General features: G+C 51.5%; 102 protein-coding genes, 2 pseudogenes and 1 other annotated feature (2 of these 105 running past the window's edge). Of the genes and pseudogenes, 62 read left to right on the top strand and 42 right to left on the bottom strand.

From position 1 onward, the window contains the following. From EO763_RS13110 to EO763_RS13095, 4 genes are all read left to right on the top strand, one after another. A protein-coding gene (locus EO763_RS13110) for a MetQ/NlpA family ABC transporter substrate-binding protein (RefSeq protein WP_039489936.1) crosses the window boundary here: on the top strand, nucleotides 1-304 show its final stretch. The gene continues 542 nt to the left of window position 1, outside the view; only the last 304 of its 846 coding nucleotides appear in the window; the start codon falls outside the window, past its left edge; it ends in the stop codon at nucleotides 302-304. Nucleotides 305-385: 81 nt separating this feature from the next. Further along, a complete protein-coding gene (locus EO763_RS13105; protein ID WP_161529203.1) occupies nucleotides 386-1,402 on the top strand; it encodes a methionine ABC transporter ATP-binding protein in 1,017 nt (338 codons plus the stop codon). Next, nucleotides 1,395-2,054: a methionine ABC transporter permease gene (locus EO763_RS13100; RefSeq protein ID WP_010307323.1), complete on the top strand. Its 660-nt coding sequence runs from the start codon at nucleotides 1,395-1,397 to the stop codon at nucleotides 2,052-2,054. Before EO763_RS13105 ends, EO763_RS13100 begins: the two co-directional genes overlap by 8 nt. A 291-nt stretch (nucleotides 2,055-2,345) precedes the next feature. Beyond that, a complete protein-coding gene (locus tag EO763_RS13095) occupies nucleotides 2,346-3,551 on the top strand; it encodes a serine hydrolase (RefSeq protein WP_161529202.1) in 1,206 nt (401 codons plus the stop codon). On the opposite strand, the gene deoR is transcribed toward EO763_RS13095, so the two are convergent. The 3 genes from deoR to EO763_RS13080 all read right to left on the bottom strand — a co-directional run bounded on the left by deoR (nucleotide 3,548) and on the right by EO763_RS13080 (nucleotide 7,378). Continuing rightward, a complete protein-coding gene (gene deoR, locus EO763_RS13090; protein WP_161529201.1) occupies nucleotides 3,548-4,321 on the bottom strand; it encodes a DNA-binding transcriptional repressor DeoR in 774 nt (257 codons plus the stop codon). The genes EO763_RS13095 and deoR overlap by 4 nt on opposite strands. A gap of 32 nt (nucleotides 4,322-4,353) precedes the next feature. After that, entirely contained in the window at nucleotides 4,354-5,022 is a 669-nt protein-coding gene (gene deoC, locus EO763_RS13085; RefSeq protein ID WP_161529200.1) for a deoxyribose-phosphate aldolase, read from the bottom strand. 667 nt (nucleotides 5,023-5,689) lie between these two features. Then, nucleotides 5,690-7,378, bottom strand: coding sequence for an aspartate:alanine antiporter (locus EO763_RS13080; protein WP_161529199.1), 1,689 nt, complete (start codon nucleotides 7,376-7,378; stop codon nucleotides 5,690-5,692). 374 nt (nucleotides 7,379-7,752) lie between these two features. Between EO763_RS13080 and EO763_RS13075 the strand changes: the two genes are divergently transcribed. After that, nucleotides 7,753-8,124, top strand: a complete 372-nt coding sequence (locus tag EO763_RS13075; protein WP_010306649.1) for an inner membrane protein YbjM — start codon at nucleotides 7,753-7,755, stop codon at nucleotides 8,122-8,124. Nucleotides 8,125-8,215: 91 nt separating this feature from the next. Here the strand turns inward: EO763_RS13075 and EO763_RS13070 are convergent, their stop codons facing one another. Continuing rightward, nucleotides 8,216-8,482 (bottom strand): GrxA family glutaredoxin, encoded by a 267-nt coding sequence (locus EO763_RS13070; RefSeq protein WP_010277298.1) that lies wholly within the window; start codon nucleotides 8,480-8,482, stop codon nucleotides 8,216-8,218. 590 nt (nucleotides 8,483-9,072) lie between these two features. Here EO763_RS13070 and nfsA point away from each other — a divergent pair. The 9 genes from nfsA (at nucleotide 9,073) to rlmC (ending at nucleotide 18,038) form a co-directional block, all read left to right on the top strand. Further along, nucleotides 9,073-9,792, top strand: a complete 720-nt coding sequence (nfsA, locus tag EO763_RS13065) for an oxygen-insensitive NADPH nitroreductase (protein WP_161529198.1) — start codon at nucleotides 9,073-9,075, stop codon at nucleotides 9,790-9,792. A gap of 16 nt (nucleotides 9,793-9,808) precedes the next feature. Further along, nucleotides 9,809-10,720, top strand: coding sequence for a 30S ribosomal protein S6--L-glutamate ligase (rimK, locus tag EO763_RS13060; RefSeq protein ID WP_161529197.1), 912 nt, complete (start codon nucleotides 9,809-9,811; stop codon nucleotides 10,718-10,720). A 281-nt stretch (nucleotides 10,721-11,001) separates the two neighbouring features. Further along, nucleotides 11,002-11,481, top strand: coding sequence for a type III secretion system chaperone family protein (locus EO763_RS13055; protein ID WP_010306638.1), 480 nt, complete (start codon nucleotides 11,002-11,004; stop codon nucleotides 11,479-11,481). Nucleotides 11,482-11,853: 372 nt separating this feature from the next. Beyond that, entirely contained in the window at nucleotides 11,854-12,963 is a 1,110-nt protein-coding gene (gene potF / locus EO763_RS13050) for a spermidine/putrescine ABC transporter substrate-binding protein PotF (RefSeq protein ID WP_161529196.1), read from the top strand. Between the two features lie 202 nt (nucleotides 12,964-13,165). Next, a complete protein-coding gene (gene potG / locus EO763_RS13045; protein WP_039489921.1) occupies nucleotides 13,166-14,299 on the top strand; it encodes a putrescine ABC transporter ATP-binding subunit PotG in 1,134 nt (377 codons plus the stop codon). A gap of 13 nt (nucleotides 14,300-14,312) precedes the next feature. Further along, entirely contained in the window at nucleotides 14,313-15,278 is a 966-nt protein-coding gene (gene potH / locus EO763_RS13040; protein WP_161529195.1) for a putrescine ABC transporter permease PotH, read from the top strand. Then, a complete protein-coding gene (potI, locus tag EO763_RS13035; protein ID WP_039357800.1) occupies nucleotides 15,275-16,120 on the top strand; it encodes a putrescine ABC transporter permease PotI in 846 nt (281 codons plus the stop codon). The genes potH and potI overlap by 4 nt, the downstream gene beginning before the upstream one ends. A gap of 207 nt (nucleotides 16,121-16,327) precedes the next feature. Continuing rightward, complete coding sequence (locus tag EO763_RS13030) at nucleotides 16,328-16,780, top strand: YbjO family protein (RefSeq protein ID WP_161530390.1); 453 nt, start codon at nucleotides 16,328-16,330, stop codon at nucleotides 16,778-16,780. A gap of 124 nt (nucleotides 16,781-16,904) precedes the next feature. After that, entirely contained in the window at nucleotides 16,905-18,038 is a 1,134-nt protein-coding gene (rlmC, locus tag EO763_RS13025; protein ID WP_161529194.1) for a 23S rRNA (uracil(747)-C(5))-methyltransferase RlmC, read from the top strand. A 367-nt stretch (nucleotides 18,039-18,405) separates the two neighbouring features. On the opposite strand, the gene artJ (EO763_RS13020) is transcribed toward rlmC, so the two are convergent. The 5 genes from artJ (EO763_RS13020) to artP all read right to left on the bottom strand — a co-directional run bounded on the left by artJ (EO763_RS13020) (nucleotide 18,406) and on the right by artP (nucleotide 22,505). Further along, entirely contained in the window at nucleotides 18,406-19,137 is a 732-nt protein-coding gene (artJ, locus tag EO763_RS13020) for an arginine ABC transporter substrate-binding protein (RefSeq protein WP_010306608.1), read from the bottom strand. A 491-nt stretch (nucleotides 19,138-19,628) separates the two neighbouring features. Next, complete coding sequence (gene artM / locus EO763_RS13015) at nucleotides 19,629-20,297, bottom strand: arginine ABC transporter permease ArtM (protein WP_161529193.1); 669 nt, start codon at nucleotides 20,295-20,297, stop codon at nucleotides 19,629-19,631. Further along, nucleotides 20,297-21,013, bottom strand: a complete 717-nt coding sequence (gene artQ, locus EO763_RS13010; RefSeq protein ID WP_015839956.1) for an arginine ABC transporter permease ArtQ — start codon at nucleotides 21,011-21,013, stop codon at nucleotides 20,297-20,299. The genes artM and artQ overlap by 1 nt, the downstream gene beginning before the upstream one ends. Before the next feature lie 11 nt (nucleotides 21,014-21,024). Next, the gene (gene artJ / locus EO763_RS13005; protein WP_039513914.1) at nucleotides 21,025-21,756 is read right to left on the bottom strand and encodes an arginine ABC transporter substrate-binding protein; all 732 of its coding nucleotides are present in this window, start codon (nucleotides 21,754-21,756) and stop codon (nucleotides 21,025-21,027) included. 20 nt (nucleotides 21,757-21,776) lie between these two features. After that, on the bottom strand, nucleotides 21,777-22,505 hold the full coding sequence (artP, locus tag EO763_RS13000; protein ID WP_279629364.1) for an arginine ABC transporter ATP-binding protein ArtP: 729 nt from the start codon (nucleotides 22,503-22,505) through the stop codon (nucleotides 21,777-21,779). A gap of 229 nt (nucleotides 22,506-22,734) precedes the next feature. Here artP and EO763_RS12995 point away from each other — a divergent pair, with 229 nt between their 5' ends. Then, nucleotides 22,735-23,058, top strand: coding sequence for a heavy metal-binding domain-containing protein (locus tag EO763_RS12995; protein WP_010306414.1), 324 nt, complete (start codon nucleotides 22,735-22,737; stop codon nucleotides 23,056-23,058). Between the two features lie 377 nt (nucleotides 23,059-23,435). Here EO763_RS12995 and EO763_RS12990 read toward each other — a convergent pair whose 3' ends face one another. The 3 genes from EO763_RS12990 to EO763_RS12980 are packed head-to-tail and all read right to left on the bottom strand — an operon-like array spanning nucleotide 23,436 to nucleotide 24,777. Further along, the gene (locus EO763_RS12990; RefSeq protein ID WP_161529192.1) at nucleotides 23,436-23,792 is read right to left on the bottom strand and encodes a hypothetical protein; all 357 of its coding nucleotides are present in this window, start codon (nucleotides 23,790-23,792) and stop codon (nucleotides 23,436-23,438) included. Next, nucleotides 23,789-24,220 carry a hypothetical protein gene (locus EO763_RS12985; RefSeq protein WP_161529191.1) on the bottom strand — a complete coding sequence of 144 codons (432 nt, stop codon included), beginning with the start codon at nucleotides 24,218-24,220 and terminating at the stop codon, nucleotides 23,789-23,791. The genes EO763_RS12990 and EO763_RS12985 overlap by 4 nt, the downstream gene beginning before the upstream one ends. After that, complete coding sequence (locus tag EO763_RS12980; RefSeq protein WP_161529190.1) at nucleotides 24,190-24,777, bottom strand: hypothetical protein; 588 nt, start codon at nucleotides 24,775-24,777, stop codon at nucleotides 24,190-24,192. The genes EO763_RS12985 and EO763_RS12980 overlap by 31 nt, the downstream gene beginning before the upstream one ends. 440 nt (nucleotides 24,778-25,217) lie before the next feature. Between EO763_RS12980 and EO763_RS12975 the strand changes: the two genes are divergently transcribed. Continuing rightward, on the top strand, nucleotides 25,218-26,045 hold the full coding sequence (locus EO763_RS12975) for an N-acetylmuramoyl-L-alanine amidase (RefSeq protein WP_161529189.1): 828 nt from the start codon (nucleotides 25,218-25,220) through the stop codon (nucleotides 26,043-26,045). On the opposite strand, the gene EO763_RS12970 is transcribed toward EO763_RS12975, so the two are convergent. The 4 genes from EO763_RS12970 to EO763_RS12955 form a co-directional block, all read right to left on the bottom strand. Then, on the bottom strand, nucleotides 26,042-27,478 hold the full coding sequence (locus EO763_RS12970; RefSeq protein WP_161529188.1) for a DUF2867 domain-containing protein: 1,437 nt from the start codon (nucleotides 27,476-27,478) through the stop codon (nucleotides 26,042-26,044). The genes EO763_RS12975 and EO763_RS12970 overlap by 4 nt on opposite strands. Before the next feature lie 171 nt (nucleotides 27,479-27,649). Beyond that, nucleotides 27,650-28,675 carry an NADH oxidoreductase gene (gene hcr, locus EO763_RS12965; RefSeq protein WP_161529187.1) on the bottom strand — a complete coding sequence of 342 codons (1,026 nt, stop codon included), beginning with the start codon at nucleotides 28,673-28,675 and terminating at the stop codon, nucleotides 27,650-27,652. A gap of 139 nt (nucleotides 28,676-28,814) precedes the next feature. Continuing rightward, entirely contained in the window at nucleotides 28,815-30,467 is a 1,653-nt protein-coding gene (hcp, locus tag EO763_RS12960) for a hydroxylamine reductase (RefSeq protein ID WP_039489898.1), read from the bottom strand. 188 nt (nucleotides 30,468-30,655) lie between these two features. Further along, on the bottom strand, nucleotides 30,656-31,555 hold the full coding sequence (locus EO763_RS12955; RefSeq protein WP_103860913.1) for a LysO family transporter: 900 nt from the start codon (nucleotides 31,553-31,555) through the stop codon (nucleotides 30,656-30,658). 341 nt (nucleotides 31,556-31,896) lie between these two features. Here EO763_RS12955 and EO763_RS12950 point away from each other — a divergent pair, with 341 nt between their 5' ends. Beyond that, nucleotides 31,897-33,561: an ATP-dependent endonuclease gene (locus EO763_RS12950; RefSeq protein WP_161529186.1), complete on the top strand. Its 1,665-nt coding sequence runs from the start codon at nucleotides 31,897-31,899 to the stop codon at nucleotides 33,559-33,561. A 115-nt stretch (nucleotides 33,562-33,676) separates the two neighbouring features. Here EO763_RS12950 and cspD read toward each other — a convergent pair whose 3' ends face one another. Then, a complete protein-coding gene (gene cspD / locus EO763_RS12945) occupies nucleotides 33,677-33,898 on the bottom strand; it encodes a cold shock-like protein CspD (protein WP_161529185.1) in 222 nt (73 codons plus the stop codon). A gap of 422 nt (nucleotides 33,899-34,320) precedes the next feature. Here cspD and clpS point away from each other — a divergent pair, with 422 nt between their 5' ends. The 3 genes from clpS (at nucleotide 34,321) to EO763_RS12930 (ending at nucleotide 37,658) form a co-directional block, all read left to right on the top strand. After that, nucleotides 34,321-34,641: an ATP-dependent Clp protease adapter ClpS gene (gene clpS, locus EO763_RS12940; protein WP_103164432.1), complete on the top strand. Its 321-nt coding sequence runs from the start codon at nucleotides 34,321-34,323 to the stop codon at nucleotides 34,639-34,641. Nucleotides 34,642-34,670: 29 nt separating this feature from the next. Next, on the top strand, nucleotides 34,671-36,944 hold the full coding sequence (clpA, locus tag EO763_RS12935; protein WP_103160376.1) for an ATP-dependent Clp protease ATP-binding subunit ClpA: 2,274 nt from the start codon (nucleotides 34,671-34,673) through the stop codon (nucleotides 36,942-36,944). Nucleotides 36,945-37,178: 234 nt separating this feature from the next. After that, nucleotides 37,179-37,658: a carboxymuconolactone decarboxylase family protein gene (locus EO763_RS12930; protein WP_039532875.1), complete on the top strand. Its 480-nt coding sequence runs from the start codon at nucleotides 37,179-37,181 to the stop codon at nucleotides 37,656-37,658. Here the strand turns inward: EO763_RS12930 and pdxR are convergent, their stop codons facing one another. From pdxR to trxB, 6 genes are all read right to left on the bottom strand, one after another. After that, nucleotides 37,659-39,104, bottom strand: coding sequence for a MocR-like pyridoxine biosynthesis transcription factor PdxR (gene pdxR, locus EO763_RS12925; RefSeq protein ID WP_161529184.1), 1,446 nt, complete (start codon nucleotides 39,102-39,104; stop codon nucleotides 37,659-37,661). A 138-nt stretch (nucleotides 39,105-39,242) separates the two neighbouring features. Continuing rightward, nucleotides 39,243-39,461 (bottom strand): translation initiation factor IF-1, encoded by a 219-nt coding sequence (infA, locus tag EO763_RS12920; RefSeq protein WP_002211347.1) that lies wholly within the window; start codon nucleotides 39,459-39,461, stop codon nucleotides 39,243-39,245. 113 nt (nucleotides 39,462-39,574) lie between these two features. Beyond that, on the bottom strand, nucleotides 39,575-40,279 hold the full coding sequence (aat, locus tag EO763_RS12915) for a leucyl/phenylalanyl-tRNA--protein transferase (protein WP_111778507.1): 705 nt from the start codon (nucleotides 40,277-40,279) through the stop codon (nucleotides 39,575-39,577). Nucleotides 40,280-40,312: 33 nt separating this feature from the next. Further along, nucleotides 40,313-42,052 (bottom strand): heme ABC transporter ATP-binding protein/permease CydC, encoded by a 1,740-nt coding sequence (gene cydC, locus EO763_RS12910; RefSeq protein ID WP_161529183.1) that lies wholly within the window; start codon nucleotides 42,050-42,052, stop codon nucleotides 40,313-40,315. Next, on the bottom strand, nucleotides 42,052-43,818 hold the full coding sequence (cydD, locus tag EO763_RS12905) for a heme ABC transporter permease/ATP-binding protein CydD (RefSeq protein WP_161529182.1): 1,767 nt from the start codon (nucleotides 43,816-43,818) through the stop codon (nucleotides 42,052-42,054). Before cydD ends, cydC begins: the two co-directional genes overlap by 1 nt. Before the next feature lie 237 nt (nucleotides 43,819-44,055). Next, complete coding sequence (gene trxB / locus EO763_RS12900; RefSeq protein ID WP_039276288.1) at nucleotides 44,056-45,018, bottom strand: thioredoxin-disulfide reductase; 963 nt, start codon at nucleotides 45,016-45,018, stop codon at nucleotides 44,056-44,058. A 632-nt stretch (nucleotides 45,019-45,650) separates the two neighbouring features. Between trxB and lrp the strand changes: the two genes are divergently transcribed. The 6 genes from lrp (at nucleotide 45,651) to EO763_RS12870 (ending at nucleotide 54,862) form a co-directional block, all read left to right on the top strand. Continuing rightward, nucleotides 45,651-46,145: a leucine-responsive transcriptional regulator Lrp gene (gene lrp, locus EO763_RS12895; protein ID WP_005967536.1), complete on the top strand. Its 495-nt coding sequence runs from the start codon at nucleotides 45,651-45,653 to the stop codon at nucleotides 46,143-46,145. A 114-nt stretch (nucleotides 46,146-46,259) separates the two neighbouring features. After that, the gene (locus tag EO763_RS12890; RefSeq protein ID WP_161529181.1) at nucleotides 46,260-49,781 is read left to right on the top strand and encodes a DNA translocase FtsK 4TM domain-containing protein; all 3,522 of its coding nucleotides are present in this window, start codon (nucleotides 46,260-46,262) and stop codon (nucleotides 49,779-49,781) included. 249 nt (nucleotides 49,782-50,030) lie between these two features. After that, complete coding sequence (gene lolA / locus EO763_RS12885; RefSeq protein WP_010301097.1) at nucleotides 50,031-50,642, top strand: outer membrane lipoprotein periplasmic chaperone LolA; 612 nt, start codon at nucleotides 50,031-50,033, stop codon at nucleotides 50,640-50,642. 7 nt (nucleotides 50,643-50,649) lie between these two features. Then, nucleotides 50,650-51,993, top strand: a complete 1,344-nt coding sequence (locus EO763_RS12880) for a replication-associated recombination protein A (protein WP_161529180.1) — start codon at nucleotides 50,650-50,652, stop codon at nucleotides 51,991-51,993. A 103-nt stretch (nucleotides 51,994-52,096) separates the two neighbouring features. Beyond that, nucleotides 52,097-53,392 carry a serine--tRNA ligase gene (serS, locus tag EO763_RS12875; RefSeq protein ID WP_161529179.1) on the top strand — a complete coding sequence of 432 codons (1,296 nt, stop codon included), beginning with the start codon at nucleotides 52,097-52,099 and terminating at the stop codon, nucleotides 53,390-53,392. Nucleotides 53,393-53,707: 315 nt separating this feature from the next. Beyond that, the gene (locus EO763_RS12870) at nucleotides 53,708-54,862 is read left to right on the top strand and encodes an MFS transporter (RefSeq protein ID WP_161530389.1); all 1,155 of its coding nucleotides are present in this window, start codon (nucleotides 53,708-53,710) and stop codon (nucleotides 54,860-54,862) included. On the opposite strand, the gene EO763_RS12865 is transcribed toward EO763_RS12870, so the two are convergent. Next, nucleotides 54,848-55,789, bottom strand: coding sequence for a LysR family transcriptional regulator (locus EO763_RS12865; RefSeq protein ID WP_039489868.1), 942 nt, complete (start codon nucleotides 55,787-55,789; stop codon nucleotides 54,848-54,850). The two genes, EO763_RS12870 and EO763_RS12865, sit on opposite strands and share 15 nt — an antisense overlap. Nucleotides 55,790-56,062: 273 nt before the next feature. On the opposite strand from EO763_RS12865, the gene EO763_RS12860 reads away from it, so the two are divergent. The 3 genes from EO763_RS12860 to EO763_RS12850 are packed head-to-tail and all read left to right on the top strand — an operon-like array spanning nucleotide 56,063 to nucleotide 60,109. Beyond that, entirely contained in the window at nucleotides 56,063-57,394 is a 1,332-nt protein-coding gene (locus tag EO763_RS12860; RefSeq protein WP_161529178.1) for a cytosine permease, read from the top strand. Nucleotides 57,395-57,420: 26 nt separating this feature from the next. Continuing rightward, on the top strand, nucleotides 57,421-58,530 hold the full coding sequence (locus EO763_RS12855; RefSeq protein WP_161529177.1) for a DUF917 domain-containing protein: 1,110 nt from the start codon (nucleotides 57,421-57,423) through the stop codon (nucleotides 58,528-58,530). A gap of 10 nt (nucleotides 58,531-58,540) precedes the next feature. Next, the gene (locus tag EO763_RS12850; protein WP_161529176.1) at nucleotides 58,541-60,109 is read left to right on the top strand and encodes a hydantoinase/oxoprolinase N-terminal domain-containing protein; all 1,569 of its coding nucleotides are present in this window, start codon (nucleotides 58,541-58,543) and stop codon (nucleotides 60,107-60,109) included. A 91-nt stretch (nucleotides 60,110-60,200) separates the two neighbouring features. On the opposite strand, the gene pflA is transcribed toward EO763_RS12850, so the two are convergent. The 4 genes from pflA to ycaO all read right to left on the bottom strand — a co-directional run bounded on the left by pflA (nucleotide 60,201) and on the right by ycaO (nucleotide 66,614). Beyond that, nucleotides 60,201-60,941 (bottom strand): pyruvate formate lyase 1-activating protein, encoded by a 741-nt coding sequence (gene pflA / locus EO763_RS12845; protein WP_010277183.1) that lies wholly within the window; start codon nucleotides 60,939-60,941, stop codon nucleotides 60,201-60,203. A 269-nt stretch (nucleotides 60,942-61,210) separates the two neighbouring features. Then, nucleotides 61,211-63,493 carry a formate C-acetyltransferase gene (gene pflB / locus EO763_RS12840; protein ID WP_039489860.1) on the bottom strand — a complete coding sequence of 761 codons (2,283 nt, stop codon included), beginning with the start codon at nucleotides 63,491-63,493 and terminating at the stop codon, nucleotides 61,211-61,213. 57 nt (nucleotides 63,494-63,550) lie between these two features. After that, nucleotides 63,551-64,411, bottom strand: a complete 861-nt coding sequence (focA, locus tag EO763_RS12835) for a formate transporter FocA (RefSeq protein ID WP_161529175.1) — start codon at nucleotides 64,409-64,411, stop codon at nucleotides 63,551-63,553. Between the two features lie 439 nt (nucleotides 64,412-64,850). After that, nucleotides 64,851-66,614: a 30S ribosomal protein S12 methylthiotransferase accessory factor YcaO gene (ycaO, locus tag EO763_RS12830; protein WP_103940575.1), complete on the bottom strand. Its 1,764-nt coding sequence runs from the start codon at nucleotides 66,612-66,614 to the stop codon at nucleotides 64,851-64,853. Between the two features lie 329 nt (nucleotides 66,615-66,943). On the opposite strand from ycaO, the gene serC reads away from it, so the two are divergent. From serC to ihfB, 5 genes are all read left to right on the top strand, one after another. Then, complete coding sequence (serC, locus tag EO763_RS12825) at nucleotides 66,944-68,029, top strand: 3-phosphoserine/phosphohydroxythreonine transaminase (protein WP_161529174.1); 1,086 nt, start codon at nucleotides 66,944-66,946, stop codon at nucleotides 68,027-68,029. 81 nt (nucleotides 68,030-68,110) lie between these two features. Further along, entirely contained in the window at nucleotides 68,111-69,400 is a 1,290-nt protein-coding gene (aroA, locus tag EO763_RS12820; RefSeq protein ID WP_161529173.1) for a 3-phosphoshikimate 1-carboxyvinyltransferase, read from the top strand. 235 nt (nucleotides 69,401-69,635) lie between these two features. After that, entirely contained in the window at nucleotides 69,636-70,313 is a 678-nt protein-coding gene (cmk, locus tag EO763_RS12815) for a (d)CMP kinase (protein ID WP_010277170.1), read from the top strand. A gap of 116 nt (nucleotides 70,314-70,429) precedes the next feature. After that, nucleotides 70,430-72,103 (top strand): 30S ribosomal protein S1, encoded by a 1,674-nt coding sequence (gene rpsA / locus EO763_RS12810; RefSeq protein WP_167521841.1) that lies wholly within the window; start codon nucleotides 70,430-70,432, stop codon nucleotides 72,101-72,103. A gap of 89 nt (nucleotides 72,104-72,192) precedes the next feature. Then, the gene (ihfB, locus tag EO763_RS12805) at nucleotides 72,193-72,477 is read left to right on the top strand and encodes an integration host factor subunit beta (RefSeq protein ID WP_005967571.1); all 285 of its coding nucleotides are present in this window, start codon (nucleotides 72,193-72,195) and stop codon (nucleotides 72,475-72,477) included. A gap of 159 nt (nucleotides 72,478-72,636) precedes the next feature. Here ihfB and hisIE read toward each other — a convergent pair whose 3' ends face one another. From hisIE to hisL, 9 genes are all read right to left on the bottom strand, one after another. Further along, on the bottom strand, nucleotides 72,637-73,200 hold the full coding sequence (gene hisIE / locus EO763_RS12800) for a bifunctional phosphoribosyl-AMP cyclohydrolase/phosphoribosyl-ATP diphosphatase HisIE (RefSeq protein ID WP_043901981.1): 564 nt from the start codon (nucleotides 73,198-73,200) through the stop codon (nucleotides 72,637-72,639). A 62-nt stretch (nucleotides 73,201-73,262) separates the two neighbouring features. Beyond that, entirely contained in the window at nucleotides 73,263-74,039 is a 777-nt protein-coding gene (hisF, locus tag EO763_RS12795; protein WP_010277156.1) for an imidazole glycerol phosphate synthase subunit HisF, read from the bottom strand. After that, nucleotides 74,021-74,758: a 1-(5-phosphoribosyl)-5-[(5-phosphoribosylamino)methylideneamino]imidazole-4-carboxamide isomerase gene (hisA, locus tag EO763_RS12790; RefSeq protein WP_010301046.1), complete on the bottom strand. Its 738-nt coding sequence runs from the start codon at nucleotides 74,756-74,758 to the stop codon at nucleotides 74,021-74,023. Before hisA ends, hisF begins: the two co-directional genes overlap by 19 nt. A 6-nt stretch (nucleotides 74,759-74,764) precedes the next feature. Beyond that, a complete protein-coding gene (gene hisH, locus EO763_RS12785; RefSeq protein ID WP_010301044.1) occupies nucleotides 74,765-75,355 on the bottom strand; it encodes an imidazole glycerol phosphate synthase subunit HisH in 591 nt (196 codons plus the stop codon). Continuing rightward, nucleotides 75,355-76,422, bottom strand: a complete 1,068-nt coding sequence (hisB, locus tag EO763_RS12780; RefSeq protein ID WP_161529171.1) for a bifunctional histidinol-phosphatase/imidazoleglycerol-phosphate dehydratase HisB — start codon at nucleotides 76,420-76,422, stop codon at nucleotides 75,355-75,357. Before hisB ends, hisH begins: the two co-directional genes overlap by 1 nt. A 15-nt stretch (nucleotides 76,423-76,437) precedes the next feature. Beyond that, nucleotides 76,438-77,511, bottom strand: coding sequence for a histidinol-phosphate transaminase (gene hisC / locus EO763_RS12775; RefSeq protein ID WP_161529170.1), 1,074 nt, complete (start codon nucleotides 77,509-77,511; stop codon nucleotides 76,438-76,440). After that, complete coding sequence (gene hisD, locus EO763_RS12770; protein WP_161529169.1) at nucleotides 77,508-78,836, bottom strand: histidinol dehydrogenase; 1,329 nt, start codon at nucleotides 78,834-78,836, stop codon at nucleotides 77,508-77,510. The genes hisC and hisD overlap by 4 nt, the downstream gene beginning before the upstream one ends. A gap of 5 nt (nucleotides 78,837-78,841) precedes the next feature. Beyond that, entirely contained in the window at nucleotides 78,842-79,741 is a 900-nt protein-coding gene (gene hisG / locus EO763_RS12765; RefSeq protein ID WP_039489847.1) for an ATP phosphoribosyltransferase, read from the bottom strand. A 49-nt stretch (nucleotides 79,742-79,790) separates the two neighbouring features. Further along, nucleotides 79,791-79,912 (bottom strand) — a sequence feature (His leader region). Continuing rightward, nucleotides 79,888-79,935: a his operon leader peptide gene (gene hisL / locus EO763_RS12760; protein WP_106389040.1), complete on the bottom strand. Its 48-nt coding sequence runs from the start codon at nucleotides 79,933-79,935 to the stop codon at nucleotides 79,888-79,890. It overlaps the preceding feature by 25 nt. 281 nt (nucleotides 79,936-80,216) lie before the next feature. Between hisL and EO763_RS12755 the strand changes: the two genes are divergently transcribed. After that, nucleotides 80,217-81,053 (top strand): SDR family oxidoreductase, encoded by an 837-nt coding sequence (locus EO763_RS12755; protein ID WP_161529168.1) that lies wholly within the window; start codon nucleotides 80,217-80,219, stop codon nucleotides 81,051-81,053. 107 nt (nucleotides 81,054-81,160) lie between these two features. On the opposite strand, the gene EO763_RS12750 is transcribed toward EO763_RS12755, so the two are convergent. Then, nucleotides 81,161-83,113, bottom strand: a complete 1,953-nt coding sequence (locus EO763_RS12750) for a methyl-accepting chemotaxis protein (RefSeq protein WP_161529167.1) — start codon at nucleotides 83,111-83,113, stop codon at nucleotides 81,161-81,163. A 286-nt stretch (nucleotides 83,114-83,399) separates the two neighbouring features. Here EO763_RS12750 and EO763_RS12745 point away from each other — a divergent pair. Both EO763_RS12745 and EO763_RS23940 read left to right on the top strand, forming a co-directional pair. Further along, nucleotides 83,400-83,696 (top strand): annotated as a pseudogene (locus EO763_RS12745) (IS1-like element transposase); the annotation flags it as partial. Continuing rightward, the gene (locus EO763_RS23940) at nucleotides 83,666-83,755 is read left to right on the top strand and encodes an IS1 family transposase (protein ID WP_425281345.1); all 90 of its coding nucleotides are present in this window, start codon (nucleotides 83,666-83,668) and stop codon (nucleotides 83,753-83,755) included. The pseudogene EO763_RS12745 and the gene EO763_RS23940, both read left to right, overlap by 31 nt. 128 nt (nucleotides 83,756-83,883) lie before the next feature. Here EO763_RS23940 and EO763_RS12740 read toward each other — a convergent pair whose 3' ends face one another. Next, entirely contained in the window at nucleotides 83,884-84,585 is a 702-nt protein-coding gene (locus EO763_RS12740; RefSeq protein WP_161529166.1) for a response regulator, read from the bottom strand. 96 nt (nucleotides 84,586-84,681) lie between these two features. Next, complete coding sequence (locus EO763_RS12735; RefSeq protein ID WP_161529165.1) at nucleotides 84,682-86,277, bottom strand: ATP-binding protein; 1,596 nt, start codon at nucleotides 86,275-86,277, stop codon at nucleotides 84,682-84,684. A gap of 419 nt (nucleotides 86,278-86,696) precedes the next feature. Here EO763_RS12735 and EO763_RS12730 point away from each other — a divergent pair, with 419 nt between their 5' ends. The 11 genes from EO763_RS12730 to EO763_RS12685 all read left to right on the top strand — a co-directional run bounded on the left by EO763_RS12730 (nucleotide 86,697) and on the right by EO763_RS12685 (nucleotide 97,724). Then, nucleotides 86,697-88,067, top strand: a complete 1,371-nt coding sequence (locus EO763_RS12730) for a 2-hydroxycarboxylate transporter family protein (protein ID WP_103940554.1) — start codon at nucleotides 86,697-86,699, stop codon at nucleotides 88,065-88,067. Between the two features lie 238 nt (nucleotides 88,068-88,305). After that, nucleotides 88,306-89,190, top strand: a complete 885-nt coding sequence (locus EO763_RS12725) for a fumarylacetoacetate hydrolase family protein (protein ID WP_103940552.1) — start codon at nucleotides 88,306-88,308, stop codon at nucleotides 89,188-89,190. 87 nt (nucleotides 89,191-89,277) lie between these two features. Beyond that, on the top strand, nucleotides 89,278-90,342 hold the full coding sequence (gene citC, locus EO763_RS12720) for a [citrate (pro-3S)-lyase] ligase (RefSeq protein WP_161530388.1): 1,065 nt from the start codon (nucleotides 89,278-89,280) through the stop codon (nucleotides 90,340-90,342). Nucleotides 90,343-90,365: 23 nt separating this feature from the next. Beyond that, nucleotides 90,366-90,656, top strand: coding sequence for a citrate lyase acyl carrier protein (citD, locus tag EO763_RS12715; RefSeq protein ID WP_039532928.1), 291 nt, complete (start codon nucleotides 90,366-90,368; stop codon nucleotides 90,654-90,656). Next, on the top strand, nucleotides 90,656-91,531 hold the full coding sequence (gene citE / locus EO763_RS12710) for a citrate (pro-3S)-lyase subunit beta (RefSeq protein ID WP_010305292.1): 876 nt from the start codon (nucleotides 90,656-90,658) through the stop codon (nucleotides 91,529-91,531). Before citD ends, citE begins: the two co-directional genes overlap by 1 nt. Before the next feature lie 53 nt (nucleotides 91,532-91,584). Continuing rightward, nucleotides 91,585-93,114, top strand: coding sequence for a citrate lyase subunit alpha (gene citF, locus EO763_RS12705; RefSeq protein WP_161529164.1), 1,530 nt, complete (start codon nucleotides 91,585-91,587; stop codon nucleotides 93,112-93,114). A 25-nt stretch (nucleotides 93,115-93,139) separates the two neighbouring features. Then, nucleotides 93,140-93,667 (top strand): citrate lyase holo-[acyl-carrier protein] synthase, encoded by a 528-nt coding sequence (gene citX / locus EO763_RS12700; RefSeq protein WP_039489831.1) that lies wholly within the window; start codon nucleotides 93,140-93,142, stop codon nucleotides 93,665-93,667. Then, nucleotides 93,645-94,550: a triphosphoribosyl-dephospho-CoA synthase CitG gene (gene citG, locus EO763_RS12695; RefSeq protein WP_161529163.1), complete on the top strand. Its 906-nt coding sequence runs from the start codon at nucleotides 93,645-93,647 to the stop codon at nucleotides 94,548-94,550. The genes citX and citG overlap by 23 nt, the downstream gene beginning before the upstream one ends. 440 nt (nucleotides 94,551-94,990) lie before the next feature. Next, nucleotides 94,991-95,746, top strand: coding sequence for a flagellar brake protein (locus EO763_RS12690; RefSeq protein ID WP_161529162.1), 756 nt, complete (start codon nucleotides 94,991-94,993; stop codon nucleotides 95,744-95,746). 411 nt (nucleotides 95,747-96,157) lie between these two features. Next, nucleotides 96,158-96,364 (top strand): hypothetical protein, encoded by a 207-nt coding sequence (locus EO763_RS23825; RefSeq protein WP_341874899.1) that lies wholly within the window; start codon nucleotides 96,158-96,160, stop codon nucleotides 96,362-96,364. Then, the gene (locus EO763_RS12685) at nucleotides 96,354-97,724 is read left to right on the top strand and encodes an APC family permease (RefSeq protein ID WP_161529161.1); all 1,371 of its coding nucleotides are present in this window, start codon (nucleotides 96,354-96,356) and stop codon (nucleotides 97,722-97,724) included. Before EO763_RS23825 ends, EO763_RS12685 begins: the two co-directional genes overlap by 11 nt. A 61-nt stretch (nucleotides 97,725-97,785) precedes the next feature. Here EO763_RS12685 and sbcB read toward each other — a convergent pair whose 3' ends face one another. Beyond that, nucleotides 97,786-99,213, bottom strand: a complete 1,428-nt coding sequence (gene sbcB, locus EO763_RS12680; protein ID WP_161529160.1) for an exodeoxyribonuclease I — start codon at nucleotides 99,211-99,213, stop codon at nucleotides 97,786-97,788. 301 nt (nucleotides 99,214-99,514) lie between these two features. Between sbcB and EO763_RS12675 the strand changes: the two genes are divergently transcribed. From EO763_RS12675 to EO763_RS12620, 12 genes are all read left to right on the top strand, one after another. Continuing rightward, nucleotides 99,515-100,459, top strand: coding sequence for a siderophore ABC transporter substrate-binding protein (locus EO763_RS12675; RefSeq protein ID WP_425281365.1), 945 nt, complete (start codon nucleotides 99,515-99,517; stop codon nucleotides 100,457-100,459). A 22-nt stretch (nucleotides 100,460-100,481) separates the two neighbouring features. Continuing rightward, nucleotides 100,482-101,444 carry an ABC transporter permease gene (locus EO763_RS12670; RefSeq protein ID WP_161529158.1) on the top strand — a complete coding sequence of 321 codons (963 nt, stop codon included), beginning with the start codon at nucleotides 100,482-100,484 and terminating at the stop codon, nucleotides 101,442-101,444. Next, nucleotides 101,431-102,438 (top strand): iron chelate uptake ABC transporter family permease subunit, encoded by a 1,008-nt coding sequence (locus EO763_RS12665; RefSeq protein ID WP_103157229.1) that lies wholly within the window; start codon nucleotides 101,431-101,433, stop codon nucleotides 102,436-102,438. Before EO763_RS12670 ends, EO763_RS12665 begins: the two co-directional genes overlap by 14 nt. Next, nucleotides 102,435-103,193 (top strand): iron ABC transporter ATP-binding protein, encoded by a 759-nt coding sequence (locus EO763_RS12660; RefSeq protein WP_161529157.1) that lies wholly within the window; start codon nucleotides 102,435-102,437, stop codon nucleotides 103,191-103,193. Before EO763_RS12665 ends, EO763_RS12660 begins: the two co-directional genes overlap by 4 nt. Before the next feature lie 184 nt (nucleotides 103,194-103,377). Then, nucleotides 103,378-103,695, top strand: a complete 318-nt coding sequence (gene tmaR / locus EO763_RS12655) for a PTS system regulator TmaR (RefSeq protein WP_005967626.1) — start codon at nucleotides 103,378-103,380, stop codon at nucleotides 103,693-103,695. A gap of 322 nt (nucleotides 103,696-104,017) precedes the next feature. After that, nucleotides 104,018-106,291 carry a ComEC family protein gene (locus tag EO763_RS12650; protein ID WP_161529156.1) on the top strand — a complete coding sequence of 758 codons (2,274 nt, stop codon included), beginning with the start codon at nucleotides 104,018-104,020 and terminating at the stop codon, nucleotides 106,289-106,291. Nucleotides 106,292-106,328: 37 nt separating this feature from the next. Then, nucleotides 106,329-108,077, top strand: a complete 1,749-nt coding sequence (msbA, locus tag EO763_RS12645; RefSeq protein ID WP_161530387.1) for a lipid A ABC transporter ATP-binding protein/permease MsbA — start codon at nucleotides 106,329-106,331, stop codon at nucleotides 108,075-108,077. After that, nucleotides 108,074-109,075 (top strand): tetraacyldisaccharide 4'-kinase, encoded by a 1,002-nt coding sequence (gene lpxK, locus EO763_RS12640; protein WP_161529155.1) that lies wholly within the window; start codon nucleotides 108,074-108,076, stop codon nucleotides 109,073-109,075. The genes msbA and lpxK overlap by 4 nt, the downstream gene beginning before the upstream one ends. 111 nt (nucleotides 109,076-109,186) lie before the next feature. After that, complete coding sequence (locus tag EO763_RS12635) at nucleotides 109,187-109,369, top strand: Trm112 family protein (protein WP_005967647.1); 183 nt, start codon at nucleotides 109,187-109,189, stop codon at nucleotides 109,367-109,369. Then, the gene (gene kdsB / locus EO763_RS12630) at nucleotides 109,366-110,118 is read left to right on the top strand and encodes a 3-deoxy-manno-octulosonate cytidylyltransferase (RefSeq protein WP_161529154.1); all 753 of its coding nucleotides are present in this window, start codon (nucleotides 109,366-109,368) and stop codon (nucleotides 110,116-110,118) included. The genes EO763_RS12635 and kdsB overlap by 4 nt, the downstream gene beginning before the upstream one ends. Nucleotides 110,119-110,421: 303 nt before the next feature. Continuing rightward, complete coding sequence (gene pelN / locus EO763_RS12625; RefSeq protein ID WP_039286892.1) at nucleotides 110,422-111,735, top strand: pectate lyase PelN; 1,314 nt, start codon at nucleotides 110,422-110,424, stop codon at nucleotides 111,733-111,735. 199 nt (nucleotides 111,736-111,934) lie between these two features. Then, nucleotides 111,935-112,828, top strand: a complete 894-nt coding sequence (locus EO763_RS12620; protein WP_161529153.1) for a YcbJ family phosphotransferase — start codon at nucleotides 111,935-111,937, stop codon at nucleotides 112,826-112,828. On the opposite strand, the pseudogene elyC reads toward EO763_RS12620, so the two are convergent. After that, nucleotides 112,780-113,627, bottom strand: a pseudogene (gene elyC / locus EO763_RS12615) (envelope biogenesis factor ElyC). The gene EO763_RS12620 and the pseudogene elyC sit on opposite strands and share 49 nt — an antisense overlap. A 165-nt stretch (nucleotides 113,628-113,792) precedes the next feature. Between elyC and cmoM the strand changes: the two are divergent. Together cmoM and mukF are read left to right on the top strand one after the other, a co-directional pair. Beyond that, the gene (cmoM, locus tag EO763_RS12610) at nucleotides 113,793-114,578 is read left to right on the top strand and encodes a tRNA uridine 5-oxyacetic acid(34) methyltransferase CmoM (RefSeq protein ID WP_161529152.1); all 786 of its coding nucleotides are present in this window, start codon (nucleotides 113,793-113,795) and stop codon (nucleotides 114,576-114,578) included. Continuing rightward, nucleotides 114,575-115,343 carry the 5' portion of a chromosome partition protein MukF gene (gene mukF, locus EO763_RS12605; RefSeq protein ID WP_010309619.1) on the top strand. Its footprint extends 557 nt past the window's final position, so only the first 769 of its 1,326 coding nucleotides appear in the window; it begins with the start codon at nucleotides 114,575-114,577; its stop codon lies beyond the right edge, outside the window. Before cmoM ends, mukF begins: the two co-directional genes overlap by 4 nt.

Genomic DNA, 115,343 nt, shown 5'->3' with positions numbered 1-115,343 from the left:
GATGGAAGCGGCGCAGTTACCCCGTACGCTGGATAGCGTGACGGCATCGCTGGTGAACGGTAATTTTGCGCTGGCGTCCGGTATGAAACTGTCATCGGCCATCAAGCTGGAAACGCTGGATGAGAACCTGAAAAATGTTATTGCCGTGCGTACCGACGATCTCGATAAGCCCTTTGTTAAAGAGACAAAAGCGATTGTGGAATCACCTGCGTATGCCGCGGTGATCAACGATCCTGCGTTGATGTATAGCCAATTCCAGAAACCGGAGTGGATGCAGGCGAAAACGCCAGCGCCCGCACAGTAACTTTCAGGCTATACAGAATATCTTTTGGCCGGTCTATGACCGGCTTTCTTCTTTTCCGCTCAGGCCAGGAGTTTGCGGATAATGATTCAGTTAGAAGGGGTAAGCGTTGACTTCTCGCAAGAGAAGCAACCAGAAAACCGCGCGGTAGACAACGTGTCGTTGCACATTCAACGTGGCGAGGTTTACGGGATTGTCGGCACCAGCGGCGCAGGGAAAAGCACACTGCTGCGGACCATCAATCTCTTGCAGCGACCGACTGCCGGCCGCGTGCTCGTCAATGGCGTGCTCATCAGCGAATTAGCTGGGCAACCGCTGCGAGAACAGCGGCAAAAAATTGGCATGATATTTCAGCATTTCAACCTGATGCAGACGCGTACCGTGGCGGAAAACGTGGCGTTCAGCCTGAAAGCTGCGGGGAAATCCAGCGCGGTAATTGCTGCCCGGGTGCCAGAAATTCTGACTCTGGTGGGACTGACGGATAAAGCGTCGTCTTATCCGGCGCAGCTCAGCGGCGGTCAGAAACAGCGCGTGGGCATCGCCAGAGCCATTGCCAACGATCCCGAAGTATTGCTGTGCGATGAGCCAACCTCGGCACTCGATCTGGAAACCTCTGCCGCTATTCTGGCGTTGCTGAAAGAGATTAACGAGAAACTGGGCATTACCATCGTGCTGATTTCTCATGAAATGAGCGTGATTAAGGCGGTCTGCGATCGGGTGGCGGTGATGACGGGAGGTCGGGTTGTGGAAGAGGGCGATGTTTTCGATATTTTTGCGACGCCGCAGCACGCATTTACGCGTCAACTGGTATCCCACACGCTCGATCTTGCATTGCCGCCTCGCTTGCTGGTGGATTTACAGGGCACACTACTGAAGATTCTGTTTGTCGGCGAATCGGCGGAGCAGCCCGTGCTGTCGGACGTTGCGACGCGTTTTGGCGTGTCCGTCAATATCCTGCATGGCAAGATCGAATACATCGGCAATCGTGCGCTAGGCATACTCGTCGCACTACTGACTCATCCTTCCGATCCCGGAAAAGTGACCGAAGCAGTGGAGCATATTCAGGTCAGAACGGCGAACGTGGAGGTGCTGCATGGCTGATTTATGGATCGATCTGGTCGCAGCGTTCGGCGAGACATTCCAAATGGTGGGGATTTCCACGCTATTTGCCGTGATTGGCGGTTTACCGCTGGGGCTGCTGATTTACGTCACCGACAGGAACCTGTTCTGGCAAAACCGCGCCGTCTATCTGTTTGGCACGGTGCTGGTGAATATTATCCGTTCTATTCCTTTTGTGATTCTGTTGGTCCTGCTGTTACCGCTGACGCAGATCCTGTTGGGGAATACGATTGGGCCTGTAGCGGCGGCGGTGCCAATGTCGGTCGCCGCGATCGCGTTTTATGCGCGTCTGGTGGATAGCGCGCTGCGTGAAATCGATCCCGGTATCGTGGAAGCGGCCGAAGCATTTGGAGCCAGCCCGATGCGTATTATCGGCACGGTGCTGCTGCCAGAGGCGAAAGCGGGACTATTGCGTGGCCTGACGATTACCCTGGTGAGCCTCATCGGTTATTCGGCGATGGCGGGCATTGTCGGCGGCGGCGGGGTGGGTGATTTGGCGATCCGCTTCGGTTATTACCGCTATGAAACCGAGGTGATGGTGATTACCGTTATTGCGCTGGTTATTCTGGTGCAGGTGGTACAGACGCTGGGTGACTGGCTGTCAAAACGTGCCGATAAGCGCGAACGCCGCTAAGGGTATTTCCAACTACAGTGCACGAGGGAGGGGAGGCTGCGCTGCCATGTCCCTCGTGCTATCCGCTATTTTCTGGTAGTCCTGCCGTCTGCATTTTCAGACATTCCTTACTTTTTCCTAAGTCCTTTTTTTATCTACCTTTTTTTAGAAATTTTCATTTCTTTGACTATCTTTACAGAATGAACGGTTTTCATCCCACAGATGACGCGTTACCTTTGTATGTTACTAAAGTTTTCAAAACATATTGAAAATTAAGAATTTTTAACGACTGATGGATATCTCGGCGAACTCATGAAAACAACTCCTTTCCTGACCAGACTCACGTCTTTCTCTGTAGGTACGGTATTGCTTGTTGGTTTAGTGCCATTTACCTATGCGGAACAGTTGCCAGCGGTGCCGCAGATTGATGCCAAAGCCTATATCCTGATCGATCACCACAGCGGTAAAGTGCTGGCGGAAAGCAATGCCGATGAGCGCCTTGACCCTGCCAGCCTGACAAAAATTATGGCGAGTTATGTGATTGGGCAGGCGATCAAATCCGGTAAAATTCGCCCGACGGATGAAGTGACCGTCGGAAAAGATGCCTGGGCAACCGGTAATCCGGCGCTGCGCGGTTCGTCGCTGATGTTCCTTAAGCCGGGTGACCGCATCCCTGTTTCTGAATTAAATAAAGGCATTGTCATTCAGTCAGGCAATGATGCCAGCATCGCGCTGGCGGATTACGTCGCGGGTAGTCAGGATGCGTTCGTTAGCCTGATGAACAATTATGCGAAAGCACTTAACCTGACGAATACGCATTTTCTGACCGTGCACGGTCTCGATGCGCCGGGGCAGTACAGCACCGCGCGTGACATGGCGCTATTAGGGCAGGCGCTAATTCGCGATGTGCCGGAAGAATACGCGTTGCACAAGGAAAAAGAGTTCACCTTCAATAACATTCGCCAGCCTAACCGCAACCGTCTGCTGTGGAGCACTAACCTGAATGTGGATGGCGTGAAAACCGGTCATACCAGCGGGGCGGGCCATAATCTGGTGGCCTCGGCTACCGAAGGCAATATGCGACTGATTTCCGTGGTATTGGGGGCGCAAACGGATGCCATTCGCTTTCGCGAAAGTGAAAAACTGCTCACCTGGGGCTTCCGCTTTTTCGAAACGGTAACGCCTATCAAGACGGATGCGCCTTTTACCACGCGGCGGGTCTGGTTTGGTACCGAGAAAGAGGCACGGCTCGGCGTCGCACAGGATGCTGCGCTGACCATCCCGAAAGGACAAATGAAGAACCTGAAAGCCAGCTTTACGCTCAATCAGCCGCAGCTTTCCGCACCGTTAACCAAGAATCAGGTTGTCGGCACGATCGACTTCCAACTGGACGGCAAGAGCATCGGAAAGCGCGAACTGGTCGCGATGGATGATATTCCAGAGGCCGGTTTCTTTAGCCGCCTCTGGGATACGGTGATGATGAAGGTGCAGCAGTGGTTCGGCGGGGTATTCGGTTAATTCTCTGGGTGGATAAACTGAATGTCGTTGTTAGAAAAATAGCGTAAGTAGGATTCGCTCGGGGCGCTGTCGGAAATGACCGTATCAAACAGCGTCATCGGGCCGATACAGGCGCGTTTTATCTGGCCGAATTTGCTGCTATCCGCCACCATAATAATTCGCTGCGCGGTCGCCATCGCGCGTTGCTTCATGCCCAGTTCGGCAAAGTTAAAGCAGGTGGCACCCGCAGTCAGTTCGATACCTGCCGCAGAGATAAAGGCTTTATTCGGGCAGATGTTGTCCAGCTCGCTTCGCTGGTTGAGTGGGGTAAAAATCGCGTTATCTGGATGGTATTCCCCGCCGCAAAAAATCACTCTGCACGCCTTTTTTTCCTGTAGCGCTAAAAACGTGTTCAGGGAATAACAAATCGCGGTAAAGGGCAACTCGTCAGGAATGGCATCAATGATGAAGGGAATCGTGGTGCCACAGTCGAAAAAGACGGTATCGTTTGCTTCCACCAGATAGGCCGCAGCGGTACCGATAGCCTGCTTTTCTCTTACGTGCTTGCTCTGCTGGTCGGAGACAAAATAATTCGTGACACCGTTATTCTTCAGATCACTAACCACGTAGCCGCCGAGCAACATGACGCTGGTGGAATCTGCATTCAGATCGCGGCGCACGGTCATCTCGGACACGCCGAGTAGCTGTGCGGCGTCTTTAAGATGGAGCTTATCGGTTTTCTTTAATGCCTGAGCCAGTCTGCCGATTCGTTCGTCGCGCCGCGTTTCCATAAAATTCCCTGCTAGTAAGCTATTTTCTGTTGTTAGTAGTTTCCTGCTGCGGCCGTTTCACCTGAAACGATAGCGACGCCAGAGCTAGTGCCGATACGCGTGGCGCCTGCTTCAATCATACGCTGTGCCGTTTCGCGATCGCGAACCGCGCCGGATGCTTTGACACCCATCTCGTTGCCGACGGTGCTACGCATCAGTCGAACGTGTTCTTCACGTGCGCCACCCGTACTGAAACCAGTAGACGTTTTGACGAACGCGACATCCAACTGACGACACATCTCACATACCAGGATAATCTGTTCGTCATCAAGCAGACAGGTTTCCAATATTACCTTCAACGGTATAGCGGCGCAAACCTCGCGCACGGCCTGAATATCTGCTTTGACGGCGGCAATATTCCCGCTTTTCAGCCAGCCAACGTTAATCACCATATCGATTTCCTGAGCACCGGCATCAATCGCTGCTTTCGCTTCAAAAACCTTGCTGGATGTCAGGCCTGCACCAAGAGGGAAACCGATAACCGAGCACACCTGCACTTCAGTACCTTTCAGCTTTTCGGCTACTAAAGGAACGTAACCTGAGTTAACACAGACGGCATAAAAACGGTGAGCGATCGCTTCATCGCACAGGGTGGCAATTTGCTGTTCGGTGGCATTGGCCGCCAACAGGGTGTGGTCGATATAGCGTGCGTAGTCAGTCATGGTAAATCCTCGATGATATCGATTAGAAATCAGATAGCGTGATTATGACACTCAATGATTTCTATGTCACAAAAATAACAATAAAATCAAATCTTGTTATTTTAATAACAAAAAATGAAGTGAATGTGATACCAGATGTGTGGATATCGGGAAATAGGGAAGAGGTATACTCTAAATAATTCAAATTTCAGGACAAAACGTTAACGTTTTGAACAGCGCTTGCGCTGACCCCGAAGGGGTGAGGCCACAAGGCCGAATAACGCGGCAAGCGAAGGACAAATTTGTCGGGAACGAATTTGACCAGCCAACGGCTGGCCTCTGGTGAGAGACAGGATGTCTCTCATTTCATCCCGATGAGCTTACACAGGTAAGTGATTCGGGTGACTGACAAATCTGCCAAAGTCAGATTTGAACGCTGCTTGCAGCGGCCCCAACGGGGCGAGGTACACGCAAGTGTGCCGAGTAGCGTAGCCAACGCACATGCAATTTGAAGTATGACGAGTATAAGCAGAAAAGAAAACGCCCATCGTTCTTGAACCTGAAAGGCGGGAACGATGGGCTCCTCAATAAGGGGAATCAAAGAAAAGCAGTGGCACTTATTCAGACTTTAGGGCAAAGAAAAAGTTCTGGCTTTTAAAAAATAATATTGACGATTTTTTACATTTTTTCAGCTGGGCAACTCAGGCCAGATAACCACGATAAGTGAACCCGCTAAGGTGAGTAGCACGTTAGCGATGGCATAGGTCCCCGCATAGCCGAGTGCAGGGATGTTACTGCGCGCCGTATCGCTGATAATTTCCATCGCGGGGGCGCAGGTTCGTGCCCCCATCATGGCGCCAAACAGCAGCGCACGGTTCATTTTCAGCACATACGCACCAAACAGAAAACAAATCACCACTGGCAGCAGACTAACAATCAGCCCTGAAGCCAGCATCTGGATACCGACTTCTCCCAGACTGCTGTTGATGGTGCTACCTGCACTCAGACCAACGCCCGCCATAAAAACCATCAGGCCGAATTCTTTGACCATGTTAAGTGCGCCTTGCGGAATATAGCCGAAGGTCGGGTGGTTGGCGCGCAGGAACCCCAGCATGATACCAGCGAACAGTAATCCAGCCGCGTTGCCGATGCCAAAGGTGAAGTTGCTGAATTGGATGGTGATCAGCCCGACCATCACGCCGATGACGAAAAAGGCGCAGAAGGCAAGCAGATCGGTGACCTGACTATGAATAGAAATAAACCCGATCCTATCCGCAATGCTTTTTACCCGTCTGGCATCACCGCTGACCTGCAAGACATCGCCTTTATTCAGGACGACGTTATCGTCAATCGGCATTTCAATCTGGCTGCGGACAATGCGGTTAAGAAAACAGCCGTGATCGGTCAGCTTCAATTGGCTCAGGCGTTTGCCGACGGCATTGTGGTTCTTGACGACGATCTCTTCCGTCACGATGCGCATGTCCAGCAAATCGCGGTCGAAAACTTCTTTGCCATCGCGGAAATTGGAATTCAGGCGGGAATGGGCATCGGGATAGCCGACCAGCGCGATCTCATCGCCGATTTGTAAGACGGCGTCACCATCAGGGCTGGCTAGAATTCCGTTGCGTCGGATGCGTTCGATGTAGCAGCCAGTTTGTCGATAGATCCCCAGCTCGCGCAAATTCTTGCCGTCCGCCCAATCAACCAGTTCCGGCCCGACGCGATAGGCGCGAATCACCGGCAAATAGACTTTTCTCTGGCTGTCTGGGTCTAATCCGCGCTCGCGTGCAATCTGCTGAGCACTGGTGGGTAAATCCTGATGCTGGAGTTTAGGCAGGTAGCGTGCGCCAAAAATGAGGCTGACCAGACCAACCAGATACGTTAGCGCATAGCCCAGACTCAGGTGGTCTTGTTCAATACCGAGCTGGTTACCCAAGCTGGCGGTATTGCGCAGCGTGTCGCCCGCCCCGACCAGCACCGGCGTTGAGGTCATGGAGCCGGCCAGCATCCCCGCCGTCAGGCCAATTCCCCAACCAAAGAATTTGCCTAAGCCTAACGCCAGTAACATGGCGCTGCCGACCATCACCAGCGCCAGCATGAAATAATTCTTTCCGTCGCGGAAGAAAATAGAAAAGAAATTCGGCCCGGCTTCCACGCCCACGCAAAAAATAAATAACATAAAACCGAGGCTCAGCGCTTCGGTATTAATCGAAAAATGCTGTTGGCCGAGTAATAAAGAAACAACTAAAACTCCAATAGAATTACCGAGTTGTACTGGCCCGAGGCGCAACTTTCCCAGACAGAGTCCTAATGAAAGAACCACGAATAAAAGTAGAATGTAATTCCCATTTAACAAATCAGCGACGTTTATGTTCATGGAATGTAACTTGTTGTTTACCAGTAAGTTCTTGATGTTATTGATTATAGCGGCTAGATTTAGCCATGAAATGCATGAATTCCCGTGACGGTATCAACATGCGTCAGCTGAAAGGAATCAGCCTCGTTCAGTATAATTTATCCGATGAAAATTGTTCAGTGTAATTATTGTTTAATTTAATGATTGTGGTGTCGCTGTTGAAGAAATACGCTGGGTTATCGTCTTTTCCTGCGGACAACCGTATGTCGAATAAATCGTAGCGAAGCCTCATGTTTTTCGTATCGGGGAATAGATACACCAATCATTTTACCATGCCGCATATTTTCGGTCTCTGGTTGATGCAGGTTGGGAGGCATATTGAGTGGGGGCGATTTATGGCAAGAAATAAAGGCTGGGTCGGTGCGACCTGCTGTTTTTTATTGTTCACCGTCGTGTTTCTGAGTCAAAAGATTGAGGTGTCAGAGGTTGCGGTGAGTGATGGGCTACGCGGTAGTCCAGGAATGTTGCTTTTTCTGCTGCCTGGCATGGTGGCCTGTTTTCTTTCTGCGCGCGGTCGCCTGCTTTACCCGCTGTTTGGCGCGCTGGCAGCAATGCCCGTATGCTTGTTGGTGCTCCACTTGTGGAATACGCCGATGCGTTCTTTCTGGCAAGAGTTGGCCTACGTAATGAGCGCGGTCTTTTGGTGCGTGCTGGGTGCAATGGGCGTGCTGTGTTTACGGAGTCTGTATCGACGCTATCTTCGTTGAGAGGGTTCTATTCTGAATCTATAAAAAAGCGCGGACGGTCGCCGCGCTTGTTTTGTCAGTTTGATGATCTACTGTTTTGTCAGCTTGATGATTATGACTGGAATAGGGCCAGGTGCTCTTTGGCATAGGCTTCAAAATCAGTGCAGCCGCCGATGTGTTTTTCATCCAGGAAAATCTGCGGTACGGTTTCAACCGGCTTTCCAACCGTCTTGGACAAATCTTCTTTCGAAATGCCTTCTGCGTGGATGTCTACATAGCGAAAGCTGAAGTCATCACGTTGCTCGGCTAGTTTCTCTGCCAGTTCTTTCGCACGTACACAATAAGGGCAAGCTGGGCGCCCGAAAATTACAGCGAACATGTAAACTCCTTTGTAAAATTAGAAAAATGTTCTCATTCTTGAAACGGATAGCGTGACGCCTATTACAGACAAGGTCACGGCTAAAAGTGTTACGGTCAATGAGGTTACTGCGAATCGCGCTACTATACCGAAATTTATCAATACTATGCCCGCATTCATTGATGAAAAAAAGTAGTCATTGCCTGTTACAACGATTTGCTGAAGCTATTATACCCGTCATACTTCAAGCTGCATGTGCGTTGGCTGCGCTACTCGCTCCACTTGCGTGGACCTCGCCCCGTTGGGGCCGCTGCAAGCAGCGTTCAAATCTGCCTCTGGCAGATTTGTCAGTCACCCGAATCACTTACCTGAGTAAGCTCATCGGGATGAAATGAGAGACATCCTGTCTCTCACCAGAGGCCAGCCGTTGGCTGGTCAAATTCGTTCCCGACAAATTTGTCCTTCGCTTGCCGCGTTACGAGGCCCATAGATGAGCCTCGCCCTAAAGGGTCAACGCTTTGCGTTGTTCAAAACGTTAACGTTTTGTCCTGCAACTTGAATTATTTAGGGTATAGATGATGCAATAACTTTACCGACTGAAGGATGCCAGTGTGACACCAACGATTGATTTGCTACAGCGCCACCGTTCTATTCGCGCGTTTACGTCTCAGGCCATAACGGATGAGCAACGCCACGCCATCATTACCTCTGCACAAAGTGCGTCCAGCTCCAGCTTTTTACAATGCAGCTCAATTATCCGTATTACCGATCCTGCCGTGCGGGAAACGCTCGTTCATTATACCGGTGAGCAAGGCTATGTGGCGCAGGCGGCGGAGTTTTGGGTCTTTTGTGCCGATTTCCACCGGCATGTGGCGATCTTCCCACAGGCAGAAACCGGGCTGGCGGAGCAATTGCTGATTGGCTGCGTTGATACCGCTATCATGGCGCAGAATGCACTGGTTGCTGCCGAGTCATTGGGATTGGGCGGGGTATTTATCGGCGGGATCCGCAATCGAATCGCTGACGTGACGCGGTTGTTGCAGCTGCCAACGTTAGTTCTGCCGTTGTTTGGCCTGTGTCTGGGGCATCCGGACGCGGAACCGATGCTGAAACCGCGCATGCCAACCGCTATGCTGCTGCATGAAAATGTCTATCAGCCGCTCGACCACGATGTGCTGGCGCAATACGACCAGCAAATGGTGGAATATTATCTGCAACGTACTGGTAGCCGTCGTGAAAGCTGGAGTGAGCACGTGGAACGGACGCTGAAAAAAGAGTTACGTCCCTTTATGCTGGACTACTTACATCAACAAGAATGGGCGATACGCTAGTATCCGTAGGATATTTATGAAGATAGCCATTCTGTCTCGTGACGGGGCGTTATATTCCTGCAAACGTCTGCGTGAAGCGGCTGAGGCGCGCCAGCACAGCATTGAGATTATTGACCCACTTTCCTGCTACATGAATATCAATTCGGCAGCGCCATCGGTGCATTACCGTGGGCGTCGGCTGGATAAATTTGATGCGGTTATTCCGCGTATTGGTTCACAGATCACGTTTTATGGTACGGCGGTATTGCGCCAGTTTGAAATGCTGGGCAGCTACCCGTTGAATAATTCCGTCGCTATCATTCGCGCCCGCGACAAACTGCATTCGCTGCAACTGCTTGCCCGCGAAGGAATTGACTTGCCGATCACCGGATTTGCTCACTCGCCGGATGATACCGGCGATTTGATTGCGATGGTGGGTGGTGCGCCGCTGGTCGTAAAACTGGTGGAAGGCACACAGGGAATCGGAGTGGTATTGGCCGAGACGCGACAGGCGGCGGAAAGCGTGATTGATGCTTTTCGCGGGCTGAATGCGCACATTCTGGTGCAGGAATACGTGCATGAAGCGCAGGGTAAAGATATCCGCTGTTTTGTGATCGGCAACCGAGTTGTTGCGGCGATTGAGCGGCAGGCAAAAACAGGGGAATTTCGTTCAAATCTGCATCGCGGCGGGTCAGCGAATAAAGTGAAAATTACGGCGAAGGAGCGAGCGATCGCCATCAAGGCGACAAAAACGCTGGGGCTGAATATTGCAGGCGTCGATATTTTGCGTGCCGATAGAGGGCCGCTGGTGATGGAAGTCAACGCCTCGCCGGGGCTGGAAGGGATTGAAACGACGACCGGGCTCGATATTGCCGACATGATGATTGAGTTTATTGAGCAAAATACCCAGAGGCGCTTCGCAATATCGACAACAATAAGCAAAAGTTAGCTTTCTGAAACAGAGACCGCGCCGTAAAATACGATGTTGCTTATTGGCGTGTAGGCACCGGACAGCGGCGCTCTCCGGCGTGTCACCGTGAAGCGAAACGAGGAAAGCGGGTGGCGGGGCGCTTTTATCATGGCATCGTCGCGCAATATTCCGTAAGCTATGTGCCGTTTTTAGCCGCGTTTCTGTTTTAGGGCGGTTTCTGTTTTAACATCGCTCCTGAGTGAGCGGTGCTCTTTTTTCAACAACGCTGTCTTTACGGCGACAGGTATGAGGCAACTATGATGGATTCACTCATCGTCCCGGATTTGGCTATGCTACGGCGGTGGCTGGATCAACTGAATATTCTGTATTTCGAATGTGATTCCTGTCAGGCGCTCCATCTTCCTCATATGCAAAATTTTGATGGCGTGTTCGATGCGAAAGTTGATCTGGTAGATAACGTAATCCTGTTTTCCGCACTTGCCGAAGTGAAGCCCAGCGCGTTGATTCCTCTGGTCGGCGACCTGAGCCAAATCAATGCTAGTTCGTTGACCGTCAAGGCGTTTATCGACGTTCAGGACGATAATCTGCCGAAGCTGATCGTCTGCCAATCATTCAGTGTGGCTGCTGGCATGACGCTGGAACAATTCAGACATTTCATGCAGCAGTCCGAAGAGCAGATCTCAATGGTGATTCTTGAGGCCAGTGCTAATAATCTGCTGTTTATCGGCGAAGAAGAAGAGGGCTCTGCTGCCAGAGTCACCACCTCACATCTGCATTGATACGGTTGCTGCCAGCGGCAGCAATTGGTTTTACTTATTTTCCTTTCACCGCCATTTATTCTGGTTATTTCGCATTATTGCCAGATATTTCTCTTTGTTTACCGCTAAACGCCTTCATCACATCGATAAAATGTGAATAAATAATCGTTAAAACCCATTTTTTACGTTCAAGTATGGTGCGCACGATGTTGTGGGGTTATGCTTTATTCCTGTAAGACACAGACAGCGAAATCAGGGCTATGTCTGTGTCTGAGCGAATAAAAATCGGTGCATACTCATTCACCGGTTGGATAGCGTGGCAGGATATATTTTGTATCGGAACGATACAGATTAACTCCCATGAATTACCCCCTTGTATGGAGGAAGGAACGGATGTTCACCCAACGTAAAAAATGGCTATCGGGTGTTGTTACCGGCTTGCTGATGGCCGCGTCCGTCACCGCATCTGCGGAAGAGAAAACGCTGCATGTTTATAACTGGTCCGACTATATCGCACCGAACACGTTAGCCAATTTCCAGAAAGAAACCGGTATTAAGGTCGTCTATGACGTGTTTGACTCCAACGAAGTGTTGGAAGGCAAGCTCATGGCGGGCAGCACGGGTTTTGATCTGGTCGTGCCTTCTGCTAGCTTCCTGGAGCGCCAGCTCTCTGCGGGAGTGTTTCAGCCATTAGACAAGAGCAAACTGCCGAATTACAAAAATCTGGATCCTGAGCTGATGAAGTTGATCGCACAGCACGATCCAGACAATAAATATGCCCTGCCTTACCTGTGGGCGACCACGGGCATTGGCTATAACGTTGAGAAAGTCAAAGCCGCGCTGGGTGCTGATGCACCGGTTAACAGCTGGGATTTGGTGCTGAAGCCAGAAAATTTGGAAAAGCTGAAAAGTTGTGGCGTCTCCTTTCTGGATGCACCGGAAGAGATTTTTGCAACCGTGCTGAACTATCAGGGTAAAGATCCGAACAGCACCAAGCCGAGTGATTACACCACCTCTGCCACCGATCTGCTGCTGAAACTGCGTCCGAACATTCGCTACTTCCATTCGTCGCAATACATTAACGATCTGGCAAATGGCGATATCTGCGTCGCGGTAGGCTGGGCGGGTGACATTTTGCAGGCAGGGAACCGTGCGAAAGAAGCGAAGAACGGCGTGAATATCCAGTACAGCATTCCAAAAGAAGGCGCGCTGGCATTCTTTGACGTTCTCGCCATTCCGAAAGATGCTAAAAATCTGGATGAAACCTATGCGTTTCTGGATTACCTGATGAAGCCAGAAGTGATGGCTGAAATCAGTAACCACGTGTATTACGCGAGCGGTAATCTGGCTTCCTTACCGTTGGTGAACGAAGAAATTCGTAATAACCCAGGCGTTTATCCGCCAGCGGATGTGCGCGCCAAACTGTTTACGCTTAAAGTGCAATCTCCTCAGATTGACCGTACGCGTACTCGTGCATGGACTAAGGTTAAAAGCGGCAAATAGCCTCTTGGATCTGAATCGTTACCCACGCGCTTGACGGTTGCTGGTTTCAGCAACCAGAGAATGGATGGGTATAAAATGTGGCGAACAGGCGGATAATCCGCCTGTTCGCGCTCTATATTGTGTCACACTGCTGAATGCAAAAGCCCTGAATGGCGGTATCCACGGTGTGACTTGTTCTGCTTTTGCCGGAGAGCAATGCGAAGTGAATGACGCGATCCCCCGCCCTCAATCAAAACCTCAAAAAGCGGCCACGCCGCTGCTGGAAGTGCGCAACCTGACGAAGTCGTTCGATGGTCAGGCCGCCGTCGATGATGTCAGCCTGACGATTTATAAAGGTGAAATTTTTGCTCTGCTGGGTGCCTCTGGCTGTGGAAAATCCACGCTGCTGCGCATGCTGGCAGGTTTTGAGCTTCCCACACAGGGGCAGATTGTTCTGGATGGTCAGGATTTGTCATTGGTGCCGCCTTACCAGCGTCCTATCAATATGATGTTCCAGTCTTATGCGCTGTTCCCACACATGACGGTGGAAAAGAATATCGCGTTTGGTCTGAAGCAGGACAAGCTACCGCGCGCAGAAATTAAAGATCGTGTGGAAGAGATGCTGTCGCTGGTGCACATGCAGGAGTTTGCCAATCGTAAACCGCATCAACTTTCCGGCGGCCAGCGTCAGCGTGTTGCGTTGGCTCGTAGTCTGGCGAAGCGTCCCAAACTGCTATTGCTGGACGAACCAATGGGGGCGCTGGACAAAAAATTACGTGACCGTATGCAGCTTGAAGTTGTCGATATTCTGGAACGCGTGGGCGTGACCTGCGTGATGGTGACGCACGATCAGGAAGAAGCGATGACCATGGCGGGTCGTATTGCTATTATGAATCGCGGTAAATTCGTACAGATTGGCGAGCCGGAAGAGATTTATGAGCACCCGAACACGCGTTTCAGCGCGGAGTTCATCGGCTCAGTCAATATGTTTGAAGGGATCTTGCAGGAACGTCAGGACGATGCGCTGATCATTAAAAGCCCCGGACTGGTGCATCCGCTGAAGGTGGATTCGGATGTCTCGGTGGTCGATGGCGTTCCGGTCTACATCGCGTTGCGCCCTGAGAAAATCATGCTGTGCGAAGAGGTTCCGGCCGATGGTTGTAACTTCGCGGTAGGGGAAGTGGTGCATATCGCCTATCTGGGCGACTTGTCGATTTACCACGTCAGGCTCAACAGCGGGCAAACTATCAGCGCGCAGTTACAAAATGCCTACCGCTATCGCAAAGGCATGCCGACCTGGGGAGATGAGGTTCGGCTGTGTTGGGATGCGGATAGCTGTGTGGTTCTGACGGTGTAGCGAGGAAAATACCATGACTTCATTTCCCGAACATAACACGGCGGAACCACCGGGCAAGGCCAGACTCTGGCTCCGCGTACTCATAGCGCGCTGGCGTCAAAAACACGGGCGCAAGCTAGTCATCGCGCTGCCGTATCTGTGGCTGCTGCTGCTGTTCATGCTGCCGTTCCTGATCGTGTTCAAAATCAGTCTTGCAGAGATGGCGCGGGCGATCCCGCCTTATACCGATCTGGTTTCGTGGATGGACGACAAACTGGATATTTCCCTGAACCTTGGGAACTACCTGCATTTGTTGGACGATCCGCTGTATTTCGATGCTTATATGCAATCGCTTCAGGTTGCTGCTGTGTCGACGCTGTGCTGTCTGCTCATCGGCTACCCGCTGGCCTGGGCGGTGGCACACAGTAGGCCGTCAACGCGTAATATCTTGTTGTTGCTGGTGATTCTTCCATCGTGGACATCATTCCTGATTCGCGTCTACGCCTGGATGGGGATTCTGAAAAATAACGGAATCCTGAATAACTTCCTGCTGTGGCTAGGTGTGATTGATGAACCGCTGGTCATTTTGCACACCAATTTGGCGGTTTATATCGGCGTCGTGTATTCCTATCTGCCGTTTATGGTGTTGCCGATCTATACCGCGTTGATGCGGCTGGACTATTCGTTAGTGGAAGCGTCGTTGGATCTGGGCGCGCGACCGCTGAGAACCTTCTTCAGCGTGATCGTCCCCTTAACGAAAGGCGGAATTATTGCGGGTTCAATGCTGGTCTTCATCCCTGCGGTAGGGGAGTACGTGATTCCAGAACTGCTCGGCGGGCCGGATAGCATCATGATTGGCCGTATTCTGTGGCAGGAGTTCTTCAATAACCGCGATTGGCCGGTAGCGTCTGCCGTTGCCGTCGTCATGCTGCTGCTGTTGATTATGCCGATTATCTGGTTCCACAAACATCAGAGCAAAAGCGCGGAGGGTGAAGCGTGAATAATTTACCTGTTGTTCGCTCACCGTGGCGTATTGTGATTTTGGTACTGTGCTTTACGTTCCTCTATGCGCCGATGCTGATGCTGGTGATCTACTCGTTCAACAGCTCCAAGCTGGTGACCGTATGGGCTGGCTGGTCGGCACGTTGGTACGTCGAGTTGTTCCACAATACGGCGATGATCAGCGCCGTGCTCTTGAGCCTGACCATTGCCGCCGCCTCGGCCACGATGGCGGTGATTCTTGGAACGATCGCCGCCGTGGTCATGGTGCGTTTTGGCCGCTTCCGTGGCTCCAATGGCTTTGCCTTTATGCTGACGGCACCGCTGGTTATGCCTGATGTGATCACCGGTCTGTCGCTGCTGTTGCTCTTTGTGGCATTAGGGCATGCTATTGGGTGGCCAGCAGAACGAGGAATGTTCACCATCTGGCTGGCGCACGTCACGTTCTGTACCGCGTATGTCACCGTGGTGATCAGTGCTCGCCTGCGTGAACTTGATCGTTCGATTGAAGAAGCCGCGATGGATCTGGGTGCGAATCCGCTCAAGGTGTTCTTCATTATCACGGTGCCGATGATTGCTCCCGCGCTGCTTTCCGGCTGGCTGCTAGCGTTTACGCTGTCGCTGGACGATCTGGTCATCGCCAGCTTCGTAGCAGGGCCCGGCTCGACAACGTTGCCAATGCTAGTGTTCTCCAGCGTCAGAATGGGCGTTAATCCACAAATTAACGCCTTGGCTTCCCTGATATTGTTAGTCGTTGGTATTATTGGGTTTATCGCTTGGTGGTTTATGGCGAGAGCAGAGAAGCAGCGCTATCGCGATATGCAAAAAGCGAGACGCGGCTGATTCGATTTCTCATCGTAATTTGTTAGCCTAGCGAAGATTTCCAGCAACGCCGCCAGAGTATGGGGGCGTTGCTGTTTTGTATGGCAATCAAATTTTGTATGACTAGCAAGTTTTATATTGGCATCAGACTTTATATTGATGCTGTATTTTTGGCGGGTAAATACCGCATGAAGGGAGAGCGTTGAAATTCTGTATATGAAAAAGGAAATAACACAACGCAAAGTTTATGCCCCGGTGCCCGTGATGGTGGCGGGGATTGCGATTATTGCTACTCGTGTTTTGGGGATTCTGCTGCTTGTCTGGGAGCTAGGGTTCAGCGATTTGAGCGGCTGGATTGGCAGCAACGCAGAGGCTTGGGATTCGACGCTGGTGTTACTGCTATCGCTGGTTATCGTCGGCGTTGAAATTCGCTGTGGCTTTGCTGTTTTGGCGGGGGCGAACTGGGGACGGTGGGGCTATGTGGCCTGCCAGGCTGTCGTCGTGTGTTACCTGCTGCTGGCGTCGCTCAGTGAACTTATGCCGGCGATATTTCATATCTCAGGAGAGAACAATGCTGCCGTGCTGCATCAACTTCTGTTGCAAAAGATCCCGGATCTTCTGGTGATTGTTTTATTGTTTTTGCCACGACGCAGTAAGCGTTTTTTTACGCGGCAGAAATAGATATGTCTCTCTTATGAGCTAATCTGGCTGCTGGCGTCACCATGAATCAGTAAAAGGTCGCAGGGTGACGCCGCCAGAGTGATATAATCCTCGCATTCCGTATTATTTTAATAGTTAGATTTTTATGCATTGTGCCCGCTACAGCACGGGAACCTGTCGTTCCTGCCAATGGTTGGAAAAAGCCTACCCGCAGCAATTGTCTGATAAGCAACAGCATCTTGAAGATTTGCTGCAACCGCACGCCGTGCAGCGCTGGTTGCCCGTGCAACCCTCTGCGCAGTCTGCATTTCGTAATAAAGCCAAAATGGTGGTAAGCGGCAGCGTGGAACGCCCGCTGCTGGGGATGCTGCATCGTGATGGAACGGCGGTGGATCTCTGCGATTGTCCGCTTTATCCGTCCAGCTTCGTGCCGGTTTTCGATGTGCTGAAAGTCTTCATTGCTCGGGCAGGGCTGACGCCTTATAACGTGGCTCGACGTCGCGGGGAACTGAAATACCTGCTGCTGACGGAAAGTACGCAGCACGGTACGTTCATGCTGCGTTTTGTCTTGCGCTCAGACACCAAGCTGGCGCAGTTGCGTGCCGCATTGCCGTGGCTACAGCAGCAATTACCTCAGCTTGAGGTGATATCTGCCAATATCCAGCCTGTACATCAGGCGATTATGGAAGGGAAAACGGAGATTATCCTGAGTGACGCAGCTGCGCTGGCTGAACAATTCAATCAAGTGCCGCTGTATATCCGCCCGCAAAGCTTTTTCCAGACGAACCCGCAAGTGGCAGCCGCGCTCTATGCGACGGCACGCGATTGGGTTGCAGAGTTGAACATTACTAGTATGTGGGATCTGTTTTGCGGGGTAGGGGGTTTTGGCCTGCACTGTGCGTCACCTGAGATGCGTCTGACGGGCATTGAAATCAGCGCTGAGGCGATAGCCTGTGCGCGTCGCTCTGCGGAACAGTTAGGATTGAAGCAGGTGGAGTTTCAGGCGCTGGATTCAACGCAGTTCGCGACGGCTAAAGCGGAAATCCCCGATCTGGTGTTGGTCAATCCGCCGCGCCGCGGTATCGGCAGCGAACTGTGTGCCTACCTGAGCCGCATGGCACCGGGCTATATTCTCTACTCCAGCTGTAACGCTGAAAGCATGGCGAAAGACATGACGGAACTAGCGAATTACCGTGCGCTGCGCGTACAGCTGTTCGACATGTTCCCGCATACGGCGCACTACGAAGTACTGACGTTACTGAAGCGCATTGATGACTAGGGCAAAGTCAGGACATCTGAATGCTTTGTGGGATTTGCTATAAAAGGCGTAAAAAATTATGCATCGGTGGGCTTGACCGCCGAGTGAGCGGCATGGATGCCGCGAAAGTCAGTGCCGCGTCGGGAACGCGTCACTGGCGGCTCGATTAGCGGTCATGAACGCCGATGGGACCGCGCAGCGGCATAATTCACGCCTTCAAAGCCAGAGGTCAAGGAGCTGCGGCGGTTGAGCGCTCCTTGTCGGGCGTGTGATGAAATGACAAAAGAATACTGTAATTAACACGCACGAAACCTTTAGACTATCTGACATGGAATAGTGGAAACGTTCAATAACGCGGTGTATCACACCGCGTTAAGCTAAGTGGATCTTATTGTGGGAACCACTTGTCGTTAATGGTTTTGTAAGTGCCGTCAGCTTTGATGGCATCCAGCGCTTTGTTTAACTTCTCCAGCAGTGCTTTGTCATCGGGGCGAACGGCGATGCCCAGTCCGGTGCCGAAGTATTCTGCGTCAGTCACATGTTCGCCAACCGTTGCCAGTTCAGGATTCGTCTTGATCCACTCGTTGACGACAGCGGTATCACCGAATACGCCATCAATACGGCCATTTTTCAGATCCAGCACCGCATTCTGATAGCTGTCATAAGAAACGGTTTGCACTTCCGGGTGCTTATCGTGCATGTATTTCTGGTGCGTGGTGCCGTTTTCCATACCAATGCGTTTGCCCTTCATCGCGGCAAAGTCGCTGAATTTCCCTTTCTGCGCGATAACCACGGCGGAGTTGGCATAGTAAGGCTGCGTGAACGCGACTTGCTTGCTACGCTCTGGCGTGATGTCCATACCGGAAATCACTGCGTCATAGCGACGGAATTTCAGCGCAGGGATCAGGCTGTCAAACGCCTGATTGGTGAACGTACAAGTAGCCTGCATTTGCTTACACAGCGCTTTCGCCAGATCCATATCGAAACCGACGATTTCGTTACTGGCATCCAGTGACTCAAATGGCGGGTAGGTGGCTGATGACGCAAAACGGATGGTGTCTGCGGCGGTGGCGCTGAAGGCGATTCCTGCCAGTAACGTGGCGAGCACTAATTTTTTCATTACCTACTCCTGTCTGTTTTTCTTATAGTTCATACCCGTCATACTTCAAGTTGCATGTGCGTTGGCTGCATTACTCGGTACACTTACGTGTACCTCACCCCGTTGGGGCCGCTGCAAGCAGCGTTCAAATCCACCTCTGGCAGATTTGTCGCTCACCCGAATCACTTACTTATGTAAGCTCATCGGGATGCCTTCTCTTGTCGCCTTCCTGAAACTCGAATTATTTAGGGTATGAATATATGTGCGGAAGGGTTCCGACGTCATGGCGATTACCATGCCATTTATTGAATTTATATGCAATTAAAATGATTAACAAGTCGATTTGTTGCATGTTTTTACATCAGCACGCCATAAAAAATTTTCGGGAGAAATTTTTAACGTTGCGTCAGCAACGGCCCGTAAGGGGGCGGCCAGGGATGGCACGCCATAAAAAAGCAGGCTATCAAAGCCTGCTTTATAATCGGATAATGCGCGGATAAGGGCGATAAGGATTAATTACGGCGCTCGAATGCCAGTGAGCGACGCTCAACCCAGCGCATTAGCAACGTCAGTAGCCCATTGACGCACAGGTAGATAATCCCAGCGGCACCAAACACCATCACATCATACGTCCGGCCGTACATCAACTGGCTGTAGCCCATGACTTCCATCAGCGTGATAGTGTAAGCCAGTGACGTACTCTTAAACACCAGCACCACTTCATTTGAATAAGAAGACAGAGCACGTTTAAACGCAAACGGCAGCAAAATACGTAATGTTTGCTTCTGATCCATGCCCAACGCGGCACAGGATTGCCACTGTCCAGCGGGAATCGCTTTTACTGCACCATAGAACAGCTGCGTAGTATACGCTGCACTATTGAGCGCCAGCGCCACCATCGCACACAGCCACGGCTGCGAAAGCAGGTGCCACAGCCAGGGGATTTGCTGGATAGAAGTAAACTGTCCGGGCCCATAGTAAATCAGGAAGATTTGCACCAGCAGCGGCGTACCGGTAAACAGCGTAATGTAGCCTTTCGCCAACAGCGATATGACAGGCGTTTTGAGCGTCAGTACGACAGTCAGCAGCAGTGATAACACCAGCGCTACGACGATGGAAACGGCAGTTAAGGTCAGGCTGGTATGCAGGCCTTTTACTAGCTCAGGTAAATAAGCGAGCATCAGGAAGGCCTCCGCTCAAAACGCGTGGTGCGCAGTTCAATGCGTTTCAGCACATACTGACTTAACAGCGTAATAATCAAATAGATCGCCGCCGCGACAACGTACCAAGTGAAGGGCTCTTGCGTCCGTGTCGCAATACTTTTGGTTTGCAGCATCAAATCGTTCACGCTGATCAGCGATACCAGCGCGGTATCTTTCAGCAATACCAGCCACTGATTGCCTAATCCCGGCAGGGCGTGACGCCACATCTGCGGCATGATCAGACGGAAAAAGATCGCGGATTTACTGAGCCCCAGCGCCTGACCCGATTCCCATTGCCCTTGCGGGACGGCTTTCAGTGCGCCGCGCAGCGTTTGGGAAGCGTAGGCCGCATACAGCAGCGCCAGCGCAATCACGCCGCACAGGAATGGGCTGATTTCAAACATGCCGATATCCAGTTTTACCGGAATCTGCACGATGAAGAGATTCAGAGTAAAGCCGTCTGCCAGCATCATCAGCAGTTGAGAAGAGCCGAAATAGATGAACAGCACGACCAGAATTTCTGGCAGGCCGCGCAACAGCGTCACGACGGCGGTTCCCGTCCAGCTAACAGCTTTCCAGCGGACAGTTTCCCAAACGGCAAACAGCATCGCCAGCACGAGGCCGAGCACCAGTGCACAAACGGCAAGGCCGACGGTCATCCCGGCGGCGCTTGCAAGAGGTTGAAATTCAATCATTGAGCGTCAGATTACTGCTGGAACCATTTTTTGTAGATGGTCTCGTAAGTGCCATCCTGCTTGATTTTGTTGAGCGCATCGTCGAATTTTTTCAGCAACTCATCGTTGTTCTGGCGCACGGCGATGCCCAAACCGATACCGAAGTAACCTTTATCCGTCACGTTCTGACCAACGGTTGCCAGCGCATCGTTCTGTTTCAGCCATTCGTTCACCACGGCGGTATCACCGAACACGGCATCCAGACGACCATTTTTCAGATCCAGCACGGCATTCTGGTAGCTGTCGTATGGCACGGTTTTGATATCGCTATGTTTTTCCATCAGGTATTTCTGGTGGGTGGTACCATTCTGTACCCCAACGCGTTTGCCGGTCAGCGCGGCGATATCGGCAACTTTCCCTTTCTGGGCAATAAACTGAGCGGAGTTGTCATAGTAAGGCTGGGTGAATGACACCTGCTGCTGACGTTCAGGCGTAATATCCATTCCCGCGATGACCGCTTCAAAACGACGGAATTTCAGACCAGGGATCAGGCTGTCGAAAGCCTGATTGCTGAATGTGCAGGTCGCCTGCATTTCTTTGCACAGCGCATTGGCCAGATCGATATCAAAACCTTGGATCTGGTTATTGGCATCGACAAATTCGAACGGAGGGTAGGACGCTTCAGTCGCGAAACGGATGGTGTCCGCAGCATTAGCAGAGGCGGCACCAACGGCGAATAAGGCTGCAACAATCAATTTTTTCATTATCATTTTCCTGATAGTAATCAATGTGACAAATAACCCGCGAATTCAGGCGTCTGCGGCTGGGTAAAGTGCGTCGCATCCCCTTGTTCAACGATACGGCCGTTTTCCATGTAAACCACACGGCTGGCCGTTTTACGGGCAAATTCAACTTCGTGGGTCACAATCACCTGCGTAATCCCGGTTTCTGCCAATTCACGGATGATGTTGACGACCTGAGCGGTAATTTCTGGATCCAGCGCGGCAGTCGGTTCATCAAATAGCAGAACCTGAGGTTCCATCATCAACGCACGGGCAATCGCGACACGCTGTTGCTGTCCGCCAGAAAGATGGAGAGGGAAGCGATCGGCAAAGTCATTGAGGCGCAGGCGCGTGAGCAGCTTGTCCGCCCGCGCTTTCGCTTCTTCTTTACTCAGCCCCAGCACGCGGCAGGGCGCTTCGATAAGATTCTGCACCACGGTCAAATGTGGCCACAAATTATATTGTTGGAACACCATTCCGACGTTCTGACGCAATTCACGGATCGCGCCGTCGGATGGCGTGCGCTGAAAATCAAACTGATTACCGGCGATGGAAAGCTTGCCAGAACGCGGCATTTCCAACAGATTAAGAACGCGTATCAGCGAGCTCTTTCCCGCACCGCTGGGACCAAGGAGCACGAGTGTTTCGCCCGCAGGACAATCGAGGGTGATATCAAATAGCGCCTGGTATGTGCCGTAGAAACAGTTAATGCCGTTTAGTTGAATACTCATGCGTAAGAATTGAATAGACATTGATGCGGCGAATGTTAACGTCGGCAGAATAGTTATGCAATCACCGTGGGTTAAAATTTGCCAATAAGCGATTTGTTGATTAAATAATAGCACAAAATAGCGGCTTACAATCTGGGCGCTCGCTTTCTCATCGCGGGTGCTAACAGTACCGCCGACTTATATTTACGTGTACTTAACATCCATTAGAAAAGCAGTGAAGGGAGACAACATGCAATTATCCACCACACCAAGTCTGGAAGGTTTCACCATCACTGAATATTGTGGTGTCGTGACCGGCGAAGCCATTCTGGGCGCAAACATCTTCCGGGACTTTTTTGCCAGTATCCGTGATGTCGTCGGCGGCCGTTCTGGTGCCTATGAGAAAGAGCTGCGTAAGGCGAGGCAGATTGCGTTCAAAGAGTTACAGGAGCAAGCCGAAGATTTAGGGGCAAACGCGATTGTGGGCATTGATCTTGACTATGAAACCGTTGGGAAGGACGGCAGCATGCTGATGGTGACCGTGAGCGGTACTGCGGTAAAAGTTCGCCGCTAGTGACGAGAATCGCTTGGATAACATGGTGAGTTGGCAAAGAGGCGGTGTGGAAAAGAGACATAATAGTGGAATAACAATGTTGAAATGGATGGTCTGCATAGCGCTGGGGCTGTTGGCGGGTCGCCAATCGGCTCTTTCGCTGCCATTTTCTATTGATGTACGCTAAAACGCGATGAACCTCAATAGATGAAGGTGAAAAGGGGTCGTTCTGTCGCGAAGTGGCATGCTTCTGAAAGATCAAGCACAGGAAGCGGATGATGGCATGTGAGTTCATTGAACACTCTCCCTTTCGGGAGAGTGTGATACGGTGAACATGAATGCTATGTTCGTAGATTGAAACCGCTATCGTGAGAAATCAAAAATGTAGCGAGTCTGTTTTAGGCTTCTACAAATGTGCAAACATAGATGTATTGACCGTCTGCCCCCTTGTTTAAATCGCCAGGTATTTTTTTATACCCGTAGGGTGCATTAATGTCGGCATTATTTCCGCCTATGACGGTGATTTTTTTGATTGCTGTATCAAGGTGATAATCCTCTTTTTTATAGCAAAGGTAAATATAAGCGCCATCTGCGCCTTTATTAAGATCTTGCGGTAACTTTATATAACCTGTGGGTGTTTTTTCATCATTGTAAATAATCTGAATGTTCGTGATGGCTTGTTTAGGGTTATCAGAAATCCATTCTTGTTCATGATAGCAAAGATAAATAAAATATCCGTCAGAGCCTTTGTTCAAATCATAGGGGATTTTAGTATAGCCAGGCGGGGGGTGATCGTTGAACTGCCACCAGTAATGACTATCAGCTCATTAATATAGTTTGGGTTTATTTTATATTTAGCGGATTGTTCTGGTGCCCAAACATTATTGTAGTGTGATGCCATTGCATTGGCTTGCTGCTCGTTCTCACACAGCCGCCAAATTTCTTCCATGGGCATTGTAGGGACGAAATCCACAAAATCTGGTGACGAACCAACACTGTCCACCCATTTCTGATAGCCTTCCTTGCCAGTGAAAACCCCGCTTGCTAAACCACCATTACCGCCAAGTACCTCCTGATGCGATGTTGAATACTGCGAAAAACTGGAGATGGATTCACCGTATTTTGTGCGATTTTCTGCACTTAATTGGCCGGTTAACCCTTCGTAGCTGGCTTGGGCGACCATGGAAATAGAGGGTTATTGGTATCCAGCTCATCTAACTGTTCTCTTATCTCTGCTTTCATAAGGCTCCGCAAGGATTTAATAACGTACAATCGAAGAGACCAAAGGTTGATCGTTTGCTGAATACGGGTGAATTCATTTTCGGCATTACGCAATGAATTTTCTTCATAATCGATTGACAATGATCCGCTAAAGAAATGGTAGTTCCCTTTCATGGCAACGTTTGTTGCCAGTTTACTTTGGTACTCTGTAATCGTTTTACCTGTGATATTTCTATAGCTTGAGCGATCCTCCTGTTGCACATCTACAACGTCTGGCACCTCAAATTCTGGCATGAAGGAAACTTTCTTCATGTTTGCATAAGCCCAATCAAACAGTTGGACAGTCCCACTGCTTACGGTTGCATACCCAGCATTCGGGATAAATGGATTATATCCCAGGCCAATCGCTTCGACACCGAGAAGAATATTTTCACCTAATGATGATTGTAGTCGCAGAAGTTTTAGGCTGTGGTCGTTTGTGTACTTCAGATTTCCTTTAGGAAAGGCAATGTTATCCATATCAATCTCCTGATTTAAAAATAATAATGTTCGCCAATACGGTAGCTTGGTGTTTATTTATATTAGTTTGTTTTTAAAAATGTGTTTTTTGTTTTGTATGTGTTTAATGTTTGTGTTTCATAATTCACCACCAAATAAATAGCGCGAACAATATTATTGTTCTAAATGTTTTAACTGTAAACGAGTGTTTTTATTTCATTTTTTGTTCGGTGAAATGATAAATTTTCGTGTTTTACGAGGGGCGAAAGAAATCTATTTCAATCCTATAGCCGGTAACGCTGAGGACTGCATAAACAGCAAGTATCAAAAGAGTTGCTTGGTAGAGCGTAAATTAAATTGTGTCATTGCCTGTTTTTGATATGTTCACTCCAGCAATGGGGACAGATACATGAATGATATAAACAAACGGTGGAGTGACAAAGGCCTGTGGAGGAATAACAATGTTGAAATGGATGGTCTGCATAGCGCTGGGGCTGTTGGCGGGTTGCCAGTCGGGTTCCTCGTTGAAAGAACAGAATAATTATGTGCTGGAGACCGCAGTGCAGTCGCGGGCGCAGGAATCGCGTATCCGCTTTCTGGTGATTCACTATACGGCGGAAGACTTTGCCACCTCGCTGAATATTCTGACGGATGAGCATGTCAGCGCCCATTACCTGATTCCAGCACATCCACCTTTGCAGCGCGGCAAGCCGCTTGCCTGGCAACTGGTGCCTGAATCTCAGGTTGCCTGGCATGCGGGAGCCAGTAGCTGGCGCGGATTTAGTCGACTGAATAATTCTTCGATTGGTATTGAGATTGAAAACGCCGGCTATCAGCGCACGTTAACAGGCTATACGTGGGAGCCGTTTACCGCCCCGCAGATTCAGCTCGTGACTGCGATCGCCCGCGATATTGTCGATCGTTACCAGATTGCCCCGCAGAACGTGGTGGCGCATAGCGATATTGCTCCACAGCGCAAACAAGACCCCGGGCCGCTGTTCCCCTGGCAGGCGTTAGCGCAAGCGGGCATTGGTGCCTGGCCGGATGCGCAGCGGGTCGCGTTCTATTTGAACGGACGACTGCCGATGCAGCCGGTGGATGAAGCGGTTCTGCTGGAGAAACTGGGGCGCTATGGTTACTCCGTGCAAGACTTGATGACCGCGCGTGAGAAGCGGCAGGTGATTGCCGCTTTCCAGATGCATTTCCGCCCTGAGAACTATCAAGGACAGCCCGATGCGCAGAGTGAAGCGATTGTCGACGCGCTGCTGGAGAAATACGGCAGCCGCTAAATAGCTTCCTTCTCTGCCAGTTTCGCAATACGTGCCGCCATGCCACGGAAGATAAACAGGTGAGCGGGCATCATCAGAAACCAGTAGACCAGCCCGTTGAACCCGGAAGGGTGCCAGCGGGCGCGGACATCCACGGTTCGGTGAGTGCCTTTGTCCGTGATGGTAAAGTTGAGTTTACCCAGCCCCGGCGCTTTCATGCCGAAGAGCAGCACCAACTGACGCTGTGGCTTGATCGAGATAACCTTCCAGCCGTCAATCTTGTCGCCCACTTCCAGCGTCGGACGCTCAGGGCGTCCGTAAGTCACGCCGTTGCCGCAGAGATCGTCCAGCCGGGCTCGGATATTCCACAGCGTATTCGCGTAAAAATAGCCTTCTTTCCCGCCGACCTGCTGGATGACCTGCCAGAGCGCCTGACTGGAAGCGGTTGTCTCCATCGTATGGCCCGCCTGTTTAGGGTAAAAGCCGTAATTGGGCTTCCAGCGTGCGCGGACCTCGGTATCATCACCCCAGTCGGCCTGCTGCATGCTCTCCATTTCGCTTTGCAGCGTGAAGCGCACGGCGTCATCAAAGCTAATCAGCGTTTGTGGGATCAATGCCTGGAGTTCGCGGCCATCGGCCTGTAAATCGTGTTTTAATCCCTGAATCAGCGCGCGGGCGATAGACGGGGGAACCGATGTCACCAAATGCAAGAACCAGACGGACACCAGATGCGTTGGCATGGGAACGGGAATCAGCAACCGGCGTTTGCCACTGATCTGAATGAAACGCTCGAACATGGTCTGGTAGCTGATGTATTCGGGGCCTGCGGCATCCATGATGCGGTTTTCTGTTGCGGGGTGCTGCGCGATACCGATCAGATACACCAGCAGGTTTTCCAGCGCAATGGGGGACGATTTAGATCGCACCCAGCGCGGCGGCGTCAGTATCGGCAGGTTATAGACCATATCGCGCATGATCTCGAACGCCGCCGAACCGGTACCGATAATAATACCCGCACGCAGCTCTGTGACGGGAATACCGCTGCTGCGTAAAACATCTCCCGTGATCTGGCGTGCCTGCATATGTGGTGAGGTATCGTCTTTCGCCTGAAGAGACCCCAGATAAATAATCTGTTTTACCTTGCTGGAGGTCAGTGCCAGCAGCAGGTTCATGGCGGTCATTCGTTCTCTTGCGACGAAGTCCGCACCGTCGCCCATGCTGTGCACCAGATAATAGATCGTCTCCGCGCCCCACAGACCATCAGGCAGGCTTTCTGGCTTAGCGAGATCAACCTGTTGGCAGTCGACGCCCGGCCAATTCCGTGACGCGAGGGATTCGGTATTCCGACCGGCAGCGATGACTCGGTTGCCTTGTTTGCTCAATCGCTCGGTTAAATGGCGGCCAATGTAGCCAGTTGCGCCCAGAATCAGGATCGGGGCTGAGGGGGATGTCATGTGCCAGCGGCTCCACAGCAAAATATAACCATGGCTTACTATAATCGGGAAAAGGCAAAAAGCGATGAAAAGTATGAGGTTAATGCTCGCCTGAAACCAAGCGTAATTTAGCATGACCTACCTGCCCGATAGCAGAGGCTACCGGACAGAAGGGGGTAAAACGCGGGCGTATCAGGCCAGAACGGTGTCACCTTGCAACTGGCAACTACAGGCCAAAACATAGCCCTGTTCGATCTCAGTTGGTGTTAGCGTCATGGTACTGCTGGTGGTGTAATTACCGGATAGCACACGGGTTTTACAGCTTCCGCAAACACCAGCGCGGCAGGCGGCGATAACCTGTACCTTATTGGCTTCCAGTGCGGCCAACAGGCTGATACCCACTGGCACGCGCAGATTTTTCAGCGGACGGCTGATGGTCAGCGTGAGCTGATCGGCGTCTTCATCCAGCACGTCATCTGCCGAGCGGAACTGTTCTTTGAAGATGCGGTTTGAGGCAACGCCAAGCTGCTGACTCAGAGTTTCAATCTGATTCATGTACGGCGCTGGGCCGCAGGTCATCACGGTGCGACTGGCGATATCCGGCACGTGTTCGACCAGCAGGTCGCCGCTGATACGTCCAGAGAGGAAGCCGGGCGCAGCGTCAAATTCTGCCATCAGCGTCAGATGCAGCTGTTGTGGATAGCGCTGCACCAGATCCTGCCATTCTTTGGCGAAGATCACCTGTAGCGGATTGCGCACGTTGAAAATAACGTGGATATCGGTTTGCGATTTGTTTGCCAGCAGCCAGCGGCACATCGACATAATCGGCGTGACGCCGCAGCCTGCCGCTGCCATCAGGTAGCGATCGCTGACGGCGTTGGCGCAGGTAAACTCGCCCTGAGCATCGGACAGCCACAGATAATCACCGACTTTCAGCGTTTGGGTCAGCCAGCGTGAGCCGATACCGTCATCCAGCCTTCTCACCGTCAAAGTAACAAAACGGCTGAGCCCCGGAGAAGAAGAGATCGTATAAGCCCGTAGCGTTTCCGCGCTGTTAGCAATGCTGACTAACGCATACTGACCCGGCTGATACGGATAAAAATCATGATTAACCAGTGAAATCGTCCAGACATCAGGCGTTTCCTGAGTAATCGAGTGTACCTGCATGCGGTTAGAACAAAGCGGTGTCGGCCCAATCTGTAGTGCGGGCATGGTCATAATCAATCTCCATAACAAACGGGTACGGTGAAGCGTGTAAAAATGGCAGCCCATAAGACCGTGGGCTTAGCGTGAGGCATCAATGCCGACACCTCACGCTGCGTGACGAGGAACGCGCTCCTCCGTCCGCATTGATTCATCAAGCGGCCAGAATGGTGTTCATGTCCTGTTCAACGGTGGTAATCGCCCGCATACCGAATTTGTCGTTCAGAATGGCAAGCAGGTTGTCCGTCAGGAAGCCCGGAGCCGTCGGCCCGGTGTAGATATTCTTCACACCGAGGGACAGCAGAGTGAGCAGGATGACAATCGCTTTCTGTTCAAACCAGGACAGCACCAGACTCAGCGGCAGGTCGTTCACGCCACAGCCCAATTTTTCCGCCAGTTTGACGGCCAGAATAATTGCCGCGTAGGCGTCATTACATTGGCCGACATCCAGCAGACGCGGCAGGCCTTCCAGCGTACCGAAATCCAGTTTGTTGAAACGGTATTTACCGCAGGCCAGCGTCATGATCAGACAGTCTTGCGGAACGTTCAGCGTAAAGTCAGTGAAGTAGCTACGTTCTTCACGGCTACCGTCACATCCGCCAACCAGGAAGACGTGGCGTAGTTTTTTCTGTGCTACCAGATCGATCACGGTATCCGCGGCGCTCAGCAGCGTTTCACGACCAAAGCCGACGGTGATCATGTGTTCGATTTCGCTGTATGGGAAACCAGCCAGACCCTGTGCCTGTTCGATAACGGGGCTGAAATCGTCGCCTTCCAGGTGGTTCACGCCCGGCCAGCCAACGATGCTACGCGTCCAGATACGGTCGCCATAGTTACCTACGTTTGGATCGATAATGCAGTTGGAGGTCATGACGATCGCGCCAGGGAATTTGGCAAACTCAGTCTGCTGGTTCTGCCAGCCGCTGCCGTAGTTACCCGCCAGATGTGTGAATTTTTTCAGCTCTGGGTAACCGTGCGCAGGCAACATCTCACCGTGGGTATAAATATTCACGCCGGTGCCTTCGGTTTGCTCCAGCAGCATGCGCAGGTCTTTCAGGTCATGACCGGAAATCAGAATCGCTTTACCCGCAATCGGGCGGACGTTAACGGAGGTTGGCTGTGGATGACCGTAAGCATTGGTTTCGCCATGGTCGAGGATCGCCATAACGTTGAAGTTCATTTTACCGATGCCCATTGCGTTGTTCAGCAGGGTGTCAACATCGGATGGCTGCGTGCCCAGCCATGCCATGAAGGCATGATATTCGGCATAAATCGCGTTGTCATACTGACCGAGAACGTGAGCGTGTTCCATGTAGGCCGCCGCGCCTTTCAGGCCGTAAAGGTTGAGCATGCGCAAGCCGTGAACATCGTCCCCCACGCTGGCTTTATCGCTGTCCAGCGCAAAATCTGCTGCCTGTTGCAGCAAGGTCGGAATATCGTTGCCAGCCAGTTGCAGGGCTGCCATTGGGTGATCCACGGTCGCGGTGGCATCGTGCAGACGGCAGCGAACAGCCAGAGATTCACGCAGTGTAATGGCTTCCTGTGCGTAGCCAATAATGCGTTGGGAATCGAAGTTAACGTTGGTCAACGTCGAGAAGAAGGCGCGTGGCGCAAAGTTGTCGACATCGTGATCGATGATATCCAGCTCGCGCGCTTTCAGTGCCCAGGCAGAAAGCCCTTGCAGCACAGCGACCAACAGGTCTTGCAGATCGGAGGTTTCTGCGGTTTTGCCGCACATGCCCTGCGCGTAAGAGCAGCCGTTTCCAACAGGGGTACGAATCGTTTGTTCACATTGCACACAAAACATAATGACTTCCTTTTTTAAGTTGCATTTTAAATGCTTGTTTAAAGCATAGTGTTAGCCGAGGCAGGTAAAAAGGCTTTTTTACTGCAACTTTAGGTAAATTTGATTTAGCGCAAGTTTGGTGATGGGCAATGAAAATCACTCTCAATCACAGCCCATAAACGAGGGGGAAAACGGTGTTTAGTGTGCGCTTATGAAGAAAAGAGCGCCATCAGTATTGGTGCCGCGAGGCTTAATAAGAAACCATGTACGATAGCAGCAGGCACGACGTCGATACCCGCGCTGCGCTGCAAAACGGGCAGCGTGAAGTCCATCGAGGTTGCACCGCAAAGGCCTAATGCACAGGAGCGATTACGCTGTGCCAACACGGGAACCAGCATAATCGCCAGTAGCTCGCGAGTCAGATCGTTGAAAAACGCGGTGCTGCCGATGACGGGCCCGAGAGCATCGGTCAGCAGAATGCCTGACAGCGAATACCATCCATAGCCGGATGCCATCGCCAGACCGGTTTTCAGCGGTAGTCCCAGAATCCATGCGGCAAGCAGGCCGCCACCGAGCGCGCTAATACCGACGATAAGCGCAATGACCAGACCGCGACGGTTTAAGACGATTTGGCGCAACGTCATCCCGCTGTTACGCAGTTGAACGCCGACCAAAAAGAGCAGGAAGATCAGGGCATATTCGCTGCCTTTGCTGGCGTAGGTGAATCCCGGCCATTGCGTTAAGCCCAGCAGAAAACCACCGAATACCACGCCGCAGAGTTTGAACGATTCAAGGATCATTCGCAGTCGGGAAGGCGGCGCCTCATCTCTGTACTTGCTACGCCACGCGCTGCGTTTTTCCCACAGCCACAGGGCAATGCCGTTTGCCGCGACAATACAGAAGGCGAAGACGGCAGTGTAGCGGAAGATCAGTAACAAATTGCTGCTGAGATTTTCCAGAAAGGCCAAACTGATGCCCATCAAAAACAGAATAACGTACACCATCCAACTCAGCAGTTGGTTAATCCGCTGTAATGCTTTTTTGCCGCGCAGCGGTACCAGATAGCCAATGATGAGCGGTAATAAAATAATTAATAATCCTGAATACATCACAGAATTGATGTCCTTACGCGAGAAAAACGGCGCTAACCCGTATTTTAGGATTGACGAGGGTTGCCGTAGTCAAACCATGAGGCTTTTCTTCTTCGTTTCTACCCCGATAGATATCGGCACGGCGGAAACACAAACCGTGCGTTAACAACATCGTCGTTAACAATATTGTCATTAACAACATCGTGGGATTCATCGGCTACACTTGGCGGGAAGAAAAACGATAATCTATTAAAATTAAACAAATTATCGGGGTGAGTAAAGCACTGTCTGGCAGGATATTCTATACAGTGTACGTTTTTGCAGCAGAAACTCGCAGGCAGCTGCTACAGGAGAGAAGGATGCATCTGGAAAGTATTGAAATCCTGGGATTTCGGGGAATCAATCGTCTGTCGCTGACGCTGGACGAGAACAATGTACTGATTGGTGAAAATGCCTGGGGGAAATCAAGCCTGCTGGATGCGCTTTCGCTGCTGCTGGCACCGACGTTGCCGCTTTATCATTTTGATATGCAGGATTTCCACTTCACGCCGGGAGATGAAAATAGCCGGGAAAAGCATCTTCAGGTTATTTTCACGTTTTGCGAAACGGCACCCGGCCATCATCTATCCCCTCGCTACCGTTCGCTAAGCCCCGTTTGGATAGAGGGAAATGAGTCGCTCTACCGCGTTTTTTATCGGCTGGAAGGTGAAGTGGACGAAAGCCAGTCGGTTTTCACCTGGCGCAGCTTTCTGGACGCTGACGGGCACCCGATACCGCTGGATGATATTGATGAACTGGCCAGAGAGATTATCCGCCTGCACCCGGTGCTGCGGCTGCGAGACGCGCGTTTTATGCGGCGACTGCGTTCCGGGACGCTGGCCGCGACGTTAGATAACAGCAATGAAAAGCTGGCTCAGCAGTTTGAGCAACTGATGCGCGAGCTGGTGCAAAATCCGCAGAAGCTGACGGATAAAGAGTTGCGTCAGGGGTTAGTGGCGATGCGGCAACTGCTGGAGCACTATTTTTCCGAGCAAAGCGCCACGGATAATGACCGACGCCATCATCGGCATGCGCGAACGCACAATGGTAAATCGTGGCGATCGCTGGACAACATCAACCGTCTGATTGCCGACCCCAATAGCCGCAGTCGCCGAATTATCCTGCTGGAATTGTTTTCTACGTTGTTACAGGCGAAAGGATCGGTGGAGTTGGATCCCCATGCGCGTCCGCTCTTGCTGATTGAAGACCCCGAAACCCGGCTGCACCCGATTATGCTATCGGTCGCTTGGGGGCTTTTGGTGCAGTTGCCACTCCAGAAGATCACAACCACGAATTCAGGCGAGCTGCTGTCGCTGGTGCCGATGGAGCAGGTGTGCCGTCTGGTGCGGGAGTCTTCACGGGTGGCGACATATCGCATTGGCCGTCAGGGTATGAATGCGGAAGACAGCCGACGCATTGCGTTTCACATTCGTATGAATCGACCTGCATCACTTTTTGCCCGCTGTTGGCTGCTGGTGGAAGGGGAAACCGAAGTCTGGATGCTGAATGAACTGGCGCGCCAATGTGGACACCATTTTGAGGCGGAAGGGGTGAAAGTGATTGAGTTTGCCCAGTCTGGACTCCGGCCATTACTGAGGTTCGCACGGCGTATGGGGATTGAATGGCATGTGTTGGTCGATGGCGACGACGCGGGGAAGAAATATGCCGCGACGGCGAAAAGCATGTTAACCGCACAGGACGAGAGCGAGCGCGATCATTTGACCGTCTTGCCCGCATCGGACATGGAACACTACATGTATCGTGAGGGATTCAGTCACGTTTATCACCGCATCGCGCAACTGCCGGAGAAAGTGCCGCTCTCGATGCATAAAATCATCATCAAGGCTATCCATCGTTCATCCAAGCCCGATTTGGCAATTGAAGTGGCGATGGAAGCCGCGGCGATGGGCAGCGATGCCATCCCACCGCTTATTCGCAGCATGTTCTCTCGGGTGCTGTGGCTGGCCCGCGGGCGTGCGGATTAACGGTATCGACCAATAAAAAAATGCCGTTCGATATGACGAACGGCATTTGTCGCATTATAGTCATTTTACGGTTTAGCGTACGTGTTCTGAGTAGACGTGTAGGGCGTAGCAGGGGTCAGGATGCGGCCTCGGCGATTTGCGGCACGATCAGGCAGGCATGATCGCCTTTCGGCCCTTGATGAACATCAAACCTGACAACCTGTCCGGCTTTCAAAGTCCGGTAGCCATCCATTTGAATGGTTGAGTAGTGCGCGAAGATATCGTCACCGCCCCCTTCTGGACAGATAAAACCAAACCCTTTGGCATTATTGAACCATTTAACAGTACCTGTCTCCATGCATTGACATCCTTCGCAAGAGTATTCTTTTCAGTAAGGTGTGGTTATTTGGTTACTACGAATACGAATTGATTAAAACCCCATCAATTCATCCGTACACTTTAGTGAAATCGATCGCGGCGTCAAGCGATCCACCGCGCGGTGAGGAGGGCAGTTTGCCAAAATTTGATGCAGATAACGCTATTGATGAATCCACGATCGCGTTGCGTCATCAAGATATCGGTTACAGGCCTTGAATTTTGCTTTCCGGGAACCATTTAATCCCTCAGGTGGTAAAATAAAAAGCAGACGTGCTACTGTAAATGTAGCGATACCCGTCATCTTTCAAGTCGCAGGCGCTCATTTCCTGCTTCTCGGATCTATTAGGAATAAACAGACCAATGTCGTGAGTCGCGATATTCGTTGCATGATGTGGATAGAGAATGGGAAACAACAGTACGTGGTCACAATCTGAGAATCTGACCACCGATAAACAGAAAGAAAAATTGCAGCCGCCTTCCATGTATAGCGTGGTGTTGAATAACGATGATTACACCCCGATGGAATTTGTTATTGACGTTCTGCAAAAGTTCTTTTCTTATGATATTGAACGTGCCACACAGCTTATGTTAACTGTGCATTATCAGGGTAAAGCGATTTGTGGCGTATTCAGCGCTGAAGTGGCTGAGACCAAGGTCGTACAAGTCAATCGTTATGCCAGAGAAAACGAGCACCCGCTGCTCTGTACGCTGGAAAAAGCCTGAAATCAGGCGATTTATTGGGAGAGGTGCCTATGCTCAATCAAGAACTGGAACTCAGTCTCAACATGGCTTTCGCCAGAGCGCGTGAGCACCGACACGAGTTTATGACCGTGGAGCACCTGCTGTTGGCTCTGCTCAGTAACCCAGCCGCCCGTGAAGCATTGGAAGCCTGCACGGTAGATTTAGCCGCGCTGCGTCAGGAACTAGAAGCGTTCATTGAGCAAACCACACCAACATTACCGCAGAGTGACGACGAGCGCGAAACGCAACCCACGCTCAGCTTCCAGCGCGTACTCCAACGCGCCGTCTTCCACGTGCAGTCCTCTGGCCGCAGCGAAGTGTCTGGCGCCAACGTTCTGGTTGCGATTTTTAGCGAGCAGGAATCTCAGGCCGCCTACCTGCTGCGCAAGCATGACGTCAGCCGCCTGGATGTCGTGAACTTTATTTCTCACGGCACACGTAAAGAAGAATCCGATCAGGCGCCAAACCCTGAAAGTCCCGTCAATGAAGAACAGGCAGGAGGGGAAGACCGTATGGAAAACTTCACCACCAATCTGAATCAACTGGCTCGCGTTGGCGGTATCGATCCGCTCATTGGCCGGGATAAGGAACTGGAGCGCACGGTTCAGGTATTGTGCCGTCGCCGTAAAAATAACCCGCTGCTGGTCGGCGAATCCGGCGTCGGTAAAACCGCGATTGCTGAAGGGCTGGCCTGGCGTATTGTGCAGGGCGATGTACCGGAAGTGATGGCGGAGTGCACCCTGTACTCGCTGGACATCGGCGCGCTGCTGGCAGGCACCAAATACCGTGGTGATTTTGAAAAACGCTTCAAGGCGCTGTTGAAGCAGTTGGAGCAGGATAAAAATAGTATTCTGTTCATTGATGAAATCCACACGATTATCGGCGCTGGCGCGGCGTCCGGTGGTCAGGTCGATGCCGCTAATCTGATTAAGCCCCTGCTTTCCAGCGGCAAGATTCGCGTTATTGGCTCGACCACCTATCAGGAATTCAGCAATATCTTTGAAAAGGATCGGGCGTTGGCGCGTCGTTTCCAGAAAATCGATATCACTGAACCGAGCGTGGAAGAAACCGTACAAATCATTAATGGTCTGAAGCCGAAATATGAGGCTCACCATGATGTTCGCTATACGTCGAAAGCGGTTCGTGCCGCAGTAGAGCTGGCTGTGAAATATATCAACGATCGTCATCTGCCGGATAAAGCGATTGATGTGATCGATGAAGCGGGTGCGCGCAGCCGTCTGATGCCGGTCAGCAAACGTAAGAAAACGGTCAACGTGAGTGACATCGAATCGGTTGTCGCTCGTATCGCCCGTATTCCAGAAAAAACCGTCTCCGCCAGCGATCGCGATGTGCTGAAAAACCTCAGTGACCGCCTGAAAATGCTGGTATTTGGGCAGGACAAAGCAATCGAAGCCCTGTCTGAGTCTATCAAGATGAGCCGTGCAGGGCTGGGTCAGGAGCGTAAACCGGTCGGTTCCTTCCTGTTCGCGGGGCCTACCGGTGTCGGTAAGACGGAAGTGACGTTACAACTGGCCAAAGCGCTGGATATTGAACTGCTGCGCTTTGATATGTCCGAATACATGGAGCGTCATACGGTTAGCCGCTTGATTGGCGCGCCTCCCGGCTATGTGGGCTACGATCAGGGCGGTCTGCTGACAGATGCGGTGATTAAGCATCCTCATGCGGTACTGTTGTTGGATGAGATCGAAAAAGCGCATCCTGACGTCTTTAACCTTCTGTTGCAGGTGATGGATAACGGTACGCTGACGGACAACAATGGCCGTAAAGCCGATTTCCGCAATGTTATTGTCGTCATGACCACCAACGCGGGCGTGCGGGAAACACAGCGTAAATCCATCGGCATCATCCATCAGGACAACAGTACTGATGCGATGGAAGAAATTAAGAAGGTGTTTACGCCGGAGTTCCGTAACCGTCTGGACGGCATTATCTGGTTCAACCATCTGTCGACCGATGTCATTCAGCAGGTTGTCGATAAGTTTATCGTAGAACTTCAGGCGCAGCTGGATGCCAAAGGTGTGTCGCTGGAAGTGAGCGATGAAGCACGCGATTGGCTGGCAGAGAAAGGCTACGACAAAGCAATGGGTGCCCGACCAATGGCACGTGTGATGCAAGAAAGCCTCAAGAAACCGCTGGCCAACGAGCTGTTGTTTGGTTCGCTGGTGGACGGGGGTTCTGTGACGGTGGAACTGGATAAAGAAACGCAGCAGCTGACGTATGGCTTCGTGAGTGCGCAGAAGCGAAAAGCAGAAAGCGTTAATTAATCAATATCGTGTGTTATCTAAGAGGGATGCTGAGGCATCCCTTTTTTATTGGGGCGCCGACCACTTTTGGTGCGCTATTTCGCATCATGGCCCAGTTAGAAGTACGATTCTTGGATCTTTTCGGATAGGCCAAGATTTTGCACAATCATGACTACCGAGTAGTCGGCCCTGTGCGTTGTCGCTGGCGTGTGGCTGTCTCTCTTCTCTTTCATCCATCTCGTTTTGGAGTTCACTATGAGCCAACGTCTTGATTACTACAGCAAGTCTCCCGATGCCGCCAAGAAGTATCTGGAGTTCAATAACATTCTGCATAAGAAACCATTTCTGGCTGAAATAGGCCATCTGGTTACGCTGCGTGCCTCTCAGCTTAACGGCTGTGCATTTTGCGTTGATATGCACGTTAAAGAAGCCAAGATTCATGGGGAACGCGAGCTACGCCTGCATCATGTGGCTGTCTGGCGTGAATCACCGCTTTTCTCCCCGCGCGAGCGTGCTGCGCTTGAGTGGACAGAAGTACTGACTCATCTTCCGCCGCATGGCGTGCCGGACGAGGTATTTACGCGCGTTCGTGAACAGCTGTCAGAAGAAGATCTGGCTGACTTATCTTTCATGATTATCGCGATTAATGGCTGGAATCGTCTTGGCGTCGCGTTTCAGGTCGTTCCCGGCTCCGCAGATAAACTGTACGGGCTGGAAAAAGCCAACCTGAGCTAATTAGCTCCCGTGCTGTTCAAGCTCGGCAAGGATCAACGTGGCAAGCCGTTCCGGTTCTGCCGTCGTGGCGCAGTTGGTGAAACTGACGAGTAGCGCGTTATCACCATTTCCTGATACTGTCCAGCGTGATAGCGGTTGAACGGCAATACCCTGAGTCAGCAGGCGGTCGGCAAGCTGCCGATCGCTAATGCTATCCGGCAGGTGTAACACTAAGTGCATCCCGCCGGGCTGCGAATCGATGTGTATGCGGTCTCCCAAAATACCTTGTAGCACAGCGATGGTGGCGGTGCGACGTTCTGCATAAAGGCGTCGCGTACGCTGAATGTGCCGGGCAAAATGGCCTTCAGCGATGAAGCTGGCAACGATAGACTGCGTCATTGTTGGCGATGCGGAAGCGAAGAAAATTCGGCTGATGTGTTCAAAGGTGGCAATCTGTGCCTGCGGGACAACCAAATAAGCCAACCGAATCCCTGGGAATAACACCTTGCTGAAGGTGCCCGCATACAGAACCCGCCCATTGCGATCCAGACTGGCGAGCGCTGGGAGCGGGCGACTGACGTAACGATATTCCCCATCATAATCATCCTCCACTACCCAGGCGTTCTGCTCGGTTGCCCACTGCAATAATGCCTGTCGCCGAGGGAGCGATAACGACATCGACAGAGGACTTTGATGTGCGGGAGTGACAACTGCCATACTGGCGTCATTCGCCAGCGCGATGCCGCGCTCCACGTTGAGTCCTTCGCGATCGACGCTTACCGGAACCGGACATAAGCCAGATTGCGATAGCAACTGGCGAGTGGGGGGATAGCCGGGATCTTCAACCCAGACGCGCTGCCCGGATTTCAGCAAGGCTAGCGCTGCGAGTTGCAAGTTGGCGCGCCAACCTGAGGTGATGAATACCTGATTTGCAGTACAGTCAATGCCACGAGCCACTTGCAGATAAGAGGCGATAGCGTTTCTTAGCGCTGGCAAGCCATAAGGTGCAGGGTAATCCCAATCCGGTAATTGCATGCTGCGAAGATAGCGTGCGCCCAGTCGAGCCCAGAGTTTGCGCGGAAAGGCATCAAAAGCGGGAACCCCCATTTGAAAGGGCAACAGTTGCGATGGACGCCACAGTAGGTTCTGTTCATCGTTTGGTGCTGAGGGGGATACCGTTGCATCGGTAACGGATGTTGGCGCTAAGGGTAAATCGGGATTCACAAGCGTTCCTGCTTGCCCGCGTGTCTGAAGATAACCTTCGGCAATCAGCAACGAGTAGGCCTGTTCTATTGTTCCGCGTGCGACGCCGAGCTCTTTCGCAAGCATACGTGCGGAAGGTAGACGGTTACCTGGAGACAATAGGCCTACGCTGATAGCCCGACGCACCCGCTCGTAAAGCTGGCGATAGAGCGGCATACCTTCCTGAAAGGAAAGAGGGAAAAATAGGGGAGAGTCAGGCTTCATAGGCGGAATCCATGACAAGCAGGCTGTTGACCTTAAAACGGTTGCCCTCCCAAAAACAAAAGCCCTTGCCATGAAGGGAAGGGCTGGGGAGGGAGTCACATCCTCATATATCGCTAATAATAGCGATGAGCGAACCGGTTAACGGCTGCGGAAGACAATGCGGCCTTTACTCAGGTCGTACGGGGTTAACTCTACAGTGACTTTGTCACCCGTCAGGATGCGGATATAGTTTTTACGCATTTTACCGGAGATATGAGCGGTAACCACGTGCCCGTTTTCCAATTCAACGCGGAACATGGTGTTGGGCAGCGTATCAAGCACGGTGCCTTGCATTTCAATATTGTCTTCTTTGGCCATCGAATCCTCTAGGTCTAACTACCTTTATTTTTTAACCGCAAGATAATGCCGAAAAACCGACATTATGTAAAGAAGCGTTCACGTTTGGGGCGTTATTTACACGGTTTCCTCTATCACCCTGTCGGTTCGGCGAGCTGTTGTGGTAGCCAACAACCGTCATCGACGGCAATATCCTGCCACTGGAAAAGCAGTTGCAGAAAGCGTTCGCGGGGAATTTCACTCACGCCCAGTGACGCCGTATGGGAATTTAACACCTGACAATCAATCAAATGACCGCCGTGGCGAATAAAATGCTGCTGGAACGCCAGCAGTGCATATTTTGAGGCGTTATCCATGCGGCTGAACATCGATTCACCGCAAAATAATCGCCCTTGTTCAATACCATATAACCCACCAACCAGTGCGCCATTGTGCCACACTTCGACGGAATGTGCTTTCCCTACCTGATGAAGCTGGCGATAAGCTGAAATTATGTCTGGCGTAATCCAGGTGCCATCATGGTGTTCATGCGCGCAGGCGTGGATGACATCATCAAATGCCTGATTGAGCGTGGCATGAAAAGTATGACGTTTTAGGAATTTTTTCATGCTGCGGCTGAGATGGAATTCACCGGGAAAGAGAACCGCACGCGGATTCGGAGACCACCATAAGATAGGTTCACCGGGGGAGTACCAAGGGAAAATGCCCTGTCGGTAAGCCGCTTTCAGCCTGGCAACGGAGAGATCGCCGCCAACGGCCAGCAGGCCGTTGGGGTCATCCAGCGCATGATTCGGATCAGGAAATTGAAGCGATTGAGGCGATAGCTGGTATAGGCGCATATTTTTCAAACGTTGTGTTTCACTGAAATTGCCTTAAACGTGTTGGCGGAATTGCCAATAACGACCTTGCTGTGCCATTAAAGCTTGATGGCTGCCCTGTTCGATCACTTTGCCATCGTCTAAAATACAGATGCGATCCATCGATTCTAAGCCGTATAGCCGATGAGTGATGACGATCAGCGTCTTATTGGCACAGTGCTGGCGGAGCAGTTGCAGAATACGCTTTTCGGTTTCTGCATCCAACCCTTCAGTAGGTTCATCCAATAGAACGAGCGGTGCGTCGTGCAATAAGGCACGTGCCAACGCGATACGGCGCTGTTCGCCACCGGACAGTTGTCGACCGCCTTCTCCCAGCCAGGCATTCAGTCCCTCGTTTTCCAGCAGTTTTTCTAACCCAACCAGCTGTAATACCTCGGCTAGCTTTTCATCTCGTGCCGTCGGCGCTGCTAGCAGTAGGTTATCACGCAGCGTGGCGCTGAAAATATGCACGCGTTGTGGCACCACGCTCATCATGGCGCGGAGATCTTCTTCTCGCCAGTCGGCAAGGGGGTGACCATTCAGCGTAATGTCCCCGTACTCACAGTTCCATGCTCGGGTCAGCAATTGCAATAGCGTTGATTTCCCGCATCCGGTACGCCCCAGCAGCGCCAGATGCTCGCCCGGCTGAATGGAAAGGGTAATATTCTGTAGCACGGGCTGGGGTTGACCAGGATACGTGAAACCGACATGTGAGATGTCTAGCGACGCCTCATGCGAGGTTTCTGGCCCATGCTCTGGGAACGTGACGTCAACGGGCTGGCGAATGATTTGATCGACCCGAGCCGCGGAGGCAATCACTTGTCCCATATGCTGGAAGGCTACCGTGACGGGGGCCAGCGCTTCGAAGGCGGCAAGCGAGGCGAACACAAACAGCGCAATCAATGCACCGGGCTGTGGATTACCACCAACGCCATCGGCTGCTAGCCACAGAATCAGGGTAGCGGTCAGTCCGCTGCATAAAATCATCACCGCCTGAGACAGGCCGGTAAGGTTGGCTTGCTGACGCTGGCGACGCAGCCAGTTGATTTCCACCAGAGCCAACTGCTGACGGACGCGACTGAGTGCGCCGAAGACGGTGAGTTCCGCCTGACCTTGTAGCCAGGTCGTTAGCTGAAGGCGGTATTGTGCACGCAGCGCGGTCAAATCCTGCCCGATGCCGTTTCCTGCTCGATAAAAGATAATCGGCAGGCACAGCAGCAGTACTAGCATAATGGCACCCAGCGTCAGAGCCAGTGAGGCATCAATGAAGCTCAGGCCGTAACAGACGATAAGAATGACGGCGAATGCGCTGACGATGGGGGAAATCACGCGAAGATAGAGGTGGTCGAGCGTATCGACGTCCGCCACCAGCCGGTTTAGCAGTTCAGCCTGACGAAATTGTGCCAGTCCACCCGGAGAGAGCGGCAGAATGCGAGAAAAAGTGAAAACACGCAAACGCAGCAGAACGCGGAAGGTGGCATCGTGGCTGACGACTCTTTCCCCGTAGCGCCCGGCCGTACGTGCGATAGCCGCGCCGCGCACGCCAGCGGCGGGCAGCATATAGTTAAAGGTGAGCAGCCCGACGATCCCCGCCAGCGCAGCACCCGCCAGAAACCAGCCAGATAGGGCGAGTAGACCAATACTGGCCAGCAACGTAGCAATGGCCAAGACCACGCCCAGACTCAAATACCAGAAGTGCTGACGATAAAGTGCCAGAAACGGTTTTAATACCTGCATCGTTTTCATCTGAGCCATTACAGCGCCTCCTGTCGTTGTGCCAGCAGCGTCGCGAAGGGACCCGCTTCGGCTCGGAGTGTTTGATAATCACCCTGTTGAACTAACTGACCGCTGTCCATTACCCAGATCGCGTCATATTCGACGATCTCGGTGAGCTGATGCGTGACCAGCAGCGTGGTCTGCGAACGCGCTGCGTCATTCAGCGCCGTCATGACGAGATCTTCGCTATGGGCATCCAGACTGGCTGACGGCTCATCCAACAGCAGTAAGTTGCAAGGATGAATAAGCGCACGGGCAACGGCGACGCGCTGTGCCTGTCCGACGGAAAGGCGTGCCGCACTGTCACCGGTCGTCGTTTCCAGACCCTGCGGGAGCTGCGGTAAAAATTCCTGTACATGCGCGCGCTCAATCGCCTGCTGCAATTCCACAATACTGGCCTGCGGATTACCCAGCAGAATATTGCTGCGTAGCGTCTGTTCCGGCAAATGAGGATTTTGTCCTACCCAGCTCAACTGCTGACGCCATGATTCAGGCGTCAGCGTGTTCAACGCCTGGCCGTTGACGGTGAGTGAACCGCGATAGGGCAGGAATCCCAGTAGGACATTCAGCAGTGAGCTTTTTCCTGCTCCGCTGAGACCGACCAGTGCGATACGTTCACCTGCGCGAATCTCGAATGTCAGCGGTTGGGTCAGCGGTGTGCCATTTGGCGCGAAGACAACCAGATTTTCCGCCCGGATAGCAATGGCGCTATCGCTGCTGAATTCGTGTGTGCCAAAGCCGACCGTTTCACCTTCCTCTGACAAAAACGTCACCAGCGATTCTGCTGCCCCGATAGCCTGAGCTTTGGCATGATAGAAGGTGCCTAAATCGCGTAAAGGCTGAAAGAATTCTGGAGCCAGAATCAATACGAGAAAGCCGGCGAAGAGCGTCACGCCCATGCCGTAATGACCAAAATCGAGTTCCCCGAGATAAGAGAAACCGAAATAGACGGCGACAACGGCGATTGAAATGGAGGCGAAAAATTCCAGCACGCCCGAGGAGAGAAACGCCATGCGCAGTACTTCCATCGTGCGACTACGGAAATCCTCAGAAGCATGACGGATTTGTTCGGTTTCAGCCTTGCCACGATGAAACAGGCGTAGCGTCTCCATCCCGCGCAGGCGATCGAGGAAGTGTCCGCTCAGGCGTGCCAGCGCCAGAAAGTTACGTCGGTTAGCATCCGCCGCGCCCATGCCAACCAGCGCCATAAAAAGCGGGATGAGAGGAGCGGTTAGAAACAGAATCAGACCCGCAGCCCAGTTGAGCGGAAAGATCGTGATCAAGATAAGCAGCGGGATCAGCGCGGCAAGATACATCTGCGGCAGATAGCGTGCGTAATAATCCTGCATGTCATCAACCTGTTCAAGAATCATCGTTGCCCAACTGCCGGCGGGTTTGCCCTGTACCCAGGCAGGGCCAAGCTGTTGCAATCGATCCAGTACCAGCTTACGAATTTTCTGTCGAACGGCTTGTCCGCAAAGAAAACCAACACGCTCGCGTAACACACTGTTGAGTGCGCGCAGAATAAATGTGGCAATCAGCAGAAGGAAGGGGGAGAACAAGGATTCGCGAGTGGCATGCTCGATGATCAAGGCATGAAGCAGCGTCGCTAACAGCCAGGCTTGTGCCACGATTAACGCACCGCTCAGGAATCCAAGCAGTAGTGAAATCCGTAGCCAACGTTGCGCCAGCTTACTCTGCTGTTTCAGCCAGGCGGTCAGTTCTTGCTGTCGGGTTTTTTTCATCAGGTACCAGTTCGTTATATTGCAGAAACGGACTTAACAGAAAATAACTCTCATGTAACTGTTAGTTAACAAAATTATCTTCTATCACGCAGAATGAGGCCATGTTACCGCGACAAGGGCGCGCTGCAAACGAAAAGGAGAGGGGAAATGGGTGAGGCGATCAATTTTCGTGTTGCGGAAGGCAAACCAGAAGGAAGTAAACGGAACGGCTATTGCCGCTCCGTTATCAGTACTGTCTTACTTGTTGACGGTCAGCCCATCCAGATAGCGTTCAGCATCCAGTGCTGCCATACAGCCGGTACCTGCCGAGGTAATGGCCTGACGGTAGATATGATCCATGACGTCGCCTGCGGCAAAGACGCCAGGAATGCTGGTCTGTGTCGCATTGCCGTGAATACCGGACTGTACTTTGATATAACCGTTTTCCAGTTCCAACTGACCGCCAAATACGGCCGTGTTCGGGCTGTGGCCGATAGCGATAAACACGCCAGCCAGCTCCAGCTCTTCCGCTGCGTCGCTTTGCGTATCGCGGATACGCACACCGGTTACACCCATGTCATCGCCCAGCACGTCGTCCAGCGTACGGTTGGTATGCAGGATGATGTTGCCGTTTTTAACTTTGTCCATCAGACGGTCGATCAGAATTTTCTCTGAACGGAACGTCTCGCGACGGTGGATCAAATGCACTTCCGCAGCGATGTTAGACAAATACAGCGCTTCTTCAACCGCGGTATTCCCGCCGCCAACCACGGCGACTTTCTGGTTACGGTAGAAGAACCCGTCACAGGTTGCGCAGGCAGAAACCCCTTTGCCTTTAAACGCTTCTTCAGATGGCAGGCCAAGATAACGAGCCGATGCCCCCGTGGCGATGATTAGCGCATCACAGGTGTACTCTGCACTATCACCGAATAAACGGAAGGGACGGTTCTGCAAATCAACACGTTCAATATGATCGAAGATCACTTCAGTATTGAATTTGGTCGCGTGTGCGTGCATACGTTCCATTAACAGTGGGCCAGTTAAATCATCGGCATCACCTGGCCAATTTTCTACTTCGGTCGTGGTCGTCAGCTGACCGCCTTTTTCCATACCCGTGATTAATACTGGCTGTAAATTCGCCCGTGCAGCATAAACAGCGGCAGTGTAGCCAGCCGGGCCTGAACCCAGAATCAATAACTTGTGATGTTTAACAGTACCCATGCTTTCCTCATTTCATGACGGCGGATAATGTTCATATGAACGGTTTTTACGAAAACACGTTTCCTTACTACGAACAATTTACCTACAAACAATTTATGACTACGTACAATTTATGACTACGAACAGTATCTACCACGGACAATGCGAACGATTGTAAGGAAATTACAAGAGTAAAAAAAGTATGCAGAAAAGTTGCTGACTATTTGTTTAATCGTTAATGACGATGGAGACGACAAATCGCTGAAAAATCAGCCACATTCATAAGTAAAATGATTGAAGTCACCTCGGCGGATGGCTCTGGCTTATCCAATCTGGCAGTTTCTTCTGATTTTCGTTGTTTTGCTTTGACAATCGGCTGTGCATTTGCGAAAACATCTGGGTAAGAGGAAATTTTTTGTATGTGAACAGTTAAAAGCTCGGCTTTTTATTCGTTTTTGCGCAGGTAGTAGGCCTTTGGGCCACGGATATGACGTGATGGTCTTTTCGCGGGTGAGCAATACGTAGGGCGAGAACGAGAAGTTAATGACTGTTGATATACAAAATAGGCAGCGTGTCTTCTTTAGGGTATCTCTGATACATGAGGTCTATCGGGGTAAAGCGGGTGCAGGGAAAAGTGAAGAGAGACAATAATAATGGTAGACACTAAAAAACGGCCAGGAAAAGATCTCGATCGTATTGATCGTAACATCCTGAACGAATTGCAAAAAGATGGGCGTATTTCCAATGTCGAGCTTTCCAAACGTGTAGGGCTGTCGCCAACACCTTGTCTGGAACGTGTGCGTCGTCTGGAAAGACAGGGTTTTATTAATGGCTACACAGCGCTGCTAAACCCACATTATCTGGATGCGTCACTGCTGGTTTTTGTTGAAATAACGCTAAACCGCGGCGCGCCTGATGTGTTTGAACAGTTTAACTCTGCGGTGCAGAAACTGGAAGAAATTCAGGAGTGTCATCTGGTTTCTGGTGATTTTGACTACCTGTTGAAAACGCGTGTGCCGGACATGTCTGCTTACCGTAAGCTCCTGGGTGAAACGTTGCTGCGTTTACCGGGTGTAAACGACACCCGTACCTACGTGGTGATGGAAGAAGTGAAGCAAAGCAACCGTCTGGTCATTAAGACGCGATAAACGTGTGGGTGCAAAACCCGATAAATTCAGCTACACTCCTGTGAATTTATACAGTCCCAGCGCCGGGTTTTCTCGGCGCTTTGTCATAAACCTTACAGGCCCCTGGAGAGACTCTTGAGCCAGGAATATACAGAAGATAAAGACGTTACCCTGAAAAAGCTCAGTGGAACACGTCGTTTGCTTGAAGCGATTTTAATCGTTGTGGCACTTTTTGCGGTTTATCTTAGTGTCGCACTACTCAGTTTCAGCCCCTCCGATCCCAGTTGGTCACAGACTGCATGGCATGAGCCTATCTACAACTTTGGTGGTGTGGCGGGTGCCTGGCTGGCGGATACGCTGTTCTTTATTTTTGGTGTGCTGGCCTACGCCATTCCGCCCATTATGTTATCCCTGTGCTGGGCTGCTTTCCGTCAGCGTGATAACCAACAATCTATTGAATATTTTACCTTTTCACTTCGCCTGATTGGGACATTGGCGCTGATCCTGACCTCTTGTGGTCTGGCTGCGTTGAATATTGACGATCTCTACTATTTTGCTTCCGGTGGTGTTTTGGGAAGCCTGTTGAGCAGTTCAATGATCCCACGTTTCAACAGCATGGGGGCGACGCTGATTCTACTGTGCGTGTGGGGCGCAGGGTTAACGTTGTTTACTGGCTGGTCATGGTTAACGATCGCTGAAAAAATTGGTGCGGGTGTATTGGGCTGTCTGACGTTTATGTCAAACCGTTCACGCCGTGATGAGGACTACCGTGAAGAGCACGATCGTGAAGAAGATGAACGTGATGTGCTTAACCTGCGCCACGATGAGGCCTCTGGTGAGGTAGTAACACAACAGCGTGATGATGATGACGTCCTGTTTTCTGCGCCTTCCGTTGCTGATGCGATAAACGACACGGCGGCAGACACTGAGATAGTGGAGTCATCACCGTTAACTGAGAACGCGCCGACAGCGACACACCCAGCGATCTCCGCTGAAGCGCCAGTGGCAGGGTCACCATTGTCTGATGTGGTAACGCCTGACTCTGCATTACCAGGAGCCGCATTCTTTGGCTCATCGTCTGGCATTGTGCCGCCTGTTACCCCATCTGCGATTGATTCGACACCGTCGCTAAATCCACCGCTGTATTCGTTTGACGTCCCTGAAACGCCCGCGATCGCAACCTCACCTGAGCTCCATAGCAGTGTGTATGCACCTTACGGAAATAGTGATGGAGAGAGTGCCGTACCGCCGGTTGTCACGGCACCAGTGGTTCAACCGTTTGCTGAACCACCACAGCCTGCGCGTGATACGGATTCCAATGTGAATAACACCTTTATGCCTGCGTTCAGTGCCGATGGGGATGATAACCCGCAGATTAAACGTGGCGTAGGACCGGAACTGCCGCGTCCTAATCCGGTACGTATTCCTACTCGCCGCGAGCTGGCGTCATACGGAATCAAACTGCCGTCGCAGCGGCTGGCGGAAGAGCAAGCAAGGTTACAGGCGCAGAACGGTAGCGTAGAAACGGAATTGGCGAATGATGTGTATCAGGAAGAGACGCCGGATGACATCGCCCAGCAGGAAGCTGCATTGCAGCAAGCATATCTGGATCAGCAACGTCAGCGTTATGGTGATGAGTACCCATTACAGGACGACGATGAAGACGCGCTTCTGCAAGCGCAGCTAGCCAGAGACTTCGCGGCACAGCAGCAGTCACGTTATAACGCCAGCGCATTGCAGCACGATGAGGAAATCCCTGCTCCGACTGCACCACCTGTGGTCAGTGAGCTCGTTCAGCCAAACCCTGTAGTACCACAGATAGTACCACAGATAGTGCCACAAATGGCGCCGCAAACAGTGTCGCAAGTGACGCCGCATAATGATTTTTCATTCTCACCATTCAGTGCGGAGAATGAACGTGAGCCTGAACCGCATACATTCAGTGAATCCACGTATACACAGCCGTCCTATCGTGCTGAACCCGATCTTCCACCGATGCATGCCGGTGAAGATGACGACGAGCGCAGCCCGTTGACGTTTAGTCAGCCAGCGCAACCGACGTCAGCACCTGTTGACGTTGCGAAACAGGAGAATGCGCCATCACATCATCCGGCAATGGATGGTTTGATTCACCCGTTCCTGATGCGTAACGAACAGCCGTTGCAGAAACCAACGACGCCGCTGCCAACGCTGGATTTGTTGACTCCACCTCCGGCTAGCGAAGCGCCTGTTGATAATTTCGCATTGGAACAGACGGCGCGACTGATTGAAGCACGTCTGGCTGATTTCCGGGTAAAAGCCGATGTGGTCGATCACTCTCCTGGGCCGGTGATCACGCGGTTTGAATTGGATCTAGCGCCGGGTGTTAAAGCGGCTCGTATATCGAATTTATCGCGCGATTTGGCACGCTCACTGTCGGTTGTCGCGGTGCGTATTGTTGAGGTTATCCCCGGCAGACCGTATGTCGGACTGGAATTGCCGAACGCGCATCGCCAGACGGTTTATCTGCGAGAAGTACTGGACTGCGATCAGTTCCGGGATAATCCATCACCACTGTCGATTGTGCTGGGTAAAGATATTGCGGGCGAGCCTGTCGTTGCCGATTTAGCGAAAATGCCACACCTGCTGGTTGCGGGTACGACGGGGTCGGGTAAATCGGTCGGCGTCAACGCCATGATCATCAGTATGTTATATAAAGCCACGCCGGAAGACGTACGCTTTATCATGATTGACCCGAAAATGCTGGAGCTCTCGGTGTACGAAGGCATTCCGCATTTGTTGACGGAAGTCGTGACCGACATGAAAGATGCGGCCAATGCCCTACGCTGGTGTGTCGGTGAAATGGAACGCCGCTACAAGCTGATGTCAGCGCTTGGCGTACGTAATCTGGCGGGATACAACGAACGGGTAATGATGGCAAATGCTATGGGGCGTCCGATCCCCGATCCGTTCTGGAAGCCGGGTGACAGTATGGATATGACGCCGCCAGTGCTGGAAAAACTGCCCTATATTGTTGTTATGGTCGATGAATTTGCTGACCTGATGATGGCGGTGGGTAAGAAAGTTGAAGAACTGATTGCCCGACTGGCGCAAAAAGCGCGTGCGGCGGGGATTCATCTGGTGCTGGCGACGCAGCGTCCTTCTGTTGACGTCATCACCGGGCTGATCAAGGCGAACATTCCGACGCGTATCGCGTTTACCGTATCCAGTAAGATCGACTCACGGACTATCCTCGATCAAGGTGGCGCGGAGTCGCTATTGGGGATGGGGGATATGCTGTATATGGCGCCTAACTCTTCTATACCTGTCCGTGTTCATGGCGCTTTTGTGCGCGATGAGGAAGTTCACGCTGTTGTTCAGGACTGGAAAGCGCGCGGTCGCCCTCAATATATCGATAACATTGTCAGCGGTGGCGACGATGCTGAAGGCGGAAACCTCGGTCTTGATGGCGATGAAGAACTCGATCCGCTGTTCGATCAGGCTGTAGAGTTTGTGGTCGATAAGCGGCGTGCATCCATCTCTGGCGTACAGCGTCAGTTCCGAATCGGCTATAACCGCGCCGCGCGAATCGTTGAGCAAATGGAGGCGCAGGGTATCGTCAGTTCTCCAGGGCACAACGGTAACCGTGAGGTATTGGCACCGCCATCAATGGAATAAACATGCTGTACTGATTGACGTCACTCCACGATAAGGGCTGCGCGAGCAGCCCTTATGCAAAGAAGCGTAAAAGCGGCAATAAGCAGATAATTCACCTATCACCGTCCGAGTGGGTTCAGATAACATAGATCTATAGATAACGTAGCTCGACGAATAACACCGATCTGTAAAGAACATAGGCGCTAGGCAAAGCGTCTGACCTCGATAGATGAAGGTTCGTTATATTAAGAAATTCAAAGGATTATGCGTATGAAAAAGTGGTTAGCTATCAGTTGCCTGATTGCAGGTGTTACCTCAACCGCTGTCTATGCGGACGCGGCAAAAGATTTGCAGGGTCGCCTCAATAAAGTAAACAGTTTCCACGCCAATTTCAGCCAGAAAGTCACCAGCGCTGACGGCGCAGCGGTGCAGGAAGGGGAAGGCGAACTGTGGTTGAAACGTCCGAACCTATTTAACTGGAAAACCACATCACCTGACGAAAGTACGTTGATTTCTGACGGCAAAACACTGTGGTTCTACAATCCGTTTGTTGAGCAAGTCACGGCAACCTGGCTGAAAGATGCGACAGGGAATACGCCGTTCATTCTGATTACGCGTAACGATGCCAGCGACTGGAATAAATACGATGTGCGTCAGAAAGGCGATGATTTTGAGCTTACGCCGAAGTCAGCGAGCGGCAATCTAAAGCAGTTCGCGATTAATGTGACGACAAACGGCACAATCAAGCAGTTTACCGCGACGGAACAAGATGGGCAGCGAAGCACTTATGTGCTGAAGAACCAGCAAAACGGTGCTGTTGATGCCGCGCAATTCACGTTCACACCGCCGAAAGGCGTCACGCTGGATGACCAGCGTCAGTGAGGCCTGAGTGAGCAATCTGTCCCTGGATTTTTCCCATAATGAATTCCAACCGCTGGCCGCGCGTATGCGGCCAGCGACGTTGGCACAGTATATCGGTCAACAGCACCTGTTAGGTGCCGGTAAGCCTCTGCCACGGGCCATTGAGGCAGGGCAGTTGCACTCAATGATTCTCTGGGGGCCGCCAGGAACGGGAAAAACCACGCTGGCAGAACTGATTGGGCATTACGGGCAGGCGGATGTTGAACGTATTTCTGCCGTGACGTCCGGTATCAAGGAAATTCGTGAAGCGATTGAGCGTGCCCGACAAAATCGCAATGCAGGGCGCCGCACTATTTTGTTTGTCGATGAAGTCCATCGTTTCAACAAAAGTCAGCAGGATGCGTTTCTGCCACATATTGAAGACGGAACGATCACCTTTATTGGTGCGACAACGGAAAATCCCTCTTTCGAACTCAATTCCGCGTTGTTATCTCGCGCCCGCGTCTATTTGCTAAAAGCGCTGACGGCGGAAGATATCGAGCAGGTCTTGCAGCAGGCAATGAGCGACAGCGAGCGAGGATACGGCGGACAGAATGTTGTCCTGCCTGCCGAAACCGCGCGAATGCTGGCCGAATTGGTTAACGGCGATGCCAGACGTGCACTGAATAGTCTGGAAATGATGGCGGATATGGCGGAAATCGACGCTCAGGGCATGCGTATTCTGACGTCGGCACTCCTCAACGAAATCGCTGGCGAGCGTAGTGCTCGCTTTGATAACAAAGGTGACCGCTATTACGACCTGATTTCGGCGTTGCATAAATCGGTAAGAGGCTCTTCGCCGGATGCGGCGCTTTATTGGTACGCCAGAATCATCACCGCCGGTGGCGATCCGCTGTATGTTGCGCGACGGCTGTTGGCGATTGCGTCGGAAGATGTCGGCAATGCGGATCCGCGTGCAATGCAGGTCGCTATTTCCGCCTGGGATTGCTTCACTCGCGTTGGCCCGGCAGAAGGGGAACGCGCTATTGCTCAGGCGATTGTTTATCTGGCCTGTGCCCCTAAAAGTAACGCCGTCTATAGCGCCTTTAAAGCCGCGATGCAGGATGCGCGCGAGAAACCAGACTATGATGTTCCCGAGCATCTGCGTAATGCGCCTACTCGGTTGATGAAAGAAATGGGGCTCGGCGCAGAGTATCGCTACGCGCACAATGAACCCAATGCCTATGCCGCTGGCGAGAGCTATTTTCCGCCGGAAATGGCCGATACGCACTATTACGCGCCGACCTCACGCGGCCTTGAGGGCAAAATTGGTGAAAAGCTCGCCTGGCTTGCCACTCAGGATCAAAATAGCCCGACAAAACGCTACCGTTGAACTAAACGTTGCGGTAAGGTTATTACGGTATTTTCTGAAACCGGCCGCGTAGCGCGCCGTGTCCGCCACCATTTCATTTGATAATCATAAGCACAGGATTAGCATGCTCGATCCCAATTTACTGCGTAATGAGCTAGACGCAGTCGCCGAAAAGTTACTGGCTCGCAGAGGCTTTAAGCTGGATGTTGAGACCCTGCGTAAGCAGGAAGAACGTCGTAAAGTATTGCAGGTAGAAACCGAAAACCTGCAGGCAGAGCGTAACTCCCGATCGAAAGAGATTGGTGCAGCGAAAGCACGCGGTGAAGATATCGAGCCTTTGCGTCGTGAAGTTAACACATTAGGCGAAAAACTGGATGCCGCGAAAGCCGAGCTGGATCAGTTGCAGAATGAAATTCGCGATCTGGCGTTAACGATTCCGAACCTGCCGGACGACTCCGTGCCGCTTGGAAAGGACGACACGCAGAATCAGGAAGTGACTCGCTGGGGTGAACCGCGTAAATATGATTTCCCCGTGCGCGATCATGTTGAACTCGGTGAGATGGCTGCCGGGCTGGATTTTGCCGCTGCGGTGAAATTAACCGGTGCGCGTTTTGTCGTGATGAAAGGACAGATTGCCCGTCTGCATCGTGCTCTTGCCCAGTTCATGCTGGATTTGCATACACAACAGCATGGCTATCAGGAAGCGTATGTCCCTTATCTGGTAAACCACGCCACGCTATACGGTACAGGCCAACTGCCTAAATTTGGCGAAGACCTGTTCCATACCACTCCGCTGAGCGAAGAAGCGGAAAGCAGCAGCTATGCGCTGATTCCGACTGCTGAAGTGCCGTTGACCAACCTGGTGCGTGACGAGATTCTTGATGAAGAATCCCTACCGCTGAAAATGACTGCACACACGCCGTGCTTCCGTTCAGAAGCGGGCTCGTATGGTCGTGATACGCGTGGGTTGATTCGTATGCACCAGTTTGACAAAGTTGAACTGGTACAAATCGTCCGTCCTGAAGATTCCATGCAGGCGCTGGAAGAATTGACGATCCATGCCGAAACCGTGCTGCAACTGCTGAAATTACCTTATCGTAAGGTCTTGCTGTGTACAGGTGATATGGGCTTTGGCTCCACCAAGACTTACGATCTGGAAGTCTGGCTGCCGGCGCAGGACACGTACCGTGAAATCTCTTCCTGCTCAAACATGTGGGATTTCCAGGCGCGCCGTATGCAGGCTCGCTGCCGCAGTAAGTCCGATAAGAAGACTCGACTGGTTCACACGCTGAACGGTTCTGGTCTGGCAGTCGGTCGTACACTGGTGGCCGTTCTGGAAAACTACCAGCAGGCTGATGGCCGTATTGAGGTTCCAGAAGTGCTGCGTCCGTATATGGGCGGGCTGGAATTTATTGGCTAATTGCGGTTACCTGAATAAAGCGCCTAAGGGCGCTTTTTTTACGCTATAGGTTCGGTAATATTTTTTCATCGTAAAAATAATCTCTCCCCCTTAAACAACCCGCGTTACTGAAATTTTAAGTTAAAACTGATTTAAAATCAGCGGAGTAGCGGCTTTCTGTTTTTAAGCGTAGCGGGCTTCCTATTTGTGTTGATTAATTCTTTCAATCCATAATTTGAGAAAGGGCTTTTAGCACTTTTTGCTCGGATTGACTTTTATATACGCAGTGGCATGATGCGCTCACTCTTCTCCGGTTGTTTGGTTATCCACTTCGCTATGTCTGCTTATTCCCGCCCAGTGCTGTTATTGCTCTGCGGACTTTTGCTGCTGACGGTTTGTATTGCGGTATTAAATACCCTGGTGCCACTTTGGCTGAGTTATCAATCTCTTCCTGTCTGGCAGGTTGGCCTTGTTGGTTCATCCTACTTCGGCGGCAATCTGGTTGGAACGCTACTAGCTGGTAAATTAATCAAACTTTATGGGTTTAACCGTAGCTATTATTTCGCGGCTTTATTATTTGGTATCGCGATCGTTGGCCTCGGTATTTCTCCGGATATCAGCAGTTGGCTGTTATGGCGTTTTCTTGCGGGGATCGGCTGTGCATTAATCTGGGTTGTGGTCGAAAGCGCCTTGTTATGCAGCGGAACGCCGACGCAGAGAGGGCAACTGCTGGCTGCTTATATGATCGCTTACTACCTCGGCAGTGTGATTGGACAGCTTCTGCTTGGCGTGTTACCTACGTCACTGTTGAGCGTGTTGCCGTGGATAGTCGCATTGGTTATTTTAGCGGTATTACCACTGTTGTTCACTCGTCTTCCCGCCCCGCCAGAACAACACGAAAAGCATGTCAATATGTGGAAAATGCTGACGTATCGCAGTGCCCGCTTAGGCGTACACGGCTGTATCATTTCCGGTGTCATTTTAGGATCGCTGTATGGCTTGATGCCGCTGTATCTCTCCCATCAGGGAATGAATGATGCGCAGGTTGGATACTGGATGGCGCTGCTGATCAGCTCCGGTATCATCGGTCAATGGCCTGTTGGACGCATGGCCGATCGTTATGGGCGGTTGCTGGTTCTGCGGGTATTAGTCTTTGTGGTGATTATTGGCTGTATTGCGATGTTAAGTATTAGCCACTATGCCATGGCTCTGTCGCTGTTCCTGCTGGGATGTGCAGGGTTTACGCTGTACCCTGTTGCCATGTCGTGGGCATGTGAAAAAGTGCGCCCTGATGAACTGGTCGCGATGAATCAGGCTCTGCTCCTCAGCTACACGCTTGGCAGTCTTTGCGGGCCAAGCGTCGCTGCGGTGTTGATGCAGAACTACTCCGATCGATTGCTGTTTGTATTGATCGCAGTTGTCGCCATGATCTACCTGATGCTGTTGCTCAGAAAAGCCGATCATCATCCAACGCCATTAGCTGCTGCCTGAGCTAACGATATCAAGGCTGGCTAACGAACTTTGTCCAGCTTCTACCATGTTATTCCACAGCGCTTCGGCTACTGGGCTAAGGCGCTGTTTTGCGTTTCGCACCAGATAAAATATGCTGGTGAGCTTTAAATGATCTGGAGCAACTGCTGCAAGCCTCCCTTTTTCCACCCAGGATGCTGCATAATGGTCGGGGAGAAAACCAATATGGGTTCCTGCTAGCAGAAGTAACAGGCTGCCTTCAAGATGCCAGGCTGTCTGGTGGTAACCTTGCTTTGATACCGAGCCTAGTTGTTTAGATATCTCGTTGACGGCGTGTCCGCCAATTAACAGCCTGCGAGGATTTAGTTCACCATTGAGCCATTCACGTTCGATCGTTTCAGCATTTTCTGCTAGAGAATAAAAATAGCTGTGTTCAACAAAGACAGGCTGATAAAAAATGTCTGCGGGAATGTCATCGGGTAGGGCGCTTAGAACAACATCGAGATGACCGTTTTTTAACCGCTCCATGAGCGGAAGGTATTCCATAATTTCGATTTCGACATTGACATCTGGGCTTTGGTCATAAAGATGAGATATCGCTTCTGATACAACGTTATTCGGGTGTGTGGCTATATTATCCAAACAGCCTAATTTTACCTTACCTATCAGTTGATGTTTGATACGGGCTAGCCTGTTAGCAAAATCATCGAGCGTGGAAATGACAGATTTTGCTTCCTGATAGACAACTTCACCTTCAGTTGTTAAGGCAAACCCCCCTCTGCCACGTTCACACAAAACAAGCCCGAGTGTATCTTCAAGTCGAGACAGGTAGTGACTTAGGACGGGTTGGCTTAAGCCTGTTGCGGATTGTGCATTAGTAATTCCTTTTTTTTCAACGATTTTGCAAAAAAGTTTTAACCAGCGGATCTCCAGTTTATCTAAGCGCATAGCATGTCCTTCGCATACATTACATCTCTGAATGTTAACATCAAAATATATCTGTATTAATCGATATGAAACCCATTTATCTTATTGTCACGCCACATCGTTGATGTGGTTGCCACAAAAGTGTGGTTTTATGCGTCACATCAGGGCCTTTCATAAAGCACAATGGTGTCGTTAGCTTGCTGGCGACACCATTGTTCTATACGTCACCAAACAACCTCTATAAAATATCACAACGATACAATAATTATTTGCTGCTTATTTAATGGAGGAATTATGTCTCAAGGGAATGCTGTGCCTGAAAAAGAACAACAGGAGCGGCAAATCTATGATTACGAATACGAACCTGTCCCTGCCGAAGCCAGAAAAAGCTGGTATGTCATTACCTTGATATGGCTGGCTATAGGGATCGATATTTCTGGTTTGTTTCTAGGATCTTTTCTAAGTAGTGGATTATCATTTTCTCAGGCTGTTAGCGCCACGCTTATTGGCTCAGCCTTGCTGGGTGTGCTTGCTGCCTTATGTGCGAACGTTGGCTATGGATGTGGGTTATCAACCACACTACTAAGTATCTCCGTTTTTGGGCGATTAGGTGGGAAACTGATTGGCATATTTTCCGCTATTTCACTGGTTGGGTGGTTTGCCTTTCAACTCGATTTCTTTGGTGTGATGCTGCAAAAAGCACTGTCACATTATCAACTGGAACCTGGGCGCTTTTTTATCCTGCTTTTTGGCATGGCACTAATGGCATCGACGGCCATTTGGGGCGTTAGGGCTTTAGGGAAACTAAGCGCATTAAGTGTCCCGTTAATGCTTATACTCATCGTCTCAGGAATATATCTTGCGGCTAATGGTCATTCTTCTCCTACCGAAGTTGTCATTAAAAACCCGATAAGCTTAGGGAGTGCTATTTCTTACGTGGTGTCTATCTGGATAGTAGCGGCAAGTATCATGTCGCCTGATATCGCACGTTATTCCAGAACACGTAAAGATGCCATACTAGGCTCAGGCTTGGGGTTCTTACTGGGAAACAGTGCAACGATTCTTGTCGCACTCATATTGACCCGTATGGTTGGTAGTGACGATTTGGTCGAAATATTTTTTACTATAGGGCTCGGTGTTTCAGCGATTGTGATTTTAATTTTCGCGCAATGGACGACGAATAGTTCTAATTTAATTTCAGCCTCATTAGGCCTCTCTGTTGTTGTCAGAGTAATATCCCGGCCAATATTAGTTATATTGATGGCATTTGCTGGTCTGTTTCTGGCTTATAACGGCATGATTAATAATTTTACTCAGTTTTTGTCGTTACTGGGTGTCCTGATTTCCCCTATTGCAGGGGTTTACCTTGCTGAATATTACTTTTTTGACTCTTCGCGTCTAAAGCAGGATGCATCACAACCACCATTACTGAATATTTGTGCCTCTATCGCATGGTTATGTGGCAGTTCTGCCAGCTTATTAACCGCTACAGATTTTTTTGATTTGTTTACGATCACATCTGTTTCTACGCTGGATGGCATAATAATCAGCCTTGTGATGTATATCGTTATGCGGAAAATGTTCCCGCAGTTGGTGGAGTCTTCCCACCCGCACTCTAAATCCTAGGTTGCTCAGTGGGTATTGGATAAGTAATGGTCCGCTATATTGATTTTGAAATGATTGATGACATCGCGCTGGGAGCCTCAATTCTTGGCACTGGCGGCGGTGGGGATCCTTATTTGGGATCGTTAATTGCAAAAAATGCTTTGCGCCACGGGAAACCCGTAACGTTATGCAATTTGGATGACGTAAATGATAACGATCTTTTTATCCCATGCAGTACGATGGGGGCGCCGACAGTCTCTGTGGAAAAAATTATTTCACCGCGGCAAATTCTTCTGGCATTTGAAACAATGGAGAATTATCTCGCTGAATCAGCGACTGGGACTTTTTCTATCGAAGTCGGCGGCATCAATTCGTTAATACCATTAGTGGTTGCGGCCGCAAAAGGGTTACCTGTTATCGATTGTGACGCGATGGGGAGAGCCTTCCCCGAAGCGCAGATGGTGACCTTTTTTCTCGATGATTTAACCTCTGCTCCGAATACATTGGCGGATGAGAAAGGTAATGCAGTCATCCTTAATCCCATTGATGGTACGTGGTCGGAACGGTTGGCCCGCTCAATTGTGGAACAAATGGGAGCCACCTGCGCCATGTGTGATTACCCATTGCGCGGTAGTCAACTCAAGCGTAGCGCCATCAAAGGAACGCTGACGCTAGCGCAGGATATCGGAAGAATGCTTCGTCTGGCTCACAAGTCGGGCAGCCATCCAGTGCAGTCTCTACTCACAGTGTTGAATGGCCATATCGTTGCATCAGGAAAGATTGTTGATGTAGCCCGGCGCACAGCCGGCGGTTTTGCTCGGGGCAAAGTGGTGCTGGATGGTATGGGAAACGACAAAGGCGAGTCGTTTACGGTGCTTTTCCAGAATGAGTTATTGCTCGCTTATCGCTCATCACTGGTGAAAGATCCTACGCAGGATAATCTGCTGGCCGTTGTGCCTGATTTAATCTCCATAGTAGATAGTGAAACCGGACGTCCGATCATCACGGAACATTTACGTTATGGGCAGCGAGTTGATGTGATTGCCTATCCGTGCAATGACAAGTGGCGAACGCCAAAAGGGATTGACGTTGCGGGGCCGGAGTATTTCGGTTATCCGGTGCAGTATGTGTCGATAGAACGGCTTGCAAATCGCTGAGGCTTTCCTGATGTTACATAAAAATGATTACCGACTCGGGATTGATGTCGGCGGCACCAACACGGATGCGGCAATTTTAGATGCAGACCTACGCTGTATCGCGACGGCCAAATTTCCGACCAGTCTGGATATCTACAGCGGCATCGAAAAGGTGATTGCGGAAGTATTGGTGCAGTCTGGCATCGCACCGCAGCATATTCGCTATGCGATGTTGGGCACAACCCAATGTACCAATGCGATTGTTGAGCGGAAAGGGCTTGATCGCGTTGGACTATTGCGCCTGAGCCTGCCAAGTAGCGATAGCGTCCCGCCGCTGTTTGGCTGGGATGATGAGTGGCAAAGGACATTAGGTGAGCATTTCTACCAGATTCATGGCGGCTATGAGTTTGATGGTCGAGAGATTCATTCTGTACTGCGGGATGAAGTGCTCGCGGTTTGTGACAAGATGCGCGGGCATGTCGATAGCGTGGCTATCTGTGGCGTATTTTCTCCCGTAAATAATGAGCAGGAACTGCTGGTCGCCCAGTGGGTGAATGCGGCATTGCCAGAGGTTTCCGTGTCGTTATCCCACCGGATAGGCAGCACGGGATTATTGGAAAGGGAAAACGCGACGATCCTGAATGCATCGTTGCAAAGCACCGCGAACCGCTTTGTTAACGGCTTTACGCAAGCGCTAGTCCGGCATGGCATCAAGGCTGCGCCATTCTTCGGGCAAAACGATGGCACATTGATGTCCGAGAGTATGGTGAAGCAATACCCTATTCTGACGATGGCCTGTGGACCAACGAACTCGATTCGCGGAGCGTGCCACCTTTCCGGGCTGGATAATGCGTTGATTATCGATGTTGGTGGCACGACAACGGATATTGGCGTGTTGGTGAATGGCTTCCCGCGTGAATCGGCAATCGCCGTTGAAGTTGGCGATGTACGGACGAATTTCAGAATGCCGGACATTATTTCTATCGGCATTGGCGGTGGAACCTGTGTGCGGCAGTCTCAGGATGGAAAGCTTACCCTTGGACCTGACAGTGTCGGCTATCGCCTGCTTGAGCAGGGCGTCAGCTTTGGCGGGGAGACATTAACGCTCAGCGATATCATGCTACAACTACATCGTGAACGATGGATTGCGGATCTTCCTCGTCCGCTACCCAAGCTGGATAATGCATTTTGCCAGCAGGCTTATCGCCAGATGATTGAGAAAGTGGAAAGCGCTATCGACCGGATTAAATCGTCAAGCGCAGCAATCCCTGCAGTGCTTGTGGGCGGTGGCAGCATTTTACTGCCTGACGTTTTATCTGGTGTCAGTCAGGTCATGCGTCCGCAGAACTTTGATGCGGCCAATGCGGTTGGTGTGGCGTTAGGGGCGGTGGGCGCACAGATCGAACGTGTGGTTAAAATGCCGGATAACGATCGTGAAAAGATAAAAAACGAATTGCAGCAGCAAACCATTTGTCTTGCAGAAGAGATGGGGGCTAGGCCGGGCAGTGTTGAAATCATCGACTATCAGGAAATTCCGTTGGCTTATCTGCCAGGGAATGCGGTACAGGTGAAAATCAAGGCAGCAGGAAATCTGGCTTAGCGCAGCGTAGTAACATTGCAGAGATTGTTTACCTGCCAAAATGAAAATAGCGCGCCGTGAGCGCGCTATTTTTTCCAGAAAGCGTCAGAAGTTAGTACATGACCTTGTGACCATAACTTTCAAGAATCGATTTAACGCGATCCATCGTATCTGCCTTCGGCGGTTTAACGCCGTCTAATTTGTATTCTTCACCCATCGCAATCCACTTGTGTTTACCAAGCTCATGGTAGGGGAGAAGCTCAATTTTCTCGATGTTCGTCATATCTTTGGTGAATTCGCCCAGCTTGTGTGCGGACGCATCATCGTCAGACCAGCCGGGAACGACGACATAACGTATCCAGGTACGCTGGTTGCGCTTTGCCAAATAGCGAGCGAAATCCAGAGTACGGTGATTGGATACACCCACTAAATTCTGGTGTATGTCGTCATTCATTTGTTTCAGATCGAGCATCACTAAATCGCTAACATCCAATAGCTCGTCAATGACGGGGTCGTAACGACGCACGAAGCCATTGGTGTCGAGACAGGTATTGATACCTTCTGCCTTACAGGCACGGAACCAGTCGCGCACAAATTCGGCCTGGAGAATGGCCTCGCCGCCGGATGCCGTTACGCCGCCGCCGGATGCATTCATAAAGTGGCGATAGGTCACGACTTCTTTCATGAGTTCTTCAACCGTCACTTCCTTACCGCCGTGCGTATCCCAGGTATCACGGTTATGGCAATACAGGCAGCGCATTAGGCAGCCTTGAAAGAAGATGATGAAACGGATGCCTGGGCCATCGACGGTGCCACAGGATTCAAAGGAGTGGATGCGACCGATAAGTGACATTGCGAGGTTTTCTCCAAAGTTGACCGAACAATAGCGGTCTTTATGAGCGCAGTCATAAGAAGGCAGATGCTGCTCTGACAAAAGTTTCTGACAGAAGAACACCGTGTGACAGATGCTGCGTCGAATCTGTTTTGCGAGCCATCCACATAATGAGGGCAACATAGCGGGCTGGCAAAACAGGCTAACAATCTGAACGACAAGCGAGGGTGAGAAAAAGGCCCCACTGACGTGGAGCCTTTATTTTACGCCTTTTCAGACAGTCATGGAAATTACATTGACTGTGTGAAAGTACGGGTGATGACGTCTTGTTGCTGTTCTTTCGTCAGTGAGTTGAAACGCACTGCGTAGCCAGATACACGGATAGTCAACTGCGGATATTTCTCCGGATTTTCCATCGCATCAAGCAGCATTTCACGGTTCATGACGTTAACGTTCAGGTGCTGGCCGCCTTCGATGCTGGCTTCGTGGTGGAAATAACCATCCATCAGGCCGGCAAGGTTAGCTTTACGCACGTTGTCGTCTTTGCCTAATGCGTTAGGGACGATGGAGAAGGTATAAGATATACCATCTTTCGCGTAAGCAAACGGCAGTTTGGCAACAGAAGTCAGAGAAGCAACTGCGCCTTTCTGGTCACGACCATGCATTGGGTTAGCACCTGGTCCGAACGGCGCACCTGCGCGGCGACCGTCTGGTGTGTTACCCGTTTTCTTACCATATACCACGTTAGAGGTGATGGTCAGAACAGACTGCGTTGGTGTTGCGCCACGGTAGGTATTCAGTTTCTGAATTTTCTTCATGAAACGTTCAACCAGATCACAAGCCAGTTCATCTACGCGAGAATCGTTGTTACCGAATTGTGGATATTCACCTTCGATATCAAAGTCGATAGCCAGGCCATCTTCATCACGAATTGGTTTAACTTTGGCATATTTGATGGCAGACAGGGAGTCAGCAGCAACAGACAGACCAGCGATACCACACGCCATAGTACGGAACACGTCACGGTCATGCAGTGCCATCAGCGACGCTTCGTAGCTGTATTTGTCATGCATGTAGTGAATGATGTTCAGAGAGGTGACGTATTGTTTAGCCAGCCAATCCATGAAGTGATCCATACGCTCCATCACTTCGTCGAAGTTCAGAACGTCGCCTTTGATCGGTTCTGATTTCGGACCAACCTGCATTTTCAGTTTTTCGTCCACGCCGCCGTTGATAGCGTACAGCATGGTTTTCGCCAGGTTTGCACGGGCACCGAAGAACTGCATTTGTTTGCCAACGATCATCGGGCTTACGCAACAAGCAATGGCGTAGTCATCGTTGTTAAAGTCAGGACGCATCAGATCGTCATTCTCGTATTGCAGAGAAGAGGTATCGATGGAGACTTTAGCCGCATAGTTTTTAAAGCTTTGTGGCAGTTTTTCAGACCACAGAATGGTCATGTTTGGCTCTGGAGACGGCCCCATGGTGTACAGGGTGTTCAGGAAGCGGAAGCTGGTTTTGCTCACCAGAGTACGACCATCCAGCCCCATACCTGCCAGAGATTCTGTTGCCCAGATTGGGTCACCAGAGAACAGCTCATCATACTCAGGCGTACGCAGGAAACGCACCATACGCAGTTTCATGACCAGATGGTCAATCATTTCCTGAGCTTCTTCCTCAGTGATTTTGCCTGCTGCCAGATCGCGCTCAAGGTAGATATCCAGGAAGGTGGAAACTCGTCCGAAGGACATTGCTGCACCATTCTGTGATTTCACTGCAGCCAGGTAGCCGAAGTAAGTCCACTGTACGGCTTCTTGAGCTGTCGCTGCTGGGCCAGAAATATCACAGCCGTATTTAGCTGCCATTTCTTTAATTTGGCTCAGTGCATGATGCTGATCGGCAATTTCTTCACGCAGACGGATTGTTGCTTCCAGATCTTCGCCGTTTTCCAGTTTTGATTGCAGAGAAGTGAACTGAGCAAATTTGTCTTTCATCAGGTAGTCGATACCGTACAGCGCAACGCGACGGTAGTCACCGATGATACGGCCACGGCCGTAGGCATCTGGCAGACCAGTCAGAACGCCTGATTTACGACAACGCAGGATATCTGGGGTGTAAACATCGAACACGCCCTGGTTGTGCGTTTTGCGGTATTCAGTGAAGATTTTTTTCAGTTGAGGATCCAGTTCACGACCGTAAACTTTGCATGAGCCTTCAACCATTTTGATGCCGCCGAACGGAATTAACGCACGTTTCAGCGGAGCATCAGTTTGCAGACCAACGATTTTTTCCAGACCTTTGTTGATGTATCCCGCATCGTGAGACGTGATAGTTGCAGCAACATTGGTATCAAAATCAACAGGCGCGTGAGTACGGTTTTCCTGTTTGATGCCTTCCATGACGCTGTCCCACAGCGCTGAGGTCGCTTTGGTTGCGCCAGCCAGGAAAGACTCATCACCTTCATACGGCGTGTAGTTTTTCTGGATAAAGTCACGAACGTTGACGTTATCCTGCCATTCACCTTTGCTAAAGCCTTGCCATGCATTGGCCAATTTTTCATTCAGCTCGGTCATTTTACACCTACCTTTGATATGGATTTCTTAAAACCCGACGTTGCGGCCGATTGCACCTTAGTGGTGCTTGTCTCCACCGCGCAAATAAATTACCCAATATGTCAAACCGACCATTACGCCGCCGCCGATGATGTTCCCCAGGGTGACGGGAATCAGGTTATTGGTAATAAAGTGGCTAACGGTTAAATGTTCAAACTGAGACGGCACCATTCCGATTGCATTCCAGAATTCTGGGGCCGCAAAATTTTTGATAACAATGCCCATAGGAATCATGAACATGTTGGCGATACTGTGCTCAAAGCCGCTGGAAACGAACATGGCAACAGGCAGAATCATGGCAAACATTTTGTCGGTAAGCGTACGGCCGGAATAGCTCATCCACACGGCCAGACAAACCAGCAGGTTGGCTAGAATCCCCAGACACAGCGCTTCAACGAACGTGTGCTCAAGTTTGTGTTCTGCCGTTTGTAGGACGTTGAGGCCCCACGCACCGTTTGCGACCATGTGCTCTCCCGAGAACCAGATAAGCCCAACGAAGAAAAGCGCGCCAATCAGGTTGCCGACATAGACATTTGCCCAGTTACAGGCTAGTTGTTTCCAGGTAATACGTCCACTGGCTTTGGCAATCACGATGAGAACGGTTGAGGTAAACAAGTCCGCACCGCAGACGACAACCAACATGAGGCCAAGGGAGAAACAGATACCACCGATCAATTTCGCGATGCCGAAAGGAATCGTCGCGGTCCCCGTGGTAGCCGTAATATAAAAGACGAAGGCGATCGAAATAAACACACCCGCAGTGATCGCTAAATAAAACGTCGTACACGGTTGTTTTGTAGCTTTATAGACTCCGGCGTCTTCAGCAACTTTTGCCATGGCGGCCGGGAGTAATAGAGTAAAGGGGTTGTCAGCTTTCACACTAACTCTCTCTTAAAAATTATCAGCGTTGAGATACTAACAAAGCAGTATACGGTAAAATTTGACGTGGATCATATTGCAAGAAATTAACAGGTTGGTGGGGAGGGTGGAATACCGAGGTTTTATGGTTAAGCTATTGAATTTTATAATGAAAAAATATTTTAAATTTTACAAAAAGAGTTGAATGGCATACGTTAAACCTACCGATTTAGCGTTAATAAAAATCATGTTTTGTAGAATTTCAGTACCACCTTGTCGATGTAATTTAATTAAAACTTCACCATTCAATAACAATGTTCTGATTATGCATTACGAATAATAAATATTGCCCTTTGGACAATAAAATAGCCCTTTAAGATAAAGGGCTATTTTTCGGTTGCTATTTGTACTCAATCGCACTCATCGATATAAAATGCGTGCTGATTGCATCACTCTGGCATTATTTTGCTTGCCAATAACGACGTTTCGCCTGTTGCAGTTTTTCATAGGCGGCTAGCAGCGATCGGTGTGCAGGTAAAGAAGCAAAGGTGTCATCCACGGCAAACAGACCATAGAAGCAGGCTTCGCCAGCAACGGCGGCACTGGCGGCATCGACCGTCTCACTGCCGTACATTTTGATAAAGGCATCGTAGTATTCTGCTGGATCGCGTTCAGGCTCTTGCGCCAGTAACAGCAGCGTTTGCAGGCAACGGTAATAATTGCTGCGTTGTGCCGTAAAGACGGAGTCGTTGAAATCCTGCGTCCACTCTGTCCAGGTCAGAGCCTGATCCAGATCGCCGCCAGCCAGAGCCAGCATGGCTTTCAATTCGCCAACGCGCAGAGTGAGCCAGCCATTATCTTTGCCAGTGGCAATACCAAGCAGCTCGCGTACGCGGGTGAAATCATCCAGCCCTTCGTCATCCAACTGTTGCAACAGAGTCAGATAGTCTTCTTTTTCCCATTTGCTGTCAGGCAGCGCCAGCAGCGTGTCACGCAGATGAGCCCCCATGCTGTTATTGGCCAGCAACAGATCGTCAGCAGGGTAGATGTCCGACATTCCCGGTACGATGATGCGGCAGGCATAAACGGCCAGATGCTCATAGTCAGCAATGTAGACTTCTTTATCTTCCTGCTTGAAGATCGCCATCAATGTAGCGAATTCTTCTTCCGTCGATCCTTTAAAGCTCCAGTCAGCAAATTCATAATCCGCTGTTTTCTTGAACGTATCCCAGGAGATCAGACCGCTGGAATCGATAAAGTGGGTTTCCAGATTGGCGTGCTCGGCAACTTCTTCATCATCGAACGTCGGTGGGGTGAACACGTCCAGATCTTTCAGGCCACGACCTTGCAGCAGCTCGGTAACGGTACGCTCCAGCGCCACGCCGAAGTCAGGATGTGCGCCGAAGGAGGCAAAACAGGTGCCGTTAGCGGGGTTAAACAGCACCACGCAGATAACCGGATATTTCCCGCCCAGTGAGGCATCGTAAGAGAAAATCGGGAAACCTTCTTTTTCCAGCGTTGCAATCGCTTCGACCACGCCTGGGTAGCGGTTAAGCACCTCTTGCGGAATTTCTGGCAGGCTGATGGATTCGGCAATGATGCGGTTTTTGATGCTGCGCTCAAACACTTCAGACAGCCCCTGAACGCGGGCCTCGTTGGCGGTGTTACCTGCGGACATCCCGTTAGAAACGTACAGATTACCGATGATGTTCATCGGAATATAGACAGTTTGCTGATCGGACTGACGCGTAAACGGCAGCGCGCAAATGCCTCTATCGGCATTGCCGGATTGCAGATCGATCAGATCGCTAGCGCTCAGTTCCTGCTCAGGATCGTAAAACTGGTGCAGACGGGCATCCAGAATACCTTCCGGTAGCGCATCATCTTCCGGAATAGGGAACCATTTTTCATTCGGGTAGTGAACGAAATCGCCGTTAGCGATGCTTTTACCGAGATAGAAGTCAGCAAAGAAATAGTTGGTGGACAGACGCTCGAAATATTCGCCTAACGCAGAGGCCAGCGCCGCTTTCTTACTGGCACCTTTACCGTTAGTGAAGCAAAGCGGGCAATCGCGGTCTCGAATATGGACAGACCAGACGTTTGGCACCGGGTTCAGCCATGACGCTTCTTCGATGTTAAACCCCAGGTCCTGGAGCTGTTGTTGAAAACGGGCGATGGAATCTTCCAGGGCGGCGTCTTTGCCTGGGATAAACGTTTGAGTCATGGTGTTCACTCTTATCGAGATTAGCGGAAGCGGCATGATACGGATTTTTCTGTTCAGACTCTATTTATTCATAACAGAGCGGCAACAGTGAAAAAGAACAGACTGCGTAACGTGCCGTTTTGCATAATGAAAGCGCAATAAGCGTTGCAGCCGCGATTGACGAGTGATAAAACCGATAGCAGGGTAAAAGTAGTGTGGTTATGGCGGCTGTTCCGTTATAACTACTATCTTGTAACAGCGGTATTTTTATAACCGTCAGGTTTATAAAAATGGTATTTGTAATAACGGTGATAAAAAGAGCCGCTATTTTTCAGGTGTGGTGAGGGGAAATGACTCAGATTTTTAATTTTAGCGCCGGTCCAGCAATGCTGCCGGTTGAAGTACTGCGTCGTGCTGAACAGGAATTGTGTAATTGGAATGGCCTGGGCACATCGGTTATGGAAATCAGCCACCGCAGTAAAGAGTTTATGCAGGTTGCCGCTGAATCCGAACAAGATCTGCGTGATTTGCTGAAAATCCCCTCCAACTACAAAGTGCTTTTTTGCCACGGTGGTGCGCGTGCGCAATTTGCGGCAGTACCGTTAAATCTCCTGGGCGAACGCTCAACGGCCGACTACATCGACGGCGGGTATTGGGCACACAGCGCAATCAATGAAGCAGAAAAATACTGCACACCTAACGTGATTGACGTGAAAACGCGTGTAGGCGATCTGCGCGGCATTAAGCCGATGCGTGAATGGAAATTGTCTGATGACGCCGCGTTTGTACATTACTGTCCGAATGAAACCATTGACGGTATTGCGATCGAAGAAGAGCCGGATTTTGGCGATAAAATTGTGGTCGCCGACTATTCTTCCAGCATCCTGTCTCGCCGTATTGACGTTAGCCGTTACGGCGTGATCTATGCCGGTGCGCAGAAAAACATCGGCCCGGCTGGTCTGACGCTGGTTATCGTGCGTGAAGATTTACTGGGCAAAGCGCGCCGTGAGTTGCCATCGATTCTGGATTATCAGGTTCTGGCGGATAATGACTCTATGTTTAACACGCCGCCGACGTTTGCCTGGTATCTGTCCGGCATGGTCTTCAAATGGCTGAAAGAGCACGGTGGTCTGGCTGAAATGGAAAAACGTAACCAAGAGAAAGCCGACCTGCTGTATAGCGCGATTGACGGTAACGGTTTCTATCGTAATGACGTCGCGGTCGCGAACCGTTCTCGCATGAATGTGCCGTTCCTGCTGGCGGACTCTGCGCTGGATAACGTCTTCCTAGAGGAATCAGTCGCTGCGGGTCTGCACGCGCTGAAAGGTCATCGCGTAGTGGGCGGCATGCGTGCTTCTATCTACAATGCGATGCCGCTGGAAGGCGTGAAAGCGCTGACGGAATTTATGGCTGACTTCGCGCGTCGCCACGGTTGATTAAGACCGCCCTTCGATACATTTTGATCAGCCCCGGACTTTCCGGGGTTTTTATGTCCACGTTGAAAGAATAGGCTTTACATGCAGGAATCCCTGACTCTACAACCCATCAAACTGATTAACGGTACCCTTAACCTTCCTGGTTCAAAAAGCGTCTCTAACCGTGCGCTTTTGCTGGCGGCCTTGGCTGAAGGAAAGACTCGGCTGACTAACCTGTTAGACAGTGATGATGTTCGGCATATGCTTACCGCTCTAACGGCGCTGGGAGTGGAATATCATCTGTCGTCTGACCGTACCGTGTGTGAGATTACAGGTCTGAGTGGGGTGTTTACGGCATCGCAACCGCTGGAGCTGTTTCTAGGGAATGCAGGTACAGCGATGCGCCCACTGGCTGCCGCGCTGTGTCTGACAGATGGCGATATTGTGCTGACAGGCGAACCTCGGATGAAAGAGCGTCCGATCGGGCATCTGGTCGATGCACTGCGTCAGGGCGGGGCGAAAATTGACTATCTGGAGCAGGAAAACTACCCACCGCTTCGTCTGCACGGTGGTTTTCAGGGCGGCGAAATCAGCGTAGATGGCAGTGTATCAAGCCAGTTCCTGACTGCGCTGCTGATGACTGCGCCTCTGGCCGCGCAGGATACGCAAATCAGCATTCAGGGCGATCTGGTTTCCAAACCGTATATCGATATTACGCTGCATATGATGAAAGCGTTTGGTATTGAAGTGCGTCATGAAAACTATCAGCAATTCTTCGTGGCGGGTCGCCAGCAGTATCGCTCACCGGGCGACTATCTGGTGGAAGGTGATGCGTCATCGGCTTCTTACTTCCTGGCCGCCGCGGCGATTAAAGGCGGTGTTGTGCGCGTGACCGGGGTAGGCCGTAATAGCGTACAGGGCGATATCCGCTTTGCTGATGTGTTGGAAAAGATGGGCGCGACTGTTCGCTGGGGTGAAGATTATATCGAATGCGAACGTGGTGAACTGCACGCGATCGACATGGATATGAACCACATTCCTGATGCGGCAATGACTATCGCGACGGCGGCACTTTTCGCTCAAGGCGGTACTACCACGCTGCGTAATATCTATAACTGGCGCGTGAAAGAGACCGATCGTCTGGCAGCAATGGCGATTGAGTTACGTAAAGTTGGCGCGGAAGTGGAAGAGGGCAACGACTACATTCGCATTACGCCGCCGACCAAGCTGAAAGCGGCAGAAATCGGCACGTATAACGATCACCGTATGGCGATGTGTTTCTCGCTAGTGGCGCTATCGGATACCCCCGTCACGATTCTGGACCCGAAATGTACGGCTAAAACCTTCCCTGACTACTTTGAACAACTGGCGCGCCTCAGCGAGCTGGCTTGATCCCCCTCTTCTAAGGCACGGTTTTCGTGCCTTTTTGCTATCAACTTTCCCCCAAATTTCTCCTAAACTATGCTCACCTTTTCTTCTGAAATTGCGTAACGCATTCATAGAATGCCTTATTTTTCGCACCATTCCGGCATTGGGGTAACCTTTCTCTGTATTGATGCGTATAATAAGGCTCCGTGATGCCATAAAACGGCATAAGCGGAACTTCCCAGTATTAAAGGAGAGATAAATGACGGTGATGGCACCGGTAATTACGGTTGACGGACCGAGCGGCGCAGGCAAAGGTACCTTGTGTAAGGCATTGGCTGAAGCTTTACAGTGGAACCTGCTGGACTCGGGGGCTATCTATCGTGTTTTGGCTCTGGCGGCATTGCACCACCATGTGGATATCGGTTCGGAAGACGCGCTGGTCCCGCTGGCCTCTCATCTTGATGTGCGCTTTGTCGCAGAAGACGGGCAGTTGAAAGTCATTCTGGAAGGTGAAGATGTTAGCCATGAAATTCGTACTGAAGCGGTAGGCAATACGGCGTCTCAGGCTGCGGCTTTTCCTCGCGTTCGTGAAGCATTATTACGTCGGCAGCGTGCATTCCGCGAGGCTCCGGGGCTGATTGCTGATGGCCGAGACATGGGAACGGTAGTCTTTCCTGACGCACCCGTGAAGATTTTTTTGGATGCCAGTGCGGAAGAACGTGCACAACGTCGCATGCTACAGTTGCAGGGGAAGGGCTTTAATGTTAACTTTGAACGTCTTTTGTCTGAGATAAAAGAACGGGATGAGCGCGATCGCAGCCGCCCCGTTGCGCCGTTAGTGCCTGCTGCCGATGCGTTGGTGCTGGATTCAACGGAAATGACAATCGATGAAGTGATAGCGCGCGCGTTGGCTTATGCCCGCGAAATTTTAGCGTAATCACAGAAAACTGAATTTTTACCTCGCTGTAAGGATGCACAGCGGGGCATGTTAAACAACCCCATCGAGCAGGATGCCAGATGGACGTTAAATTGAAACCCTTAAGATTATCAAACATGACTGAATCTTTTGCTCAACTCTTTGAAGAATCCCTGAAAGAAATCGAAACCCGTCCTGGTTCCATCGTACGTGGTGTTGTTGTTGCTATTGATAAAGATGTCGTACTGGTTGACGCCGGTCTGAAATCTGAATCTGCCATTCCGGTAGAGCAATTCAAGAACGCACAGGGCGAACTGGAAATTCAGGTTGGTGATGAAGTTGACGTTGCTCTGGACGCTATCGAAGATGGCTTCGGTGAAACGCTGCTTTCTCGCGAAAAAGCTAAACGTCATGAAGCATGGCTGACGCTGGAAAAAGCCTACGAAGAAGCTGCAACCGTTACCGGTGTTATCAACGGTAAAGTTAAAGGCGGTTTCACTGTTGAGCTGAACGGCATTCGTGCGTTCCTGCCAGGTTCTCTGGTAGACGTTCGTCCGGTTCGCGATACGCTGCATCTGGAAGGCAAAGAGCTTGAGTTCAAAGTTATCAAGCTGGATCAGAAACGCAACAACGTTGTTGTTTCCCGCCGTGCAGTTATCGAATCTGAAAACAGCGCTGAGCGCGATCAACTGCTGGAAAACCTGCAGGAAGGCATGGAAGTTAAAGGTATCGTTAAGAACCTTACTGACTACGGTGCATTCGTTGATCTGGGCGGCGTTGATGGCCTGCTGCATATCACTGATATGGCTTGGAAACGTGTTAAACACCCAAGCGAAATCGTCAATGTGGGCGACGAAATCACTGTTAAAGTGCTGAAATTCGACCGCGAGCGTACTCGTGTATCTCTGGGCCTGAAACAACTGGGCGAAGATCCATGGGTCGCTATCGCTAAGCGTTACCCAGAAAGCACGCGTCTGACTGGCCGCGTGACCAACCTGACTGACTACGGCTGCTTCGTTGAGATCGAAGAAGGCGTTGAAGGTCTGGTACACGTTTCTGAAATGGATTGGACCAACAAAAACATCCACCCATCCAAAGTTGTTAACGTTGGTGATGTAGTGGAAGTAATGGTTCTGGACATCGACGAAGAACGTCGCCGTATCTCTCTGGGCCTGAAACAGTGTAAATCCAACCCATGGCAGCTGTTCGCAGAAACTCACAACAAGGGCGACCGCGTTGAAGGTAAAATCAAGTCTATCACTGACTTTGGTATCTTCATCGGCCTGGATGGCGGCATCGACGGTCTGGTGCACCTGTCTGACATCTCCTGGAACGTGGCTGGCGAAGAAGCCGTTCGCGAATTCAAGAAAGGTGATGAAATCGCCGCTGTTGTTCTGCAGGTTGACGCAGAGCGCGAGCGTATCTCCCTGGGCGTGAAACAACTGGCTGAAGACCCGTTCAATAACTACCTGTCTGTTAACAAGAAAGGTGCTATTGTTACTGGTAAAGTTACAGCAGTTGACGCCAAAGGTGCTACAGTTGAATTAGCAGACGGAGTTGAAGGCTATCTGCGTGCTTCTGACGCTTCACGTGACCGTGTTGAAGATGCAACGCTGGTACTGAGCGTTGGCGACAGCGTTGAAGCGAAATACACCGGTGTTGATCGTAAAAACCGCGTTGTTAGCCTGTCTGTTCGTGCGAAAGACGAAGCTGACGAGAAAGATGCAATCGCAACTGTTAACAACAAGCCGGAAGAAAACAATTTCTCCAGCGCGATGGCAGAAGCGTTCAAAGCAGCTAAAGGCGAGTAATCACAACGGTAGAATGAGCAGCGCAAGTTGCTCATTCTTGTAACGGTAGTTAGTTATCCTGGTTATTGATAACCGCACTTGGAGGAGCTATGACCAAGTCTGAACTTATTGAAAGGCTTGCTGGACAGCAATCTCATATCCCAGCCAAAGTGGTTGAGGATGCAGTGAAAGAAATGCTCGAACAAATGGCTTCTACGTTAGCCGAAGGCGATCGTATTGAAATCCGTGGGTTTGGCAGTTTTTCACTTCACTACCGTGCACCGCGTGTAGGTCGTAATCCGAAAACGGGTGACAAAGTTGAGTTGGAAGGTAAGTACGTCCCTCACTTTAAACCGGGCAAGGAACTCCGCGACCGCGCTAATATTTACGGCTAATCATTAGTCTTAAATAGCAGCTTTATAAAAGCACCCATTTGGGTGCTTTTTTACGTTTATAACCTGCATCTTCTCCGTACTTCCGTCGATATGACGCGGTTATCTGACAGCGTATAGGCTATCCCGCGTTATCAGCGATCGATAACGCGGGGAACAGGTTTACTTATTGTGACGCGCTTTCAGGCGATTGATAATCGTCGCCAGATCTAAATCCTGATCCTGCAACAGCACCAGTAGATGGTACATTAAATCCGCGGCTTCGTTGGTCAGTTCTTCGCGGTCATGCACCGTGGCTGCTAATGCCGCTTCCAATCCTTCCTCACCGACTTTCTGCGCAATGCGCTTGGTGCCGCTGGCATACAGACGCGCAGTGTAAGAACTATCTGGGTCAGCATGCTTACGCTCGGCTAGCAGTTGCTCCAACTGATAAAGGAACGTCCAGTCGCTGGCAGCAGGTGAGAAGCAGCTACTGGTGCCCAGATGGCAGGTTGGTCCGATAGGGTTAACCAGAATCAGCAGGGTGTCGTTATCGCAGTCCGGCGTGATAGAGACGACATTCAGGAAATGGCCGGAAGATTCGCCTTTCGTCCACAACCGCTGCTTGGTCCGCGAGAAAAACGTCACTTTGCCGCTCTCTTCCGTGGCCTGCAACGCGTCCTGATTCATGTAGCCCAGCATCAATACTTCACCGGATACCGCATGTTGCACGACAACCGGCAGCATACCGTCCGTTTTTTCCCAATCGAGTTGGTTTCGTTGTTCGTCGTTTAGAAAGAACTCTTCGCTTAACACACTCGAATCTCCACACCCTGTTGCTTAAGATATTGTTTCAGCTCGCCAATATTAATAATTTGCTTGTGAAACACCGATGCGGCCAGCGCGCCATCAACGTGGGCGGTTTGGAACGCATCCAGAAAATGTTCCATGGTGCCTGCGCCGCCGGAAGCAATGAGCGGGACATGACAGACATCACGCACCAAGTTTAACTGGTGTAAATCATAGCCATTGCGCACGCCGTCCTGATTCATCATGTTCAGGACAATCTCACCCGCGCCGCGCTTCTGCACTTCTTCTACCCAATCCAGCGTTTCCCAGGTGGTGACCTTGGTCCGCGCTTCATCACCCGTGTATTGATTGACATGGTAGCGGCCCGTCGCGGCATCGTGCCAGGTATCAATCCCGACGACGATGCATTGCACGCCATAGCGGTCAGCCAGGCGGGTAATCAGCTCTGGGTCGGCCAGTGCCGGTGAGTTGATGGAAATCTTATCTGCGCCAAAAGAGAGGATTTGACCCGCTTCTTCCACGCTTTTAATGCCACCTGCCACGCAAAAGGGGATATCAATCACTTCTGCGACGCGTGATACCCAGCTTTTATCGACTACACGGCCATCGGAAGAGGCAGTGATATCATAAAAAACTAACTCATCGGCCCCTTCCTGCGCGTAGCGCTGCGCCAGTGGCACGATGTCACCGATGATTTCGTGATTGCGGAACTGTACACCTTTGACGACCTGACCGTTACGCACGTCCAGACAGGGGATTATCCGTTTTGCCAGCATGAAATAGCCTCCGCGACGTTGAATTTACCTTCCAGCAGCGCACGACCCACGATCACGCCTTGTACACCGCTGCCGCGCAAATTGGCGATATCCGTCAGATTACCGATGCCGCCGGATGCCTGAAAGGCAATCTGCGGATAGCGCTGGCTGATTTCACGATAGAGCTCGACGTTGGAGCCGCTCAGCGTACCGTCACGAGAAATGTCAGTGCACAGCACATGTTTCAGACCAAACGGCAGATATTGTTCGACGACCTGCTCAAGCGTGGCGTTTGAATTTTCCTGCCAGCCGCTGATAGCGACGAACTTCGTGCCGTTGGCGTCGATTCGCACGTCCAGCGCCAGCACCAGCGCTTCTGCGCCGTAGCGGGTGAACCATTGCTGAACGAGTTCCGGCTGCTTAACGGCGGTGGAGCCGATGACGACACGGCTGGCTCCGGCTTTTAATAACGCTTCCACGTCCTGTTCGGTGCGGATACCGCCGCCAATCTGAACGGGGACAGTAACGCCAGCCAACAGCGTCGTTAATAGCGGAATCTGGCGGGCAGAGGGATCTTTTGCACCGGTCAAATCCACCAGATGCAGCACACCTGCACCTTGCTGCTGGTAATCCTGCAAGCGGGGGAGCGGATCGCTGCCGTACTGGCGCTGTTGGCCATAATCACCCTGATGCAGACGGACAACCTGTCCATCAATCAGATCTAATGCGGGAATAATCATGACGCTCTACATCTCCAGAAAGTTTTTCAGCAGTTGCGCGCCCGCCGCACCCGAACGCTCAGGGTGGAACTGCACGCCAAAGAAGTTATCTTTTTCCAGCGCGGCGGTGAAGGCTTCGCCGTAGTTGGCTTGGGCAATCGTGTTTTCGCAGACCGGCATGGCATAGCTGTGAACGAAATAGAAATAGGCACCGTCATCGATATCGCGGAACAAACGATGTCCGGCCTTCGGAATGACCTGATTCCAGCCCATATGCGGCAGCGGTAAGCCGTGGTCAACCATCTTTTTCACTGGCGAATCAACAATGCCGAGCGTGGGAATGCCGCCATTTTCGTCGCTGTTTGTGCCCAGCAACTGCATGCCGAGGCAAATACCGAGAACGGGCTGGGTACAGGCTTTGATCAACGCAATCAGGTCGCGCTCTTCCAGTTGATTCATCGCAGCCTGTGCGGTGCCAACGCCCGGCAGAAACAGCTTGTCCGCTTGCAGGACAATCTCTGCCTCGCGGCTCACAACGGGCGTATACCCCAACCGCTGCACGGCGTAGGTCACCGAAGAGAGGTTAGCGCAGCCGGTATCAAGAATGACGACCTTCATCAGAGCACTCCTTTCGAGCTCGGCAGCGTGTCACCCTCGACGCGGATTGCCTGACGCAGCGTGCGCCCGAAGACTTTGAACAGGCTTTCCACACGGTGATGATCGTTACGCCCTTTAGTTTTCAGGTGCAGCGTACAGGCCATGGAATAAGACAGTGAACGGAAGAAGTGTTCGACCATTTCTGTACTCAGGTCGCCAACGCGCTGGTAGCTGAATTCTGCTTTGTATTCCAGATGCGGGCGGCCTGAAATATCCAGCGCACAGCGTGCCAGACACTCATCCATCGGCAGAACAAAGCCAAAGCGGCCAATACCGCGTTTGTCGCCCAGCGCTTTATTCAGGGCTTCGCCCAGCGCCAGACCAGTATCTTCTACCGTGTGGTGATCGTCGATGTACAGGTCGCCTTTCACTTCAATGTTCATGCGGAATCCGCCGTGGGTGGCGATTTGATCCAACATGTGATCGAAGAAGCCGACGCCGGTGTTGATTTTGCTGCCACCTTCCTGATCCAGCCAGACGTTCACATCAATCGCGGTTTCACGCGTGACGCGGTTGACGTGCGCATGGCGGTCACGCTTGGTCAACTGGTTGGTAATCGCTTGCCAGTTTAGCCCGCCACGCTGATAGAGCAGCCCAGTTATGCCCATATTCTGCGACAGTTGAATATCGGTCTGGCGGTCACCGATGACGTAGCTATTCGCCACATCCATCAGGCCGTTGTTCAAATAGGCAGTCACCAGCTCGGTCTTGGGCTTGCGACAGGTGCAGTTATCCGCGGGTAAATGCGGGCAGATCAGCACTTGCTCAAAGCGGATGCCCTGCGATGTCAGAATCTGCATCATCAGATTGTGCGGTGGATCGAAGGTTTCCTGCGGAAAGCTCTCGGTTCCCAATCCATCCTGATTCGTAATCATCACCAGCGTATAACCGGCTTTTTGCAGCGCCAGCAGCGAGGGAATGACATCTGGTTCCAGCGCCAGTTTATCCAGACGGTCAACCTGAAAATCTTCAGGCGGTTCAGCGATCAATGTTCCGTCACGGTCGATAAAGAGGTATTTCTGGCCCACGTGAGCTCCTTAAAATTAAGCGTTGATGCCCGGCAATGATTGTAATGCAGCAACAACGCGTTCACATTCGTAGCGGTTGCCGATAGTAATGCGCAAACAGCCAGCGAGGCTCGGTTGCTTATTTTGGTCACGCAGAATAATGCCTTGATCCCACAGCGTTTTAAATACAGAGGGGGAGGCGGTAAAGCGCACCAGCAGATAGTTACTCTCGCTGGGGAAGATTTCTTCAATGCAGGGAATCTCTTTTAAGGCATCGCTCAGCCAGCGGCGAGCGGACGTAATCTCCTCAACATTCGCCTTCATTTTGGCGATCCCGTCGTGGCTCAGCGCTTGTGCCGCGATATCCGCGACGGGAGTGGACAGCGGATAAGGGGCAATCACCTTCAGCAGAAGTTGAATCACTTCAGGGTTCGCCAGTGTGAAACCACAGCGCAATCCAGCGAGTGAAAAGGCTTTGGACAAGGTACGCAGAATCACTAAATGTGGGAATTCATCCAGCCAGACCGAGGTAGTCGCCTGCGGACAGAATTCAATGTAGGCTTCATCAATAACGACCAGCGCTTTTCCCTGTGCCAGTGTGAGCAACTGACGCAAATCCTCCCGCGCAATCAGGTTGCCAGTTGGATTGTTCGGGCTGCACACATAAATGACCTTAGTGCCGTCCAACTGTGCTTCAATCGCATTGAGATCCAACTGCCAGTCTGATTTGCTGGCTACGGTGCGGCGTTCCACGCCAAACGTCTCGGCGCTGACAGCGTACATGCCGTAGGTTGGGGGGCAGAACAGGATGGCGTCTTTCCCCGGTTCGCAGAACGCGCGGATCAGCAGCTCGATACCTTCGTCAGCACCGCGACTGACCAGAACCTGCTCTGGTGTTACACCTGCATACTCGGCGTAACGGCTGATCACTGTGACTGGCTGGCATTCCGGATAGCGGTTCAGTGTCTGTAACGTTAACTGAAATGCTGGTGCTTCAGGGTATTCATTGGCATTCAGCCAGACATCGCCGTTACCGCCCAGACGACGGGCAGACATATATGGTGTCAAGGCACGGACATTGGCGCGTGCCAGCTCTTCAATACTGCTCATGCTTGCTCCTTCAGTGCTGCAACACGCAGGGTAACGGCGTTTTTGTGGGCGGTCAGCTGTTCGGCTTGTGCCAATATTTCTATGGTCGGCGCCAGTTGCAGTAACCCCTGCGGCGTGAGCTGCTGTACGGTCATGCGCTTCTGAAAATCGGCCAGTCCCAGGCTTGAATAGGTCGAGGTATAGCCATAGGTCGGCAGAACGTGGTTGGTGCCGGAGGCGTAGTCGCCCGCGGATTCCGGTGACCAGTCGCCAAGGAAAACTGAACCTGCACTAGTAATGCTATCAACTAGGGATTCGGCGTCGCGCGTCTGGATGATCAGGTGCTCTGGACCATACTGATTGCTGATTTCAATACACTGTGCTAAATCACGCGCGACGATGACGCGGCTGCTGGCAAGTGCCTGACGCGCGATGTCCGCACGGGACAGCTGCGTGAGCTGGTCTTCAACGGCGTCTGCCACGGCTTTGGCCATTGCTGCGTCGGGCGTGAGCAGAATGACCTGTGAATCTGGGCCGTGTTCCGCCTGCGACAGCAGGTCAGACGCGACAAACGCGGGCGTCGCGCCGCTGTCGGCGATCACTAATACTTCGGATGGCCCTGCGGGCATATCAATAGCCGCGCCATCGAGCTGCTGACTAACCTGACGCTTGGCTTCCGTGACGTACGCGTTGCCGGGGCCAAAGATTTTATCCACTTTCGGCACGCTCTCTGTGCCAAATGCCATCGCAGCAATCGCTTGCGCGCCACCGAGCTGAAAGACTTCTTTGATGCCGCACAGCTGTGCGGCATACAGAATTTCATCGGCAATCGGCGGCGGTGAGCACAGCACCACGCGACCGCAGCCTGCGATGCGTGAAGGTGTTCCCAGCATCAGCACGGTTGACGGCAGCGGGGCAGAGCCCCCAGGAATATACAGCCCGACGGTTGCGATGGGGCGAGTGAGTTGCTGGCAACGTACGCCTGGCTGTGTTTCGATATCGACAATCGGCAGCTTTTGCGCGTTGTGGAATGTTTCTATATTACGCACGGCGATCGCCATCGCCTGTTTGACGTCATCGCCCAAACGGGCGGCGGCGGCGGCAATCTCGGCCTCGGTCACGCGAATCGCATTGACCTGAACTTTGTCAAACTGTGCACTGTAGTCGCGTAACGCGCTATCACCACGGCTTTTCACGTTTGTCAGAATATCGCTCACGACGGCGGTAATGCGATCTGACGCGGAAATCGCCGGGCGAGTCAGTAGCTGACGCTGCTCTTCTGCTGAACAGCGCTGCCAGTCAACGAGCGTGCTGAAGCTGCCAGTGCTTTGGGTGTTGTCAGCCATCGCCATCACTCCATCATTTTTTCAATAGGCAGGACCAGAATGGAGCTGGCACCCAACGATTTCAGTTTTTCCATCGTTTCCCAGAACAGCGTTTCGCTGCTGACCATGTGCATGGCAACGCGGCTTTGGTCGCCAGCCAGCGGCAGAATGGTTGGGCGCTCAGCGCCAGGCAACAGGGCGATGACTTCTTCCAGACGTTCGCTAGGCGCGTGCAGCATGATGTATTTCGATTCACGTGCCTGAATCACGCCTTGCATACGGGTCAGCAGTTTATCGATCAACTGCTGTTTTTCTTCTGGCATTTCGCCGTCACGCTGAATCAGACAGGCCTTGGAACGGTAAATCACTTCGACTTCGCGCAGGCCGTTGGCTTCCAGCGTGGCACCGGTAGAGACCAGATCGCAGATGGCATCGGCCAGACCAGCGCGCGGCGCCACTTCGACGGAACCGTTGAGCAGACAGGATTTGAAATTGACGGATTGTCTGTCGAGATATTGTTTGAGCAGGTGAGGGTAAGAGGTGGCAATACGTTTGTTTTGCAGACATTCAGGGCCGGTGTAGGCTTCATCCAGCGGCATCGCCAACGACAGGCGGCAGCCGCCGAAATCCAGACGGCGCAGCGTGAAATAACGCGGATCTTCGCCCTGTGCACGACGGTTTAACAGCTCTTCTTCCAGCACGTTTTCGCCGATGATGCCCAGATCGACGACGCCATCCATGACCAGTCCGGGAATATCGTCATCGCGTACTCGCAGGATATCAATCGGCATATTTTCTGCGAATGCAATCAGACGCTGTTGCTGTAAGTTGATTTTGATCCCGCAGCGCGCCAGTAGTTCGCGTGAATCGTCGCTCAGGCGGCCTGACTTCTGCATTGCTATCCGTAAACGTGTTTTATCCAGCATGGAAACCTCATTAACCTGTCAAATTTAAAATTGTTAGAAACATTGGGCCATAAAAAAACCCTCGGAAGATGATCTTCCGAGGGCTCTCTTTGTGTTCTGCGCCACTGGAAGATCTTAACGTCTTCCAGCACCAACTGCCCGAAAGACTAATCAGGATGATGGTGATGATGGTGGTTAAACAGAACGCGTGTCATAAAGTGTCTCTTTGTTGTATCAATGTTTATTAAATCAATAACGATTTCTGTTGAATAACCTAAACCATGTTCGGGCTGTTGTGCAACATTTTTTTAGCAGATGTGGGAAGTTCGTTTTTGTTGAGTGATGTGCCAGCATAATCGCGCTGGATATCCGCTTTTGATAGGCAGAAAAGACTACGGAAATCGGACAGGCATCCGTAGCGGTGGGCATGAAAGCCGTTTACTCTGTAGGCGTGCATGATGTTAATTAACAGGCTCCTTGCAGGGGAGAACGGCTGATGAAAAAAGTATCGATTGTGGGATTGGGCTGGTTGGGTATGCCGTTAGCTCTGGCGCTGAATGGGCACGGCTACCACGTGACAGGGACGAAAACCACTCAGGATGGCGTGGAAGCGGCGCGTATGAGCGGCATTGAGTGCTATCAACTGGCGCTGACGCCTGAATTGGAATGCGACGCAGACGAGCTTAGCGCATTACTACAGGTTGACGTATTGATCGTGACCTTGCCCGCAAGCCGAACGGCGGAAGGGGGGGAAGGGTATGCGCAAGCGGTACAGCAGTTGGTGAATATGGCGCGCGTGTTTCATGTCCCGCGTATTATCTTCACCAGTTCAACCTCGGTTTATGGCGATAGCAGCGGCACGGCAAGAGAAAACTCGCCGCTACAGCCGACGACGGTAGCAGGGAAGACGCTGGTGTCCCTCGAACAGTGGTTGCAGCATCTACCTGATACCTCCGTGGATATCTTGCGTCTTGCGGGGCTGGTCGGTGGTGAACGCCATCCTGGACGTTTCCTTGCGGGCAAAACCAATCTGCCGCGCGGTAATCATGGCGTGAATCTGGTACATCAGGAAGATGTGCTGGCGGCGATTCTGTTGCTGCTTAAACTTCCGAACGGCGGGCATATCTATAATCTGTGTGCGCCAGAACATCCTGCCAGACAGGATTTTTACCCTGAACAGGCGCGCAGATTGCACCTGTCTCCGCCGCAGTTTGCGCCAGTAAGCGACAGCGCTCAGGGGAAGATTGTTGATGGACAGCGTATCTGCCATGAGCTCGGGTTTGAGTATCAGTACCCTAATCCTTCAACGATGCCGTTGAACGAGGGCCTGTAGTGCTAACCGCAATGCGTGCTGGTTTGTGTTGATACTACGATTTTTTTGATACCGCTACAGGGTTTCTGATACGCCCGAATGTGTGTGAAGCATCCGGGCGTGGGGCGTTAAAACGACGTCCAGTCGCTTTCTGATGATGCGGCTTTTTTGTCTGCCGTTGACACACGTTTTGGCAGCGCGTGTCGTGACGCAGAGGATGATGCGCGTGAGCCTGCGTGGTTATCAGATTGGGACACGCGGAAGTGCTTGAGCAACTTCTCTAACAGCACAGCCTGTTCTTCCAGCGAGTTGGCGGAAATGGAGGATTCCATTACCAGTGAGGCGTTCTGCTGAGTGGTGGTGTCCAACTCACTGATTGCCTGTGCGATTTGCCCAATTCCCCGGCTCTGTTCTTCCGAAGCAGATGAGATTTCCCCCATGATGTCGTTCACGCGAGAAACGGAATCGACGATTTGCTCCATGGTTTCTCCGGCAACCGCCACAAGATGACTACCCGCATTGGTACGTTCGACGGACTCTGAGATCAACGCTTCGATGTCTTTAGCCGCCTGAGAGCTGCGCTGCGACAAACTGCGTACTTCGCCTGCTACCACGGCAAAACCACGCCCTTGTTCACCGGCGCGTGCGGCTTCTACCGCGGCGTTCAGTGCCAGGATGTTGGTCTGGAAAGCAATGCTATTGATGACGGTGGTGATATCGGCGATTTTTTTTGAGCTGGCCGCGATATTGTCCATGGTCGTCACAACCTGTTTCACGACTTCGCCACCTTTCAGCGCATTCTTGGAGGCATCGGCAGCGATCTGGCTGGCATGTTTAGCGTTGTCGGCGTTGTTTTTCACCGTTGATGTCAGTTCTTCCATGCTGGCTGCGGTTTCAACGACGGCAGCCGACTGCTGTTCGGTGCGCGAGGAAAGATCGCTATTGCCTGTGGCAATTTTACTTGCTGACTGGCTAACGCTACCGACGCTGTCCCGTACTTCGGAGATAACGTGGCGCAACTGCTCATTCATCGTTCCCATGGCCATGGTGAGTCGGCCGAGTTCATCGTGACGATCGGTCTGAATTGTCGTCGTCAGGTCACCACTGGCAATACGTTCCGCCAGCGCCAGGTTATGGATGATAGGTCGGGTGATAATCCGGGTAATGTAGATCGAAATGATGATACCGATAATGACGGCAATGAGGCCGATAATCATCGTAATGGTGGCGGAGTTATAGGCCAGTTCATCGTTTTTCGCTTTGATGATGGCGGTCAGCGCATTAATGTCGGCGCTGCTTTTCGTTCCTGCTCTCATGACCAGCGTTTCTGCTTTTTTCACGTCATCGAAAGCGGTGTAGTAGTCCGCATTAAGCTGTTGGTATTGCTTGATGTAATTGCGTAACGCGTCAGCCTGATCTTTCAGGTCAGAAGGTAAAGTCGGTAATGCCTGATAGGCTGATTCCGTCTCTGCATAACGAGTATTCAGCGCAGTTAATGTTTTCTCATCTTTTGTTGTTTGCAGCTCATAGCTCAGCTTTTGCACCTCACTCAATAAGAAAGCCAGTTTGCTCATCGCGTAATAAGCATCATTATCGGGGAATGCGCTGGTGTTATGAATGGTCTGAGCAACAGGTTCCAGCGTAGCTTGTGTATGCAATGCGTTGACTTTTTCCTGAATTCCAACCGCTTTTAGTGTTGCGGTGGACATTGCGGAAACCGATGCCTGAAATCCCTCTAAATTTTCTTTTAAATTGTTGATGTGACCTAATTCATCAGTGCTCCAGGCTAGGTTTTTTGCACTGTCAGTTAAGTCTGTCGCACTCTTGACAAATTTTGCCAGAATATCTTTTGTTTTTTCATCTGGTGCGTAGAAATATTTAACACGATTTATTTTTGCCTGAAAAACCTCAATGTTGACGCTATAAATAAGATTGGTTTTTTCATAAATATCTTTAATGTCTTTAAATCTTTTTGCGCTAAGTGTTGAGGCAATAATAACGAGTAATAAGATAATGCCAAACCCAGCATACAGTTTATGTGCGATTTTTGTGTTACGAATTTGACTAGCAAAATGCTGCATTATAACTCTCCATGTGCGACTCTTTTTTTAGTAAAAATACTGTTCACGATTTTATTGCTAACCATTATTTATTCCATTGCCAACCATGACGTTATTGCTAACCACTATGAGTTATCGGGCTATGCTATCGCGATGTTAGTGCCAGATTGGGTGATAATAACGTTCTGTGATGGATATCAAAAAGCACTGTGCAAATGCATGGTGTTTTATGGAGATATGGCTAAACCAGTGGGTAATGTCTCTAATTAGTTGAATTGATGTGTAATGCCCGCTTTGAGGTGTGCTCATGGCTCGCGTTTATGTTCATTGTCCCCGTTGTCAGTCTGTTCAGGTTTACCGTCACGGGCAGAATCCTAAAGGCCGTGACCGGTTTCGTTGTCGTGACTGTCACCGTGTGTTTCTGCTCACCTATACCTATGAAGCTCGTAAACTCGGTGTCAAAGAGCAAATTAGCGAAATGGCATTCAACGGCGCTGGCGTTCGTGATACTGCCAGAACACTGAAAATCGGCATTAACACCGTCATTCGCACGTTAGGACTCGTATTAAACGTTTGGTTCGTAAAAAAATCTGCTTCTCACGCTCGATTGAATTGCATGAAAAAGTCATCGGGGCGTTCATTGAAAAATACATGTTCGACTAATTGGATGCATCACCCGTTACTCTTTCATTGGGCTTTTTTATCTCACGTTTCATCGCATATCGTCGTCTGTCTCTGCCGGATACGCTATGGCGGCGAATATTACCGCCATAGCGTACGGGGCGCGACACCTACAGGGGGCTTTTTGTACGATACAGCCGACGCGGGTGGCCAATCTTGCCATAACGCATTTCGATGTCGAGGAACTGGTTTTCAACGCAAAACTCCAGATAACGGCGCGCCGTCGTTTTACTGAGCCCCGTTTTTTCGACGATATCATCGACAGAATAGAGTGTATCGCCGCCATCGTTGGCAAAAATCTGCTTGATCAGCCCCAGCGTGTTCTCTTCAATGCCTTTTGCTGACGAGGAGGTGGCTGTGCCGGATGATTGCAGTTGATAGAGAATATCGACGTTCTGCTGATCGACGATTTTGTAAGTGTGCTGAGTTTTCACGAATTGAATAAATCGCTCCAGCGAAGAGCGCAGCCGGGGGTAGGAGAGCGGTTTGATAATGTAGTCAAAGGCTCCACAGCGAATCGCCTGAGCGCAGGTATTCATATCGCTGGCGGCGGTAATAAAGATGACGGAACAGTCCATCCCCTTGAGCAGTTGGCTTTCAATCAGCGAAACCCCTTCGCCGTCGGGCAAATAGTTATCGAGCAGGATCAGACGCGGCCTGTGCTGCTGAAGGAGCTTTTTGGCTTCAAAAAGCGTAGCGGCAATCCCGACGACACGCAGATTGAAATGTTTCTCAATAAATTCAGCATGAATATTTGCCAGCTTACTTTCATCTTCAACGATTAAGACATCGAAATGTTCAGTGTGCTGCATGGTGTAAATCCCTGTTAGTATCTGAATTATAAAACAAAATAGTGTGTCCGTTATACCTCAAGCGGCCTGTGCGTTATTCAATACGCGCTGCTCAAATTATTGGGGGGACATCGGAATAAATAGGGAAAATATGCTGCCATTCGGCTGGTTGGCCGAGACTTCGATCATTCCCTGAGCCTGATTGACGTAGCTGGCGACCAGATGCAGCCCCAGCCCGTGGTCGCCCTGTGTTTTGCTGGTCACGCCCATTTCAAACAGGCTATCGGCAATAGCCGGATCGATACCTGTTCCCTGATCGGCGACTTCAATGACCAGCTCTTGTTCGCTGTTATAGATATACACCTCGACAGGATAATGTGGCGCGGTGGTGGCTAATGTGGCTTCCATCGCGTTATCCAGCAAATTACCAATGATGGACATCAGTTCCGTTTCACTCAGCGTGGGTGGAATGTGGGTGAGCTGGCAGCGTGGATCGAAAACAATCTCAATGCCTTTTTCCCGTGCCGTCGCGTACTTGCCCAGCAGCAGCCCGCACAGCGCGGGCGAACAGAAGCGGCGCGAAACAAAATCCAGCACCACCTGTGCGCTTTCGGACTGCGCTTCAATATATTTGATGGCTTCGTCATAGCGTTTTAGATGCAAAAGCCCGGCCAACGTCGCCGTCCAGTTCAACTGCTCATGGCGCAGAATGCGCAGACTATTCGCGTAACGTTTCACCTGACTGAGTTGCATGCTAAGCGTATGAATATCATTTTTACCGCGGAAGCTGATGACCCAGCCCTGAAGCTCATCCTTCAGCATGATCCGCACCCGGCTGGCAATCACGGTAGCGTGGTTAAAACGGCAGATCTCATCGTGGGTGTCGCTGTTCCACATGGCCTCGCCGGAGAAGAAGGGGACGGGTTTAATGACGGTATCAATCGGCTTGCCGCGCAACAGATAGGACGGTTCGTTCAGCCCGAGGATTTCTTTGGCGGCATGGTTAATGGCGGCAATGCGGTGCTGCTTATCGATGGCGATCACCCCTTCGTAGATCGATTCGAGCAGCGCCTTCTGCTGCCTGACCAGCATACGAATCTCAAGCGGTTCGAGGCCAAACATCTGTTTCTTCAGATTACGCGAGAACCACCAGGAAAAGATAAACAGCGCGACAAACATCGCCAGAATCGCCAGCAGGATGTGCGCCAGTTTACTGAACGTCAGGTTATCGATATGGGTTTTCAGATAGCCGACGGAGACAATACCAATAACCTGACCGTCAGCCACGATCGGCGCTTTGCTGCGTAGTGAGATGCCAATGCCGCCCCGACGCACCGTGATAATACTTTTCCCGGCGAGAACCTCAACGTTATCGCCGCCCACCATCTGCGTGCCGACAAGACCGGCATCTTCAGAGTGAAACAGGTGATGCGCCTGATTATCTCCGATCACGATATAGCTGGCGTCGCTGCGCAGCTTCAATTGTTGAACGAGCGTGCTTATCTGCTTGATGTCTTTATGCTTCACCGACTCAATCAAGGACGGGATGATGGCGATTTCTCTGGCCTGTACCTGCGCTCGTGCACCCAGCTCGGAATACAGCTGTTTATCGATATCGTGATAATAATAAATGCCCGTCATTAGAAGCAACGAAGAGAAGAAGACGATCAAATAGATAAATAATTTGATATGAAAGGAAAGTCTTACTCTCATGATGTGCGGTAGCCTGCCGGTGAACGAAAAATAGCTGATGAATTTATCACGAATGGTAATAAGGATGGACTGAGAGGAAAAAACTTGTGAGCAATAACACATTTAAATATGTTGTTGCCAATACGATGTTAGTAATAAGCAGATAAAATTAAACGCATCTGTTTTCTTTAATAAACAACTTAATTACGTTTTATCAACATAGTCATTTTTAGGAAATAAAAACCATAAACTCCATAGAAATCGTAAAGTTTATTTTGATCGTAAAATCATCTAACCGCCTGCGTAATAAACGTTTTTTGAATATAAACCATAAAAACCATAAACACCTTTAAAACTCATTTTTTAATTTGAAGGGAATCACATAATAATAGGTGGCCGCCCCCTATCATTCGCGGACAAAATAAAACGGGGACAGAGTTATGAGCACGACTGATGATTCATATATTGTGGTAAATAATGAGGCGGCTGGGAAGGCCTCATTAAAGGAAAAATGGTGGCACGTTCTGGATACCTATAAAGTCGGTATTATCCCAGTACCGCTCTTTGTGCTGGCGGGGGTATTAATCGGCATCGACTGCCTGAGTGGCAAGTTGCCGAGCGACATCGTCGTGATGGTGGCGACGCTGGCATTCTTTGGGTTTGCCTGCGGTGAATTTGGTAAACGTCTGCCGATTATCGGCAAGATGGGGGCGGCGGCAATCTGTGCGACCTTTATCCCCTCGGCGATGGTGCATTACGGCCTGCTGCCGGACGTTGTCGTTGAATCCACGACCAAATTCTATAAAAGTACCAACATCCTGTATCTCTACATCTGCTGCATTATTGTCGGCAGCATCATGAGTATGAATCGGCAGACGCTGATTCAGGGCTTCCTGCGTATTTTCTTCCCTATGCTGTGCGGTGAAATCGCCGGCATGCTGGTGGGCATGGGCGTCGGTATTGCACTCGGCCTGGATCCGTTCCAAATCTTCTTCTTCCTGATTCTGCCGATTATGGCGGGCGGGGTGGGTGAAGGTGCTATCCCGCTGTCTATCGGCTATGCCACGATTCTGCATATGGATCAGGGTGTTGCGCTGGGGCGCGTCTTGCCTATCGTGATGCTGGGCAGCCTGACCGCGATCATCCTTGCCGGTGTTCTGAATCAGTTGGGTAAACGCTTTCCACATCTGACCGGTGAAGGCGAACTGATGCCTAATAAAGACAATAACCTGGGCGGCGGCGCAAGCAGCACACCGGCTTCTGCCTTTAGCGGCAAAGCCGACGTCACGACCATTGCCTCTGGCGCTCTGCTGGCAATCCTGCTGTATATGGTGGGTATGCTTGGCCACAAAGTCATTGGCCTGCCTGCACCGGTTGGCATGCTGTTCGCTGCGGTGTTGGTGAAACTGGCTCACGGTGTTTCACCGAAAATGCTGGAAGGTTCTCAGGTCGTTTACAAGTTCTTCCAGACCTCTGTGACGTATCCGATTCTGTTTGCCGTTGGCGTGGCGATTACACCGTGGCAGGAATTGGTGAACGCTTTTACGATTCAAAACCTGCTGGTGATTATTTCTACCGTAGTGACGCTGGTCGCAACTGGCTTCTTTGTGGGTAGAAAAATAGGTATGCACCCGATTGATGTTGCCATTATTTCCTGCTGCCAGAGCGGACAGGGCGGTACAGGTGACGTTGCGATTCTGACGGCAGGTAACCGTATGGTGCTGATGCCATTCGCGCAGATCGCCACGCGTATCGGCGGTGCAATTAACGTTTCGATATCACTGCTGGTGCTCGCCAACTTTTTGGTCTGATGTCATTCAGAAAATAAAAAGCGCTGAGCTATACCCGTCATACTTCAAGTTGCATGTGCGTTGACTGCGTTCACTCACCCGAATCACTTACTTGAGTAAGCTCATCGGGATTCGCTCTCTTGCCGCCTTCCTGAAACTCGAATTATTTAGGGTATATAAATATTACGTTGAAAAATGAGCTGAGTTAACAGAATAAAAACCGCCAATGCGCGTGGGTTTATTTTGCACAGGAAATATTATGAAACTTGCAAGCTATCGTTATAACGGTAAGGACAGTTACGGCATTTATACGCCAACGGGATTAATCGATCTCGGCGGTAAAATTGGTCACCGCTATCCCGATCTGAAAACACTGCTGGCGCAGAATGCGTTACACGTGGCACACGAATTCAGTATGAGTACGCCGGATATTCCGGTCGCGGATGTGACATTTTTACCGGTTATTACCGCACCAGGGAAAATACTGTGTGTGGGGATGAATTACGCCGCTAAACGTCAGGAATTTAATGAAGAGAATCCCGCGCCAACATTATTTGTGCGCTTTGCGGATTCGCAAACCGGGCACGCGACGCCAGTTATCAAACCGCATTATTCCAGCGAGTTCGATTATGAAGGCGAGCTGGCGGTCGTTATCGGTAAAGGTGGACAGAATATTTCTCAGGATGTCGCGCTCTCTCATGTCGCAGGCTACAGCTGCTACATGGATGGTTCTGCGCGTGACTGGCAGCACAGTTGGTTTACTGCGGGTAAGAACTGGCAGAAAACCGGTGCGTTCGGCCCTTATCTAACCACTACGGATGAAATTCCCGATCCTCATGTACTGGCGATCCGCACGTATCTGAATGGCCGCATGGTGCAGGACGACAATACCAGCAGCATGATCCACAAAGTCGCTGAACTGATTGAATACATCAGCACCTTTACCGAGCTGAGTGCCGGCGACGTGATCATCACGGGTTCGCCGGGCGGCGTGGGTAAAAAACGCAATCCACCGCTGTTTATGAAAGCGGGTGACTGCATTGAAGTTGAAATCGAAAACATTGGCCATTTGCGTAACACGATCGTGGATGCCGCTGCGCCGTTGAAATCGGTTCAGGCAACGGCTGAAGCCGTCGCGCACTGACTATCCGTGTAAGTACCAGGCTGTCGGCGCTAAACCGGCAGCCTGCAATAGATTGCCTAAATAATTCGAGTTGCAGGAAGAACCGTGATGTATGCCAATGATTCCGTCTTTTTTGACACGCTGGATGTGCGCCTTCGGGAGCAGGAGAGGGAGGCCGTACGACAGTTCCTCGCACACTGCCAGCTCGGCATGGATGACGATATTGACATCGTGGTGGTTGGCAAACGGGGCGGGCGGCTGATCGCCTGTGCGGGGCTAGCCGCCAACACCATTAAATGCGTTGCGGTCGATCCTGAATTCAGACACCTCAATCTGGGCGTGCAGGTGGTGAATGAAGTGATGCAGCAGGCGGCGCAGCGCGGCCATTTCCACCTGTTTCTCTATACCCGACCAGAAAATGTCGACATCTTTCGCGGATGTGGTTTCTACCCGCTGGCGTGCTATCAGGACAGCGCGGTGTTGATGGAAAACACGCCGATTGGCATTCAGCAATATTGCCAGTCTTTGGCGGCGTTTGCGCACCCTGAACCGCTTGCGACGCGGACAGATAAAAAGATCGGCGCGATTGTCATGAACGCGAACCCCTTCACGCTGGGCCACCGCTATCTGGCGGAGCATGCGGCGCAGTCGTGTGACTGGCTGCACGTTTTCGTGGTGCGGGAAGACGTGTCCTTTTTCCCATTCAGTGAACGTCTGGAGATGGTACAGCGCGGCGTGGAACACATCCGCAATGTGACAGTACATGCCGGTTCTCACTACATGATCTCTAAAGCGACGTTTCCCGGCTATTTCCTGAAGGAAGAGAAGCTGATCACGCGCGCCCACGCGGCGCTGGATTTAATTATTTTCAGGAAATATATCGCGCCAGCGCTCGACATTACCCAGCGCTTCGTCGGCACCGAACCTTTTTGCCCGGTGACATATCAGTACAACCAGGACATGCACTACTGGCTGGAGAAAGACCAAACGATGTCTTCCCCGGCGTTAAGCGTGGTTGAAATTGAACGCAAACGGCAAACCTCAGGACTGGCAATTTCCGCTTCGGAAGTCAGGAAATTACTCAAACTTCGGCAGTACAGCCGTATTCAGGACATCGTGCCGGCCTCAACCTTTGCGCATTTACAGCACTACTACGAACCCGAATACGCGTAATTAAAATTAATCAGGATAAGTCTATGAAGATTGTTAAGGAGTCCCTGGCGGGCACCTTTGAATCCAGCGATTTGCTGGTCAAAGTGGCACCAGCAGAGGGGAAACTCACCGTGGTCATCAACAGCGAAGTCATGAAACAGTTTGGCCACCAAATCAAACAGGTTGTGAATGACACGCTGAAAGCGCTGGGCGTAGAGGAAGGGACGATCATTGTGGATGACAAAGGCGCGCTGGATTGTGTCATTCGTGCTCGCGTGCAAAGTGCAGTATTGCGCGCCGCAGACGGGCAGCAGATTGAATGGGAGAAATTATAATGAATAAGCTTCGTCGCAGCATGTTATTCCTCCCCGGCGCGAACGCCGCCATGCTGTCCAATGCGTTTATCTACAAGCCTGACTCCATTATGTTCGATCTGGAAGATGCCGTTTCCCTGCGTGAGAAAGACACCGCGCGCCTGTTGGTTTTCCATGCGCTCCAGCACCCGATGTACCGTGATATTGAAACCGTGGTACGCATCAACCAGTTAAGTACGCCGTTTGGCCTGCTGGATCTTGAAGCGGCCGTGCGCGGTGGTGCCGATGTGATTCGTCTGCCGAAAACCGATTCCACTGACGATGTCGATGAGCTGGAACACCATCTGGTTCGTATCGAAAAAGCCTGCGGTCGTGAAGTCGGCTCCACGCGCATTATGGCGGCGATTGAGTCTGCGGTGGGCGTGATTAACGCCGTTGCGATTGCCCGTTCTTCCGAGCGCATGATCGGGATTGCGCTGGCAGCGTTCGACTACGTGATGGATATGCAGACGGAACGTGGTGACGGCACAGAGCTTTTTTATGCCCGCTGCGCGGTACTACACGCGGCTCGCGCTGCCGGTATTGACGCCTTCGACGTGGTTTATCCCAACGTCAATGACGATGCGGGCTTCCTGAAAGAGGTCGATCTGATCCGCAGACTGGGCTTTAACGGTAAATCCCTGATTAACCCACGCCAGATTGAGCTGCTACACAACGCCTATGCTCCCACGCAGGATGAAGTGGACTATTCCCATCTGGTGATCAAAGCCGCCGATGAGGGCGAGCGTGCCGGCTTGGGCGTGATTTCCCTGAACGGGAAAATGATCGACGGGCCAATCATCGACCACGCCAGAAGAGTGCTGGAACGTGCTCAGGCCTCCGGCGTTCGCAAATAGCCATTGCGTGATTACACCGCAATGGCCGCTCTCAGGAATTACAGGATTAGACAATGAGTCATTTTATTGAAGCACTGCAAAAGCAGTACCCGGAAAAACGTCATCTGCAACCCTTCGTCAACGCCAACCACAATACGCCGTGGTTGAATGATGTCGCCCAAAAACATGAGCGCAAACTGTGTGCCGATCTGGAAGAGGCGATTCGCCACAGCGGACTGAAAGATGGGATGACGATCTCTTTCCACCACCATTTCCGCGAAGGCGATAAAGTCATTAATCGGGTGATTGATACGCTGGCACGGATGGGTTTTCGCGATTTGACGCTGGCATCCAGCTCGCTGATGAGCTGTAACGCGTCGCTGATCGAGCACATCAAAGCGGGCGTGGTCAGCCGGATTTACACCTCGGGGATGCGCGGCAAATTGGCCGATGCGATTTCTCACGGATTAATGAAAGAACCGGTACAGATTCATTCCCACGGTGGTCGCGTTCATCTGCTGCAAAGCGGTGAACTGAATATCGATGTCGCTTTCTTGGGGGTTCCGTGCAGCGATGAATTTGGCAACGCCAACGGCACCGCGGGAAAATCCAGCTGCGGCTCGTTGGGCTATGCGATGGTTGATGCGCAGTTTGCCCGTAAAGTGGTGCTGCTGACCGAAGCGCTGGTGCCGTTCCCGAACATGCCAGCCAGCATTGTGCAGGATCAGGTGGACTACATCGTTCAGGTCGATGAAGTGGGCGATCCGGCCAAAATCAGCGTGGGCGCGGCGCGCGTCACCAGCAACCCGCGCGAGCTGCTGATTGCCCGTTCTGCGGCAGACGTGATCGAACATGCCGGTTATTTCAAAAATGGTTTCTCGATCCAGACGGGTTCCGGCGCGGCTTCTACGGCCTGTACGCGTTTCCTCGAAGATAAAATGCGTCAGCAGAACATCGTGGCGCGCTTCGCCCTCGGCGGCATCACGGGCGGGATCGTCGATCTGCACGAAAAAGGGCTGATCGAGAAACTGATCGATACCCAGTGTTTCGATGCCAATGCGGCCGCATCGCTGGCGAAGAACCCGAATCACGTCGAGATTTCCACTAACGTTTACGCCAACCCAAGCTCTAAAGCGGCCTGCTGCGATCAGCTCGATATGGTGATTCTCAGCGCGCTGGAAATTGACACCGATTTTAATGTCAACGTCATCACCGGTTCAGACGGCGTGATGCGCGGTGCGTCCGGCGGACACTGTGACGTCGCAACGGCAGCGAACCTGACCATCGTGGTTGCGCCGCTGATTCGTAGCCGCATCCCGACCGTGGTGCGTCAGGTGACGACGCGGGTTACGCCGGGAGAAAGCATTGACGTACTGGTGACCGATCACGGCATTGCCGTCAACCCGGCGCGCCCTGAAGTTGCTGAACGCCTGAAACAGGCGGGTCTGACGGTGATGACGATTGACGATCTGTATCAGCGTGCGATTGCGCTGGTGGGTGAACCACGTGCTATCGAGTTTCACGATCGCATCGTCGGCGTTATTCGCTATCGCGATGGCAGCGTGATTGACGTCGTTCGTCAGGTGAAAGAAGCCGACGAATAAGCGTAAACGGATGAGGGAATCGACGATGACAAAGACTGTTTCCATCTCGCTGGAAACCTTACTCGCGGCGAAGGAACGCCGCGCAGTTCGCCAGCAAGAATGGCTTGCCCGCCACGGTACGACACTGGTGTCGCTGACGCTGGTCACGCCGGGGCCGGTAAAAGATAGCGAAGGCTATCGGCAGGTGATGGCCGAAGCCATCAAATCGTTCGCTTCGCTGTGTCAGACGCGAGGATGGACGGTGCTGGAACAGCAGATATGCTGGCTGGCAACGGGTGCGGAAGGGCTATGGGCGATCACTAAAGATGCGCTTTCGGTGAAAGCCGCGACCATTGCGCTGGAAGATAGCCATGAGCTGGGGAGACTATGGGATTTCGATATCTTCAGCCCGGAAGAAGGGTTGATTGGCCGGTCGATGCTGGCGCACAGCGGGCGCACCTGCCTATTGTGCGATCGGGTGGCACACGCCTGTAGCCGTTCACGTCGTCATTCGTTGCCTGAGCTGCTTGAGCACATTGAGGAAAAGGTTAATGCCTACTTTACGCCAGCCTGACGGTATTCTGTTTGCTGCGGTATCCCGTTCTGCTGTCGGCGATTATCGGGAGCGCGACGTGTTACCGGATATCGACCAGCGGGTGGCGCATGCGCTGACGATGGAAGTCATGCTGACACCGAAGCCCGGACTGGTGGATTGCGCCAATAACGGATCTCACCGCGATATGGATGTCGCGTTGTTTCAGACCAGTATTCAGGCGATCTCCCCCTGGTTCCGGCATTTTACCGAGGTGGGTTATCAGCACGCCAGTGTACCGCTAGCGCAGTTGCTGTCTCAGGTTCGACCTATCGGCATCGCCTGTGAACAGGCGATGCTGTCAGCGACGAAAGGTGTGAATACCCATAAAGGTGGGATTTTCGCGTTTGGCCTGCTGTGTAGTGCTGCCGGTTGGCTGGCAGGACGGGGAGAGCGTGTGACGCAGCGCAGCCTGTGCGATAGCGTTGCGATAATGTGCCACGATGTGGTGCGGAATGAGCTGGAGACGTGTTCTGGCGCCGCGACGGCGGGTGAACATCTCTATCAACGTCATGGACTGACGGGCGCGAGAGGGGAAGCCGCCAGCGGTTTCAATACCGTATGTCAGTACGCGTTGCCCGCTCTGCATCAGACGATTGCCACCGGAGAGGGTGACGAAACCGCGCTGTTACGGACGCTGCTGGTGTTGATGGCTCACAATCCTGACACCAATGTCGTTTCACGCGGCGGAATGGACGGGCTGGCGTTTGTGCAAGATTACGCACGGCGATTGCTGGCGGGGCCGCTGGATCGTCAGGCACTGAGGGAGATGGACGACGCACTGATTGCCAGAAACCTTAGCCCAGGCGGTAGCGCCGATCTACTGGCCTTAACCTGGCTGCTGTATCACTATCCTGCTGAATAGCGAACGGGTGTTATATAAGGAGCGGCTGGCCTTGCGATGACTGGCGTTGATAATTTTCATCATTTGACGGCTCCTTAACACTTTTCCTATTGTTCCACTAAAGTTATTGAGAAAATTGCCGATATCGTTTTCACCAACTTCTACCTGTCATGCTTCGAGTTACGTACGTGCTGGCTGCTCAAATTCTTTTCCATGAGTTTGTTCTTTGCTTGCCACGTGATGAGGCGCATAAATGTGCCTTGCCCTAAAGGACCAACGTTTGTCCTGTCATTCGATGTATTTAAGGTAGGTTTCATGCTGTTTCAGGTACTCCGAGTCATCGTTTTCAATATGCAGCCAGTACAGTGCATCGTGTTGGCACACATGGGACTTGAAAGATAACGAAGAGGCGTACATCAATATAAGCCATTGACACATAATCCGTGTAAACAATGGTAGGGATGAAAGCGGTGAATGAAAATTTGAAAGAGCAGTTTGTTAAGCGCAACAAACTGGCAATCTGTGCAACATTGCGCGAGTTAAAGAAGAATGATACGTCTCTGATGGTTCATCATTCTCACGGACAGTTCATCAGTAAAATTCTTGACGTCGTGCCCGACAACAACCTGTTTGTCTTCGATTTAGGCGGCATTGAGCGTGAGAATAGCCGCGCACTGTATGCCGGCGCACTGTCTTTTGTCGCTGAACCCGCAGGTGCAAAAGTCGAATTTAATGCCGAAATTGCAAAAACGGTGGACTACGACGGGCTGCCAGCCTTTAGCGCGCAGATTCCTGAATTGCTTTATCTTATCCAACGCAGAACCTATTTCCGCATTAACACGCCGCTGTGGCCGCCGTTGACGTGCCGTGGCGAACTGCCGGATGAGAGTGTTTTCCTGTTCACCATCAAAGATCTCTCTCTGGGGGGATTGAGCCTGTATACCGACCGTGACACCACGGGACTGTTGACCGAAGGCGACATCATTAAGAGCGTCGAGATGGACCTGGCTGACCACGGTTTCTTCTGCGTTGATTTACAGTTTGTCGGTCAGGCAATGGTGAAAATCGTCGATAACAAAGGCGAATTGAAACTGACGCAGCGTTTGAGCTTCAAGTTCCCTTCACTGAACGCGGCGCAGGAACGTGATCTTCAGCAGGTGATTTTTGAGTTGGAAAGATTACAAAACGAAAAGAAAAAACGGTTCCAGGAGTTGTAATTTTTAAGCACAACTTTTTGTGTAGGCTTCACACATAGCAGCAACGTTTTTATAACGAGTATTATCTTATTTATCCTACTTATTTACCCATAAGTCATGCGAAAAGCCAATGTACAGGCAGCTCGAAGAAGGGGGGGATAAATAAATGGTTTCCAACGTTCTCAGAGCCTTGTCAGATGAGAACGAGTGGTGCAGAATACGCGCCTTGCAAAATAACCGACGTCTAATAGCGTCGGTTATTTTTTTACATTTATGCTCGTCATACTTCAGGTTACAGGGGTATTGGTGTAGTTTCTTACCTTTCTCTGTAGCTCAGGTTGGCTGGGTATAGGGTCTTCAACCAAAGAGGCCGGACAACGATCCGGATAGATAATTTTGTGTGTGCCTGTGAGCACAGTGAGGAAAGGAAAGATGGGGCAATTAACATGTTTCGCACCGGTGCCCGCCGGTTTGTGCTGCAAAGGTATTGGTTATGGCGCGACGCAGTCGCAAGTTATCTCTGGTGCTGTTACAGCCACCTCTTCTCATCGTGATTCAGGCGAGTCCTGTATCCACTCCCTAATTTTTAGTAGTGCTGCCTTTGCTGTGACTGACGGAGGTGCGCGCCATGTCGCTTGATTCTCAACTGCCTAATGCTGGCGCAAAACGTGCCCAGTTAAAAAGAACGCTCACGCTGTGGCCTGTCGTTATGATGGGGCTGGCGTACATGCAGCCGATGACCATTTTTGATACCTTCGGTATCGTGTCTGGCCTGACCGACGGTCATGTGGCGACTGCCTATGCGTTTGCGCTGGTCGCTATTCTGTTCACGGCGCTGAGCTATGGCAAACTGGTAAAACGTTTCCCGTCTGCGGGTTCTGCTTATACCTACGCGCAAAAAGCGATCAGCCCGCACGTCGGGTTTATGGTCGGCTGGTCGTCGCTGCTGGACTATCTGTTCATGCCGATGATCAACATCCTGCTGGCGAAAATCTATCTGGAAGCGATCTTCCCCGGCGTGCCGTCATGGATTTTTGTGGCGGCGCTGGTCGGTTTGATGACGTTGTTTAACCTGCGTGGCATCAGCCTGGTTGCTAACTTGAACTCCATTATCGTGGTGGTGCAGGTTGCTATCATGGCGGTCTTCCTGGGTCTGGTGATTCACGGTGTTTATCTGGGCGAAGGTGCCGGAACATTGACCAGTACGCGTCCATTCTGGTCAGATAACGCCCATGTGGTGCCGATGATCACCGGGGCGACTATTCTTTGTTTCTCATTTCTGGGTTTTGACGGCATCAGCTCGCTGTCGGAAGAAACACAGGACGCAGGCCGAGTGATTCCAAAAGCCATCTTCCTAACGGCGCTGATTGGCGGCGTGATCTTTGTTGCCGTGGCGTATTTCCTACAACTGTATTTCCCGGATATCTCGCGCTTTAAAGAGCCGGATGCGTCTCAGCCGGAAATCATGCTGTATGTCGCGGGTAAATTCTTCCAATCCGTTATTCTGGTGTTCTCCTGCGTTACAGTGCTGGCATCGGGTATGGCCGCACATGCAGGCGTGTCTCGCCTGATGTATGTCATGGGTCGTGATGGTGTATTCCCAGAGCGCTTCTTCGGTTACATCCACCCGAAATGGCGTACGCCGTCTTTGAACGTCTTGCTGGTTGGCGTCATTGCATTGTCTGCGGTGTCGTTCGATCTGGTGACGGCAACTGCGCTGATCAACTTCGGTGCGCTGGTGGCGTTTACGTTCGTGAACCTGTCGGTCATTTCACAGTTCTATATTCGTGAACGCCGTAACCGCACAGTGAAAGACACCATTAACTTCCTCGTGATGCCTGTGCTAGGCGCGTTGACGGTGGGGGCGCTGTGGGTGAATCTGGAAGCCAGTTCGATGACGCTGGGTCTGGTGTGGGCAACGATTGGATTGCTCTATCTGGCATTCGTGACGCGCAGCTTCCGTCAGCCAGTACCGCAATGCAGTGAAGAGCCGGTTTAAATAAACTGACGGCTTACATAAAAGAGAAAAGCGGAGCCACTGTGCTCCGCTTTTTTATGCTTTAGCCCACCAGTTCTTGCGCATACGCGTACAGCGCTTTTAGCTGTGCCATCTTCTCTTTATCGTCTTCATGCAACTGATACAGGTTGCTGAGTTCTGACAGATAGGACTGCAAGCGCTCCGGCGTAAATACCGTACGCCGATGTTGCAACCAACGCTGCTGTTCCCGGTCGTCCAGCGTGCCGGGGAAATTGCGGGCACGGTAGCGGAAGAACAGCGGTTCCAGACGATTATCGGCAAATGTGAGATCCAACGCGGGAAGGTTCTGCGGGGCGGTCTCCTGAATAATCTTCATCGCCATGCGGTCGGCATCGCCAAAGAAGCCATCATAAAGCCGCAGATCGACATCATCAGAGGCGGCGAAAGCAGGGGCGTCGGCAAACAGTTCCACCACTTTTTCTCTGACGCTCGCGTTGTTACGCAGCACGGCCAGATTGTCTAAACAGCGTTGACGATCGATACCTAATCTTTCTGCGTCTTCTAGCCGTAAGGTATTGGCCGGCGCTAATACTGGACATTTGTTGATGTGCACTAGCTTAAGTGGAACCGCACTCTGATTGGCTTCCAGTGCATCTCGGCGGGTGTATAACCGCTCACGCAATGCTTCGCTGTCCAACTCCAGCAGCGGCGTCATATCGCCAGCCAGATCGCACATGATGACCGCATTACGGTTGTCCGGGTGCCAGGCGAGCGGCACAACCCAACTGGTGTTGCTCCTTGCCGCGCCAAACATGCCAGACACGTGAACAAGCGGCTTCATTTGCGGGATATCAATCAGCGCGGAAATTTTGTTTTTGTTACGCAACGGGAACAGATAGTCAAACAGCTTGGGCTGCGCTTGCTTAAACCGTTTCGCCATAGCGATGGTGGCATAAACGTCGGACATTGCATCATGCGCTTGCTCGTGCGCGATGCCGTTGGCTTTTGTCAGATGTTCAAGGCGGAAACTGGGCAGGCCGTCATCGTTTTCCGGCCACACGATGCCTTCCGGGCGCAGGGCATAGCAGGCGCGTAACGCATCCAGCAAATCCCAGCGGGAATTCCCGTTTTGCCAGCTGTAGGCATAAGGATCGTAGAAGTTGCGATAGAAAATATTACGGCTGACTTCATCATCAAAGCGAATGTTGTTGTAGCCCATGATGCAGGTGCCAGGCACGCTGAATGCCTCATTGATCTGACGGGCGAACGCCGCTTCATTGACGCCTTTTGCCAGCGCGACCTGTGGCGTAATGCCGGTGATCATCACCGCTTCTGGTTCCGGCAGGTAATCATCCGACGGACGGCAATAAATGACTAGCGGCTCACCGATAATATTGAAATCCATATCGGTACGGACACCCGCAAACTGCGCGGGACGATCGCGCGCCGGATGCTTGCCGAACGTCTCGTAGTCATGAATGAAAAAAGTGGGTTGTGTTTTCTCGGCCATATATGCAGTTAGCTACGTGTGCGCTAAGCCTGAAATCAGGCAAAACAATCTGGAAAACGGCAAGGATACCATTGAATCGACTTTTCTGTGGCGCTTTCCTGATTTGCATCACTTCCCTGACTTACATCAATAGGAGGGTAGACATAATCGCTAGGCATGACTGTGTCCATTCGGTTACAATTTTCGTTTTAATGCGAATGATAATTAAATTCTTTATTGCCGCGTAGCGTCCGCTGCGGGGTAGCATTCGGCGACAAACAGCGAAATGGAGAACACACTTATGCGGTTAAATGCGGTGCGATTGAATGCAACGTTTGCAGTGAAGGCGACGTTATTGGCATCTATGTTTGTTCTGGCCGGCTGCGATCAGCAGGCATCGTCTTCAGAAGGAAGCCACACGGTCAGCATTGAGCATGCGCAGGGCACCACTCAGGTTCCACAGCCGCCGAAGAAAGTGATTGTGTTTGATCCTGCCTCATTGGATACGCTGGATGCACTGAAGGTCGACGGGATTGCCGGTGTACCGAAAAGCAGTACGCCGCTGCCTGCATTTTTATCAAAATACAACAGCGATACTTACCTGAATGCGGGGACGCTGTTTGAACCTGCCTATGAAGCGCTCAGCAGCGCTAAACCCGATCTGATTATTGCCGGTGGACGTACGCGCGACGCCTACGACAAGCTGAGCGGTATTGCACCAACGATTTCGATGGATGTGGATGAGCACCAGTTTATGGCGAGCTTTATCCAACGCATCGAGCAACTGGGCACCCTCTTCGGCAAAGAAGAGGAAGCGAAAAAACAGATTGATGATTTCAAGCAGCAGATCGCCCAAACGCGCGCCAAAACAGAAAACGCGGGCAATGCGCTGGTTCTGATGGTTAGCGGCGGCAAGATGTCGGCCTACGGTCCTAAGTCGCGCTTTGGCTTCGTGTTTGATGAACTGGGCTTCAAACCAGCGACCGAATTCCCTGAATCTGGGCGTCATGGCAACGTGGTGACCTCAGAATTCTTACTGAGTGTGAATCCGGAATGGCTGTTCATCCTCGATCGTGACAGCGCGATTGGTCGCCCGGGCGGGGAATCGGCCCAGCAGGTGCTGGATAACCCGCTGATTCACAAAACCAACGCCTGGAAAAACAATCGCGTGATCTATCTGGATTCTGCATCGCTGTATATCGCTGGGGGGCTGCAAAGCTATAAAAACCTCGTGACTACCGTCAGCGACGCGTTAGATAAGCAATAACGGCAGGGTTACGGCAGAATCAATGAAGTCTTTTTACTATTTGCTGGGTCTTGCGTTTCTGGCCTGCATGATTGTTGTCAGCCTGTTTGTTGGGGCAGGGCAACTGAACATGCAGGCCGTCTGGAACGACCCGGAAATGCGCGATATTTTCTTTATCAGCCGCGTTCCCCGCACGCTAGCTTTGCTACTGGCAGGCAGCGCCATGAGTGTGGCGGGTCTCATCATGCAGTTGCTGACGCAAAACCGTTTTGTCGAACCGTCTCTGGCGGGGACCACACAGTCGGCTAGCTTAGGTTTGCTGGTGGTGATGATCGCCGTGCCCGGCGCGACGATTTTCACCAAGATGGTGGTAGCGAGCCTGTTCGCTTTAGCGGGTACCTTCCTGTTCATGATGCTGCTACAGCGGATTGTGCTGAAATCCGCGCTGGTGGTGCCGCTGGTCGGCATTATGCTGGGTGCGGTTATCAGTTCAATCACCACGTTTGGCGCGATGTATTTTGATCTGCTACAGGCGCTCGGCAGTTGGGAATCCGGTGATTTCTCCGGTGTCTTGCAAGGGCGTTACGAGCTGCTCTGGCTGGTGGGGGCGTTAACGCTGGCGGCCTGCTGGATTGCTGACCGCTTCACGGTCGCAGGCATGGGGCGTGAATTTTCCGTCAATGTCGGCCTCAACTATCGGCAGGTGATGCTGATGGGCCTGAGCATTATCGCCATCGTCAGCGGCGTGGTGGTCGTGGTGGTGGGTAGCCTGCCGTTTATCGGGCTGATTGTGCCGAATTTGATCAGCATGATGATGGGCGACAATGTGCGCAAAACGATCCCGTGGGTGTGCCTGCTTGGCGGCGGCCTGGTGCTGTGCTGCGATATTATCAGCCGCGTGATTCGCTATCCTTTCGAGATTCCAGTGAGCGTGATTCTTGGCGTCATTGGCGCTGCTGTTTTCCTTCTCTTATTGCTAAGTCAGAAACGCCATGTCAGTCAATGAACGTAATACGGTGCTGACCGGAGCCGTTAGCGAAAAACGTACGGGGTTATCGCCGACGCAGCGGTTGATGTGGCTGGCTGGCGCGGCTGTTGTGGTGATTGTGCTGTTTATGACCATCAATCTAGGCAGCAACCTGCGCTACATTTTGACGCACCGTGGGTTGATGCTGACGACGATGCTGTTGGTGGCATTTGCCGCCAGCGCGTCGACGGTACTGTTCCAAACGGTGACGAATAATCGGGTGCTGACGCCGTCGATTATGGGGTTTGAAGCCCTGTTTATCCTGATTCAGACCTCGCTGGTGTTTGTTTTCGGCATCAGCGGTATTCCGGGTCTGGGCGTTGAAGGCAAATTCGTTCTTGAGACACTGCTGCTCATTCTCTTCTCCGCGCTGCTGTACCGCTGGCTGTTCACCGGCAGCCGCAATAACCTGCATCTGGTTTTACTGGTCGGGATTATCTGCGGCACACTGTTTCGCAGCATGGCGGGCTTAATGCAGCGTCTGCTGACGCCCGGTGAGTTCGCCATTCTACAGGGGCGGATGTTTGCCACCTTCACCCGTACCGTGCCTGAACTGGTGGCGCTGTCGGTTGGTATTACGCTGGTGGTCGCGGTGGTGATCTGGCGCATGCGCTTTCGGTTTGATGTGCTGGCGCTGGGGCGTAATAACGCGATTAACCTGGGTATCGACTACAAGCGCAGCGTCACGGTCATTCTGCTGCTGGTTTCTGTGCTGGTCGCCATTTCAACGGCGCTGGTTGGCCCGCTGACCTTCTTAGGTTTTATGGTCGCGAACCTTGCCTATTTAGTGATTGGCTCCAGCCAGCATCGCCTGTTGCTGCCCGCGGCTTTCCTGCTGGGCGTGATTTCACTGGTTGGCGGACAACTGGTGCTTGAGCATCTGCTGAATATGTCTGGGGCGCTGTCGGTCGTGATCGAATTTGTGGGTGGATCGCTGTTTATTGTGTTGCTACTGAAAAAGGTTTCCGTGTGATTGAGATCGGCAATGTAACTAAAACGTATAATAACGTGACGGTATTGAATAATGTCACGGCGACGGTGCCTCGTGGTGGCGTCACGTCGATTATCGGCCCGAATGGTGCAGGGAAGTCGACATTGTTGTCCATCATCAGTCGCCTGCTTGACGCGGATCGCGGACAGGTCAAAGTCAACGGCATGGATGTGGTGACCACGCCAAGCGATAAGCTGGCGACGTGTTTGTCCGTGCTGCGTCAGGAAAACCAGTTTACCAGCCGCTTAACGGTAGCGGAGCTAGTAGGGTTTGGTCGCTATCCTTATACTAAAGGGCGGTTGAATGCTGACGATCGTGAACGTATCAGCGCTGCGCTGGCGTTCCTCAACCTAACCGAATTGAAAGATCGGTTTTTAGATGAGCTTTCCGGCGGCCAGCGGCAGCGAGCCTATGTCGCGATGGTGCTGTGTCAGGACACGGAATACGTGCTGCTGGATGAACCGCTGAATAATCTGGATATGAAGCACGCCGTGGCGATGATGAAGCAGATTCGCCGTGCAGCCGACGAGTTAGGCAAAACCATCGTGCTGGTTATCCACGATATCAACTTTGCTTCCGCCTATTCGGATTACATTATTGCGATGCGAAAAGGGCAGATCATCTACACGGGAAAACCGGAAGACATTATGGTATCCGAGGTGTTGGAAGATATTTTCGATACGGAAGTGGCCATTGAGCAGGTTCATAATCAGCGTATCGCGGTATATTACCGCTAAATACCCGTCATACTTCAAGCTGCCTGCAGGCAACTCGAATTATTTAGGGTATGGTTTGCTGACAGATTATCCGCTCAGCGAGGTGTTAGCGCAAAGGGCGTAAGCACTGCTTGAAAGACGCTGGGTATAACCTGTATGGTGAATGCATAAAGAATTTATGTATGACTTAAGGTAAGGGTAAAAGATGGATAAGGACACTAAGCCGTGTTTCCAGGATGTGCTGGAATTCGTGCGCATGTTTCGTCGTAAAAACAAACTTCAGCGTGAAATCGTCGACAACGAGAAGAAAATTCGTGATAACCAAAAGCGCGTTCTGCTGCTGGACAACCTGAGCGAATATCTTAAACCTGGCATGTCCATTGAGGACGTACAGAACATCATCGCTAACATGCGCGGTGATTATGAAGACCGTGTTGATGACTACATCATCAAAAACGCCGATCTGTCGAAAGAACGCCGTGAGCTGTCTAAAAAGCTGAAAGCGATGGGCGAAGTTAAGTAACCTGACGCACCGTGTTTTACGGTAAATAGCTACGGTAAATAGCTCCTGTAAAAGGATCGCTTCTGCGGTCCTTTTTCTTTTTAATCGCCTCACTATTCACCTCCTTTTTTGCAATCAATTTTTCCGTCAATTATCGCAGTATCAAACGCCTGAAAAACTGGAATACAGCTCGCACGCTGGATGCCATTGTTCGTAAGTCTATCGCTTTCTTGCGAGGCGTTTCCCCACCTGAATTTTTTGTCCTGTTGCATCAGCTTGGGTTACTGCAACATGCCAGGACGAACCACAGGGAAAACGGAAAGGTGTATCATGGCAAGGGACGATGTCAGTCAATAGTCTGGCTTGGGCGAGTGTGCTGGGTATTCTGCCGTTGCTTTTTTTACCGCAGATTCCAGCACAAATGCTGCTGTGGTGGGGGGGCGGGCTATCCACCTGCGTGATGTTAGTCGGATATCGCCATGCGGGGATACGCTGTGTGGCGCTTGTTGCCATGAGCTTTTGCTGGGCATCGTTGAATGCTCAAACCTTACTGCTACAAATTGAGCGCGTTACGCAGGGTCAGGTTAACGCTGTCGTGACGATAAGCAGCATACGGTTCAATGAGCATGATGATGATTTGATCACGGTTCGACTGGAAGAGATCAATCAGCACAGAATTTTCCCCCCATTATATGCGCAACTGACCTTATCACCGGCTATGGAAAGCTGGTGTGGTGGCCAACGTTGGGCAATCAGTGTCAATTTTCGGCCTATTCATAGTCGGTTAAACGAAGGCGGTTTTGATAGCCAACGCTGGGCAATAGCCAAACGGCAACCCGTGTCGGGTCGTGTGCTAATGGCAACTGTGGTTGATAGCCAGTGTGATTTTCGCCAGCGCACGATTGTACAGGCGGAGCAGCAGGTGCAGGGGCTAGCGTGGCGTTCTATTTTATTGGCACTGACGTTTGGTGAGATGAAAACGGTTAGCCCAGAACTCAAGGCGCTACTTCAGAATACTGGGACGATGCACCTGATGGCGATCTCTGGCCTCCATATCGTGCTTGCGGGTCTGGTTGGCTGGGGAATGGCGCGGGCCTTACAGTATGGTTTTCCCGTGCAGTGGATTGGCTATCGCTTCCCATTGCTGACGAGCGCTGTGGTTGCATGGGGATATGTCTGGCTGGCTGGAGGAAATCCGCCAGCGGTGCGATCTGCACTGGCGCTTAGCGTATGGGTTTGCCTAAGAATGTGGAGTATCAACGGCTCAGCCTGGCAGGTCTGGCTATGGTGTGTCGCGTTGATTCTGGTCAGTGATCCATTGAGCGTACTGTCAGACAGTTTTTGGCTATCTTGCCTTGCCGTTGCGTCGCTGATTTTCTGGTTTCAGTGGGCACCACTTCCTCATCGGCTACAGACCCGGCGACGGTGGTTCTGGCTGCGCTGGATCCACCTGCAAACGGGAGTCACGCTGCTATTGATGCCCTTGCAACTTCATATTTTCCACGGTTTCAGTATCACTTCTCTGCCCGCGAACCTTTGGGCTGTGCCTTTGGTGTCCTTCGTTACTACACCGCTCATTTTGCTGGCATTGAGCACGATGGCATTTGCGCCGCTGAGTGAAATGCTCTGGTGGCTGGCGGATATTTCGTTGCGCGTGGTATTCGCCCCGCTGACGTATCTACAAACGGGGTGGGTGTATCTTGATGCATCGCTGCTGCTAGGAAGCGTCGCGGGCTGGGGCGCGGTGGTGATATGGCGCTTTAGCTGGTGGCGTATCTATCCGGCGAGTGTCAGTATTCTGATCCTGGTTTTATTGGTCTTCCGCATAAAGACCGATGAGCCGGATTGGCGTGTGGATATGCTTGATGTCGGTCATGGTCTGGCGATTGTTATCGAACAGCGTGGGAAAGCGGTGCTATACGACACGGGAAACCGCTGGGAAGGGGGCGATATGGCGACGCGAGAAATTCTACCTTACCTGCGATGGCGGGGCGTCGACGTGGAAAAAATTATTCTGAGTCATAGTCATAGGGATCACATCGGCGGACTGGAAACGCTACAGGTGGCTTACCCTAAAGCGATGATATATAGCGCGACCAACGCGATGAATCATCGTTCTTGCCAACGCGGCGAACGTTGGCACTGGCAGGACCTCACGTTTACCGTGTTGTGGCCGTTAGCGCTCGTAGAACGGGCGGAAAATAACGACTCCTGCGTTATCCGTGTTGATGATGGAAAATACAGTGTCCTACTGACGGGCGATCTGGAGTCAGATGCGGAAAACGGATTGATTAGGTTAGATCGCAGTGCCCTGCGTGCGAATTTGTTACAAATCCCTCACCATGGCAGTAAGACATCATCATCGCCTTCCTTTATTCGTGCAGTTAATGCCGAGTTTGCTATGGCTTCTGCGGCGCGTTATAACCCGTGGCGATTGCCTTCCGTAAAGATTGTTGAACGATATCGGCAATATGGTTACTCATGGCTGGATACCGCGTCATCTGGGCAGTTAAGTGCACGTTTTTTCAGCGATTCATGGCACATACTGCGGTTCAGGGATCACATATCGCCTCGTTGGTATCATCAGTGGTTTGGCGTAGAGCGGTATAATGAGTAAAATGGTCGGCTATTTCTTCCCGATTCAGGTTCACTACATGCTGAATGATAAAGATCTCTCCACCTGGCAGACCTTTCGTCGCCTATGGCCGATGATCTCTCCTTTTAAGGCAGGGCTTGCTGCTGCTGCCATCGCACTCATCATTAACGCCGCTGGCGATACATTGATGCTTTCCCTGCTTAAGCCTTTGCTGGATGAAGGGTTTGGCAAAGCGGAACGTTCCGTATTGCTCTGGATGCCGCTGGTTGTCATCGGGTTGATGCTAGTAAGAGGCGCATCAGGCTTTGTTTCCAGCTACTGCGTTTCCTGGGTTTCAGGCAAAGTGGTGATGAATATGCGTCGCCGTCTGTTCTCCCATATTATGGGCATGCCAGTGTCGTTCTTCGATCAGCAGTCAACTGGGACGCTGTTATCCCGCATTACCTATGATTCGGAACAGGTTGCGGCCTCTTCATCCGGCGCGTTGATTACGGTTGTCAGGGAAGGTGCATCGATTATCGGCCTGTTCATTCTGATGTTCTACTACAGCTGGCAGCTTTCCATCATCCTGATTGTTATTGCACCGATCGTCTCAATTGCTATGCGCATGGTGTCCAAACGATTCCGCAATATCAGTAAAAACATGCAGGATACGATGGGGCATGTTACCACCAGCACGGAGCAGATGCTTAAAGGCCACAAAGAAGTGCTGATGTTTGGTGGTCAGGAAGTTGAAACTAAACGTTTTGATCAGGTCAGTAATCGGATGCGTCAGCAGGGCATGAAAATGGTGTCCGCCTCGTCAATTTCCGATCCCATCATTCAGTTGATTGCTTCGCTGGCATTGGCGTTTGTGCTGTATGCCGCTAGTTTCCCCAGCGTGATGGAAACCTTAACGGCCGGGACGATCACGGTGGTGTTCTCTTCCATGATTGCGCTGATGCGTCCGCTAAAATCACTGACCAACGTGAACGCGCAGTTCCAACGCGGGATGGCTGCATGCCAGACGCTATTCGCCATTCTGGACATGGAACAAGAGCGTGACACTGGCAAACGCGAAATTGAACGTGCGAAAGGTGAACTCGAATTCCGTCAGGTGAATTTTGCCTATCCAGGAAGAGAAAATCTGGCGCTCAAAAATATCAATCTGCATATTCCCGTGGGTAAGACGGTGGCGTTGGTTGGCCGCTCTGGTTCGGGTAAATCGACTATTGCCAGCTTGATCACGCGTTTTTACGATATTCAATCAGGCGAGATTCTGCTCGACGGTCACGACCTACGTGAGTATCGCCTGTCCTCCTTGCGTAATCAGGTCGCGCTGGTTTCTCAAAACGTTCACCTGTTCAACGATACGATAGCGAACAACATTGCCTATGCTCGCAATGAGCACTATAGCCGTGAGGAAATTGAGCGGGCAGCGACAATGGCGTATGCAATGGATTTCATCAATAAGATGGAACACGGTCTGGATACGGTCATTGGTGAAAACGGCGTGATGCTTTCTGGCGGACAACGGCAGCGCATCGCAATTGCCCGTGCCCTGTTGCGTGATAGCCCGATCCTGATATTGGATGAAGCCACGTCGGCGCTGGACACGGAATCCGAACGCGCCATTCAGGCGGCATTAGACGAGCTGCAAAAAGATCGTACCGCACTAGTGATTGCACATCGCCTTTCCACGATTGAAAAAGCAGATGAGATTCTGGTAGTTGAAGACGGCAGAATCATTGAGCGTGGTAATCATGCTGCGTTACTGGCGGCGAACGGCGCCTATGCTCAGTTGCATAGAATGCAGTTTGGCGAATGATTGAGCGCATCTGGTCCGGGCGGTCGCCGCTCTATTGGCTGCTGCTGCCGCTCTCGTGGTTATACGGGTTCATCACGTTTCTGATCCGTCAGAGCTATCGACTGGGGTGGCGGAAAAGCTGGCGATCGCCTGTTCCTGTTGTGGTCGTGGGGAATCTGACGGCTGGCGGCAATGGGAAAACACCGGTAGTCATTTGGCTCGTCGAACAGCTGCAACGCAGAGGCTATCGTGTCGGCGTGGTGTCACGCGGTTACGGTGGGAAAGCTGAACGTTATCCGCTACTGCTGGATGGGGCAGTGACGACGGCGCAGGCAGGCGATGAACCGGTGCTGATTTTCCAGCGTACCGGTGCACCCGTTGCGGTCGCCCCCCGTCGGCGGGATGCCGTGAGTGCGTTATTAGCACAGCACACGCTAGATGTGGTGATCACCGACGATGGATTACAGCACTATGCGTTGGAAAGAGATATCGAGCTGGTGGTGATTGACGGGATGCGGCGTTTTGGCAACGGATGGTGGCTGCCCGCAGGCCCAATGCGGGAAAGAGAAAGCCGTTTGGCGTCGGTGGATGCGGTCATTGTTAACGGCGGCACGCCACGAACAAATGAGATAGGCATGACACTCACGGCGGGTATGGCAGTTAACTTGCTTTCCGGTGAATCGCGCCCGCTGAGCCAGTTGCATGATGTCGTTGCGATGGCGGGCATCGGACATCCTCCACGTTTTTTTGCTACGCTGCGTGACGCTGGTGTTCGCATTGCACGTGAAGTCGCCTTTGCTGACCACCAGTCGTACCAGCCAGAACAGCTCGACTCGCTGACTCAGGATGCGATGCAGCCACTGCTGATGACGGAAAAAGATGCTGTAAAATGTAAGGCGTTTGCTCAGAATAACTGGTGGTATCTGCCCGTCGATGCCGTGTTAGCTGAGCCCTACGGCACGCAATTGCTCGACAAACTAGAAAATGTGCTTAATCGGAATGCGGGCAGCAGAACATAAATTAGTCTGCTACTACGGTTTCAGATATTCCTTGTGGATATCACCTTATTAGATCGCTGTCATAGCGAGAAAGAACATGCCGGTCATCGATCGGCCAAAGATGGAGGAAGCATGGATCACCGTTTACTTGAGATTGTTGCCTGTCCTGTTTGTAATGGTCGGCTGTACTTTAATAAAGAGAAACTGGAACTGATATGCAAGGTCGATGGTTTGGCCTATCCAGTTCGTGATGGTATCCCTGTGCTGCTGGAAAACGAGGCGCGTAAACTCGGGGCTGATGAGATAACACAATGACCTTTACTGTGATCATTCCTGCGCGTTTTGCGTCAAGCCGGCTGCCGGGTAAACCGCTGGCGGACATCAACGGCAAACCGATGGTCGTCCATGTGATGGAGCGGGCGCTGGAATCGGGGGCGCAGCGCGTTATTGTGGCTACCGATCACCCCGACGTCGAGGCTGCCGTGCAGCAAGTTGGTGGCGAAGTATGCCTGACCCGCGCCGATCATAATTCTGGCACGGAGCGTCTGGCTGAAGTCATCGAGCGTTACGGTTTTACCGATGACGACATCATCGTTAACGTTCAGGGCGATGAACCGCTCATTCCTCCCGTTATCATTCGTCAGGTGGCGGAAAACCTCGCTGCCAGTAAAGCGGGAATGGCAACGCTGGCGGTGCCGATTGAAACCAGCGAAGAAGCATTCAACCCGAATGCGGTAAAAGTGGTTACCGACGCTGAGGGATACGCGCTGTATTTTTCCCGTGCGACCATTCCCTGGGACAGAGAGCGTTTTGCTCAGTCTAAGGAAACCATTGGCGATCACTTCCTGCGCCATATTGGTATCTATGCTTACCGTGCGGGTTTTGTGCGTCGTTATGTCAGTTGGGCACCGAGCCAACTGGAGCAAATCGAATTACTGGAGCAATTGCGTGTGCTGTGGTACGGCGAGAAGATTCACGTCGCGGTCGCCAAAGCTGTTCCTAGCGTCGGCGTGGATACCCCAGAAGATCTGGCCCGTGTGCGGCACGTCATGGCAGGCCAGTAACACCTCTCACATCCGCCTGCTATAAACACGTCATGGGGAATCTATTCTTGCTGGAATAGATTTTCCCCATGACGTTTCTTTTAATACGGTATTTTATCTTTTAAATTATTTAGCACTTATTTAGATAAGTATTCTTAAAAGTTCTTAAATTACGCGGCGTCGCTTTATTTATGCGGATGGCTTATTCCCATGCTGAATTGATTCGTCGCGAGGGGGACTTTTATTTTCATATTTAAATGCTACTATCAATTCGCCATGTTTTCGCATGGCGTTTTTGTTATTTCAACTAAGGACGGTAATGATATGAATGCTAAACATTATATCGCAAAAATTTTTCTTGGCGGCATGTTAATGGGGGCTGCAGCGGGCAGCAGCGCGGCGGTTTATTACATGGCACCCAACGGCAACGACGCGAATAACGGCAGTAAAAACTCCCCCTGGAAAACAATCGACCGCGCACAGAAAACATTAAACCCTGGTGACCGCCTGTGGATCCGTGGCGGTAAATACGTGTTTACCAAAGGGCTGAACGTCTGTACGACACGTACCGATGTGGTGAATGCGATCACGCTGAGTAAGAGCGGTACTGAAGGTAAACGCATTGAATATTGGGCCTCTAGCGGGGAAGTACCGATTTTTGATTTCAGCCAGATGCAGGATGATTGCCGGGTCAAAGGGTTCAACGTCGTTGCAGATTGGGTTTCCGTAAAAGGGCTGGAAATAACCGGTGTTCCACAGCGTAATAACCTTAACCATGAATCCTGGGGCGTGTGGATAAGGGGCAGTAATAATATATTCGAGCAGTTGAATATTCACCATATTATGGGGACAGGGCTGTTTATTCAGCGAGGGGGGAATAACCTGGTATTGAATAGTGATTCTCACCATAATTACGATCCACTGACCTCTAATGGTGCAGGCCAAAGTGGCGATGGTTTTGGTGCACATATCCCTGCTAACCAACCGGGCAATATTTTCCGCGGTTGCCGGGCGTGGTCAAACTCGGATGATGGTTTTGATTTAATTAATGCCTATTCTCCGGTGCTGATTGAAAATTCCTGGGCCTGGTCACACGGTTATTTACCAGGGACGACACAATCACTGGCTGCGGGTAACGGTAACGGTTTTAAAATAGGTGGCTACGGTGGCGTCTATGTGGCGAATGCGGTGAAACATACCGTGCGTAATTCGGTTGCGTTTTTAAATAAAGCGGCCGGATTTTATGCTAACCACCATCCGGTAGCGAACGACTTCTTTAACAACACCGGCTATAAAAATAACCCGAACTTTAATATCCGCGGCATCGACGCAAACGGAAAAGCGATTGGGCTGGGTACGCTGCGCAACAACGTTTCTCATGGCGGTAAAGACCTGTCGTTCTCCGACGGAGCGAACATGCGCTATAATTCGTGGGATCTGAAAATTGCGGTATCAGATTCTGATTTCGAGAGCGTGTCCGTGACCGGATGGGATGCACCGCGTCAGGCTGACGGCAGTTTGCCAGTGCTGAAAAGCCTGCGCCTTGCTTCAGGTAGCGCGCTGATCAACAAGGGGGGCGATGTCAAGCTGCCTTACAAAGGTTCAGCGCCAGACCTGGGGGCCTTTGAACGCGAATAATGGCGACGTATTAACACGCTAGCCTGTCACTCACGATATTCCCTGCTGACGGGCAGGGAATATCGCTGAAACACCCTCAGCAGGAGTTCTCCCTGCCGCCATTGATCCCCTTTTATTTGATCTGCGTTGAAGTATTTGTCATCCGCTCACCGCATCATGGTGAGTGGAGCTATTTGGCTCAACTGAGGTATCGCCGTTTATGGAACAGTTGAAATCGGAACTCAGTACGGTGTTAGGGGAAAGCCTCAGCCGACTTGAGCGCATAAGCGAACAGCCGTATGCGGATCTGTATGCCTTGTATGATAAAGAAGGCAACGCCATTCCTTTGTTGGCTAAAAGTTATGTTTGTCAGGGCGTGGCACAGCAGGAAGCTTACAAACTCTCGATGCTGGCGCGTGAGGGCGACGTGCGTCTGCCAACCGTTTACGGACTGGTGCTGACGCAACAGCAGCCCTATCGGGAACTGCTGCTGATTGAGCGCTTGCGCGGTGTGTCGGTGGAAGCGCCACCACGAAGCGGCCAGCGCTGGACGCTGCTGATGGACCAAATCGTTGAAAATGTATTGGCCTGGCACCGAATTGATAGCCATGGCTGCGTCGGTTCGGTGGACAGTACGCAGGACAATGATTGGTTCAGTTGGTATCAACAGCGTCTGGAAGTCCTGTGGTCCACGTTGCTCAATGTCAATGCACCACTGCTTACGCAGCAGGACCGGAGCATGCTTTATCGTTCGCGCCAGTGTTTAGCGATGCTGTTTGACGATTTCGAGGATGGCTGTGTGTTGGTACACGGTAACCTTTCGCTGCGTAGTATGTTGAAGGACGCGCGTAGCGATCAGCTATTGGCCATGATCAATCCGGGAATGATGCTGTGGGCACCCAGAGAGTACGAACTCTTCCGGCTTTGTGAATCTGGCATGCCGGAGCAACTGCTTTATCACTATCTGAAACAGGCACCGGTATCTGAATCCTTTGTCTACCGGCGCTGGCTATATGTCATTTGGGAAGCGGTGTCCCGCTATATCCACACGGGACAGCTAGACCGTCAGCTATTCGATGTGGCTTCCCGTGAGTTGTCCCCTTGGCTGGAATGAGCCTGCGGTTGTTCCGCGTCGTGTGGTGCTGCCGTGTTTCCCTTCAGTGACTGCCAGAGGCGACCGAGTGTTTCGTACCAGGCTCGCTCGCTGTGCGATAAATAGTAAGCGGAAGGGAATACTTTTTCCCACGGGTTGAGCGCGGAGGTGATCGCCATCTGATTGGCTGGTGCGGGAATCGGCGCTAACCCCTGAGCCTGGAAGAATCGCATGGCGCGAGGTAAATGGTTGGCTGAGGTCACCAGCAAGAAAGGGCGTTCGCCAACAATCTTAGCGGTTGCTACCGCTTCCTCTTCTGTATCCCTTGGCGTATCCAGAATGATGATGTCCTGCTGGGGAATGCCCAAGCTTTCGGCGACCAGCGCCGCGGTTTTCGCACTGCTGACAGGGTTCCCCTGCGCGGCTCCACCGGTAAAAATCAATTTTGCGCCGGGATTGGCATGATAAAGGCGAACGCCTTCCGTGACGCGCGGGAGGCTGTTGCTGATGAGATTAGAACTGGGTGCCCATTCCGCGTTATAGGTATACCCCCGCCTAACACGACAATATACTCGGCTTTGTTCGCCTGCGGCGTTTGTCGCCAAGTTGGGTAGTGTGATTCCAGTGGTAACAACAGTCGATCGGCAACAGGCTGCAGGCTGAGCAGAATAAGCATCAGCCAGCTGGCTAATATTATCGTTTTCCCCGCGCGCTGCCGCTGGGTAAACCAGAGTAGCAACAGGCCAACACCCATCAGAAGCAATAGCAATGGCAGGGGCTGCATAAGCCCACCAACGAACTTTTTGAGTGTGAAAAGCATAAAATTGCATTCCTTTTGAGTGAAAAAACCGCATTTGGGAAGATATCATGCGGTAAGGCCATTTATTCTAAGCCAGCCTGTGCCAAAATGGCAGGCTGGAAAAATCGCATCGCGCAGACATGACCTGCACGAGATCCCCGTTTATATGATGCGGAACAATGACTGATGCAGGATCGCAATTTTAACGATATCGCCGAAAAATTTGCTCAGAATATCTATGGCACGACGAAGGGGAGACTTCGGCTGGCGGTATTGTGGCAGGATCTTAGCCATCTTTTGACCCAGCTTCCGGCACGGCCTTTGCGCATCCTTGATGCGGGAGGCGGTGAAGGGCAGATGGCTTGTCGTCTGGCGACTTTAGGACATCAGGTCTTGTTGTGTGATGTTTCCGGTGAGATGATTCAGCGCGCCAAAAATGCGGCAGCGGAGCAGGGCGTTACCCATAACATGCGGTTTGTGCAGTGTGCCGCACAGGATGTCGCGCAATATATGGACGGCCCCGCCGATCTGATATTGTTCCATGCGGTGCTGGAGTGGGTCGCGCAACCGCAGCAGGTACTGAAAATATTGTACGATTGCCTGTCGCCGGGAGGGGCATTGTCCCTGATGTTCTATAACCATCATGGGCTGTTGATGCGTAACATGGTGGTGGGCAACTTTGATTATGTGCAAGCCGGAATGCCTAAGGGAAAACGGCGATCGCTCTCGCCGGATCACCCGCTGAACCCGCAAGAAGTGTACGGCTGGCTTGATGAGATGGGGCTGACCATTAGCGGGAAAACCGGCGTGCGCGTGTTTCATGACTACTTGAAAAATAAACAGCAGCAAGTTGAGAAATTTGACGACATTCTGGAGATTGAACAGCGGTATTGTCGGCAAGAGCCTTTTGTGAGTTTGGGCCGTTATATCCATGTCATGGCGCATAAACCCCATTTGAAGGATGCATTATGAGTGATTTTTCCCAGACTGTACCCGAACTGGTCGCCTGGGCACGAAAAAACGATTTCTCCATTTCCCTCCCCACCGAACGCCTGGCGTTTTTGATGGCGATCGCTACGCTCAACGGCGAGCGTATGGATGGTGAAATGAGTGAAGGCGAGCTGATTGATGCCTTCCGTCATGTGAGTCAGGGATTTGATCAGACGAATGAAACCATTACCGTCCGCGCCAATAACGCGATTAACGATCTGGTGCGTCAGCGGCTGCTTAATCGCTTTACCAGCGAGCAGGCCGAAGGTAATGCAATTTATCGTCTGACGCCGCTGGGGATTGGCATTACCGATTATTACATTCGGCAGCGTGAGTTCTCGACGCTGCGCCTTTCCATGCAGCTCTCTATCGTGGCGCAAGAGCTCAGCCGTGCAGCCGATGCGGCGGAGGAAGACGGTGATGAGTTTCACTGGCACCGCAACGTATTTGCGCCACTGAAATATTCCGTTGCAGAAATTTTTGACAGTATCGATCTGTCACAGCGCGTGATGGATGAGCAACAGCAGGGCGTTAAAGACGATATTGCAGCGTTGTTAAATCAGGACTGGCGAGCAGCGATCAGTAGCTGTGAACAACTGCTGACGGAAACGTCATCGACGTTGCGTGAGTTGCAGGATACGCTTGAAGCCGCAGGCGACAAATTGCAGACGAGCCTGTTGAGCATTCAGGATGCGATTATGAATAATCCGCATAATCTGGAGTTTGTCGACAAACTGGTGTTTGATC

The sequence above is a fragment of the Pectobacterium odoriferum genome, assembly GCF_009931295.1.
Taxonomy (GTDB): domain Bacteria; phylum Pseudomonadota; class Gammaproteobacteria; order Enterobacterales; family Enterobacteriaceae; genus Pectobacterium; species Pectobacterium odoriferum.
This window is presented reverse-complemented; position numbering and strand designations above follow the sequence as displayed.

Coding starts and splice junctions, on each gene's coding strand:
- EO763_RS13105 (WP_161529203.1), top strand. CDS start 386: ATGATTCAGTTAGAAGGGGTAAGCGTTGACTTCTCGCAAGAGAAGCAA.
- EO763_RS13100 (WP_010307323.1), top strand. CDS start 1,395: ATGGCTGATTTATGGATCGATCTGGTCGCAGCGTTCGGCGAGACATTC.
- EO763_RS13095 (WP_161529202.1), top strand. CDS start 2,346: ATGAAAACAACTCCTTTCCTGACCAGACTCACGTCTTTCTCTGTAGGT.
- deoR (WP_161529201.1), bottom strand. CDS start 4,321: ATGGAAACGCGGCGCGACGAACGAATCGGCAGACTGGCTCAGGCATTA.
- deoC (WP_161529200.1), bottom strand. CDS start 5,022: ATGACTGACTACGCACGCTATATCGACCACACCCTGTTGGCGGCCAAT.
- EO763_RS13080 (WP_161529199.1), bottom strand. CDS start 7,378: ATGAACATAAACGTCGCTGATTTGTTAAATGGGAATTACATTCTACTT.
- EO763_RS13075 (WP_010306649.1), top strand. CDS start 7,753: ATGGCAAGAAATAAAGGCTGGGTCGGTGCGACCTGCTGTTTTTTATTG.
- EO763_RS13070 (WP_010277298.1), bottom strand. CDS start 8,482: ATGTTCGCTGTAATTTTCGGGCGCCCAGCTTGCCCTTATTGTGTACGT.
- rimK (WP_161529197.1), top strand. CDS start 9,809: ATGAAGATAGCCATTCTGTCTCGTGACGGGGCGTTATATTCCTGCAAA.
- EO763_RS13055 (WP_010306638.1), top strand. CDS start 11,002: ATGGATTCACTCATCGTCCCGGATTTGGCTATGCTACGGCGGTGGCTG.
- potF (WP_161529196.1), top strand. CDS start 11,854: ATGTTCACCCAACGTAAAAAATGGCTATCGGGTGTTGTTACCGGCTTG.
- potH (WP_161529195.1), top strand. CDS start 14,313: ATGACTTCATTTCCCGAACATAACACGGCGGAACCACCGGGCAAGGCC.
- rlmC (WP_161529194.1), top strand. CDS start 16,905: ATGCATTGTGCCCGCTACAGCACGGGAACCTGTCGTTCCTGCCAATGG.
- artJ (WP_010306608.1), bottom strand. CDS start 19,137: ATGAAAAAATTAGTGCTCGCCACGTTACTGGCAGGAATCGCCTTCAGC.
- artM (WP_161529193.1), bottom strand. CDS start 20,297: ATGCTCGCTTATTTACCTGAGCTAGTAAAAGGCCTGCATACCAGCCTG.
- artQ (WP_015839956.1), bottom strand. CDS start 21,013: ATGATTGAATTTCAACCTCTTGCAAGCGCCGCCGGGATGACCGTCGGC.
- artJ (WP_039513914.1), bottom strand. CDS start 21,756: ATGAAAAAATTGATTGTTGCAGCCTTATTCGCCGTTGGTGCCGCCTCT.
- artP (WP_279629364.1), bottom strand. CDS start 22,505: ATGAGTATTCAACTAAACGGCATTAACTGTTTCTACGGCACATACCAG.
- EO763_RS12995 (WP_010306414.1), top strand. CDS start 22,735: ATGCAATTATCCACCACACCAAGTCTGGAAGGTTTCACCATCACTGAA.
- EO763_RS12985 (WP_161529191.1), bottom strand. CDS start 24,220: ATGGTCGCCCAAGCCAGCTACGAAGGGTTAACCGGCCAATTAAGTGCA.
- EO763_RS12980 (WP_161529190.1), bottom strand. CDS start 24,777: ATGGATAACATTGCCTTTCCTAAAGGAAATCTGAAGTACACAAACGAC.
- EO763_RS12975 (WP_161529189.1), top strand. CDS start 25,218: ATGTTGAAATGGATGGTCTGCATAGCGCTGGGGCTGTTGGCGGGTTGC.
- EO763_RS12970 (WP_161529188.1), bottom strand. CDS start 27,478: ATGACATCCCCCTCAGCCCCGATCCTGATTCTGGGCGCAACTGGCTAC.
- hcr (WP_161529187.1), bottom strand. CDS start 28,675: ATGACCATGCCCGCACTACAGATTGGGCCGACACCGCTTTGTTCTAAC.
- hcp (WP_039489898.1), bottom strand. CDS start 30,467: ATGTTTTGTGTGCAATGTGAACAAACGATTCGTACCCCTGTTGGAAAC.
- EO763_RS12955 (WP_103860913.1), bottom strand. CDS start 31,555: ATGTATTCAGGATTATTAATTATTTTATTACCGCTCATCATTGGCTAT.
- EO763_RS12950 (WP_161529186.1), top strand. CDS start 31,897: ATGCATCTGGAAAGTATTGAAATCCTGGGATTTCGGGGAATCAATCGT.
- cspD (WP_161529185.1), bottom strand. CDS start 33,898: ATGGAGACAGGTACTGTTAAATGGTTCAATAATGCCAAAGGGTTTGGT.
- clpS (WP_103164432.1), top strand. CDS start 34,321: ATGGGAAACAACAGTACGTGGTCACAATCTGAGAATCTGACCACCGAT.
- clpA (WP_103160376.1), top strand. CDS start 34,671: ATGCTCAATCAAGAACTGGAACTCAGTCTCAACATGGCTTTCGCCAGA.
- EO763_RS12930 (WP_039532875.1), top strand. CDS start 37,179: ATGAGCCAACGTCTTGATTACTACAGCAAGTCTCCCGATGCCGCCAAG.
- pdxR (WP_161529184.1), bottom strand. CDS start 39,104: ATGAAGCCTGACTCTCCCCTATTTTTCCCTCTTTCCTTTCAGGAAGGT.
- infA (WP_002211347.1), bottom strand. CDS start 39,461: ATGGCCAAAGAAGACAATATTGAAATGCAAGGCACCGTGCTTGATACG.
- aat (WP_111778507.1), bottom strand. CDS start 40,279: ATGCGCCTATACCAGCTATCGCCTCAATCGCTTCAATTTCCTGATCCG.
- cydC (WP_161529183.1), bottom strand. CDS start 42,052: ATGGCTCAGATGAAAACGATGCAGGTATTAAAACCGTTTCTGGCACTT.
- cydD (WP_161529182.1), bottom strand. CDS start 43,818: ATGAAAAAAACCCGACAGCAAGAACTGACCGCCTGGCTGAAACAGCAG.
- trxB (WP_039276288.1), bottom strand. CDS start 45,018: ATGGGTACTGTTAAACATCACAAGTTATTGATTCTGGGTTCAGGCCCG.
- lrp (WP_005967536.1), top strand. CDS start 45,651: ATGGTAGACACTAAAAAACGGCCAGGAAAAGATCTCGATCGTATTGAT.
- lolA (WP_010301097.1), top strand. CDS start 50,031: ATGAAAAAGTGGTTAGCTATCAGTTGCCTGATTGCAGGTGTTACCTCA.
- serS (WP_161529179.1), top strand. CDS start 52,097: ATGCTCGATCCCAATTTACTGCGTAATGAGCTAGACGCAGTCGCCGAA.
- EO763_RS12870 (WP_161530389.1), top strand. CDS start 53,708: ATGTCTGCTTATTCCCGCCCAGTGCTGTTATTGCTCTGCGGACTTTTG.
- EO763_RS12865 (WP_039489868.1), bottom strand. CDS start 55,789: ATGCGCTTAGATAAACTGGAGATCCGCTGGTTAAAACTTTTTTGCAAA.
- EO763_RS12860 (WP_161529178.1), top strand. CDS start 56,063: ATGTCTCAAGGGAATGCTGTGCCTGAAAAAGAACAACAGGAGCGGCAA.
- EO763_RS12855 (WP_161529177.1), top strand. CDS start 57,421: ATGGTCCGCTATATTGATTTTGAAATGATTGATGACATCGCGCTGGGA.
- EO763_RS12850 (WP_161529176.1), top strand. CDS start 58,541: ATGTTACATAAAAATGATTACCGACTCGGGATTGATGTCGGCGGCACC.
- pflA (WP_010277183.1), bottom strand. CDS start 60,941: ATGTCACTTATCGGTCGCATCCACTCCTTTGAATCCTGTGGCACCGTC.
- pflB (WP_039489860.1), bottom strand. CDS start 63,493: ATGACCGAGCTGAATGAAAAATTGGCCAATGCATGGCAAGGCTTTAGC.
- ycaO (WP_103940575.1), bottom strand. CDS start 66,614: ATGACTCAAACGTTTATCCCAGGCAAAGACGCCGCCCTGGAAGATTCC.
- serC (WP_161529174.1), top strand. CDS start 66,944: ATGACTCAGATTTTTAATTTTAGCGCCGGTCCAGCAATGCTGCCGGTT.
- aroA (WP_161529173.1), top strand. CDS start 68,111: ATGCAGGAATCCCTGACTCTACAACCCATCAAACTGATTAACGGTACC.
- cmk (WP_010277170.1), top strand. CDS start 69,636: ATGACGGTGATGGCACCGGTAATTACGGTTGACGGACCGAGCGGCGCA.
- rpsA (WP_167521841.1), top strand. CDS start 70,430: ATGACTGAATCTTTTGCTCAACTCTTTGAAGAATCCCTGAAAGAAATC.
- ihfB (WP_005967571.1), top strand. CDS start 72,193: ATGACCAAGTCTGAACTTATTGAAAGGCTTGCTGGACAGCAATCTCAT.
- hisIE (WP_043901981.1), bottom strand. CDS start 73,200: ATGCTGCCGGTTGTCGTGCAACATGCGGTATCCGGTGAAGTATTGATG.
- hisF (WP_010277156.1), bottom strand. CDS start 74,039: ATGCTGGCAAAACGGATAATCCCCTGTCTGGACGTGCGTAACGGTCAG.
- hisA (WP_010301046.1), bottom strand. CDS start 74,758: ATGATTATTCCCGCATTAGATCTGATTGATGGACAGGTTGTCCGTCTG.
- hisH (WP_010301044.1), bottom strand. CDS start 75,355: ATGAAGGTCGTCATTCTTGATACCGGCTGCGCTAACCTCTCTTCGGTG.
- hisC (WP_161529170.1), bottom strand. CDS start 77,511: ATGAGCAGTATTGAAGAGCTGGCACGCGCCAATGTCCGTGCCTTGACA.
- hisD (WP_161529169.1), bottom strand. CDS start 78,836: ATGGCTGACAACACCCAAAGCACTGGCAGCTTCAGCACGCTCGTTGAC.
- hisG (WP_039489847.1), bottom strand. CDS start 79,741: ATGCTGGATAAAACACGTTTACGGATAGCAATGCAGAAGTCAGGCCGC.
- EO763_RS12755 (WP_161529168.1), top strand. CDS start 80,217: ATGAAAAAAGTATCGATTGTGGGATTGGGCTGGTTGGGTATGCCGTTA.
- EO763_RS12750 (WP_161529167.1), bottom strand. CDS start 83,113: ATGCAGCATTTTGCTAGTCAAATTCGTAACACAAAAATCGCACATAAA.
- EO763_RS12740 (WP_161529166.1), bottom strand. CDS start 84,585: ATGCAGCACACTGAACATTTCGATGTCTTAATCGTTGAAGATGAAAGT.
- EO763_RS12735 (WP_161529165.1), bottom strand. CDS start 86,277: ATGAGAGTAAGACTTTCCTTTCATATCAAATTATTTATCTATTTGATC.
- EO763_RS12730 (WP_103940554.1), top strand. CDS start 86,697: ATGAGCACGACTGATGATTCATATATTGTGGTAAATAATGAGGCGGCT.
- EO763_RS12725 (WP_103940552.1), top strand. CDS start 88,306: ATGAAACTTGCAAGCTATCGTTATAACGGTAAGGACAGTTACGGCATT.
- citC (WP_161530388.1), top strand. CDS start 89,278: ATGTATGCCAATGATTCCGTCTTTTTTGACACGCTGGATGTGCGCCTT.
- citD (WP_039532928.1), top strand. CDS start 90,366: ATGAAGATTGTTAAGGAGTCCCTGGCGGGCACCTTTGAATCCAGCGAT.
- citE (WP_010305292.1), top strand. CDS start 90,656: ATGAATAAGCTTCGTCGCAGCATGTTATTCCTCCCCGGCGCGAACGCC.
- citF (WP_161529164.1), top strand. CDS start 91,585: ATGAGTCATTTTATTGAAGCACTGCAAAAGCAGTACCCGGAAAAACGT.
- citX (WP_039489831.1), top strand. CDS start 93,140: ATGACAAAGACTGTTTCCATCTCGCTGGAAACCTTACTCGCGGCGAAG.
- citG (WP_161529163.1), top strand. CDS start 93,645: ATGCCTACTTTACGCCAGCCTGACGGTATTCTGTTTGCTGCGGTATCC.
- EO763_RS12690 (WP_161529162.1), top strand. CDS start 94,991: ATGAAAGCGGTGAATGAAAATTTGAAAGAGCAGTTTGTTAAGCGCAAC.
- EO763_RS23825 (WP_341874899.1), top strand. CDS start 96,158: ATGGGGCAATTAACATGTTTCGCACCGGTGCCCGCCGGTTTGTGCTGC.
- EO763_RS12685 (WP_161529161.1), top strand. CDS start 96,354: ATGTCGCTTGATTCTCAACTGCCTAATGCTGGCGCAAAACGTGCCCAG.
- sbcB (WP_161529160.1), bottom strand. CDS start 99,213: ATGGCCGAGAAAACACAACCCACTTTTTTCATTCATGACTACGAGACG.
- EO763_RS12670 (WP_161529158.1), top strand. CDS start 100,482: ATGAAGTCTTTTTACTATTTGCTGGGTCTTGCGTTTCTGGCCTGCATG.
- EO763_RS12665 (WP_103157229.1), top strand. CDS start 101,431: ATGTCAGTCAATGAACGTAATACGGTGCTGACCGGAGCCGTTAGCGAA.
- tmaR (WP_005967626.1), top strand. CDS start 103,378: ATGGATAAGGACACTAAGCCGTGTTTCCAGGATGTGCTGGAATTCGTG.
- EO763_RS12650 (WP_161529156.1), top strand. CDS start 104,018: ATGTCAGTCAATAGTCTGGCTTGGGCGAGTGTGCTGGGTATTCTGCCG.
- msbA (WP_161530387.1), top strand. CDS start 106,329: ATGCTGAATGATAAAGATCTCTCCACCTGGCAGACCTTTCGTCGCCTA.
- lpxK (WP_161529155.1), top strand. CDS start 108,074: ATGATTGAGCGCATCTGGTCCGGGCGGTCGCCGCTCTATTGGCTGCTG.
- EO763_RS12635 (WP_005967647.1), top strand. CDS start 109,187: ATGGATCACCGTTTACTTGAGATTGTTGCCTGTCCTGTTTGTAATGGT.
- kdsB (WP_161529154.1), top strand. CDS start 109,366: ATGACCTTTACTGTGATCATTCCTGCGCGTTTTGCGTCAAGCCGGCTG.
- pelN (WP_039286892.1), top strand. CDS start 110,422: ATGAATGCTAAACATTATATCGCAAAAATTTTTCTTGGCGGCATGTTA.
- EO763_RS12620 (WP_161529153.1), top strand. CDS start 111,935: ATGGAACAGTTGAAATCGGAACTCAGTACGGTGTTAGGGGAAAGCCTC.
- cmoM (WP_161529152.1), top strand. CDS start 113,793: ATGCAGGATCGCAATTTTAACGATATCGCCGAAAAATTTGCTCAGAAT.